The 114,884-nt window shown below is 52.6% G+C and carries 115 protein-coding genes, 1 pseudogene and 1 riboswitch (2 of these 117 running past the window's edge); of the genes and pseudogenes, 100 read left to right on the forward strand and 16 right to left on the reverse strand.

The genetic code is table 11. From position 1 onward, the window contains the following. Both nadE and EVJ33_RS01165 read left to right on the forward strand, forming a co-directional pair. A protein-coding gene (nadE, locus tag EVJ33_RS01160; protein WP_131433702.1) for an ammonia-dependent NAD(+) synthetase crosses the window boundary here: on the forward strand, positions 1 to 720 show its 3' portion. 96 nt of this gene lie to the left of the window's left edge; only the last 720 of its 816 coding nucleotides appear in the window; its start codon lies beyond the left edge, outside the window; the stop codon is at positions 718 to 720. Positions 721 to 754: 34 nt separating this feature from the next. Next, the gene (locus EVJ33_RS01165; RefSeq protein ID WP_131433704.1) at positions 755 to 1,621 is read left to right on the forward strand and encodes a PhzF family phenazine biosynthesis protein; all 867 of its coding nucleotides are present in this window, start codon (positions 755 to 757) and stop codon (positions 1,619 to 1,621) included. 249 nt (positions 1,622 to 1,870) lie between these two features. Here EVJ33_RS01165 and EVJ33_RS01170 read toward each other — a convergent pair whose 3' ends face one another. After that, positions 1,871 to 2,260: a disulfide bond formation protein B gene (locus EVJ33_RS01170; RefSeq protein WP_131433706.1), complete on the reverse strand. Its 390-nt coding sequence runs from the start codon at positions 2,258 to 2,260 to the stop codon at positions 1,871 to 1,873. A 110-nt stretch (positions 2,261 to 2,370) separates the two neighbouring features. On the opposite strand from EVJ33_RS01170, the gene EVJ33_RS01175 reads away from it, so the two are divergent. The 5 genes from EVJ33_RS01175 (at position 2,371) to EVJ33_RS01195 (ending at position 7,841) form a co-directional block, all read left to right on the forward strand. Next, on the forward strand, positions 2,371 to 3,249 hold the full coding sequence (locus EVJ33_RS01175) for a transcriptional regulator CcpC (RefSeq protein ID WP_131433708.1): 879 nt from the start codon (positions 2,371 to 2,373) through the stop codon (positions 3,247 to 3,249). After that, positions 3,246 to 4,367, forward strand: coding sequence for an N-acetyldiaminopimelate deacetylase (locus EVJ33_RS01180; protein WP_131433710.1), 1,122 nt, complete (start codon positions 3,246 to 3,248; stop codon positions 4,365 to 4,367). The genes EVJ33_RS01175 and EVJ33_RS01180 overlap by 4 nt, the downstream gene beginning before the upstream one ends. A gap of 269 nt (positions 4,368 to 4,636) precedes the next feature. Continuing rightward, entirely contained in the window at positions 4,637 to 6,025 is a 1,389-nt protein-coding gene (locus EVJ33_RS01185; RefSeq protein ID WP_131433712.1) for a cytochrome ubiquinol oxidase subunit I, read from the forward strand. Positions 6,026 to 6,039: 14 nt separating this feature from the next. Further along, positions 6,040 to 7,071, forward strand: coding sequence for a cytochrome d ubiquinol oxidase subunit II (locus EVJ33_RS01190; RefSeq protein ID WP_131433714.1), 1,032 nt, complete (start codon positions 6,040 to 6,042; stop codon positions 7,069 to 7,071). Positions 7,072 to 7,178: 107 nt separating this feature from the next. Beyond that, the gene (locus EVJ33_RS01195; protein WP_131433716.1) at positions 7,179 to 7,841 is read left to right on the forward strand and encodes a potassium channel family protein; all 663 of its coding nucleotides are present in this window, start codon (positions 7,179 to 7,181) and stop codon (positions 7,839 to 7,841) included. 30 nt (positions 7,842 to 7,871) lie between these two features. On the opposite strand, the gene EVJ33_RS01200 is transcribed toward EVJ33_RS01195, so the two are convergent. Then, complete coding sequence (locus tag EVJ33_RS01200; protein ID WP_131433718.1) at positions 7,872 to 8,648, reverse strand: Cof-type HAD-IIB family hydrolase; 777 nt, start codon at positions 8,646 to 8,648, stop codon at positions 7,872 to 7,874. 222 nt (positions 8,649 to 8,870) lie between these two features. Here EVJ33_RS01200 and rnjA point away from each other — a divergent pair, with 222 nt between their 5' ends. Together rnjA and EVJ33_RS01210 are read left to right on the forward strand one after the other, a co-directional pair. Then, entirely contained in the window at positions 8,871 to 10,538 is a 1,668-nt protein-coding gene (rnjA, locus tag EVJ33_RS01205) for a ribonuclease J1 (RefSeq protein WP_131433720.1), read from the forward strand. Positions 10,539 to 10,605: 67 nt separating this feature from the next. Continuing rightward, entirely contained in the window at positions 10,606 to 12,063 is a 1,458-nt protein-coding gene (locus tag EVJ33_RS01210) for a phospholipase D family protein (RefSeq protein WP_131433721.1), read from the forward strand. A 91-nt stretch (positions 12,064 to 12,154) separates the two neighbouring features. On the opposite strand, the gene EVJ33_RS01215 is transcribed toward EVJ33_RS01210, so the two are convergent. Continuing rightward, positions 12,155 to 13,780 (reverse strand): alpha/beta hydrolase, encoded by a 1,626-nt coding sequence (locus tag EVJ33_RS01215; RefSeq protein WP_131433723.1) that lies wholly within the window; start codon positions 13,778 to 13,780, stop codon positions 12,155 to 12,157. Between the two features lies 1 nt (position 13,781). Then, positions 13,782 to 14,321, reverse strand: coding sequence for a peptide deformylase (gene def, locus EVJ33_RS01220; protein ID WP_131433725.1), 540 nt, complete (start codon positions 14,319 to 14,321; stop codon positions 13,782 to 13,784). A 330-nt stretch (positions 14,322 to 14,651) separates the two neighbouring features. Here def (EVJ33_RS01220) and pdhA point away from each other — a divergent pair, with 330 nt between their 5' ends. The 4 genes from pdhA (at position 14,652) to lpdA (ending at position 19,504) form a co-directional block, all read left to right on the forward strand. Continuing rightward, positions 14,652 to 15,737: a pyruvate dehydrogenase (acetyl-transferring) E1 component subunit alpha gene (pdhA, locus tag EVJ33_RS01225; protein ID WP_131433727.1), complete on the forward strand. Its 1,086-nt coding sequence runs from the start codon at positions 14,652 to 14,654 to the stop codon at positions 15,735 to 15,737. A gap of 3 nt (positions 15,738 to 15,740) precedes the next feature. Continuing rightward, complete coding sequence (locus EVJ33_RS01230; protein ID WP_131433729.1) at positions 15,741 to 16,718, forward strand: alpha-ketoacid dehydrogenase subunit beta; 978 nt, start codon at positions 15,741 to 15,743, stop codon at positions 16,716 to 16,718. Positions 16,719 to 16,794: 76 nt separating this feature from the next. After that, positions 16,795 to 18,087 carry a dihydrolipoamide acetyltransferase family protein gene (locus tag EVJ33_RS01235; protein ID WP_131433731.1) on the forward strand — a complete coding sequence of 431 codons (1,293 nt, stop codon included), beginning with the start codon at positions 16,795 to 16,797 and terminating at the stop codon, positions 18,085 to 18,087. 4 nt (positions 18,088 to 18,091) lie between these two features. Then, positions 18,092 to 19,504, forward strand: coding sequence for a dihydrolipoyl dehydrogenase (lpdA, locus tag EVJ33_RS01240; protein WP_034777014.1), 1,413 nt, complete (start codon positions 18,092 to 18,094; stop codon positions 19,502 to 19,504). Positions 19,505 to 19,521: 17 nt separating this feature from the next. Here the strand turns inward: lpdA and aac(6') are convergent, their stop codons facing one another. Further along, positions 19,522 to 19,965, reverse strand: coding sequence for an aminoglycoside 6'-N-acetyltransferase (aac(6'), locus tag EVJ33_RS01245; protein WP_131433733.1), 444 nt, complete (start codon positions 19,963 to 19,965; stop codon positions 19,522 to 19,524). A 75-nt stretch (positions 19,966 to 20,040) separates the two neighbouring features. Between aac(6') and EVJ33_RS01250 the strand changes: the two genes are divergently transcribed. After that, on the forward strand, positions 20,041 to 20,364 hold the full coding sequence (locus tag EVJ33_RS01250; protein ID WP_131433735.1) for a DUF3055 domain-containing protein: 324 nt from the start codon (positions 20,041 to 20,043) through the stop codon (positions 20,362 to 20,364). Between the two features lie 107 nt (positions 20,365 to 20,471). Here EVJ33_RS01250 and EVJ33_RS01255 read toward each other — a convergent pair whose 3' ends face one another. Next, a complete protein-coding gene (locus tag EVJ33_RS01255; protein ID WP_131433737.1) occupies positions 20,472 to 21,953 on the reverse strand; it encodes an aminotransferase class I/II-fold pyridoxal phosphate-dependent enzyme in 1,482 nt (493 codons plus the stop codon). Positions 21,954 to 22,124: 171 nt separating this feature from the next. Between EVJ33_RS01255 and EVJ33_RS01260 the strand changes: the two genes are divergently transcribed. From EVJ33_RS01260 to EVJ33_RS01270, 3 genes are all read left to right on the forward strand, one after another. Further along, positions 22,125 to 22,391 carry a UPF0223 family protein gene (locus EVJ33_RS01260; protein ID WP_201739648.1) on the forward strand — a complete coding sequence of 89 codons (267 nt, stop codon included), beginning with the start codon at positions 22,125 to 22,127 and terminating at the stop codon, positions 22,389 to 22,391. A gap of 246 nt (positions 22,392 to 22,637) precedes the next feature. Beyond that, positions 22,638 to 22,826 (forward strand): hypothetical protein, encoded by a 189-nt coding sequence (locus tag EVJ33_RS01265; RefSeq protein ID WP_015881266.1) that lies wholly within the window; start codon positions 22,638 to 22,640, stop codon positions 22,824 to 22,826. A gap of 79 nt (positions 22,827 to 22,905) precedes the next feature. Next, positions 22,906 to 24,159 (forward strand): inositol monophosphatase family protein, encoded by a 1,254-nt coding sequence (locus EVJ33_RS01270; protein ID WP_131433741.1) that lies wholly within the window; start codon positions 22,906 to 22,908, stop codon positions 24,157 to 24,159. Between the two features lie 61 nt (positions 24,160 to 24,220). Here EVJ33_RS01270 and EVJ33_RS15495 read toward each other — a convergent pair whose 3' ends face one another. Beyond that, on the reverse strand, positions 24,221 to 24,397 hold the full coding sequence (locus tag EVJ33_RS15495) for a hypothetical protein (RefSeq protein ID WP_021067003.1): 177 nt from the start codon (positions 24,395 to 24,397) through the stop codon (positions 24,221 to 24,223). 163 nt (positions 24,398 to 24,560) lie between these two features. Here EVJ33_RS15495 and typA point away from each other — a divergent pair, with 163 nt between their 5' ends. Beyond that, positions 24,561 to 26,405, forward strand: a complete 1,845-nt coding sequence (gene typA, locus EVJ33_RS01275) for a translational GTPase TypA (protein WP_131433743.1) — start codon at positions 24,561 to 24,563, stop codon at positions 26,403 to 26,405. Between the two features lie 86 nt (positions 26,406 to 26,491). Then, entirely contained in the window at positions 26,492 to 26,836 is a 345-nt protein-coding gene (locus tag EVJ33_RS01280) for a YlaH-like family protein (RefSeq protein WP_235045181.1), read from the forward strand. Positions 26,837 to 26,877: 41 nt separating this feature from the next. On the opposite strand, the gene EVJ33_RS01285 is transcribed toward EVJ33_RS01280, so the two are convergent. Next, positions 26,878 to 27,078 (reverse strand): YlaI family protein, encoded by a 201-nt coding sequence (locus EVJ33_RS01285; protein WP_131433745.1) that lies wholly within the window; start codon positions 27,076 to 27,078, stop codon positions 26,878 to 26,880. Positions 27,079 to 27,190: 112 nt separating this feature from the next. On the opposite strand from EVJ33_RS01285, the gene EVJ33_RS01290 reads away from it, so the two are divergent. Next, positions 27,191 to 27,640, forward strand: a complete 450-nt coding sequence (locus tag EVJ33_RS01290) for a PNPOx family protein (RefSeq protein ID WP_131433747.1) — start codon at positions 27,191 to 27,193, stop codon at positions 27,638 to 27,640. Between the two features lie 33 nt (positions 27,641 to 27,673). Beyond that, a complete protein-coding gene (locus EVJ33_RS01295; RefSeq protein WP_131433749.1) occupies positions 27,674 to 28,990 on the forward strand; it encodes a PhoH family protein in 1,317 nt (438 codons plus the stop codon). A gap of 28 nt (positions 28,991 to 29,018) precedes the next feature. Here the strand turns inward: EVJ33_RS01295 and EVJ33_RS01300 are convergent, their stop codons facing one another. Both EVJ33_RS01300 and EVJ33_RS01305 read right to left on the reverse strand, forming a co-directional pair. Further along, positions 29,019 to 30,230 (reverse strand): multidrug efflux MFS transporter, encoded by a 1,212-nt coding sequence (locus EVJ33_RS01300; protein ID WP_236634498.1) that lies wholly within the window; start codon positions 30,228 to 30,230, stop codon positions 29,019 to 29,021. 94 nt (positions 30,231 to 30,324) lie between these two features. Further along, on the reverse strand, positions 30,325 to 30,792 hold the full coding sequence (locus EVJ33_RS01305) for a hypothetical protein (protein ID WP_131433751.1): 468 nt from the start codon (positions 30,790 to 30,792) through the stop codon (positions 30,325 to 30,327). 172 nt (positions 30,793 to 30,964) lie between these two features. On the opposite strand from EVJ33_RS01305, the gene EVJ33_RS01310 reads away from it, so the two are divergent. From EVJ33_RS01310 to EVJ33_RS01325, 4 genes are all read left to right on the forward strand, one after another. After that, positions 30,965 to 31,243 carry an Fpa/YlaN family protein gene (locus tag EVJ33_RS01310; protein ID WP_021067011.1) on the forward strand — a complete coding sequence of 93 codons (279 nt, stop codon included), beginning with the start codon at positions 30,965 to 30,967 and terminating at the stop codon, positions 31,241 to 31,243. Between the two features lie 86 nt (positions 31,244 to 31,329). Beyond that, entirely contained in the window at positions 31,330 to 32,565 is a 1,236-nt protein-coding gene (locus EVJ33_RS01315) for an FtsW/RodA/SpoVE family cell cycle protein (protein WP_131433753.1), read from the forward strand. Positions 32,566 to 32,596: 31 nt separating this feature from the next. Then, on the forward strand, positions 32,597 to 36,034 hold the full coding sequence (locus EVJ33_RS01320; protein WP_131433755.1) for a pyruvate carboxylase: 3,438 nt from the start codon (positions 32,597 to 32,599) through the stop codon (positions 36,032 to 36,034). A gap of 52 nt (positions 36,035 to 36,086) precedes the next feature. Further along, a complete protein-coding gene (locus tag EVJ33_RS01325) occupies positions 36,087 to 37,442 on the forward strand; it encodes a cryptochrome/photolyase family protein (protein WP_131433757.1) in 1,356 nt (451 codons plus the stop codon). 51 nt (positions 37,443 to 37,493) lie between these two features. Here EVJ33_RS01325 and EVJ33_RS01330 read toward each other — a convergent pair whose 3' ends face one another. Further along, on the reverse strand, positions 37,494 to 38,396 hold the full coding sequence (locus EVJ33_RS01330; RefSeq protein WP_131433759.1) for a COX15/CtaA family protein: 903 nt from the start codon (positions 38,394 to 38,396) through the stop codon (positions 37,494 to 37,496). A gap of 330 nt (positions 38,397 to 38,726) precedes the next feature. On the opposite strand from EVJ33_RS01330, the gene cyoE reads away from it, so the two are divergent. The 9 genes from cyoE to EVJ33_RS01375 all read left to right on the forward strand — a co-directional run bounded on the left by cyoE (position 38,727) and on the right by EVJ33_RS01375 (position 46,045). Next, positions 38,727 to 39,647, forward strand: coding sequence for a heme o synthase (cyoE, locus tag EVJ33_RS01335; protein ID WP_131433761.1), 921 nt, complete (start codon positions 38,727 to 38,729; stop codon positions 39,645 to 39,647). A gap of 99 nt (positions 39,648 to 39,746) precedes the next feature. Continuing rightward, positions 39,747 to 40,724: a cytochrome c oxidase subunit II gene (gene coxB, locus EVJ33_RS01340; protein ID WP_131434294.1), complete on the forward strand. Its 978-nt coding sequence runs from the start codon at positions 39,747 to 39,749 to the stop codon at positions 40,722 to 40,724. A gap of 38 nt (positions 40,725 to 40,762) precedes the next feature. Beyond that, complete coding sequence (gene ctaD, locus EVJ33_RS01345) at positions 40,763 to 42,631, forward strand: cytochrome c oxidase subunit I (RefSeq protein WP_131434296.1); 1,869 nt, start codon at positions 40,763 to 40,765, stop codon at positions 42,629 to 42,631. Continuing rightward, positions 42,632 to 43,258 carry a cytochrome (ubi)quinol oxidase subunit III gene (locus tag EVJ33_RS01350; protein WP_071399539.1) on the forward strand — a complete coding sequence of 209 codons (627 nt, stop codon included), beginning with the start codon at positions 42,632 to 42,634 and terminating at the stop codon, positions 43,256 to 43,258. Between the two features lies 1 nt (position 43,259). Next, complete coding sequence (locus EVJ33_RS01355; RefSeq protein WP_131433763.1) at positions 43,260 to 43,589, forward strand: cytochrome C oxidase subunit IV family protein; 330 nt, start codon at positions 43,260 to 43,262, stop codon at positions 43,587 to 43,589. Between the two features lie 134 nt (positions 43,590 to 43,723). Next, positions 43,724 to 44,647 carry a cytochrome c oxidase assembly protein gene (locus EVJ33_RS01360; RefSeq protein WP_131433765.1) on the forward strand — a complete coding sequence of 308 codons (924 nt, stop codon included), beginning with the start codon at positions 43,724 to 43,726 and terminating at the stop codon, positions 44,645 to 44,647. Between the two features lie 23 nt (positions 44,648 to 44,670). Further along, positions 44,671 to 45,132, forward strand: coding sequence for a DUF420 domain-containing protein (locus EVJ33_RS01365; protein ID WP_034777049.1), 462 nt, complete (start codon positions 44,671 to 44,673; stop codon positions 45,130 to 45,132). Positions 45,133 to 45,152: 20 nt separating this feature from the next. Next, positions 45,153 to 45,767 (forward strand): SCO family protein, encoded by a 615-nt coding sequence (locus EVJ33_RS01370; protein ID WP_131433767.1) that lies wholly within the window; start codon positions 45,153 to 45,155, stop codon positions 45,765 to 45,767. Positions 45,768 to 45,772: 5 nt separating this feature from the next. After that, positions 45,773 to 46,045, forward strand: a complete 273-nt coding sequence (locus EVJ33_RS01375; RefSeq protein WP_131433769.1) for a hypothetical protein — start codon at positions 45,773 to 45,775, stop codon at positions 46,043 to 46,045. A gap of 63 nt (positions 46,046 to 46,108) precedes the next feature. Here the strand turns inward: EVJ33_RS01375 and EVJ33_RS01380 are convergent, their stop codons facing one another. Beyond that, complete coding sequence (locus tag EVJ33_RS01380) at positions 46,109 to 46,471, reverse strand: YugN family protein (protein WP_021067026.1); 363 nt, start codon at positions 46,469 to 46,471, stop codon at positions 46,109 to 46,111. Between the two features lie 103 nt (positions 46,472 to 46,574). Beyond that, positions 46,575 to 47,330: an ATP-grasp domain-containing protein gene (locus EVJ33_RS01385; protein WP_131433771.1), complete on the reverse strand. Its 756-nt coding sequence runs from the start codon at positions 47,328 to 47,330 to the stop codon at positions 46,575 to 46,577. A gap of 130 nt (positions 47,331 to 47,460) precedes the next feature. Here EVJ33_RS01385 and EVJ33_RS01390 point away from each other — a divergent pair, with 130 nt between their 5' ends. Genes EVJ33_RS01390 through EVJ33_RS01410 form a run of 5 tightly spaced genes read left to right on the forward strand, consistent with a single transcriptional unit; the run spans position 47,461 to position 50,272 of the window. Beyond that, the gene (locus tag EVJ33_RS01390; protein WP_131433773.1) at positions 47,461 to 47,913 is read left to right on the forward strand and encodes a YlbF/YmcA family competence regulator; all 453 of its coding nucleotides are present in this window, start codon (positions 47,461 to 47,463) and stop codon (positions 47,911 to 47,913) included. Then, positions 47,897 to 48,160 carry a DUF2129 domain-containing protein gene (locus EVJ33_RS01395; RefSeq protein WP_131433775.1) on the forward strand — a complete coding sequence of 88 codons (264 nt, stop codon included), beginning with the start codon at positions 47,897 to 47,899 and terminating at the stop codon, positions 48,158 to 48,160. The genes EVJ33_RS01390 and EVJ33_RS01395 overlap by 17 nt, the downstream gene beginning before the upstream one ends. Positions 48,161 to 48,214: 54 nt before the next feature. Beyond that, positions 48,215 to 48,781 carry a 16S rRNA (guanine(966)-N(2))-methyltransferase RsmD gene (rsmD, locus tag EVJ33_RS01400; protein WP_131433777.1) on the forward strand — a complete coding sequence of 189 codons (567 nt, stop codon included), beginning with the start codon at positions 48,215 to 48,217 and terminating at the stop codon, positions 48,779 to 48,781. A 4-nt stretch (positions 48,782 to 48,785) separates the two neighbouring features. Next, positions 48,786 to 49,283: a pantetheine-phosphate adenylyltransferase gene (gene coaD / locus EVJ33_RS01405; protein ID WP_131433779.1), complete on the forward strand. Its 498-nt coding sequence runs from the start codon at positions 48,786 to 48,788 to the stop codon at positions 49,281 to 49,283. Next, a complete protein-coding gene (locus tag EVJ33_RS01410; protein WP_131433781.1) occupies positions 49,280 to 50,272 on the forward strand; it encodes a SepM family pheromone-processing serine protease in 993 nt (330 codons plus the stop codon). Before coaD ends, EVJ33_RS01410 begins: the two co-directional genes overlap by 4 nt. Here the strand turns inward: EVJ33_RS01410 and EVJ33_RS01415 are convergent. Further along, complete coding sequence (locus tag EVJ33_RS01415; RefSeq protein WP_201739649.1) at positions 50,251 to 51,381, reverse strand: tRNA(Met) cytidine acetate ligase; 1,131 nt, start codon at positions 51,379 to 51,381, stop codon at positions 50,251 to 50,253. The genes EVJ33_RS01410 and EVJ33_RS01415 overlap by 22 nt on opposite strands. A gap of 157 nt (positions 51,382 to 51,538) precedes the next feature. On the opposite strand from EVJ33_RS01415, the gene EVJ33_RS01420 reads away from it, so the two are divergent. The 36 genes from EVJ33_RS01420 (at position 51,539) to EVJ33_RS01595 (ending at position 88,578) form a co-directional block, all read left to right on the forward strand. Further along, the gene (locus EVJ33_RS01420; RefSeq protein WP_131433785.1) at positions 51,539 to 52,066 is read left to right on the forward strand and encodes a YceD family protein; all 528 of its coding nucleotides are present in this window, start codon (positions 51,539 to 51,541) and stop codon (positions 52,064 to 52,066) included. A gap of 22 nt (positions 52,067 to 52,088) precedes the next feature. Further along, positions 52,089 to 52,262, forward strand: a complete 174-nt coding sequence (gene rpmF, locus EVJ33_RS01425; protein ID WP_081338944.1) for a 50S ribosomal protein L32 — start codon at positions 52,089 to 52,091, stop codon at positions 52,260 to 52,262. Between the two features lie 107 nt (positions 52,263 to 52,369). Then, positions 52,370 to 53,209, forward strand: a complete 840-nt coding sequence (locus tag EVJ33_RS01430) for a ketopantoate reductase C-terminal domain-containing protein (protein ID WP_131433787.1) — start codon at positions 52,370 to 52,372, stop codon at positions 53,207 to 53,209. Continuing rightward, positions 53,203 to 53,562 carry a DUF3397 domain-containing protein gene (locus EVJ33_RS01435; RefSeq protein ID WP_131433789.1) on the forward strand — a complete coding sequence of 120 codons (360 nt, stop codon included), beginning with the start codon at positions 53,203 to 53,205 and terminating at the stop codon, positions 53,560 to 53,562. Before EVJ33_RS01430 ends, EVJ33_RS01435 begins: the two co-directional genes overlap by 7 nt. Positions 53,563 to 53,586: 24 nt before the next feature. After that, complete coding sequence (gene bshC, locus EVJ33_RS01440) at positions 53,587 to 55,143, forward strand: bacillithiol biosynthesis cysteine-adding enzyme BshC (protein ID WP_236634499.1); 1,557 nt, start codon at positions 53,587 to 53,589, stop codon at positions 55,141 to 55,143. A gap of 168 nt (positions 55,144 to 55,311) precedes the next feature. Next, entirely contained in the window at positions 55,312 to 56,244 is a 933-nt protein-coding gene (rsmH, locus tag EVJ33_RS01445) for a 16S rRNA (cytosine(1402)-N(4))-methyltransferase RsmH (RefSeq protein ID WP_131433791.1), read from the forward strand. 23 nt (positions 56,245 to 56,267) lie between these two features. After that, entirely contained in the window at positions 56,268 to 56,630 is a 363-nt protein-coding gene (gene ftsL, locus EVJ33_RS01450; RefSeq protein WP_236634500.1) for a cell division protein FtsL, read from the forward strand. Then, positions 56,630 to 58,777, forward strand: coding sequence for a penicillin-binding transpeptidase domain-containing protein (locus tag EVJ33_RS01455; RefSeq protein ID WP_131433793.1), 2,148 nt, complete (start codon positions 56,630 to 56,632; stop codon positions 58,775 to 58,777). Before ftsL ends, EVJ33_RS01455 begins: the two co-directional genes overlap by 1 nt. A 58-nt stretch (positions 58,778 to 58,835) precedes the next feature. Continuing rightward, a complete protein-coding gene (locus EVJ33_RS01460; RefSeq protein ID WP_236634501.1) occupies positions 58,836 to 60,143 on the forward strand; it encodes a UDP-N-acetylmuramoyl-tripeptide--D-alanyl-D-alanine ligase in 1,308 nt (435 codons plus the stop codon). A 21-nt stretch (positions 60,144 to 60,164) separates the two neighbouring features. Further along, positions 60,165 to 61,124: a phospho-N-acetylmuramoyl-pentapeptide-transferase gene (gene mraY / locus EVJ33_RS01465; RefSeq protein ID WP_131433795.1), complete on the forward strand. Its 960-nt coding sequence runs from the start codon at positions 60,165 to 60,167 to the stop codon at positions 61,122 to 61,124. A gap of 15 nt (positions 61,125 to 61,139) precedes the next feature. Next, entirely contained in the window at positions 61,140 to 62,477 is a 1,338-nt protein-coding gene (gene murD, locus EVJ33_RS01470; RefSeq protein WP_236634502.1) for a UDP-N-acetylmuramoyl-L-alanine--D-glutamate ligase, read from the forward strand. Next, entirely contained in the window at positions 62,474 to 63,550 is a 1,077-nt protein-coding gene (murG, locus tag EVJ33_RS01475; RefSeq protein WP_131433799.1) for an undecaprenyldiphospho-muramoylpentapeptide beta-N-acetylglucosaminyltransferase, read from the forward strand. The genes murD and murG overlap by 4 nt, the downstream gene beginning before the upstream one ends. An 85-nt stretch (positions 63,551 to 63,635) precedes the next feature. Beyond that, complete coding sequence (locus tag EVJ33_RS01480) at positions 63,636 to 64,406, forward strand: cell division protein FtsQ/DivIB (protein ID WP_131433801.1); 771 nt, start codon at positions 63,636 to 63,638, stop codon at positions 64,404 to 64,406. A 227-nt stretch (positions 64,407 to 64,633) separates the two neighbouring features. After that, positions 64,634 to 65,917 carry a cell division protein FtsA gene (gene ftsA / locus EVJ33_RS01485; RefSeq protein WP_131433802.1) on the forward strand — a complete coding sequence of 428 codons (1,284 nt, stop codon included), beginning with the start codon at positions 64,634 to 64,636 and terminating at the stop codon, positions 65,915 to 65,917. A gap of 48 nt (positions 65,918 to 65,965) precedes the next feature. Further along, a complete protein-coding gene (ftsZ, locus tag EVJ33_RS01490; RefSeq protein ID WP_021067047.1) occupies positions 65,966 to 67,111 on the forward strand; it encodes a cell division protein FtsZ in 1,146 nt (381 codons plus the stop codon). 54 nt (positions 67,112 to 67,165) lie between these two features. Next, positions 67,166 to 67,927: a peptidoglycan editing factor PgeF gene (pgeF, locus tag EVJ33_RS01495; RefSeq protein ID WP_131433804.1), complete on the forward strand. Its 762-nt coding sequence runs from the start codon at positions 67,166 to 67,168 to the stop codon at positions 67,925 to 67,927. Beyond that, entirely contained in the window at positions 67,924 to 68,577 is a 654-nt protein-coding gene (locus EVJ33_RS01500) for a YggS family pyridoxal phosphate-dependent enzyme (protein WP_131433806.1), read from the forward strand. Before pgeF ends, EVJ33_RS01500 begins: the two co-directional genes overlap by 4 nt. 23 nt (positions 68,578 to 68,600) lie before the next feature. Beyond that, positions 68,601 to 69,068, forward strand: a complete 468-nt coding sequence (locus EVJ33_RS01505) for a cell division protein SepF (protein ID WP_131433808.1) — start codon at positions 68,601 to 68,603, stop codon at positions 69,066 to 69,068. A gap of 4 nt (positions 69,069 to 69,072) precedes the next feature. After that, positions 69,073 to 69,345, forward strand: coding sequence for a YggT family protein (locus EVJ33_RS01510; protein WP_021067051.1), 273 nt, complete (start codon positions 69,073 to 69,075; stop codon positions 69,343 to 69,345). Continuing rightward, complete coding sequence (locus tag EVJ33_RS01515) at positions 69,346 to 70,116, forward strand: YlmH family RNA-binding protein (RefSeq protein ID WP_131433810.1); 771 nt, start codon at positions 69,346 to 69,348, stop codon at positions 70,114 to 70,116. An 18-nt stretch (positions 70,117 to 70,134) separates the two neighbouring features. Continuing rightward, positions 70,135 to 70,680, forward strand: coding sequence for a DivIVA domain-containing protein (locus EVJ33_RS01520; protein ID WP_131433812.1), 546 nt, complete (start codon positions 70,135 to 70,137; stop codon positions 70,678 to 70,680). A gap of 270 nt (positions 70,681 to 70,950) precedes the next feature. Continuing rightward, a complete protein-coding gene (gene ileS / locus EVJ33_RS01525) occupies positions 70,951 to 73,677 on the forward strand; it encodes an isoleucine--tRNA ligase (protein WP_131433814.1) in 2,727 nt (908 codons plus the stop codon). Positions 73,678 to 73,735: 58 nt separating this feature from the next. Beyond that, a complete protein-coding gene (gene lspA, locus EVJ33_RS01530) occupies positions 73,736 to 74,209 on the forward strand; it encodes a signal peptidase II (protein WP_131433816.1) in 474 nt (157 codons plus the stop codon). Continuing rightward, on the forward strand, positions 74,209 to 75,120 hold the full coding sequence (locus EVJ33_RS01535) for an RluA family pseudouridine synthase (RefSeq protein ID WP_131433818.1): 912 nt from the start codon (positions 74,209 to 74,211) through the stop codon (positions 75,118 to 75,120). The genes lspA and EVJ33_RS01535 overlap by 1 nt, the downstream gene beginning before the upstream one ends. Positions 75,121 to 75,321: 201 nt before the next feature. Beyond that, on the forward strand, positions 75,322 to 75,855 hold the full coding sequence (pyrR, locus tag EVJ33_RS01540; protein ID WP_114165490.1) for a bifunctional pyr operon transcriptional regulator/uracil phosphoribosyltransferase PyrR: 534 nt from the start codon (positions 75,322 to 75,324) through the stop codon (positions 75,853 to 75,855). 48 nt (positions 75,856 to 75,903) lie between these two features. Then, positions 75,904 to 77,205, forward strand: a complete 1,302-nt coding sequence (locus tag EVJ33_RS01545) for a uracil-xanthine permease family protein (protein ID WP_131433820.1) — start codon at positions 75,904 to 75,906, stop codon at positions 77,203 to 77,205. Between the two features lie 130 nt (positions 77,206 to 77,335). Continuing rightward, a complete protein-coding gene (locus tag EVJ33_RS01550; RefSeq protein WP_131433822.1) occupies positions 77,336 to 78,241 on the forward strand; it encodes an aspartate carbamoyltransferase catalytic subunit in 906 nt (301 codons plus the stop codon). Further along, entirely contained in the window at positions 78,238 to 79,518 is a 1,281-nt protein-coding gene (locus EVJ33_RS01555) for a dihydroorotase (protein WP_131433823.1), read from the forward strand. The genes EVJ33_RS01550 and EVJ33_RS01555 overlap by 4 nt, the downstream gene beginning before the upstream one ends. After that, the gene (locus tag EVJ33_RS01560; RefSeq protein ID WP_131433824.1) at positions 79,496 to 80,578 is read left to right on the forward strand and encodes a carbamoyl phosphate synthase small subunit; all 1,083 of its coding nucleotides are present in this window, start codon (positions 79,496 to 79,498) and stop codon (positions 80,576 to 80,578) included. The genes EVJ33_RS01555 and EVJ33_RS01560 overlap by 23 nt, the downstream gene beginning before the upstream one ends. Before the next feature lies 1 nt (position 80,579). Beyond that, positions 80,580 to 83,783 carry a carbamoyl-phosphate synthase large subunit gene (gene carB / locus EVJ33_RS01565; RefSeq protein WP_131433826.1) on the forward strand — a complete coding sequence of 1,068 codons (3,204 nt, stop codon included), beginning with the start codon at positions 80,580 to 80,582 and terminating at the stop codon, positions 83,781 to 83,783. After that, the gene (locus EVJ33_RS01570) at positions 83,780 to 84,499 is read left to right on the forward strand and encodes a dihydroorotate dehydrogenase electron transfer subunit (protein WP_131433828.1); all 720 of its coding nucleotides are present in this window, start codon (positions 83,780 to 83,782) and stop codon (positions 84,497 to 84,499) included. The genes carB and EVJ33_RS01570 overlap by 4 nt, the downstream gene beginning before the upstream one ends. Then, the gene (locus EVJ33_RS01575; RefSeq protein WP_131433830.1) at positions 84,496 to 85,422 is read left to right on the forward strand and encodes a dihydroorotate dehydrogenase; all 927 of its coding nucleotides are present in this window, start codon (positions 84,496 to 84,498) and stop codon (positions 85,420 to 85,422) included. The genes EVJ33_RS01570 and EVJ33_RS01575 overlap by 4 nt, the downstream gene beginning before the upstream one ends. Then, positions 85,397 to 86,101 carry an orotidine-5'-phosphate decarboxylase gene (pyrF, locus tag EVJ33_RS01580; RefSeq protein WP_131433831.1) on the forward strand — a complete coding sequence of 235 codons (705 nt, stop codon included), beginning with the start codon at positions 85,397 to 85,399 and terminating at the stop codon, positions 86,099 to 86,101. Before EVJ33_RS01575 ends, pyrF begins: the two co-directional genes overlap by 26 nt. Further along, on the forward strand, positions 86,085 to 86,711 hold the full coding sequence (pyrE, locus tag EVJ33_RS01585; RefSeq protein ID WP_131433832.1) for an orotate phosphoribosyltransferase: 627 nt from the start codon (positions 86,085 to 86,087) through the stop codon (positions 86,709 to 86,711). The genes pyrF and pyrE overlap by 17 nt, the downstream gene beginning before the upstream one ends. A gap of 104 nt (positions 86,712 to 86,815) precedes the next feature. Then, positions 86,816 to 87,646, forward strand: a complete 831-nt coding sequence (locus tag EVJ33_RS01590; RefSeq protein ID WP_131433834.1) for a hypothetical protein — start codon at positions 86,816 to 86,818, stop codon at positions 87,644 to 87,646. After that, on the forward strand, positions 87,643 to 88,578 hold the full coding sequence (locus tag EVJ33_RS01595) for an FUSC family protein (protein WP_131433836.1): 936 nt from the start codon (positions 87,643 to 87,645) through the stop codon (positions 88,576 to 88,578). The genes EVJ33_RS01590 and EVJ33_RS01595 overlap by 4 nt, the downstream gene beginning before the upstream one ends. A 402-nt stretch (positions 88,579 to 88,980) precedes the next feature. Here EVJ33_RS01595 and EVJ33_RS01600 read toward each other — a convergent pair whose 3' ends face one another. Beyond that, positions 88,981 to 90,669, reverse strand: a complete 1,689-nt coding sequence (locus EVJ33_RS01600) for an Rqc2 family fibronectin-binding protein (protein ID WP_131433838.1) — start codon at positions 90,667 to 90,669, stop codon at positions 88,981 to 88,983. 131 nt (positions 90,670 to 90,800) lie between these two features. On the opposite strand from EVJ33_RS01600, the gene gmk reads away from it, so the two are divergent. From gmk to EVJ33_RS01665, 14 genes and pseudogenes are all read left to right on the forward strand, one after another. Then, positions 90,801 to 91,448: a guanylate kinase gene (gene gmk, locus EVJ33_RS01605; RefSeq protein WP_201739650.1), complete on the forward strand. Its 648-nt coding sequence runs from the start codon at positions 90,801 to 90,803 to the stop codon at positions 91,446 to 91,448. After that, entirely contained in the window at positions 91,448 to 91,657 is a 210-nt protein-coding gene (rpoZ, locus tag EVJ33_RS01610) for a DNA-directed RNA polymerase subunit omega (protein WP_113928938.1), read from the forward strand. Before gmk ends, rpoZ begins: the two co-directional genes overlap by 1 nt. A 59-nt stretch (positions 91,658 to 91,716) precedes the next feature. After that, on the forward strand, positions 91,717 to 92,907 hold the full coding sequence (gene coaBC / locus EVJ33_RS01615; RefSeq protein ID WP_131433842.1) for a bifunctional phosphopantothenoylcysteine decarboxylase/phosphopantothenate--cysteine ligase CoaBC: 1,191 nt from the start codon (positions 91,717 to 91,719) through the stop codon (positions 92,905 to 92,907). Next, complete coding sequence (priA, locus tag EVJ33_RS01620) at positions 92,904 to 95,228, forward strand: primosomal protein N' (RefSeq protein ID WP_131433844.1); 2,325 nt, start codon at positions 92,904 to 92,906, stop codon at positions 95,226 to 95,228. Before coaBC ends, priA begins: the two co-directional genes overlap by 4 nt. An 11-nt stretch (positions 95,229 to 95,239) precedes the next feature. Then, positions 95,240 to 95,671: pseudogene (def, locus tag EVJ33_RS15725) on the forward strand (peptide deformylase); the annotation flags it as partial. A gap of 39 nt (positions 95,672 to 95,710) precedes the next feature. After that, positions 95,711 to 96,625 carry a methionyl-tRNA formyltransferase gene (fmt, locus tag EVJ33_RS01625; protein WP_330857551.1) on the forward strand — a complete coding sequence of 305 codons (915 nt, stop codon included), beginning with the start codon at positions 95,711 to 95,713 and terminating at the stop codon, positions 96,623 to 96,625. A gap of 1 nt (position 96,626) precedes the next feature. Next, positions 96,627 to 97,955 carry a 16S rRNA (cytosine(967)-C(5))-methyltransferase RsmB gene (gene rsmB / locus EVJ33_RS01630; RefSeq protein WP_131433848.1) on the forward strand — a complete coding sequence of 443 codons (1,329 nt, stop codon included), beginning with the start codon at positions 96,627 to 96,629 and terminating at the stop codon, positions 97,953 to 97,955. Positions 97,956 to 97,957: 2 nt separating this feature from the next. After that, entirely contained in the window at positions 97,958 to 99,043 is a 1,086-nt protein-coding gene (rlmN, locus tag EVJ33_RS01635) for a dual-specificity RNA methyltransferase RlmN (RefSeq protein ID WP_131433850.1), read from the forward strand. 8 nt (positions 99,044 to 99,051) lie between these two features. Further along, positions 99,052 to 99,786, forward strand: coding sequence for a Stp1/IreP family PP2C-type Ser/Thr phosphatase (locus tag EVJ33_RS01640; RefSeq protein ID WP_131433852.1), 735 nt, complete (start codon positions 99,052 to 99,054; stop codon positions 99,784 to 99,786). 5 nt (positions 99,787 to 99,791) lie between these two features. Beyond that, on the forward strand, positions 99,792 to 101,729 hold the full coding sequence (gene pknB / locus EVJ33_RS01645; protein ID WP_131433854.1) for a Stk1 family PASTA domain-containing Ser/Thr kinase: 1,938 nt from the start codon (positions 99,792 to 99,794) through the stop codon (positions 101,727 to 101,729). A gap of 44 nt (positions 101,730 to 101,773) precedes the next feature. Further along, entirely contained in the window at positions 101,774 to 102,658 is an 885-nt protein-coding gene (gene rsgA, locus EVJ33_RS01650; protein WP_131433856.1) for a ribosome small subunit-dependent GTPase A, read from the forward strand. Position 102,659: 1 nt separating this feature from the next. Beyond that, on the forward strand, positions 102,660 to 103,316 hold the full coding sequence (gene rpe, locus EVJ33_RS01655; RefSeq protein WP_131433858.1) for a ribulose-phosphate 3-epimerase: 657 nt from the start codon (positions 102,660 to 102,662) through the stop codon (positions 103,314 to 103,316). 19 nt (positions 103,317 to 103,335) lie between these two features. Continuing rightward, positions 103,336 to 103,437: riboswitch (TPP riboswitch) on the forward strand. A 73-nt stretch (positions 103,438 to 103,510) separates the two neighbouring features. Further along, on the forward strand, positions 103,511 to 104,083 hold the full coding sequence (gene thiT, locus EVJ33_RS01660) for an energy-coupled thiamine transporter ThiT (protein WP_131433860.1): 573 nt from the start codon (positions 103,511 to 103,513) through the stop codon (positions 104,081 to 104,083). Further along, the gene (locus tag EVJ33_RS01665; protein ID WP_131433862.1) at positions 104,083 to 104,670 is read left to right on the forward strand and encodes a thiamine diphosphokinase; all 588 of its coding nucleotides are present in this window, start codon (positions 104,083 to 104,085) and stop codon (positions 104,668 to 104,670) included. Before thiT ends, EVJ33_RS01665 begins: the two co-directional genes overlap by 1 nt. Positions 104,671 to 104,728: 58 nt before the next feature. On the opposite strand, the gene rpmB is transcribed toward EVJ33_RS01665, so the two are convergent. Then, complete coding sequence (rpmB, locus tag EVJ33_RS01670; RefSeq protein ID WP_015881349.1) at positions 104,729 to 104,917, reverse strand: 50S ribosomal protein L28; 189 nt, start codon at positions 104,915 to 104,917, stop codon at positions 104,729 to 104,731. Positions 104,918 to 105,170: 253 nt separating this feature from the next. Between rpmB and EVJ33_RS01675 the strand changes: the two genes are divergently transcribed. From EVJ33_RS01675 to rnc, 11 genes are all read left to right on the forward strand, one after another. After that, complete coding sequence (locus EVJ33_RS01675) at positions 105,171 to 105,533, forward strand: Asp23/Gls24 family envelope stress response protein (protein WP_016509701.1); 363 nt, start codon at positions 105,171 to 105,173, stop codon at positions 105,531 to 105,533. 22 nt (positions 105,534 to 105,555) lie between these two features. Next, positions 105,556 to 107,247: a DAK2 domain-containing protein gene (locus EVJ33_RS01680; protein ID WP_131433864.1), complete on the forward strand. Its 1,692-nt coding sequence runs from the start codon at positions 105,556 to 105,558 to the stop codon at positions 107,245 to 107,247. Positions 107,248 to 107,310: 63 nt separating this feature from the next. Further along, on the forward strand, positions 107,311 to 107,973 hold the full coding sequence (sdaAB, locus tag EVJ33_RS01685) for an L-serine ammonia-lyase, iron-sulfur-dependent subunit beta (protein ID WP_131433866.1): 663 nt from the start codon (positions 107,311 to 107,313) through the stop codon (positions 107,971 to 107,973). 12 nt (positions 107,974 to 107,985) lie between these two features. Further along, complete coding sequence (sdaAA, locus tag EVJ33_RS01690) at positions 107,986 to 108,873, forward strand: L-serine ammonia-lyase, iron-sulfur-dependent, subunit alpha (RefSeq protein WP_131433868.1); 888 nt, start codon at positions 107,986 to 107,988, stop codon at positions 108,871 to 108,873. Next, entirely contained in the window at positions 108,860 to 110,890 is a 2,031-nt protein-coding gene (recG, locus tag EVJ33_RS01695; protein WP_131433870.1) for an ATP-dependent DNA helicase RecG, read from the forward strand. Before sdaAA ends, recG begins: the two co-directional genes overlap by 14 nt. Positions 110,891 to 110,982: 92 nt before the next feature. Then, positions 110,983 to 111,552: a transcription factor FapR gene (gene fapR, locus EVJ33_RS01700; RefSeq protein ID WP_131433872.1), complete on the forward strand. Its 570-nt coding sequence runs from the start codon at positions 110,983 to 110,985 to the stop codon at positions 111,550 to 111,552. Continuing rightward, positions 111,549 to 112,538, forward strand: a complete 990-nt coding sequence (gene plsX, locus EVJ33_RS01705) for a phosphate acyltransferase PlsX (protein WP_131433874.1) — start codon at positions 111,549 to 111,551, stop codon at positions 112,536 to 112,538. The genes fapR and plsX overlap by 4 nt, the downstream gene beginning before the upstream one ends. Before the next feature lie 18 nt (positions 112,539 to 112,556). Beyond that, positions 112,557 to 113,477, forward strand: a complete 921-nt coding sequence (gene fabD, locus EVJ33_RS01710; protein ID WP_131433876.1) for an ACP S-malonyltransferase — start codon at positions 112,557 to 112,559, stop codon at positions 113,475 to 113,477. Further along, positions 113,470 to 114,210 (forward strand): 3-oxoacyl-[acyl-carrier-protein] reductase, encoded by a 741-nt coding sequence (gene fabG, locus EVJ33_RS01715; RefSeq protein ID WP_131433878.1) that lies wholly within the window; start codon positions 113,470 to 113,472, stop codon positions 114,208 to 114,210. Before fabD ends, fabG begins: the two co-directional genes overlap by 8 nt. A gap of 59 nt (positions 114,211 to 114,269) precedes the next feature. Beyond that, positions 114,270 to 114,509, forward strand: a complete 240-nt coding sequence (gene acpP / locus EVJ33_RS01720; RefSeq protein ID WP_021067091.1) for an acyl carrier protein — start codon at positions 114,270 to 114,272, stop codon at positions 114,507 to 114,509. Positions 114,510 to 114,567: 58 nt separating this feature from the next. After that, positions 114,568 to 114,884 carry the start of a ribonuclease III gene (rnc, locus tag EVJ33_RS01725; protein ID WP_131433880.1) on the forward strand. The gene runs 463 nt beyond the window's last position, so only the first 317 of its 780 coding nucleotides appear in the window; it begins with the start codon at positions 114,568 to 114,570; its stop codon lies off the right edge, out of view.

Below are 114,884 nucleotides of genomic sequence, written 5' to 3' on the forward strand. Positions count from 1 at the left end.
AAACGGGCAGGCTCGAAAGGGCTCGTCCTCGGAATCTCTGGCGGACAGGATTCGTCACTTGCGGGTAAACTCTGTCAGCAAGCGATGGAAGAATTACGTGAAGAGACGGGCGCCGACTATACGTTCTACGCCGTTCGTCTACCTTATGGCGAGCAGCATGACGAAGATGATGCCAAGCGCGCCCTCGAGTTCATCCGCCCGGACAAGACGTTCACGGTCAACGTGAAGCCGGCGGTCGACGCCTCGGTTGAAGCGTTCAAACAAGCGACTGGACTTGAGCTCGGAGACTTCCATAAAGGGAACACGAAAGCGCGCGAGCGGATGAAAGTCCAATACGACATCGCGGCCACGTTTGGCGCACTCGTCGTCGGCACGGACCACGCTGCCGAATATGTGACCGGTTTTTACACGAAACACGGGGACGGGGCTGCCGACTTGACGCCGCTCACTGGACTGAACAAGCGCCAAGGCAAAGCGTTGCTCCATGAACTCGAAGCCCATGAGAGCTTGATTTATAAAGTGCCGACGGCCGACTTGGAAGATGACAAGCCAGGACTCCCGGACGAGGTCGCCCTCGGGATGACGTATGATCAGCTCGATGATTACTTAGAAGGGAAATCGGTAGACCCGACCATCGCCGAACGGATCGAGACGATTTTCAAGCGGTCGCGCCATAAACACCATATGCCGGCCTCGCTCTATGATGAGTGGTGGCAATGATTTGATCATTATGTATGATTAAGGAGAGGGAATGATGTCTATTGATGTATATGTCGTCCATGCCTTTTCAAAAGACGGGGTAGGAGGAAATGCTGCCGGGGTCGTACTAGACGCAGACGTACTGACCGAATCAGAAATGAAACGGATTGCTAAAGATGTCGGCTTCAGTGAGACCGCATTTGTAAGTCATTCGAACTGTGCGGATGTCCGTATACGTTTTTTCACGCCTGAAGAGGAAGTCGATCTCTGTGGTCATGCGACAATCGCTGCGTTTCATGTGTTGAAGGAACGAGATCTTCTCGGGAGCGGACGATTTACGCAAGAAACGAAAGCGGGCGTGCTAGAAGTTGAGATACGAGATGATTTGACAATCATGATGCAACAACGACTTCCGGAATTCTTCCCTGTGACAGACCAGCAAGAAATTGCTGACTCGCTAAAAGTCCCACTTGAATCATTAGATGACCGCCTCCCCATTCAGATCGGTTTCACTGGACTGCGAGACGTATTGATTCCCATCAAATCGCTAACTGAATTATTATCAATTCGAGCGGATTTTCAAAAAGTGCGAGAAGTTAGTCAACGATATGATGTGGTTGGTTATCACCTCTTCACACTTGAAACGCTGGGAGATGCTACTGCTCACACTCGCAATTTTGCGCCGTTATATGGAATTGATGAAGAGTCTGCCACAGGAACGTCTAACGGGGCGTTAGCGTGTTATCTTTTTCAACAAAATATTGTTCCTAGGAATACGCTTCGATTTGTCATGGAGCAAGGGTATGTAATGGAACTTCAGTCAGAAGTCGTAGTGGAACTGACCGCAATGGGAGAGGTTATCACTCAAGTAAAAGTTGGAGGGAAGGCAACTTTGCTGAGAGTAAATCATATGATTCTTTAAGAAACCTAAAAAGAAGAGTCAGCGCTCGTTTACAGTCTGAGAACCAGTCAAGGCACTGGTTCTTTTTTTATGGGTACCTTCCGAGATGTCGTCCATGCTTTCACGCACGAATTCGGGAGCCGCGCGACGGATCGCGGAGGCATTCGTAGTATAAAGGCATGGCCATAAAAAACACCCCATAAAAGTTGGATTTTCATGTCCAACTTTTATGGGGCAGTTCATTAGACCGGTTCTTTTGTGTATCATGGATTATCGCTTCGAGCGTGTCGGTACAAATTGGATGAGCAAAATGAGGGTGAACGCGATCAAGCTGAGCAGCGGGATCGTGAGGAACCCGAAGTAGTTTACCCAACGAATCAAGCAGTCGTTGCTACAGAACGCGTCGCCGTTCGGGATCCGTTCGAGAATGACGTGATAGAGTGCGATGGCCCAACCCGCCCCGGCCATGAGACCGACGAACAGTTTGTTCACGGACCGGTTCGAAAGGAGCACGGTCAAGTAATAGATGGCGAGCGGATACATAAATATGCGTTGGAACCAACATAACTTACATGGCACGTACAGCATGATTTCTGAGAAATAAAGACTGCCGAGTGTCGCGACGGTGGCGACAATAAAGGCAAAATGATGACGTTGCATGGGATTTCCTCCTGACGATTCAAAACTAATCGACAAACGTGATATGATACAGTGAAGCAATAACGTATCTAGTATACAGTCTTTGAAACGATAGAGAAACAGGTGACGTCATGCAAGTATCAGAAGTGGAAGTGTTGATCGTGCTCGCCGAAGAGTTGAACATGCGTAAAGCAGCGGAGCGGTTATTCGTCTCCCAGCCCGCGCTCAGCCAACGTCTTGTCACGATTGAGCACCAATGGGGTAAAAAAATATTCGTCCGCTCGACGCGCGGGCTCGCGCTCACGCCAGACGGTGAAAAAATCATCGATTTTGCGAAGAAGATGTACAGTGAAGAACAAGAACTTCGAGGCGAGTTGACGGCGCAACAAGGCGAGGTGTACGGTACGCTTAAAATTGCCGTTGCGTCGATTATGGGACAATACTGGCTACCGCGCGTGTTGAAACGATTCGTCGAGCGCTATCCGTCGGTCCGGGTCAAGCTCGTGACGGGCTGGTCTAGCGAGATGATGCGCTATATGCTAGAAGAAAATTTTCATATCGGTATTATCCGGGGAAACCCTGACTGGCGAGGCGAGAAGATGAAACTGTTCTCAGATTCGCTCCACTTGGTCGACTTGCGGATGACCGATTTAAAGCAATTAAAAAATAACGAACGTTCGTTCATTCAATTCAAGAGCGACTCGACATATTATCAAGAGATTCTCGAGTGGTGGCAAGAGCGTTTCTCGAGCCCGCCGCTCACGACGCTCGTCGTCGACCAAATTGAGACGTGCAAACAGATGGCACTCCATGGAATCGGCTTTGCGATTTTGCCGGAGTCGACGATTCGCGATGTTGAGGCGATCAATAAGATTCCGCTCACCTCGTCGAACGGCACGCCGCTCGTCCGAGATACGTGGATGTTGTCGACCGAATCGATGCTTGAGTTGGCGCAAGTGAAGGCGTTTTGGGAAATCGTGGATGAAGTGACAAAGGAGAGTGTGGAATGAGTTGGGCAATTGAAGCAAGACGTCAGTTACATTTGATTCCTGAACGAGGTTACGAAGAGTTTAAAACACAAGCGACGCTTGAGGAGCTGATTCGTTCTTTGAACTCGCCTCGGGTTCACATTTCGCACTGGCGCACCGGACTGTTCGTCCGCATCGACGGTCTTGTGGGTGAGAAGACGATTGGATACCGAGCCGACATGGATGGTTTGCCAATCATGGAAGAGACGGGCCTCGAGTTCGCCTCCGTCCATGAGGGAATGATGCACGCCTGTGGTCACGACGTTCACATGGCGATCGCCCTCGGTTTGATTAAACGTGCCGTCGAAGAGCCACTCGATCATGACCTCGTCATCTTTTTCCAACCGGCCGAAGAGGGTCCGGGTGGCGCCGAGCCGATGGCCATGTCGGAACTGTTCTATCATTTCCGTCCCGACGCGATGTTCGGCCTTCATGTCGCTCCGGAATACCCGGTCGGCACGATTGCGTCACGTCCAGGTGTCTTGTTCGCGAGTGCGCGGGAGTTGCATCTAACGATTCACGGAAAAGGCGGGCACGGAGCCTTCCCACATGCCGGGATTGACGCCGTGATCGTCCAAGCTGCATTGATCATGCAACTTCAGACGATCGTCTCGCGTAACATCGATCCGATGGGCAGCGCAGTCATCTCGATCGGCAAGGTCACGGCCGGAACGAAAGAGAACATCATCGCGGATACGGCGAAACTTGACGGGACGATTCGCGCGTTATCGGATAAGGAAATGGTCGTGCTCGAGGGACGCATCCGCCAAATCATCGCTGGGGTGGAAATGACGTATAACGTTCAAATCGACCTCGAGTTCGGCAATCGCTATCATGAGGTCGTCAATGATGAACGCTATTTGTTCCAGTTTGAAGAAGTGGTCGAAGAAGTCGGGTATTCATACAAGACGTGTGTTCCGGCCATGACTGGGGAAGATTTTGGCTACATGTTGAAACAAGTACCGGGGTTTATGGTCTGGCTCGGCGTGAACGATATGGGCTCAGGGCTCCATCAGTCGACGCTCAACCCGGATGAGCGGGCGATTGATGTCGCGATCGAGCTGTTCGACCAGTTCTTTAGAACGGCCATCATTAAATGAAGTGGGCGGGCACAACGGTGTCCGCTTTTTTGTGCGGAATGTGTCGGATTGTGCATAAACGGTTAAGGATTCGGGAAATAAATAAGACTTGTAAAGCGTCGATATTGTTAAGCATGCTCAAATGTGAACATTTTGCGAACTCAAGCATTGAGACATTACAGCGCTATATAAAATCATTATGATAAGGGTATCCAAGGGAAATCATCTGTGATGTTGCGCGATAGACATTGGTTTTAAAGCGCTAGAGAGAGATAGGAGGTAATCAATAGATGTTTCAAGATCCTGTCCTGATGAGCCGGGCGTTAACGGCACTCACGTTGGGTTTCCACGTGATTTTTGCCACAATCGGCGTCGGGGTTCCATTACTCATTTTATTGGCAGAGTTTTTAGGTATTAAAAAGAAAGATCCGAAATATACCTTGATGGCCCGTCGGTGGTCACGGGGTTATGTTGTCACCGTAGCGGTCGGTGTCGTGACAGGTACGGCAATCGGGCTCCAGCTGTCCTTGCTTTGGCCGAACCTGATGCGGGTCGCCGGTCAAACGATCGCCCTTCCATTGTTCATGGAAACGTTCGCTTTCTTCTTTGAAGCAATCTTCCTCGGGATTTATTTGTACACGTGGGATCGTTTCAAAAATCCGTGGCACCATATGCTCGTCGGAATTCCGGTCGCGGTCGGTGCCTTGTTCTCAGGTTTCTTTATTACGACTGTGAACAGTTTCATGAACCAACCGGTCGGGTTTGATATCGTTGACGGACGGCTTGCCAACGTGAGCCCGCTCGAGGCGATGTTTAGTCCGGCGATGCCAACGAAGATGGCACACGTTTTGACGTCGGCCATCTTGACGTCAGCGTTCATTCTAGCAGCGATCGCGGCCGTCCAGTTGCTCCGTCAACGTCGGAATCAACTCGACAAGCTGTCGATTGAGTATCATAAAAAAGGTCTTCGCTTGACGATGACCGTCGCACTCATCTTTGCGATTGCGACTGCTCTCGTCGGGGACTTCTCAGGTAAATACTTGGCGAAGTATCAGCCGGACAAATTGGCGGCTGCGGAATGGCACTTTGAGACCTCCTCAGAAGCCGAGCTCATCTTGGGCGGTTGGCTCGAGGAAGATGGGGAAGGCGGTTACGAAGTACGTGGCGCCTTGAAGATCCCGTATGCATTGTCCATCTTAGCGGGCGGTGTACCGAACTACGAGGTGACAGGTCTTGATGAATTCGCGAAAGAAGATCAGCCACCTTTATTCATCCACTATCTGTTTGATGCGATGGTCGGAATTGGGATGCTCCTCGCATTGATTTCGTTCTTGTTCGTTCTCGGACGCTATATCAAGCGACTGCCTCAATTCAGTAAACCGATGCTCATCGCCATCGCAGCGGGTGGCCCGCTGGCGATGATGGCCATCGAGTTCGGTTGGTTCTTCGCTGAGTTCGGTCGCCAGCCTTGGGCGCTTTACGATTTGATGCGCACGAGTGAGGCGGCAACGACATCAGCGAACGTCGGTTGGATGCTTATCGCCTTTGCGATCCTGTATGCAGTTCTTGGCGTGGTCACGGTACTCGTCTTGACTCGTCTGTTCAAGGACAACCCAGTAGGGAAAGAACTAAAACAATCGGAGCATCGCGGTGAAGCGATGTTCGCGGATGAAGTGTGATCGGAGGGTATGATATGCAGATTCAAGAACTAGGGATTGCCGTATTATGGACGTTTCTATACGGCTATCTCATCGTCGCATCGATTGATTTCGGTGCCGGCTTCTTCGCTTTCTATAGTAAGTACACGAAGCGGGACCACATGATCAACCGTCTGATTGCACGGTATTTGTCGCCGACATGGGAAGTGACGAACGTCTTCTTCGTCTTCTTCTTCGTCGGGATTGTCGGGTTCTTCCCGGATACGGCTTACTATTATGGGACAGCACTTCTCGTGCCGGCTTCGGTCGTATTGATTTTGTTGGCGATTCGCGGAAGTTTCTACGCATTCGCCAACTACGGCTCAAAAGAGAGCACGCTTTACATGTTCTTGTATGGGGCGACCGGCTTATTGATTCCGGCCTCGATGTCGACCGTGCTCACGGTCAGTCAAGGCGGGTTCATCAACGAGACCGAGTCGGGCGTCTTCTTTGATGGCATGAAGTTGTTCACCAACTTCTACTCATGGACCGTAGTCTTCTTGGCAATCGTGTCGGTGCTCTACATCAGTGCCATGTTCCTGTTGTTTTACGCGGACAAGGCGCGTGATGTTCAAGCGGTTCCGCTCGTTCGGAAATGGGCCTTGTTCTGGAGCGTGCCGACGATTATCGCGTCGGGCCTCGTCTTCTTCGGGTTGAAGTCGCAGGCGGCTTGGCATTATGAGAGTATTTTGGCAGGCAACTGGTGGTGGTTCGCCGCAAGTTTCATCTTCTTCATTGTAGCGGTCTCATTCGTCTACTTGAAGCGGAACTACGGCCTCGCTTTCTTGATGGTCATGGGTCAATTCTTTATGGCCTGGTTCGGATATGGCTATACGCACTTGCCGTATATCCTCTATCCGTACATCGACATCAACGGAAGCGTCGTCAACGAATCGATGGCGGTCGCACTCGTCGTCGTCTTCATCCTCGGATTGCTCCTTCTCGTACCGGCGCTGTATCTCTTGCTTCGCCTGTTCTTGTTCGACAATGACTATGTACGCGGAAAGCGTTCGAGTGGTAAAGCGTAAGACCGGATGATTCCGGTCTTTTTTTGTATAGTTTTTTTGAAGGGAATCGGTTACACTGTACGAAGAATCGGGAACAGAAACAGCGTAGGAAAGGGATGTATGAAATTATGACAGGTGAATTTGCAGTCATCGGATTAGGACGGTTTGGCGGTTCGATCGTACGTGAACTGTCTTCGAACGGGTATGACGTGTTGGCCATCGATGCCGATGAAGAACGTGTTAACGAGTTTATGGGACTGGCCACGCACGCGGTCATTGCGGATACGACAGATGAGAACGTATTGAAGAGTCTCGGAATTCGTAACTTCGAGCACGTCATCGTAGCGATTGGGGAGAATATTCAAGCCTCGATTTTGACGACGCTCATTTTGAAAGAGCTCGGTGTTCAAATCATTACCGTCAAGGCGACGAACGATTATCACGAGAAAGTGTTGCGTCGTATCGGAGCCGATAACATCGTCCACCCGGAACGTGACATGGGTGTCCGGATTGCGAACGGGTTGATGAGTCAAAGCATCCTCGACTACCTCGAACTCTCGAACGAGCACTCGATCGTTGAAATCAAAGCGTCGGATAAGCTGTCGAACAAGTCGCTCATCGACTTGGACCTTCGTGCTAAATATGGTGTCAACATCGTCGCCGTACGTCGCGATGACGACGTCATCATCTCTCCTCAAGCCGACGAGATGATTTTGCCAGAAGATATTTTGATCATCATTGGGAAAGATACTGACTTGGATCGACTCGAACGTACACTTCGGTCCAGATAAAAACGAGAGGCGCACGCCTCTCGTTTTTGATTAGATGAGCTTCATTTGTTTTAAGCCATACTCGATGCCGTCTTCGAGAATCGACTTCGTCACGAAGTCGGCGACTTCTTTCGCTTCGGCCCGGGCGTTCCCCATCGCAATGCCGGTCCCGACGTATTCGAGCATCGCCAAGTCATTTAACGCGTCACCGAACGCATACGTGTTTTCGAGCCGATAGCCGTTCGCCTCGATGAAGTGGCGGATGCCGTCGGCCTTGCTCGCACCACGATTGATGACGTCCATGGCGTGCGGGTGCCAACGAATGAAATCAAATTCTCCGTAAGCGTTCAAATAGTGATGCTCTTCTTCTGGTGTACAGTACAGTAACGTCTGATAGACGGCTTGTTCGATATGGAAGTTCGGTTCATAGGTCGGGATTGGCATCTCGAGCTCACCGAGCGACTGCTCGACAATCGGATCGTTCACTTTCGTCGCACCACCTCGGTCTTGACCGAGATAAACGAGCGTATGGTCATTCGAGCCGGCGTGCGTGGTCAGGCGATGAAGGGCATCTGTCGGTAAGGCGTTCCGGTAGACGACCTCGCCCTGATGGACGACGATTTGTCCGTTGTAACAGACGAAGCTCTCAATCCCGACTTGCGCTGGGATATCCGACAACATCGCCGGACCTCGTCCGGTCGCGATAAACGTCTCGACGCCGTTCGCGCGAAGTTGTTCAATCGCTTTGATTGTCGAAGGGGGGATGTATGACCCTTCGTGGAGCAATGTCCCATCGATATCAAAAAACACTACTTTCTGATCTTCCATTGTTCGTCACCATGCTTTCTCTGTCTTTTATGAAGTCAGTTGTATACTAAAAAGCATAACATGAAATCGAGAAACCGCCCTCAATCTAACGTCATTAGTGAAATATTGTCACAATATAAGCTATAATGAAGAAAGAATCTTACGGAGACATAATTTTTATGGCGAGAATCACTTATGTATCACATAGATGAACATCAACTACTTGTAGTAAGGAGAGATTAAATGAAGTTTGTAAAGAACCACCAAACAGCTGTGTTCGCACTAGGCGGACTCGGAGAAATCGGAAAGAACACGTACGTCGTTCAATTCCAAGATGAGATTATTGTCATCGATGCGGGCGTCATGTTCCCGGAGGATGACTTGCTTGGAATCGATTACGTGATCCCTGATTACTCCTACTTGATCAAAAACAAGGATAAAGTCAAAGGGGTGTTCATCACCCACGGCCACGAAGACCATATCGGGGGCATCCCGTTCTTGTTGAAACAAGTGAAATTGCCGATTTACGCAACGAAACTCGCGCTCGGTTTGATTAAAGTGAAGCTAGAAGAGCATGGATTGCTCCGAGAAGCGGAACTCCATGAAATCGACGAGGACACGATCGTCAAATTCCGTAAAACGAGCATCTCGTTCTTCCGGACGACTCACTCGATCCCGAACTCACTCGGCGTCGTCGTCAAGACGCCGCAAGGAAACATCGTCCACACGGGCGATTTCAAATTCGATTTCACACCGGTCGGCGAACCAGCTGACATCGCGAAGATGGCAGACATCGGAAAAGAAGGCGTGCTTTGCCTCTTGTCCGACTCGACGAATGCAGAGGTCGAAGGTTTCACGATGAGTGAGAAGGTCGTCGGCGGGACGATCAGCGAGACATTCCGGAAATCGGAAGGCCGCATCATCTTCGCCACGTTCGCCTCGAATATTTATCGTCTGCAACAAGTCGTCGATGCATGTGCCGAGACGGGTCGCCATTTGGCCATCTTCGGTCGTTCGATGGACAAGGTCATGACGATTGGGCAAGAACTCGGTTTCATCAACGTGCCAAAAGGGATGATTATCGAAGCGAATCAAATGCGCAACTATGAACCGCATGAAGTAGCCATCCTTTGTACCGGTTCACAAGGGGAGCCGATGGCAGCGCTCAGCCGCATCGCCAACGGGACGCATCGCCAAGTGTCGATTATTCCTGGCGATACGGTCATCTTCTCGTCGTCACCGATTCCGGGGAACGCCATCTCGGTCGGGAAGACAATCGACCAACTGTATAAAGCCGGCGCTGACGTCGTCTATGGTAAATTGTCCAATATCCATACGTCAGGTCACGGTTCGCAACAAGAGCAATTGCTCATGATTCGTTTACTCAATCCGAAATTCTTCATGCCGATTCACGGTGAATATCGTATGTTAGTGAAACATGCCGAACTCGCAGAATCGGTCGGTATCCCGAAAGAGAACAGTTTCATCATGGATAACGGGGAAGTGCTCGCGGTTGACGCCGATTCGGCGGCCATCACTGGCAAAATCTCAGCCAATGCAGTATACGTGGACGGGAACGGCATCGGGGACATCGGCAATATCGTCTTGCGCGATCGCCGGATCCTTTCTGAAGATGGACTCGTCGTCGTCGTCATCAGCATCGACGGCAAGACGCGCAAGCTCGTCTCAGGTCCTGATATCATTTCACGCGGTTTCGTCTACATGCGTGAATCGGGCAGCTTGATTCGTGACGGTGAGCGGTTGCTCAAGAAGACGGTCGAACAAGGATTGTCGAACAAGCAGATGAAGTGGTCGGAGATGAAACAACTCGTCTCGGACACGCTCACGCCATACTTGGCACAAAAAACACGAAGACACCCAATGGTTCTTCCGATCATCATGGAAGTATGAACGAGCGGGCTGTAGGTGACTACAGTCCGTTTTTTTAGAGGACTATACTATAAGGAGATGGTGCCGAATGGAACGACCGAAACGAAAGAAGGGATGGCTGAAGTGGGGTCTTGCCGCGTTTGCCTTACTTTTCCTCATCACGATGATTTACCATCAAGTCAAGCCGCTACCGGAAGGTGTATCACGCGCGTCGGACCCGGTCGCGATTTCAGACGACCAAATCGATTTTTTATCTGATTTGACGTATCAAGGCGAAGATACCGAAATCAATGAGCAAGAGATTTTTCAAGATGTCGAGCGGTCAATCCGTGAGGCTCGGGAATATATCGTCATGGACTTTTTCTTATTTAATCCGTATTCGAACGAAGACCGTCAGTATCCCGACATCACGTCCCGTCTGTCGTCGGCCTTGCTAGAACAGATGGAGGCCTATCCGGACTTGGACGTCGTCTTGATCACCGATGAAATCAATACGACGTATAACGGTCACGCGTCCGATCATTTGGACGTATTAAAAGAAGCGGGCGCCGAGATTGTCTACACGAACCTCGATGCGCTGCGGGACCCGAATATCTTGTACTCGACGTTGTATCGCATCGGTTTCCAATGGTTCGGGGACAGCCAGAACGGTTGGTTGCCGAACCCGATGGCTAAGTCGGCCCCAGAGATCACGATTCGGTCGTATTTACGGCTCTTGAACGTGAAAGCGAACCACCGTAAAGTGATGGTGACCGAGAATGAAGGGTTCGTCTTATCGGCCAATCCACACGATGCGAGTGGCTACCATTCGAACGTCGGTGTCCGGCTCAATGGACCGATTCTAGCTGACATCCTCGAAGGGGAGGAAGCCATCGCCACGTTTTCGAAAGGGGACGCCAAACGCTTCCCGAACGAGGAGAAGCTCGAGAGTTTACGGGAGGAGCCATCATCCGGTCCGATGCAAATTCGCTACGTGACGGAATCCAAGATTCAAGAAGCGGTTGTCGGGGCGATGGAAGAAGCGAAACCCGGTGAAACGATTTGGATTGGCATGTTTTACTTGGCCGACCGTAATATCATTCAAGCAATCCATGAGGCTGCTGAGCGTGGTGTATTCGTCAAGCTGATTCTCGACCCGAACACGAACGCATTCGGGCGTGATAAGTCGGGCTTGCCGAACTTGCCGGTCGCGGCGGAGTTGAACACGGTGAATCCCGAGCAAATCGAGATTCGTTGGTACGAAGTCGGCAAAGAACAGTACCATCCGAAGATGCTCTATGTGGAAGGAGACCGTCGCGTCGTCGTCATGGGGTCAGGGAACTATACGACCCGTAACATGAACGACTATAACCTCGAAGCGGACGTTGAAGTTGTCACGACGGAAGAGACGGAGTTCATCCGTGAAGTCGACGGCTACTTCAAACGACTTTGGAACAACGAGCAAGGGACATATACGCTCGCTTACGATGAGATTCAGACCGATTTACCAATCGGGAAGTATTTGATTTATTGGCTCCAAAAGCTCACTTGGACGATGACGTATTAAAACAAAGCCCGCTTTTACGTGAAGGCGGGCTTGACTATGGGCTGACGATGTCCACGCAAAAGCCCGCTTCCTTTGAGGAGGCGGGCTTTGTTCAATTCGTTTCGACTGGATTGAATTCGTTTGAATACTCATACAAGAACTGACCGCTGTCCCGGAGGACGTCTGTCTTCCGATGGAGCGAGAAGTGATCGTACGGTACGGTTTCCGTCTCGATGTTGTTCGTATACGTCTCAAGCAAGAGCGAACTCGCTGGCTCAATCAAGTTGAATTCGCCACCTCGGCCTGAGAAAGAGAACACCTGCACAGACCGCGGCCACGTCTCCAGCTTAGATTGGAACGCTTGCAGTCCGTCAGAAGTCGGGGACAGGTCACGAATAGCAGGACTACCCGTATTGATCCCGAAGTTGCTGGCGGATAAACCGAAGTTAGCGAGACGCGTACCGGCGAACGGGCTGTCATACGTCACGAACTTATCGACGATATATTCATCCTGATTCAAGATATAGTTTGCCGCCGCGACCCCGCCCATGCTGTGACCGACCAAGTACATCCGGTCAAATGAACGATTCCGTTCATCTTTATAGCGTTCGATTGCGGCGTTCAGCCATTTTGTCTGATTGTTGAGTGACGCCTCGGAATCCTCATATTCGATGCGGACGATCGGTCTCATCGAATTATAATCATTGATCACGCAGTCGACCGCGCCTTTCGCCGTCACGGTACAGAGGGCTCCATCTTTAGCCAATCCGCGTTGCTCCATATATTGTGAGAAACGGAGAAACGTCCGATCTGTCCCAAGTAACCCGTGCACGGCGAACGTCGGGATGAACTCGTCCGTCTGGGCAGCTTGACGGATTGCTTCGGTCTGCCTTTCGGTCGTCAACTCTTCACGGATTGTCACGATAATCAGAGCGAGTGTCAAGACGAGGATCAATCCGCCAAGGATACGGGAGCGGATGGATGTCTTGTCCGGATTGCCGACGTTTTTGCGGTACTTCTGCCAGACGAAGAAACCGACGAGGGCGAGGATGACCGAGACGACGATCGTGAGGATCCATGCCTTGACGTTCGGTACGTGGGCGACGAGGGTCATGTTGTTCTGACGGCCGCCGTACACTTGCCATTCGACCTGTTTCATCGAACGTACATCGAGGCCGGTACCGTCTTCGACGAACACGCCGGTCGGCACGGTCAGATTGAAGCGGATATCGGCTTGACGGACATAGCGCTCGGCCAATTGTTTTGGTGAGCCGCTCAAGTTCACGCCGGGCAGATTGATGCGGTCGAGCCGAAGATCGAGATTCGTATTGAGCACATAAGAGTCGAACCAAATCCCGTCTTCTTTCTCGACATCAAACTTCATGTCGGGCGGGACGAGAATGCCGGCCGGACCGGTTTTCCATTCTTCTTTAATGTTCTGAAGGTCGTCAACATTGTCAAACGTCTTCTTCAGCACCATGCCCTCGTAATCGTCTTCACTAAAATAATCTCGTGTCGCATAGCCGTTCGCATTCGCTTGTTGTTTCCATGTATCCCAATCGAGCCGCAAATTGAGCAGCTTCATGACCGGATGGTCGCGGAACGCGTACGTCGTCTCTAACGTGACCGATTGGTCGTAATGGACGGTCGCATCATATTCGATACGAACACATCCGCCGATTAAAAGAAATAAAAATGGGAATAAGAACAACAGCGCCTTTTTTTTCAAACTCGTCACCTCAAATCGGCTCACCGTAAGTGTCTAACGGGTTGGTCGGATTGATGCGGTCGTAGAACAAGACCCCATCTAAATGATCGAGCTCATGCTGACAGACGATGGCGCGCATTCCACGGAGCCGCAATTTGATCGGTGTACCATCACGGTCAACCCCTTCAATCGTGATACGGCGATGGCGCGGGACGTTCCCTTTGACGACTCGGTCGACGGAGAGACAGCCCTCACCGCCGTTTAAATATGTTTGCTCCACCGAATGGCTCGTGATTTTTGGATTGAAGATCGATAGTTTGAACGTCTCTTCTTCCTCATGGAGTAGGACCGTGAAGAAACGACGATTGACACCGAGCTGTGGTGCAGCGATGCCGACACCGCCGCGAAGTTCATACTTCGCGCTCATCTCTGGGTCTTGGCTGTTGACGAGGAACGTCTCCATCTCATCGAGTAGCGCAACGTCTTCTGCCGTCGGTGGGACCGGGACCTCGATTGAACGGGTACGGAGCCGCTCGTCTCCTTCACGAATCACATCTTTCATCGTTAACATGCAAAACTTCCTTTCCAATGGCGATATGACTAATTATATCATATTTATTAGTCGTTTCGCCTAGATGGTACAGAAGGTGAAATGAAAATGATACAGAGCCGAAAAGAAGAAAAAGATGTGGTCATGTAAGCGTTTTTATAGAGTGAGCATATTTTTTGCGTTATTATAACAACCCGTTTTATACTGACTAGGAAACGGCAGGATAAGTGCAACTTTCCTGAATCACGTTAATACAGATTGCTTTTTTGGACAGATACACTTAAGATTTGAGGTAGTGTTTGATCACAAAAAAGACAATTGTCTCATAGTTGAAAGGATGAGGTGAAACGAATGAACAACGTTCAGGTACTTCAAAACGTGGAAGAAAACTTCCAAACGTTCCGTATTCTCGACGAGAAGGGCGAGGTCGTCAACCAAGACGCAATGCCAGATGTAACGGACGAGCAACTTCAGGAGCTTATGCGCCGCATGGTCTATACACGAATCTGGGACCAACGTGCCATCTCGCTCAACCGTCAAGGACGCTTAGGTTTCTATGCGCCAGTGGCTGGTCAAGAAGCAACGATGATCGGGACGCAATATGCGCTCGACAAACAAGACTGGATTCTTCCAGGCTACCGTGATATCCCGCAACTCGTATTCCACGGACTTCCGCTTTATCAAGCGTTCTTGTTCTCACGTGGTCACGTCGCAGGTAACCGTATTCCTGAAGACGTCAACGTATTGATGCCGCAAATCATCATCGGCGCACAAATCATCCAAGCTGCGGGTGTGGCAATGGGCCTCAAACGCAACGGCAACACAAACGTCGCCATTACTTACACGGGTGACGGTGGTTCATCACAAGGTGACTTCTACGAAGGATTGAACTTCGCAGGTGCATTCAAATCACCAGCCATCTTCGTCGTTCAAAACAACCGCTTTGCGATCTCGACGCCAGTTGAGAAACAAACTGCAGCTAAAACGATCGCGCAAAAAGCTGTCGCAGCGGGTATCAACGGAATCCAAGTTGACGGAATGGACGTTCTTGCTGTCCTCGCCGCAACACAACAAGCGCGTAAAGATGCACTTGACGGAACTCCGACGCTCATCGAAGCACTCACATACCGTTACGGACCACATACGCTCGCAGGGGATGACCCAACGCGTTACCGTACAAAAGAACTCGATACAGAGTACCAAGAGAAAGATCCACTCGTTCGTTTCCGTCTTTTCCTCGAAGGCAAAAAGCTTTGGAGCGAAGACATGGAAAACGAAGTCATCGAACAAGCGAAAGCAGACGTCAAAGAAGCGATCAGCCTCGCTGACAAAGAACCAAAACAAAAAGTTTCGGACTTCATCAACAACATGTTCGAAACACTTCCTTCAAACTTGAAAGAGCAGCTTGAAGAATATACAGCAAAGGAGTCGAAGTAAGTTATGGCTCAAATGACAATGATCCAAGCGATTACTGATGCGATGCGCGTTGAAATGAAGCGCGACGAGAAAGTACTTCTTTTCGGAGAAGACGTTGGTAAAAACGGTGGGGTTTTCCGTGCAACGGAAGGTCTCCAAGACGAGCTCGGCGAAGACCGCGTCTTCGACACACCGCTTGCTGAGTCTGGTATCGGTGGTCTTGCTATCGGTCTCGGTCTTACAGGCTTCCGTCCAATCATGGAAGTTCAATTCTTCGGATTCGTATTCGAAGTGTTCGACTCAATCGCAGCTCAAATGGCGCGTATGCGTTACCGTTCAGGCGGCGCTTACAGCCAGCCGATTACAATCCGTTCACCATTCGGTGGCGGTGTTAAAACACCAGAACTTCACGCGGATAGCCTTGAAGGCTTGATGGCTCAGACACCTGGTCTTAAAGTCGTCATTCCGTCAACGCCATACGATGCAAAAGGTCTTTTGATCTCTGCAATCCGTGACAACGACCCAGTCGTATTCCTCGAGCACATGAAACTTTACCGTTCATTCCGTGGCGAAGTTCCAGAAGGCGAATACACGATCGAGCTTGGAAAAGCAGACGTGAAACGCGAAGGAACTGACGTTTCGATCATCACTTACGGTGCAATGGTCCACACGTCACTCAAAGCGGCAGAAGAGCTCGAAAAAGAAAACATCAACGTCGAAGTCATCGACCTCATGACAGTAAGCCCACTTGATATCGAAACAATCGTCGAGTCTGTTAAAAAGACTGGCCGCGCGATCGTCGTTCAAGAAGCACAACGTCAAGCAGGGATTGCGGCTAACGTCGTAACTGAAATTCAAGAACGCGCAATTCTTCATCTCGAGGCACCAGTGCTTCGGGTAACTGCACCAGACACAGTCTTCGCTTTCGCACAAGGTGAAGATGCATGGTTACCTGACCATAAAGATGTCGTTGCAAAAGTTAAGGAAGTTATTAACTTCTGATCGTGTTCAAGTAACGATGAGGGAGAATTGTCTCCCTCGTTGTGTTTACATGATGAATTGATGGGAGGAAAAACCAGTGGCAGTATTTGAATTTAAATTACCAGACATCGGTGAAGGAATTCACGAAGGTGAAATCGTCAAGTGGTTCGTAAAAGCAGGGGATACAGTAAAAGAAGATGACATTCTTCTTGAAGTTCAAAACGACAAAGCCGTCGTTGAGATTCCTGCTCCAGTTGATGGAACAGTTAAAGAAGTCAAAGTCTCTGAAGGTACAGTTGCGGTCGTCGGCGATGTCCTCATCACGTTCGATATCGAAGGTGACGCACCAGCCGGTGAAGAAGAAGCAGCTCCTGAACAGCCTAAAGCTGAAGAGAAGACTGAAGATGTGAAAGAAGACGTGAAAGAAGACGGCCCGCGTGAAGTTCAACTTCACAAATCGGAGCGCGTCATCGCGATGCCTTCAATCCGCAAATATGCTCGTGAAAAAGGCGTCGACATCCGTGAAGTCCAAGGTTCTGGAGATAACGGTCGCGTCTTGAAAGAAGATATCGATGCATTCGCAAACGGAGAAGCACCAGCAGCAGAAGCTACAACAGAGAAAACAGAATCTGTAGCTCCAGCAGCGGCTGCGAAAACGGAAATCAAGCCTTACGAGTCAGCAACGCCTGAACTCGAAACGCGCGAGAAAATCCGTGGTATCCGTAAAGCAATCTCGAAAGCAATGGTTAACTCGAAGCACACAGCTCCACACGTTACACTCATGGACGAAGTCGACGTCACGAAACTCGTCGCACTCCGTAAAGAGTTCAAACAAGTGGCTGCTGACCAAGGCGTAAAACTCACGTACTTGCCGTTCGTCGTAAAAGCATTGACTGCTGCAGCGAAAGCTTACCCAGCCATCAACGCATCGATCGATGATGTCAACGAAGAGATCGTCTACAAAAACTACTACAACATCGGTATCGCTGCTGATACGGACAACGGTCTCGTTGTTCCTGTCGTCAAAGAAGCGGACCGTAAGTCAATTTACGCACTCGCTACAAATATCAATGAGCTTGCCGGTAAAGCACGTGAAGGCAAACTTGCTGGGGACGACATGAAAGGCGGATCGATCACAATCACGAACATCGGTTCAGCTGGTGGACAATGGTTCACACCTGTTATCAACCACCCAGAAGTTGCAATTCTCGGTATCGGCCGCATCGCTGAAAAAGCTGTCGTTAAAGACGGCGAAATCGTCGCGGCACCTGTCCTCGCGCTTTCATTCAGCTTTGACCACCGCCTCATCGACGGTGCGACTGCTCAAAACGCACTCAACATGGTGAAACGCTTGCTTCAAGATCCAGCACTTCTAATGATGGAGGGATAAGAACATGGTAGTAGGAGAATTCGCACAAGAAACTGATTTGCTTGTCATCGGCGCCGGTCCTGGTGGATACGTCGCAGCCATCCGTGGCGCACAACTTGGCCTTAAAGTCACGATCGTCGAAAAAGGTAACTTTGGTGGCGTCTGCTTGAACGTCGGTTGTATCCCATCAAAAGCGTTGATCACGGCTGGTCACAACTTCCAGCATGCAAAAGGTCACTCGTCAATGGGAATCACGTCTGACAACGTATCAGTCGACTTCACAAAAGTCCAAGACTGGAAACAGTCGGTCGTCAACAAATTGACTGGCGGCGTCAAAGGTCTTTTGAAAGGTAACAAGATTGACATCGTTCAAGGTGAAGCTTTCTTCGCCTCTGAAGATACAGTTCGTGTTATCACAGAAGATAGCTCGACTCCTTACAAGTTCAAAAAAGCGATTATCGCGACTGGTTCGACACCAATCGAGATCCCATCGTTCAAATGGTCAAAACGCGTCCTTTCTTCAACTGGCGCATTGGCTCTTCCTGAAGTACCGAAGAAACTTGTCGTCATCGGCGGCGGGTACATCGGTATGGAGCTCGGCACAGCGTACGCGAACTTCGATACAGAAGTCGTCGTCGTTGAAGGCGCAAGCGACATCTTGTCTGGCTTCGAGCCGCAAATGACGCAAATCGTCAAGAAGAAACTCAAACAAAAAGGCAACGTCACGATTCACACGAACGCGCTTGCAAAAGGCGTCGAGGAAACAGAAGACGGCGTAACGGTTAAGTTTGAAGTGAACGGCGAAGAGCAGTCTGTTGAAGCGGACTACGTCCTCGTCACAGTCGGCCGTCGTCCAAACACTGGCGACATCGGTCTTGAGAACGCGGAAGTCAAAATCAGCGACCGCGGCATCATCGAAATCGACGACCAGTGCAAGACATCGAACGAAAACATCTACGCCATCGGCGACATCGTACCAGGACCACCGCTCGCGCACAAAGCTTCTTATGAAGCGAAAGTCGCAGCGGAGGCAGCTGCCGGTAAGCCAGCTTACCTCGACTACTCAGCAATCCCAGCGGTCGTCTTCACTGACCCTGAACTTGCAACAGTCGGTTACACAGAGCCACTCGCAAAAGAAGAAGGACTTGAGATCACTGTATCGAAATTCCCATTCGCAGCGAACGGCCGTGCCCTCGCTCTCGACGAGCCAGACGGCTTCATGAAGCTCATCACGCGTAAAGAGGACGGTCTCTTGATCGGTGCTCAAATCGCGGGAACTGGCGCTTCAGATATGATCGCCGAGCTTGGTCTCGCAATCGAAGCAGGCATGACTGCAGAAGATATCGCGCTTACAATCCACGCTCACCCATCACTCGGTGAGATGGCAATGGAAGCGGCAGAAATCGCAATGGGTATGCCAATCCACGTCGTTAAATAAGTCAAAAGCTCTCTCGCTTACTCGCGAGAGAGCTTTTTTACGTAATGGACGGTCCGTTCGACTTCTTGAAAGCCGATGCGTTCATGGAACCGTTGACTGCCGTCGTTCTCGACTTCCGTGTCGGAGGCGAGCTCGGCGCATCCTTGCGACTGGGCGAACGAGGAGGCCGTTTCGACGAGCCGTGTCGCCACGTCTTGCTGCCGTGCGGCTTCGACGACGTAAATGCCTTCTATAAACGCGGTCGGGGAACTGGAGGTGCCAGGGACGTAGTCATGACGGAAACTGAGCTGACAAAAGCCGATCGGTACGTCCGTTTCCGCGATGAAGTAGTGCATCTTGCCCGAGCGGAGACCGAGCCGGACCTCAGGCTTGAGTTCAGCAACGGGTGCGTCTGGCCATAGTAGTCGCATGAGAGCAACGAGTTCGGCGCAATCTTGTTCGTTCGCTTTTCGTATCTTCATCAGTCGTCCTCCTTATGTTTCGTACGTTCAGTATAAAGGAAAATAAGGAGTGAAGTCAGAAAGGAGGGAACGATGATGGCGTTCGATGAAGAATTGTTATATACCGTCTCTGAGACGAGCCGTGTCCGTTTCACGGGAATCGAGACAGAGACGTCACGTTATGATTTCGGTTTTGTGTATACACATCAATTCATGGGAAAAGTGCTTGTCGTCTGTATGCAGACCGGACAATCTGCCCTTCTTGACGTCCGTGCGCTCGAAGAACCGAGACAGCTGTATCCGATGCTTGGGATCGCCCTGCGCGATACTGGTCATGTTGCCGAGTTTTTACGCCTCTGTCTAACTGAAAATGAGATTGAATCCAATCAAACAGGAAATTTACCCCTTGAAAAAATGTAAGCGTTTTCTTATAATGGAACGTAGGGGAAGCAATTCGATCATCATAAGCCACCTTTTCTTTTGATGACACAAAGCGAGCCGGTCCATTGGACCGGCTCGCTTTCGTTTTAACGGATTGCTTTCGTTTGTTGAATCACTTTAATCATTTGGAGCGACTCGTCTTCAAGACCTTGGACCGGTAGACCGGCCTCGATGTTGGCCATGATGTATTCGAGTGTCGATGTCGTAATCAGTTCTCCCGGAATGATGATTGGGATTCCTGGTGGATATACCATAATGAACTCGGCTGAGATGCGTCCAACGGCGTTCTCGAGGGGGATCGTCTCTGTCTCCTCGTAGAACGCGTCACGCGGGCTGAGCGCGAGCGGTGGAATCTCTGGGAGCATGATCGATAGCGAATCGTTCCCAGACTGGTCATAGACCGATACGACGTCACGCATGCCGTCAATCAACGCTTGAATCGTCGATTCGTCGTCGGCACTCGTCACGATGAACAAGACGTTCAACAAATCGGACATTTCAACTTCGATCCGATGGGTCTCCCGCAAATATTTCTCGACTTCAAAGCCAGTGATCCCGAGCTCGCGGACCGAGACGAGGATTTTCGTCTCGTCGAGCGCGTACGTCGACTCTGAATGAAGTTCGGCGTGACCGTATACCGACAAGTGCGGCATATTGTCGATAGCTGTACGAGCCATTCGTGATAGCGTGAGGGCACGTTCGTTCATCATTTCTCCTTTTGTCGCCAACTGGCGGCGGGCCGCATCGAGAGAAGCGAGAAGGAGATAGGATGTTGATGTCGTCGTGATCATCGAGAGCATTGCGTGAATCCGTTCCGGCGAGACGAGTCCGCGGCGGACGTTCAAAATTGAACTTCCCGTCATCGAACCACCCAGTTTATGGACGCTCGTCGCCGCGACGTCTGCGCCGGCTTGCATCGCCGAGAGCGGGAGTTCGTCGTGGAACGGCAAGTGGACACCGTGTGCCTCGTCGACGAGGACCGGTACGTCTTGAGCGTGAGCGACTGCGACGATCCGTTCCAAATCACCAGCAATCCCGAAGTACGTTGGATTGATGACGAGGACGGCTTTCGTGTCAGGGTGCATCTCGAGAGCGCGTTCGACGGCACTTGCCGTGATTCCGTGGGCAATTCCGTAGGTCTCATCATATTCCGGATGGATGAAGACCGGGTGGGCCCCGGTCAAAATGAGGGCGGACATGACGGATTTATGCACGTTCCGCGGTACGATGATCTTCTCGTTCGGTCCAACGACGCCCATGATCATCGCCATGATGGCGCTCGATGTCCCTTGGACCGAGAAGAACGTCTCGTCGGCACGGAACGCCTCGGCAGCGAGGCGCTCGGCCTCGGCAATCGACGCTTTCGGATGATGGAGATCATCGAGCGGGGCGATGTTGATCAAATCGATTTTCAAGGCGTTTTCGCCGATGAAGTCGCGGAACTCAGGGTCCATCCCTTTTCCGCCTTTATGGCCAGGGATGTGGAACGCGATCGGGTTCGTGTCCACGTGCGTGAGCAACGTGTCAAAGAGCGGTGTCTCGAGCTGTGTAGCACCTTTAAGTTTCAATAGTAAGTCCTCCTTGATAGCAGTGTGTATATGGGTTTTTGGTTTAGGTTTAAGCTGTGGTCAATCAGAACATTTCGTTTCAAAAACAATGCAACAAAAAAACTATAGTGATTTCTATCCCAACTTGCAATAGTTTTTTTTGTTGATACAATGGTTGTCGAGGTGAAGAATATGCAAATCAACTATCCGATCAATCCGGACTGGACGACCGACGAACTCATCGAAGTCGTCGAGTTCTATAATCAAGTCGCCTTGGCCAATGAAGGCGGCGTCGACCGTGAGTCGTTTTTGGATGCGTATCGGTCGTTCAAACAAATCGTGACATCGAAATCAGAAGAAAAACAACTAAGTGCCGTCCACGACGAACAGACCGGTTACTCTACCTATCGTACGGTCCAAGCGGCCCTAAAATCAAATTCAAAGATTATAAAGTTGTAACTGCTGGAAAGCATGGGAAAACAGAACAGTTTTCTCATGCTTTTTTTGTTATTTGTCTTCTAAATGGGGTACATATCACTAACAGTTATTTCAGGTTTAGCGTTAGTTGAAATGGGAATATACTCACTAAGATAAAAAATTCAAAATAGTCAGACAATTCTCTTTCTTTTTTGAATCTCATCTGATATACTCAATTCAACTCACTAAACCGTAACTTGTAGCCCAACTAAAGGAGTGTGGCATCTCATGAAACAAGTGATCGAGGCATTCAAAAGAAAAGACGCAGAAAAACGGATTCCGGTGCTGCGCTTAGAGATTGATTATGAATTGGCAACTCTCTTCGATGCAATGGCGTCACAAGACGATGCCACTGTCCAGGCTAGCAAGCATCGGTTAGAGAAATATCGCCAAGAACTTTTGCGTCTCGAAGCCTGACCCACAACCACTCATTCAACCAGTATTCCATGCGGATACTGGTTTTTGTTTGGTACAATACATATTAGAGGTGATAAACATGTTGGAATGGTTCGCGATTGATTTGATTAAGCAGGCAGGGGAATATATTCGACAGCAAATCGATGAGAGTTATCGCATCGAGCGAAAGACGGGGAAAGGAGATTTGGTCACGGAAATTGATCGGGCCGTTGAACAGTTAATTGTCGACCGCATCCGCGAGACGTATCCCGAGCATCAGATCATCGGGGAAGAGGGGATCTCCACAGGGCCAGACGACCTGTCTGGAACGGTCTGGTTCGTCGACCCGATCGACGGAACGTTGAATTTCATTCACCAGAAGCGTATGTTTGCCATCTCGGTGGCCGTCATGATTGACGGGATCATCGAGTACGGATTTGTGTATGACGTGATGGCGGATGAACTGTTCGTGGCGCGCCGCGGTGTCGGGACGACGTTGAACGGTCGGAAGCTCCCATCAATCCAAGAACATCATGTCCGTGATGCTTTCCTTAGCATGAACGCGACATGGGTGACACCGAACCAGCAGATCGCCCCGGAAGTGCTCGCCCCGATTGTTCGAGACTCGGTCGGCACACGGGCGCATGGGGCCGCCTCGCTCGAACTCGCGTGGCTCGCAGCGGGACGGGTCGACGGGTATATCACGATGCGGAATATGCCGTGGGACTATGCCGCCGGTAAACTGCTCGTCGAGGAAGTTGGAGGCAGGGTCGTCTCGATTTATGGGGAACCGGTCCGCTATGACGGGAAGACATCGGTCCTTGCTGGGAGCGAGACGTTCGTCAAAGATGTCGTCAAACACTACGTCATCGCCAAAGGGGCGACTCCGGAAGTGAGACCTGACCTTCAGATTGGGGTCAACGGCACCTACGACCGCGTCCGTGACTTGCTCGTCTTGGCCAACCCGAATGAGGCGATGGTGCGTGAACAATACGTTGCGGGCGAGACGTATGAAGCGACACTCGGTGGGGAACGTGTCGGTGCGTATATGTTGGTGCGGCGCAGTGAGACGATGATCGAACTCGTCAACATCGCCGTCAAGCCGGATCGGCAAAACCAGACAATTGGTCAACGTTTGCTCCAAGACGCGATTCGTCGCGCCGAGCAGAGCGGTGCGAGGCAGATGCTCGTCTGTACGGGTAACTCGAGCATCGTCCAGTTGCGCTTTTATCAACAAGCCGGTTTCCGGTTTGAATCAGTCGAGCGGGACTATTTCCCGGACCACGGTTATCCGTCAATCGAAGAGGACGGTCTCGCCTTGCGTGACCGCATCTGTCTGACACGCGACCTATAAGTGTTGGCGCCAGAAGAATAACACCATAAACAAGGCCCGGGCAAATCGCCCGGGCCTTCTGTTATGGACGTCGATTCGAGAGGACCCGACGGCGCAAGTTGATTCCAAAGAATGTGGCGATGCCGCTCAAGGCGAGACTACCGATGATGATGGCGGCACTTCCTTCGGCGACCCCGATTCCGATACCGACGAAACCAGCGACGACCGCGGTCGCGATTAAAACGAACATGAGTTGCATGGAGATTCCCCCTTTTTTCTCTAGTCTTCTTTATTGTAGTCAAAAATGATGCGTTTGGAAACGTTAACAGTTGATAACACTCGACAAAGGTGGTAGGACGTGTGCTATACTCTTAAAGTTGAATAAAAGATGAAACTTTTTTAAATAAGAGAGGACTAACTACATGAATGTAAGAACTAACCTTCGGAACGTAGCCATCATCGCCCACGTTGACCATGGTAAAACAACGCTTGTCGATGAATTATTGAAACAGTCTGGTACTTTCCGGACAAACGAAATGGTCGCAGAACGCGCCATGGACTCGAACGATATCGAACGTGAGCGCGGAATCACAATTCTCGCGAAAAACACGGCAATCGATTATAAAGACACACGCATCAACATCGTTGATACACCGGGTCACGCCGACTTCGGTGGTGAAGTTGAGCGGATCATGCGTATGGTTGACGGCGTTATCCTCGTCGTCGATGCACGTGAAGGCTGTATGCCACAAACGCGTTTCGTATTGAAGAAAGCACTCGACCAAGGTCTCCGTCCAATCGTTGTCGTCAACAAAATTGACAAGCCGATGGTACGCCCACTCGACGTTGTCGATGAAGTTGTCGACTTGTTGATCGACCTTGGAGCAGATGAAGATCAACTTGAATTCCCTGTCGTCTATACGTCTGCAGTCAGCGGTTCAAGTTCGTTCGATCCTGATCCAGAGAAGCAAGAAGATACAATCACGTACGTGCTCGACACGATTCTTGAGAACACACCGGCACCAATCGATAACTCGGATGAGCCGCTTCAGTTCCAAGTCACGATGCTCGACTACGACAACTACCTCGGCCGGATCGGCGTAGGTCGCGTCTTCCGTGGGAAAATCAAAGTCGGCGAATCAGTGTCACTTTGCAAAACAGACGGATCAATCAAACAATTGCGCGTCACTAAATTGTTCGGTTACTTCGGCCTCAAACGTGTTGAAATCGAAGAAGCCAAAGCTGGTGACTTGATCGCCATCGCCGGGATGGAAGACATCAACGTCGGTGAGACGGTCACGCCAGTCGGTCAAGAAGAGCCACTTCCGCTCCTTCGCATCGATGAGCCGACGCTTCAAATGCGTTTCATGACAAACAACTCACCGTTCGCAGGACGCGAAGGCGATTTCGTGACAGCACGTAAAATCGAAGAGCGTTTGATGAAACAACTCGAGACGGACGTTTCACTCCGTGTCGAAAACACAGATTCGCCTGACCAATGGGTCGTATCAGGACGCGGTGAGCTTCACCTCGGGATCTTGATTGAGAACATGCGTCGTGAAGGCTACGAACTTCAAGTGTCGAAACCACAAGTTATCATCCGTGAAGACGAAGATGGTACGAAAATTGAGCCGTTCGAGCGCGTCATCGTTGACGTCCCAGAAGAGTACACGGGTTCAGTCATGGAATCGATCGGTCTCCGTAAAGGGGAACTCGCGAACATGAACACGAACGACAACGGTCAAACACGTATGGAATTCATCGTTCCGTCACGTGGTCTCATCGGCTATCGTAACGAGTTCTTGTCAGCAACACGCGGATACGGGATCTTGAACCACACGTTCGAAGAGTACCGTCCGTTTATCTCTGCTGACATCGGCGGACGCCGCAGTGGTGTCATGGTTTGTATCGAACCTGGTAAGTCGACGGCTTACTCGATCGGTGCCCTTGAAGACCGTGGAACGATCTTCATCGAGCCAGGTGTAGAAGTATACGAGGGAATGATCATCGGTGAATGTAACCGTGACGTCGACCTCGCGATCAACGCTGTCAAAGGCAAACAGTTGACGAACATGCGTGCTTCAGCAAAAGACTCGACACAAGTCTTGAAACGTCCACGCGTCTTCTCACTCGAAGAATCGCTCACGTTCTTGAACGATGACGAGTACTGTGAAATCACACCGGAGTCGATCCGTCTCCGTAAAAAAGTCTTGAACAAGAACGAGCGCGAGAAAGCTGACAAGCGTCGTAAACTTGGTAAAGAATAAGTCGGAAAAAAGGGAGCGCCTAGGCGTTCCCTTTTGTTTTGGATAGTGTAGAATGGTTGTGTAGGAAATGAAGGGGGATTATCAGCTTGAAAGCTTCTCAAACGATGGACATCACACAAATCGATGTGCCGTGGATTGCCTCGCTACTTGGCGTCGGCAGTGATGCGAACGACTTCTCGGTCGGGTTCAACGCGTTAATCATCACGGTCATCTTATTGACGATACTCGTGTTCAAACTAGGTTTTGCCAAACAATTGACGTGGTGGAAGTCACTCGTCGTCTATATGCTGCTCGCCCTTGGTGCAGGCACGATGGCGCTCGTCTTCTTCACATGGCCGATTCCAGAAGTTCTCCTGGTCATGGCTGTCGTCTTGGCGATTTACCGGGGCCGACTCTGGTGGAACCGACGTCAAGGCATCGAATCACACTAAAAAATGGACGTTTCGCCCTCGGGCGAGACGTCCATTTTTGATTACCATCTCCGTTTTTGCCGGAATGATGGATATAGGTGGAATTGGCCGGTCGCGGCACGCTCAGCGGTTCGCGCGGTGATGCGTTCTTGGCACGCTTGGCACATGTACGTTTTAGCAGGTTTATTACGAAGTCGTTTCGCTTCGAACGACCACGAATCAATCGTTTCGATTTTGTCACAAAGAGAGCACTTTACGCGCATGGTCTCACCTTCCTCTTCGTTGATTATAGCATGATTTCAGGAGAGAAAAGCAGGGAAAGAGGTTTGTAAGGGCGAATCCATTTCGTATACCCGTTCGGGAGGAGGGGAGTATATGGCGAGTAAAACCGCGTTCGAACTTTCAACGTCACAACAAGACACGTTAAACGATATGCCATTGACGTTTCTAATCGCATTTGATGAACCGAAACGGTGGCCGACCACCCATGCCATCAGTTGGGTGCAAGCGCCGAATGAAATGACGATTCGCTTTACCTTGACGAAGAATTCGCATTTGATCACGTTGCTCGCAAACGAGCGAACCGCAAGTCTCATTTTTATAGAAGGGGGCCAGGCCTACAGTGTGGCCTTATCACATGTGGCCGAATTCGAGCCGAGTGTGAAGCCGGGATTGCACCTTCGCTTTTTTGAAGGGCACGTCGAGGAAGTCCGTAACGTCTCCTTTTATGGAGCGGAGTATGGGCAACCGGACATCGTCAAGACGTACGATGTCGAAGCAGCAGAAAAGCTGGACCGTGAAGTCAAGGAGAGTTTGAATTCTTGATCACCATCCTATTTTCGAGGGGCGGCAAAGTCTATGAAAAAAACGTATGTGCTCGATACGAACGTACTCTTACACGATCCACTCTCTTTGTTCCAATTCGATGAGCACGATGTCGTCATTCCCGCCATCGTATTAGAAGAGCTTGACGGCAAAAAACGCAATATGGATGAAGTCGGTCGCAACGCCCGTGAGACGGCGCGTGTACTTGACCAACTCCGCACGACCGGTAAACTGCACGACGGGGTACCGCTCGAAAACGGCGGGCACTTGTTCGTCGAGATCGGTCACGAACATACTGTCGATTTCCCGTTCGACGTCATGACGAACGACAACCGCATCTTGACCGTGGCGCTCGGCCTGATGAAACAATACGAGCATGACCGCACCCGTAAAGTCGTGGTCGTCTCGAAAGATATACTCGTCCGCGTCAAAGCGGATGCAATCGGCATCGAAGCCGAAGACTATTTGACCGACCATATCGTCGACACGACAGATCGATATGCTGGCTACCAAGAAATCGAAGTCGATCAAGCCGTCATCGATGAATTTTACAAAGTCCGGCAGCTCCCACTATCCGCTTTGACGAAAAATCAGCTGTATCCGAATTCATTCGTCGTTTTGAAAAGTAACGTCTCGAAAGCGAGCGCGGTCGCGGTCGTCGATGCGCTGCAACCAATCCTTCGTCCGCTCTCCCTAGACGTCGAACACGTCTGGGGCATCCATCCCCGCAACGTCCAACAGCGGATGGCGCTTGACTTGTTGCTTCGGGACGATATCCCATTCGTGACGTTGCTCGGCAAAGCGGGGACCGGGAAGACACTTCTCGCGCTCGCGGCCGGGTTGTCACTCGTTGAAGACGAACGTCGGTTCAACAAGCTCGTCGTCGCCCGCCCGGTCGTCCCGATGGGGAATGATATCGGCTATTTACCCGGGGAGATGGAAGAAAAACTTCGGCCTTGGATGCAACCGATTTACGACAACTTGGAGTTTTTGTTTAACGCCAATTCAAAAGATGAGCTCGGTAACATCTTGGCCGGTATCAAATCGATTCAGCTCGAGGCGCTCACGTATATCCGTGGCCGCAGCATGCCGGATCAGTTCATCATCATCGATGAGGCTCAAAACTTGACGAAACATGAGATTAAGACGATTCTGACTCGGGTCGGAGAAAACTCGAAAATCGTTCTCGTCGGCGACCCGTATCAAATCGACCATCCGTATTTGGATGAATATTCGAACGGTCTCACGTACGCCGTCGAACGGTTCAAAGGACAAAACGTGTTCGGGCACGTCCAACTCATCAAAGGGGAGCGCTCTTCGCTCGCCCGGTTGGCCGCCGATTTACTATAACAAAAAGCGCCGAGCGGCCGCTCGGCGTTTATTTTGTGTTTGGATGGAGTGCGACTTGCACGTTCGATTTTTCGAGCAGGGCGTTCGTCAACATGATCAGGCCGGTTACGATGAATAGGGCGGAGAAGCCGAAATGGGCGACGACTTGGGACCCGAACAACGGTCCGAGCAAGTTACCCATAAACTGGGCTGACTGATTATAGGAGAAGATGCGCCCGGCCGCCCGGCTCGGCGTATGTTGACGGAGGAGCGACTGCACGGACGGCATGAGTGCCGCGGTGGCGAAACCGAGCCCGAACCGTAACACGACGAGTTGCGTCGTCGACGTCACGAACGCCTGCGGAATCAAGAAGGCGCTATAGACGATGAGCGCCCAAAATAAAATGCGTTCGGCACCATATCGATCGGAGAGCCGACCGAGCCGCTGTGCGGAAATGAGGGCGGCCACACCTGGTGCCGAAGCGACGATGCCAGCGATAAAGGCGAGCGACGTCGTGTACGGGTTTAGTTCACGGACGTACAACGTCAACAGAGGACCGACCGACTGCGTCGAGAAGGTGATTAAAAACGTCGTCAAAAATAGACTAAAGATGAGTTGTGGGTGACGAAGTGAGGCGATAATCGATCTCGTCGAATCAAGTCGCTCGCGCGCCACCGGGACAAAGTCCTCTTTCACGAACCCGAGTGTGATGAGAAACGTGATAAACAGGGCACTGCCGGTCAAGAGAAAAACGGGTCGAAGCCCAATCCAGTCGGCGAGGAGTCCTCCGATCAATGGACCGAGGAGTCCGCCGGTGATGCCACCGGTCGACAACGTACCGAGCGCCCAGCCACTTTTCTCTTTTGGCGTTTGTGAAGCGACGAGGGTGATCCCCGCCGATATGAATCCAGATACGGCGCCCATGAGGAGCCGAAGCCCCACGAGTTGATACACGTCTTGCACGAAGCTAATGAGCGTCATCACGATCGCCATGCCGAGGCTCGCACGAATGAGCATTAACTTGCGTCCTTTTTGGTCGGCGAGCCGTCCCCAAAGCGGGGAGACGATGGCGGCCACGAGGAACGTGGCCCCGAAAGCGACGGCTGACCACGTGACAACGTGATCGGGATCCGTGACTCCGAGCTCTTCGATGAACAAGGGGAGGAACGGCAGGACGAGGCTCATCGAGGCCGCCGTCAAAAAACTACCGATCCAGACGATGATTAAATTTTTCTTCCATAAAGGGTACGTAAGCGTCACGACCTTTCAAGCTTGAAGTTTTTCCATAACGTATATGTTACACTTTGTGAACTAAAAAGTCCAAAAAAATGAGAAGGCACAATGGCCTTCTCGATTATGCTTCTGTTCGCACCGCGATGTGATGAACCCCTCGCAAAATGTGCTGATGATGCAAGACGTAGACTGGACCGTCCACGAGCACTTTCCCGTCTTTCGAGAACTGAAGATAGACGGTACGCGCCTCATCGATTGGCAGCGTGAGCACCGTCTCCCCATAAAAGCTGACGTGCGTCGCCGTAGCAATCGGTTCAGCGTTTTGCAGGAACGGGGCGAACGGCATCGCGAACGAGTCGCGCAGCGCCGCATCCTTATCGGCCCGAGTCATCGGTTTGTTGTGGTCGATACGTGTCCCTTGCGTCAAGCCGTCGTCCCATGCCTTCCCCATCTTGGCATAGTATGCGTCATTGTCACTTTCTACCGCGCGGTCGAGGTCTTCGACATTTCGCTTGCGGTCATCAAAAATCCATACGGTCGGGTCGATCGTCAACGCGTGACGAACCGCTCCGTCTAGTGGAAAAATCATTGATACGCCCCCTTTAATCACGATACACTGTACATTATACAGCTCTTTCTCAGAAAAAGGGAAACTGCGAGAAACTCGTAGTGATTCCAGACTGTTCATTGAATTATGATGAAATATAATGTACAGTTGAGTTATGACAAACAGTCTGTCATTGTACGGAGGAGGGGTCGTAGTGGCGACAAATTTGGCTGCAGTCCAACGGGAGCAAGCGCTTCAACTATTAGAGGCCGACGCTGAAAAAATCCGTTGTTTGATTGAAGTGCAGTTAGAAAACCTAAAAATGCCGAAGTGCCCGCTTTATGAAGAGGTGCTTGATACACATATGTTCGGTCTATCACGCCAAATTGATTTTGCGGTCCGTCTTGGACTCATTTCAGACATTGAAGGTAAAGGACTGCTCGATTCATTGGAACAAAAGCTGTCCGCCCTCGCGGAAGCTTCAGATTTATGAACCTTATACTCAAACTGTGCAAGCGGCGCTGTTTGAGTATTTTTTTATAATGGGTCAAGGATTGTTGTACATAAGGAAGTGAAAACATGAAAACTCGGTTTCGGTACTTTGATTTCTCACTGTTCATTGCGGTGCTCATGCTCGTCGGAATCAGCTCGATCATGATTTACAGTGCGAGTGTATGGAATCGCGGGGATTACGCGAACAGCGGTTTGTTCTATCGGCAACTTGTTTATGCCGGACTCGGCATCATCGTCTATTTCATCGCAACGATGTTTCGCTATGAGAACTTTAGAAAACCAAATATTTTGTACGGCCTCTATCTCTTATCGGTCGTTCTGTTGTTCGTCACGTGGGCGATGCCACCGCTCAACGGGGCGCGGGCGTGGCTCATCATTGGTGGGTTTACGATTCAACCAGTCGAGATTGCCAAGTTTGTATTGATTTTATTGCTCGCGAACTATTATCACCAATTGTGGAACAACGAATTGAAAGGGCTGCCAGGCCGACTCGGGCGAGCTGCGGTCATGAAGAAAGGAATCCGGGCCCAAGCCGGTGCCTTCTTCGTGATTCCGGTCATCTACTTCTTTTTGCCGTATGCGATCGCCATCAACGGGCAACCGGATATGGGGGGACTGTTCGTCCTCGGCGCCATCATGTTCCTCATGTGGCTCGCCGTCGGGGCGCCGCTCCGAATCATTATCCCATCTGTCCTCGCCGGCATCGGAGTCGTCTATTTGATGTTCACGACGATTTTCTCGGAAAATCAACGCAGTCGGATCGAAGTCGTCTTCAATCCGTTCATGGACCCTGAAGGCTATGGTCATCAATTACTCATGTCGATCATCTCAATCGTACATGGGGGCTTGACGGGTGTCGGTCTCGGGAACAGTTATCAGAAATACGGGTACCTGCCCGAACCGGAGACGGACTATATCATGTCAATCATTGCCGAGGAACTCGGTTTTGTTGGTGTCGTCGTCGTCCTCGTCTTGCTCTTTTTCATCGCATTTCGAGCCGTCAATATCGCCAATCATAGCGATAGTCACTTCGCGATGTTCGTCTCGTTCGGTATCGCTGCTCAAATCATGGTCCAGACCGGAATCAATATCGGTGCCATGTCCGGCTGGTTCCCAGGTACAGGTGTCACGCTCCCGCTCGTCAGTTACGGCGGGACGTCACTCATCATGACGATGGGAATTCTCGGTGTGCTCAGTAGCATCTCGATGCGAAATCGGCATCGGGAAGCGACGAAGCGAGCGGAAATCCGTGAAAAGTCGGCAGAAAATGTTCAAAGTTCTTCGCTGCATGTTGTAAGGTAAAAAGGATTGAACTACTTAAATGGGGGGATTTATGTTGAAACCAATTAGCAAATTACTTGTAGCCAACCGTGGAGAAATCGCCATTCGTGTCTTTAGGGCCGCCACTGAATTAGGGATGCGCACGGTCGCCGTCTATTCACAAGAAGATAGCGGATCATTGCACCGCTTCAAAGCGGATGAGGCGTATTTGATCGGTCTCGATAAAAAGCCGATTGACGCCTATCTCGACATCGAGGACGTGATCCGGATCGCGAAACAGTCGGGGGCTGACGCGATTCACCCGGGGTACGGTTTCTTATCCGAGAATATCGAGCTCGCACGTCGTTGCCGCGAAGAAGGCATCATCTTCGTCGGTCCGAACGAATCGCATCTTCACGCGTTCGGGGATAAAGTTCGAGCTCGCCAAAGTGCGATCGCAGCCGGTCTGCCGGTCATTCCAGGTTCAAACGGACCGCTCACATCATACGAAGACGCGCTCGACTTTGCGAACGAACACGGGTTCCCACTCATGGTCAAAGCGGCGATGGGCGGAGGTGGACGAGGGATGCGTGTCATCCGCACGGAAGCCGAGATGAAAGATTTGATTGAACGTGCCAAGTCAGAAGCGAAGCAAGCGTTCGGTTCAGACGAAGTGTACATAGAAAAATTAGTGGAACGTCCAAAGCATATCGAGGTTCAGATTCTCGGGGACGATCACGGGAACATCATTCACTTGTTCGAACGCGACTGCTCGGTCCAACGTCGACATCAAAAAGTCGTCGAGGTCGCACCTTGTGTGACATTATCGGAAGCATCACGTCAAGCCATCTGTGACGCGGCCGTAAAACTGATGCGCCATGTCGGCTATATTAACGCCGGGACGGTCGAATTCCTCGTCACGGAAGACGAGTCGTTCTACTTCATCGAGGTCAACCCGCGCATTCAAGTCGAGCACACAATCACAGAGATGGTGACCGGCTTCGATATCGTGCAGACTCAGCTCATGATCGCGCAAGGAGAGTCGCTCCACGGCGACGTCATTCATATGCCGAAACAAGAGGACATCAAATTGCTCGGTTACGCGATCCAGTCCCGCGTCACGTCAGAAGATCCGGGCAACAACTTTATGCCGGACACGGGCAAAATTATGGCGTACCGCTCTCCGGGCGGCTTTGGGGTCCGACTCGATGGGGGCAACGCCTACGTCGGGGCCGAAATCTCGCCGTATTACGACTCACTCCTCGTGAAGCTGTCGACACACGGCATGACGTTCGAGCAAGCGGCTTCGAAAATGGTCCGTAACTTGAACGAGTTCCGGATTCGCGGCATCAAGACGAACATTCCGTTCTTGATTAACGTGATGAAACATCAAAACTTCATCAGCGGTGACTATAACACGTCGTTCATCGACGAGACGCCGGAACTGTTTGTCTTCCCGAAACGGAAAGACCGCGGGACGAAGCTCCTTAACTATATCGGTGACGTCACGGTGAACGGATTCCCGGGTGTCGGATTGAAAGATAAGCCGATCAGCCGATCGGTCCGGATCCCGCAAAACCTTCCGGCTGAAGCCAAACCAGGGACGAAACAGATTTTGACGGAGCTCGGTCCGGACGGCCTCGCCGATTGGATCAAGCGCCAGCCTGAACTGTTGTTGACGGATACGACGATGCGCGACGCGCACCAGTCTCTGCTCGCAACACGGGTGCGGACGCAAGACATCATCAATATCGCCGAACCGACGAGCAAGCTCATGCCAGAGTTGTTCTCGGTCGAGGCGTGGGGCGGGGCTACGTTCGACGTTGCCTATCGCTTCCTCTCGGAAGACCCATGGGTTCGTCTCATGCGTCTTCGTGAGAAAATGCCGAACGTGTTGATTCAAATGTTGCTTCGCGGCGCCAACGCCGTCGGTTATAAAAACTATGCCGACAACGTCATCGAGCAGTTCGTCCATGAGGCGGCCTATGCCGGCGTCGACGTGTTCCGAATCTTCGACAGCTTGAACAACCTCGAGTCAATCCAACTTGCGATTGACGCGACGTTACCGACCGGAAAAGTTGCCGAGGCAGCGGTTTGTTATACGGGTGACCTATACGATGGCAGCCGTCCGAAATATCACTTGCCGTATTACGTTGACTTGGCGAAGAAACTCGAAGCGAGCGGGGCCCACATCCTTGCCATCAAAGATATGGCCGGTCTGCTCAAACCGGAATCGGCGTACGCGCTCGTCTCGGCCTTGAAAGATGCCGTCGACTTGCCGATTCACTTGCATACGCACGACGCTTCCGGCAACGGGATCTTCACGTATGCGCGGGCGACAGATGCGGGCGTCGACATCGTCGACGTCGCTGCGAGCTCGATGTCGGGTATGACATCACAACCTTCAGGCGGCAGCTTGATTTACGCGCTTGACCATCACAAGCGTCAACCGAAAATCGATGCGAAACATTACGAAGTCATCAGCGACTACTGGCAAGACGTGCGTCATAACTATGAGCCGTTCGAAAGTGACATGCGCGCTTCGAACCCGTCGGTATATGAGCACGAGATGCCAGGTGGACAGTATTCGAACTTGCAACAACAAGCGAAGGCGGTCGGTTTAGGCGACCGTTGGAGCGAAGTAAAGGCGATGTACGCCCGTGTCAACATGTTGTTCGGCGATATCGTCAAAGTAACACCATCTTCGAAAGTCGTCGGAGACATGGCGCTGTTCATGGTCCAACACAACTTGAGCGAACAAGATGTCGTTGAACGTGGTTACCAACTTGACTTCCCAGATTCGGTCGTCGAGATGATGCGCGGGGAGCTCGGCACGCCTCCTGGAGGATTCCCGACTGACGTGCAGCAAGCCATCTTGAAAGGTGACAAGCCGCTCGACGTACGTCCGGGTAAACTGATCGAACCGTACGACTTCAAGGCGGCACAGACGAAGTTGTTCGAGAAACTCGATCGTCCGGTGACGGACTTTGAACTACTCTCGAACGCGTTGTATCCGAAAGTGTTCGAGGACTACATCACGCATTCGACGACGTACGGTGATGTGTCGGTGCTCGACACGTTGACGTTCTTCTACGGATTGAACGTCGGAGAGACGATTCAAGTCGAAATCGAGACCGGGAAGACGCTCATCATCAAACTCGTTCAAATCAGTGCGGCGAACGAGGACGGCATCCGTCTCGTCTCTTACGAGATGAACGGGGTACCGCGCGAAATCGAAATCAAGGACGTGAACGTGAAGTCGGCGACGACGAGCCGTCCGAAAGTCGATCGGTCGAACCCGAAACAAGTCGGTGCTTCGATGCCAGGTTCGGTATTGAAAGTGCTCGTCGAACCGGGTAGCCGTGTCCACCGCGGGGAACAGCTCCTCGTCACAGAAGCGATGAAGATGGAGACGACGGTCCAAGCCGCTCAAGACGGTGAAGTCAAAGCGGTCCATATTAAAGAAGGCGACACAATCCAAAGTGACGACTTATTGATTGAATTTGTATAATGTAAAGAAGCATAGCGCGGCTATGCTTCTTTTTTAGATAGGAGTGGGAGAGATGAGACGAGTCTGTTGGTTTCGATCAGATTTTCGATTGACTGATCATCATATGTTACACCGGGTATTGAAAGATGCAGATTCAAGTGATGACGTGGAATTTGTCTTTTGGCTCAATCCCAAGTATTGCGAGCCGTTCGAGACGCGGCACGATTACTTTTTCGCGACGATGCGACAATTCATGGATGAACTCAAGGAGAACGGACTTGGTCTGCGTGTGCTCGTTGCCGACACGGCTGAACAGTTTGTCGAATCACTCGGTGAGCTCGACGCCTTATATTTCAACGCCGAGTATGTCGAACCGTTCAAGCAGCGCGACGATGCCGTCATCGAGGCGCTCGGGCAAGACGTCAAAGTCATCCGTTTGCTCGATCGGCATTTGTTCGCCCCGAACGCGTTCACGAAAAAAGATGGCGATCCGTACAAAGTCTACACACCGTTCAAAAAAGCGGCCTATGCTGAGGCCCCGCCCGCACCGTATGAAGTCGATATCGAGATGCTGAAGCAGCTCGTCACGACCGACAATGTCGTACCGATTGAATTGCAGCATCAGTTCGACCGGTGCGAGCGTTCGTGGAAAGCGCTCGGCGAAGCGGCCGCGAAACGACGCTTGCATGACTTCGTCAACAATCGGGTCGACGCATACGATGTGGACCGGGACATCCCAGCCATCGCCGGCACGAGCCGGCTCTCGCCGTATCTCCGGACCGGGGTGTTGTCAATCCGCACCGTGGCGGAAGCGGTGCGATCGGCACCGAAGTCGAGCGGGCGGGACACGTATTATGATGAGCTGTTATGGCGTGAGTTTTACTATATGATCATGGTTCAATTCCCAGGGTTGAAAGACCGTCCGTTCAACGACAAGTATAAGCATTTGGATTGGGAAAACGATGAGGAGAACTTCAAAGCGTGGTGTGATGGGAAGACGGGGTACCCAATCGTCGATGCGGCGATGCGGCAACTGAACGAGACGGGCTGGATGCATAACCGGCTTCGCATGATCGTCGCCTCGTTCTTGTCGAAGCATCTGATGATTGACTGGCGGAAAGGGGAGCGCTATTTCGAGCAGAAGCTGATCGACTATGAGGCGGCCTCGAATATTGGGGGCTGGCAATGGGCCGCCTCGGTCGGCACAGATGCGGTGCCGTACTTCCGCATCTTCAATCCGACGACGCAGTCCGAGAAGTTTGATCGGGACGGGACGTTCATCCGGAAGTATGTACCTGAACTCGCCGATCTCGATAAGAAGGCGATTCATTTCCCTGGCCTTGCCGAGCGTGACGGATATGTGGACCCAATCGTTGACCACAAGGAAGCTCGGGCCCGAGCGCTCGAGCGATTCAAGCAAGCCCAATAACACCATACACAAAAAAGGAGCGATACGTGTCGCTCCTTTTCATGTGCTTGATTAGACTGATTTCTGTCGAACGGCATCGATCGACCGTTTTTGGCTCCGATATGCGTGATACGCCAAATACGAGATAATCCCGAAATAGCACGTGATCAAGAATGCATGGAGGAGCGGGACGTACGTGGCATGTCCCCCGAGGACGATCCACGCCCCCGTGCCGACTTGGAGCAAGATGAAGAACAGTGAGGCCCACATGCCCTTCTCGACGAGCCGATTCGTCTCCCGACGTGCCAAATACAATACGTACAGTGTATAGAAGACGAGCAGTCCCGCCATGATGCGGTGCCCCATCTGGACGTACGATTCGAACGTCCACACATTCTGGTCACAAATCGGCCAGCCGACGCACGCATACGTCGCGCCGAGGTGACGGACATAAGCCCCCGTGTAGACGACAACCATCGTATAAATCGTCAACCCGTAAAGATGAATCTTCAATCGTTCGGAGACGGCCCGATGTACGCGTTCCCCTTCGAACAAGAGAATTGTCAAGATGAGCAGCGATGCGAACGAGACGAGCGAGATGCCGAAGTGAAGCGCGAGAATCGCGTCCGACTGTTGCCAGATGACAGCCCCGGCACCGATGATGGACTGGATGAGCATAAAAATGAACGCGAGGAACGCGAACACTTTGACGTCATAGCGATTTTTGACGACCGCGAACGTCCAAACTGTCAATGCGATGATCAGAAGTCCTTCGACGCCAGAGACGACACGGTGACTGTACTCAATCATCGTCTCGACGCTCGGATTCGTCGGAATCAGTTTCCCGTGACAGAGCGGCCAATCTGTACCGCACCCGTCGCCGGAGTCGGTCTTCGTCACGGTTCCACCCATGATGAGAACGAGCATCATCCCGAGCGTGACGAGTGCTGAAAATAGTGCGAGTTTTTTATGCATTCGTTTCCACCTGCTTTTGAGAAAATCACTAGAATTGTGCCTTGTCAGTTTATATTTTTTTCGCCATACTTATTATACGGCTTTATGTCGTAAAAACGAAACGGAAAAGCTTGCAATCGCTATCAAAATCGTTATTCTAGTATTAGCGTAGCGTTTTTACTGTGACAATTATCACACGTCTGTCACAAAAAACTAGCTATTTTACAAGCATAAACGACGTATTCTTTTTGAAAATATGGTATCTTTGTTATGAGTTAAGTGAACTTTGTTCATATTGTGTTTTTTCTGTGAAAAGAATACGAGGATTTCGTGATTAGTAGGGGGGTCAGTATGACAAAAGTCAACCCAGGGACAATGGCAGAAGTAGAATATACAGAATCCGCCTCGTTCCGCGACTATGTTGCTCTGGCAAAAATGGGAATCGTCCGCGCCAATCTGTTATTGGTGTTCGCCGGTTTCTTTGTAGCAGCAACATATCAGAGTGATACGCCAGTACTTTATTTGTTTGAAGTTTGGCCGCAACTCTTATTAACGATGTTAGGAAGCGCGCTCGTCATCTCCGGGAGTTGTTACCTAAACAACTTCGTGGACCGTGATATCGATTATTTGATGGGACGTACAGACAATCGACCGAGTGTCACCGGTAAAATTTCGGGAGAACGGATTTTGCTCCTTGGATTAACGCAACTTGCGGTCGGGACATTGCTCTTATTGATCGTGTCGTACGTGGCAGCAGTCTTCGGTTTAATCGGGGCATTTTTTTATGTCGTCATTTATACGATGTGGCTGAAACGGACGCACACGTTGAACACGGTCGTCGGCAGCATCTCCGGAGCGGTACCGCCGCTCATCGGTTGGGCAGCCATCGATCCCGCGCTTCATATTGACGCGTGGCTCATGTTCCTCGTCATGTTCTTATGGCAACCGCCACACTTCCTCGCGCTCGCCATGCGGCGTGTCGAGGAGTATCGAGCGGCCGGCATTCCGATGCTACCGGTCGTCAACGGCTTTGCGATCACCAAGCGCCAAATCATTTGGTGGATCGCGACACTCATTCCAGCGTCGCTCTTGTTCATGCATTACGGTCCGGAATATTTAATTGTCGCGCTTGTGCTTGGGGGCTACTGGTTATATCTCGGCTTGAAAGGTTTCAAAGCCGAAGATGAGATCAAGTGGGCAAACAAAATGTTCTTTTATTCATTGATTTATTTAGTCGTGTGGATTGTCACGCTGGTATTGACGGCACTTTGATAGTCGCACTCACTATATAGAAACCATTACACATCATTTTGGGAGAAAGTGGGGATTGTTGTGAAATCATTTAAGAAGCTTCTGTTTGGCATCGTCCCGATGATGATGTTCGCACTACTGTTATCAGGGTGCGGCGTAGAGGGATTGTCTGCATTGAAGCCGATGGGAGAGGGAGCTGAGATTCAGCTTCGCATCATTCTCATCAGTTTGGCAATCATGCTCTTTGTACTTGTCATCGTAACGATTATTTACGTGTACGTGCTCATGAAATTCCGTCGGAAAGATGAATCGATTCCGAAGCAAGTCGAAGGAAGTAGCACGCTCGAGATGATTTGGACAGTCGTTCCGATTATCTTGCTCATCATTCTCGCTGTTCCGACGATCACGACGACAGTCGAGCTCGCGAAAGCGAAAGAAGCGAAAAAAGAAGAAGAAATCAATGTCACGGCCAACTTGTACTGGTGGGAATTTGAATATCCGAACGCAGGCGTGGTCACGGGTCAAGAACTCGTCATCCCGGTCGGTAAGCGTGTCGGTATCAACTTGACATCGAAAGACGTTATTCACTCGTTCTGGGTACCGGCCTTGTCAGGTAAGACGGATACGAACCCAGGCCTCGATAACGAAATGTGGTTGCATGCAAATGAACCAGGTACGTTCTACGGGAAATGTGCCGAGCTTTGCGGACCTTCACACGCACTCATGGACTTCAAAGTCATCGCGCTCGAGCAAGAAGATTACGACCAATGGCTCGAAGACATGAAAGCACAGCAAGACGCGAACGCAGAAAACCTCGTTGCAGATAACGAAAACTTGACGACAGGTGAGGCCGTGTACGTCGAGAGCTGCTTGAGCTGTCACGGTGGCGGGAAAGTCGCGCCGAGCTTGACAAACTTTGGTGATCGCGAATGGTTGGCGGGTTACCTCGAAAACAACGAAGAGAAGTTGAAAAAATGGATTCGCGACCCACAAGAATTGAAACAAGGCGCGCTCATGCCTGGCTTCGGTGAAGGCCAAATCAGTGATGAAGAGTTAGATGCACTCGTTGACTTCTTGTACGATCAGAAGATTGACTAACGGGAAAAGGGGGATTTCACGTGGCACAGACCACTGCTATGCAGCAACCGCGTAAATACAATGGCATCATGGATTGGGTTACGACGGTTGACCACAAAAAAATCGGTATTTTGTATTTGTTCTCAGGAATCTTCTTCCTCCTTCTCGGTGGAATTGAAGCTTTACTTATTCGGTGGCAGCTCGTTCGTCCGTTGAACGACTTCGTCAGCGGCGAAACGTTCAACCAATTGATCACGATGCACGGGACGACGATGATCTTCCTGGCGGCCATGCCGATGCTATTCGGATTTATGAACGCCGTCGTGCCGCTACAAATCGGGGCACGCGACGTCGCGTTCCCGTTCATTAACTCACTTGGTTTCTGGTTGTTCTTCTTCGGTGGTGTCATGCTGAACCTTAGCTGGTTCTTCGGCGCTGCACCGAACGCAGGGTGGACGGCTTACGCGCCGCTCTCGACACAACCGGATGCGTCAGGGGTCGACTTCTACGCCCTTGGCCTTCAAATTTCAGGTTTCGGTTCACTCATGGCCGGGATTAACTTCCTCGTCACGATTTTGAACATGCGTGCACCAGGCATGAAACTCATGCGGATGCCGCTCTTCACTTGGACGACGTTCGTCGCTTCGGCGTTAATCGTCTTCGCGTTCCCGCCGCTCACAGTCGGCTTGTTCATGTTGATGTTCGAGCGCTTGTTCGGTGCCGTCTACTTCGACCCAGCAATGGGTGGTAACGTCGTCATCTGGGAACATCTCTTCTGGATCTTCGGACACCCGGAAGTATATATTTTGATCCTCCCTGCGTTCGGTATTTTCTCGGAAATCATTCCGACATTTGCTCGTAAACGCCTGTTCGGTTACACAACGATGGTCTTCGCAACGATGCTCATCGGTTTCCTTGGATTCATGGTTTGGGTCCACCACATGTTCACGGTCGGTCTCGGACCGGTCGCCAACTCGATCTTCGCTGTCGCGACAATGGCTATCGCCGTACCGACAGGGGTCAAGATCTTCAACTGGTTGTTCACGCTATGGGGCGGACAAATCAAGTTCAACGTCGCGATGCTCTACTCGGTCGCATTCATTCCATCGTTCCTCGTCGGGGGGATGACAGGGGTCATGCTTTCGGTCGCACCGGCCGATTATCAGTATCACGATAGTTACTTCGTCGTCGCTCACTTCCACTACGTTATCGTAGGTGGTGTCGTCTACGGTCTATTCGCAGGACTTTACTACTGGTTCCCGCTTATGTTCGGCAAAGCACTCTCTGAGAAGCTTGGCTACTGGCAGTTCTGGTTGTTCTTCATCGGGTTCCACTTGACGTTCTTCCCGCAACACTTCCTCGGATTGTTCGGGATGCCACGCCGCGTCTTCACATACCTTCCGAACCAAGGGTTTGAGTCGATGAACTTGCTGTCGACGGTCGGTGCCTTCTTCATGGGTGTGTCGACAATTATCTTGCTGATCGCCGTTGTCAAGGCGTTCTTGTCGAAACAAGTTGTCAAACCTGACCATTGGGAAGATGGACGTACACTCGAGTGGACGCTTCCTGTACCGACACCAGAGTACAACTTTGCACAAACACCACTCGTCAAAGGTCTCGATACGTTCTGGCTCGAGAAAATGGCGGGCAACAAACGGGTTTCTGTTGCTGAACCAGTAGCAGACATCCACATGCCGAACAATTCGCTCATCCCGTTCTTCATGTCACTCGGTTTATTCATCGCCGGACTTGGGGCAATCTTCCAAATGGATAACGCGGTTGTCGGTTGGTCACTCATCGTAATTGGATTGCTCATCACGTTCGTATCGATGTTCCTCCGTTCATGGATTGATGACCACGGCTTCTACATTCCAAAATCACAGATTGAAGCGGATTTGAAAGCGATTCGTGAGAAAGGAGACCAATAAATGGCACATGCAGTCGAAAAACACCCGGTGACCGGAATTCCGGCCAACCCAGAGAAAGCTACGCTGGAAGGGAAAAATAAATATGTGGCCTTCTGGTTCTTCCTCGGTGGAGAGACGGTTCTCTTCGCCTCGCTGTTCGGAACGTATGTCGGTCTACTGAACTCTGGTGCGCCAGAGGAACTTCGTTCGTACAACATTTTTGAGATGGGGCTCGTCTTCTTGATGACGATGCTCCTCCTCACAAGTTCGCTCACAAGTGTTCTCGCTATGATGAACATGAAAGCGAACAATCCAGGCCGTATGAAGTTTTGGTTGATCGTCACGCTTCTCCTTGGGGCTGGATTCCTCGGAGCAGAGATTTATGAGTTCATCCACTACTATCACATCGGTCACACGTTCACATCGAGCGCGTTCGGATCGGCGTTCTACACGCTCGTCGGATTCCACGGTGCACACGTCACGTTCGGTCTCCTTTGGATCACGACGTTGTTGATTCGTAACTGGAACCGTCCAATCGATGTGTACAACGCACCAAAGTTTTACGTGTCGAGCCTATACTGGCACTTTATCGACGTCGTATGGGTTTTCATCTTCTCAATCGTCTACCTCTTAGGGATGGTGAGCTAATATGGAAAAACAACCAATGAACGAATCGCATAAGCAGTTAGAGCTCGAAGTAAAAGCCGAGTCACGACGCGAGTATCAACTTCAATTGATCAGCTTCGCGATGATGATTTTGCTCACATTCGTCGCGTTCGGCGCTGTATACGCTGAACTCATGCCAGTGTGGGCGGCAGGTGGTTTCTTGATCATCCTCGCCATCATCCAAGTGTTCTTGCAACTGTATATCTTCATGCATATGAACAACCGTGGCAACACGTGGATCGTCGGAATGATGTGGCTCGGCATCTTTGTCGCCATCATTACAGTCGCTGCGCTTCGCTTGCTCATTTGGTAAATGTGACAAAGGATTGAACATCTGTGGAAACATAGATGATTCAGTCCTTTTTGCTTTACTTCAAAAATGAAGGAATAGTAATCTTGAAGTGAACGGTTTCATCGGTTTGGGAGAGAAAGAAAAGGGGTGAAGGGATGCTCTGGAACACATCAGAGCTACTCAAACAGTTCGATTGGATGACACTTTGGAGTCCATGGTTCGGATTGTTGATGGTAGGGTTGTACGTCCTCTATGCAGTCGTCACAGAGAACATGGCGAAGCGAGGGTACGAGTCGACCACATTGCTGCAAAAGTTCAGCATGTTATCCGCTATTTTATTGTATTACATCGGCTTCGGAAGTCCGGTCGATGTGCTCGCACATATCATCTTCTCGGTGCATATGCTCCAGATGGTGCTCGTCTATGTGCTCGCACCGGCGCTCGTCGTGTACGGGATGCCGTATTGGGTGTTTGAAAAGTTATTTAGCTATAAGGTGATTGGACCGACGCTCAAGTTCATGACAAAACCTTTGATCGCACTCGTTTTGTTCAATGCATTATTCACGTTCTATCATATGCCATTTATTTTTGACTACGTGTTGACGAACTATGGGGTGCATCGCATCTTTCACGGCGCTCTCGTCGTTTTCAGTTTGACGATGTGGTATCCGGTCATCGCGCCGTTCCTCTCGGAAGAAGAGGAAGGCATGTCGGATTTGAAGCGAATGGTGTATATCATCGCGAACGGGGTATTGTTGACACCGGCATGTGCGTTTATCATCTTCAGCCAAGGTATTTTGTATGATGCCTACACGGATGCCGAAACGTTCGCGACCGTGCTCGGTTACTGTATGCCGAACGGGGACGTATCCGGCCTTGATTTAAATGCGCTCATGGGTGCGACGAACAGTGCCCTAGAAGACCAACGCTTCGGTGGGGTGTTGATGAAGCTCGGTCAAGAAATCGTCTACGGTTTCTTCTTCGGATGGACGTTCTTCGGCTGGGTGCGCCGGACGAAATCGCTTGCGATTGACGAAGGTATGTCATTCACACCGAATGAACCAAAAGAGAAAAAATGAACTAAGTCAAAGGGGAAACTACGATGAACTATCTTGCCTTGATCAGTGTGACATTCATTGTCATTAGTGCTATTTTAGTCGCAATCGGATGGACGATCATCGCGCGTGATCGCCGCAACGTCGACAAACACAAAAAAGTCATGACGGCTGCGGCAATCGCCGCGACAACATTCTTCATTCTTTATGTCTCGCGTACAATCTTTGTTGGAAATACCGCCTTTGGAGGCCCTGATTCAGTGAAGCCCTACTATTTGGCGTTCATGATCTTCCATATTTTGCTCGCGACGACAGGTGGGGTTCTCGGCTTGATCACGCTTTATCTCGGCTATAAAAATAAAGTCGAGAAACACCGGAAAATCGGACCGAAAGCCTCGGTCGTCTGGTTCTTCACAGCGATCACAGGTGTGACGGTATACGTCCTTCTTTATGTCGCCTATGACCCGGGTGAGACGACGAACGTCTTCCGTGCCATTATCGGTGGGTGAATCGAGAGAGGGGGATGAGGATGAAACGGAATAGCTATATGACGGTCGGCTTGACGGTCGCCATTTTGGTGGCAATCGGCGTGGCCTCGTACTTCTTATTTTTTAAAGAAGAGGACTTGCCCGTCATCCAAGAGCCGACCCCGTTCACGTTGACGAACGCGCTCGACGGTCAGTCGTACAACTCGGACAACGGCAAAGTTAAAATCGTCACGTTCTTCTATACGAACTGTCCGGACATCTGCCCGCTCACGTTACGTGACTTCATGAAGCTCGAGCAAGAATTGAAAGCGAACGACCTGTACGGGACGGATGTCGAGCTCGTCGCTATCACGGTCGACCCTGACGTCGATACGGTGCCGGTCCTCGAGAATTACGGAGAGGCGTTCCAAGCCGAACCGACGGGCTGGAAGATGTTGACCGGTGACCAGGCCGATATCGACCGTATCACGCGTCAGCTTCAGTTCTATTATTCGAAAGCGAACAGCGGACTCGTCACGCATGCGACAACGATGTATATCATCGATCGTGACCATGATGTTCGAGCGGTCGCCCAAATGGCGACGGCAGGAGAAAAACCTGTCGATATCGAAACCATTATGGAAGACGTGTTAGTACTCGCGGCAGAAAAGGAGTGAAGAAGATGAATGATACGATGGCTGTCATCGGAAATGATTATTCCTACGGCGATGTGACGATTGCCGAACGGGCGATCGAGGACTTGATCGCCTGCAGCGCAATCGAGTTCGGATTGCGTGAAGTGAAAGTCGTGTCGCTTTCGAAAGAGCGATACGATTATCAAATCATCGCACCTGTCTCGCTCGTCGAGGCTGAACGGCTATATCGGTACGTGCGCGATCAGTTCGACTTGTTGCTCGGACAAGTCGATGTGACGCTCAACGTCATCGGAGTATAAAAAATGGAGAACCCGGCTCGGGTTCTCCATTTTTTTGAGCAGGCAAAAGTAAAACCCCTTCGCTTAAGCAAGGGGTTTTACTTCGAGTGTCTCAGCGAGTGCGGCTAGACGACGCTCGCAATCACGGACGATTTCTTCTGGGAACTCTTCGTCGTACTCGACGCCGTGCGGGTAGTAATGTTTTCCGAGAATCGGTGTCAACATTTTGACGACCGCGTGACGGTCCTCGATTTGGCCTTCAATCGCATATACCGGTAAGCGTAGATAGAACGTCTCGCCTGTCGATTGTTTCTCGTACTTCATGTCATACGTTGCACGCTCATAGTCCCAAGCGCCTTCACGGATGAAATGATGATGATCCATGATCGTCTCGAGCAAACCGAAGCGGATCTCTTTTCCCTCGATGTGGAACTGCTCAAATTTCATCATAATCCCCCTTTTCCCTAATAAACCTCATATGTCATCATATCATATTCGAAAACGTTCTTGGAATAACGTGTGTTCAAATTGTGAAAAAAAGATGAACGCTTCAAGCGCGGTTGTCGAGGTAATGGGCGATTTTCTCGGACAGCTTCACGCCGAGTGGCATGAGACCCTCTGAACCGAAGAAGACGTTGAACTCTAAAATGTAAAATTCACCGTCCGCGACGATGACGTCGAAGGCAGCGTGATTGATGTGAAGTGTCTTCGCGATGTCGAGCACTTCCGCGACGACGTCTTCCGGGATATCCTCATATGAGAAGTGGGCGCCTTGGGCGACATTGTTCAAGAACGCCTCGCTGACGCGCCAGTACGAGCCGACGACTTCTTCACCGATGACGATGATGCGCAAGTCACGGTCGTTCGGGATGAACTGTTGGACGTAGAACGTCTCGTGCTTGTCGACGTACTCGAGCCAGTCTTGGTCATTTTTAATGAGCCAAACACCTTGCCCCATCGATGATTTTGCTGTCTTGGCGACGAACGGATATTCAAACTCCTCGAGGACGCGCTCAATCGTGTATGGGTTCTTGCCGTAGATGAGCGTCTTCGGGATACGGTGCGGGAACGTCGCCTTGAAGGCGCGTGTCATCTCGATTTTGTCGTGCCCGAGGTGATAGGTGGCCGGTGATGGGAAAATCGGTTTGTTCAGGCCGTAGATGATCGAGTTGATCATCCAGTATTCGGGAAACAAGACGAGTTCGGCCTCCCGGACTTTGTCGAGTTGGTCGTAATAATATTCGGGTTTCGCGTAGTCGGTCTTGATGCCGGCCGAACGAATCATATTGAATGAGACTTTTTTCATAGTGAGGTGCAGATGTGCACCTGTTCACTTCCTTTCTAGTTGGACGCTTGACAGTCACGTTCAATTATAAAGCCGATTGCTTACAGAGGGAATCAAATGTGTTAAAATCATGGCAGAAAGGGTGAAAGCCATGATTATTACTGAACAGACGATCGCCCTGCTCGATCAAACGGAATCGTTAGCCGATTTGATTGAAGCGAGCGAGTCGTTCCAAACATATATCGCCACGAAACAAGCACGCGCCCAGTCAGAAGAAGCGCGCCTCGTGGAACGTGAGTTCTTGCGGATGAAAGAAGATTACGAGTACGTACAACGGTTCGGGAAGCACCATCCGGACCACGATCGCATTAAAAAAGAGATGCACCTCGTCAAACGTCGTCTCGATGTCCAACCAGAAGTGGCCGCGTTTAAAAAAGCAGAACGCAGTTTGGATAAATTGCTCGGGGAAGTGAGTGAGCTCTTGGCCTTCTCGGTTTCTCCGAAAATCAAAGTCCCGACCGGAAACCCGTTCTTCGACGAAGGTGGTTGTTCAGGTGGAGGAAGCTGTGGAGGAGGAGGCGGAAGCTGTGGATGTGCCATCTGAGTCGTTTGAGTTGAATGGTCGAATCGGATTCGTCGTCTACGTCCAATCGCTGAAACAAGTGAAGGCGTTGCGTCGCTATGCGAACTTGTATTACGTATCGAAACGTGAGAAGTACGCCTTCCTCTATACAGACCTCGATGGACATGAGGCAATCCTTGAACAAGTGAGCGCCTTGCCATTCGTCGATGCGGTCGTCCGCAGTGAACGACCTTTCGTCGCCGAGACGTACGAACCGAAGCAGAAATAACACAAAAGATGAAGGCGGTACCGCCTTCATCTTTTGTGGTGAAGGAGAACGGATATGCGAGTCATTTCAGGAGAACGGAAAGGGACACGGCTAAGAGCGGTCCCGGGGTCGGCGACGCGTCCGACGACAGATAAAGTAAAAGAATCGTTATTCAACATCATCGGGCCTTACTTCGCGGGTGGTGATGCGCTTGACCTATACGCCGGTAGCGGTGGGCTAGGGATCGAGGCGTTGTCGCGTGGGTGTGACCATGCGGTATTCGTCGACAAGCAACGGAAGGCGATCCAGACGGTCATGGACAATTTGAAGACGACACGTTACGAGTCGAAAGCGACGGTATTGCAACAAGACGCCCGATCGGTCCTCGACCAACTCGTCTTAAAAGGACAGCCGTTTAAATTGATTTTTATGGATCCGCCGTATCATGCGGAAGAACATGTGCCGTTTTTACACATCATAGAGTCGAACCGACTATTGACGGACAACGGGGTCGTCGTCTGCGAACATGGCAGCGATGTGACGTTACCGGATCAGGTCGGGCAGTTGGAAAAAATCAAGGTGCAGCGCTACTCGGACGTGATCACGATCAGCTTCTACGAGTATGCGGCGACCGAGGAGTGAGAACATGTCAAAACGTATCGCGATTTGCCCGGGGAGCTTTGACCCGATTACGAACGGCCATTTAGATATCATCGAGCGGGCGGCAGCCATCTTCGACGAAGTCATCGTCGCCGTGCTCGAAAATTCGAGTAAGGCACCATTGTTTAATGTAGAAGAGCGACTGTCGCTCATCCGTGATGTGACGACGCATTTACCGAACGTCACCGCCGACGCGTTCGGCGGATTACTCGTCGAATATGCGGCCAAACGTGAGGCGGCAACCATTGTCCGTGGTTTACGGGCCGTCTCTGATTTTGAATATGAACTTCAAATCGCATCGATTAATAAAAAGTTGAATGAAAACGTGGAGACGCTCTTTATGATGACGAACAGTCAATATTCGTTTCTTAGCTCCTCGATCGTAAAAGAAGTCGCCAAATACGGGGCGTCGGTCGCCGAGCTTGTCCCGGAACAAGTCGAGCACGCCTTGCGACAAAAGTATAAAGTGAGTCAGGGGCAATGAAGTCGCTCAAAATCGGCTTCGGTCTGCTTGTGGCCATCTTGATTTTCTTGTTTGTGCCGCTTCCGTATTACATTACCTACCCGGGAGAGGCGACGACAATCGAGAAGTTCATGACGGTCGAGGGTGGGGAGAAAGAACCGGGTGAACTGAAGATGGTGACCATCTCGCAACGGCGGGCGACACCGCTTTGGCTCGTCGGCAGTTGGTTCACACCATTCACGGAGGCGAGTCCGGCCAGCCGCTATTTATATGATGGGGAAAGCGAAACGGATTACGAACGCAGACAAGAGCTGTTGATGTCGTCGTCGCAACAGGCGGCGATTCAATACGCCTACGAGTTGGCAGATGCCGACGTGTCGGTGACATTCGACGGAATGTACGTCTCCGCCCCAATTACCGGTTCGCTTGCGGCGAACGTCTTGAAACCGGGCGACGTCATCACCGCGCTCGATGGTCAGTCGTTCGCGTCGCGTCTCGACTTCATGGAGCGCGTCACATCGTTTGAAGCGGGCGACGAAGTGTCCGTCACGCTCGAACGGGACGGGCGCGAGCGAGAGGTCGACACGCTGATTCAACCGCTTGACCGGAGCGGGGACCGGGTCGGACTCGGGATTTATGAGCCGCTTCCAGTCCAGGACGTGCGTACGGACCCGGACGTCTCGTTCGAGCTGACAAACGTCGGGGGACCATCGGCCGGCCTCATGTTCACGCTCGAAATTTTTGATCAGTTGACTCCGGGCGATTTGACGGGTGGAGCTGTCATTGCCGGAACGGGAACGGTCGATGAGATGGGGAACGTCGGACCGATCGGTGGGGCGTGGCAAAAAATCGTCGCCGCAGACGAGGCCGGGGCATCGGTATTCTTCGTACCAGCCGGTTCGAACTACGACGAAGCGATGGAGTCACTCGACCGACTCGACAGTGACATTGAAGTTGTTCCGGTCAAGACGGTCGAGGAAGCCATCGATTATTTAAAGTCGATGAATTGAGGGGTTTGCCTATGTTCGACGAGTGACCGATTTCCGAGAGGAAGGCGATACGCCTCGGTCACTCGAGCCTCGAACGAAAGATCGGGATGGTACTTGCTCATGAGCGGTACGTCTTTTTTTATGTTTTTCAAGACGGTGCGCCCGACCGTGTTGAACGCGAGCGGGCGGACGTAAGGAACCTCATCGAACCGCTCCGGTAACTCGTCACGTCGCCAATGGATGAGGACGGAGACGAGAGCGCGTTGGACGGCTGTCCGGGTGTAGCGTCTCGTCAACAGTCGGGCGAGCGCCTGTTCGAACGTCGGTTCGAGCCCGGCGTGAATCAAGCGCGGCGATAGTGAACTGTCGATGCCGACGAGTTGTTCGAGGACCTCTTTTGGGGTCGTCCGCAACTTGTATTGCAAGACGGGCCAATAAAGTGACCAGTGTGCCATCGACACGTCCTGAAACAGCGCTCTCGTGGCGTCAGGGACGGACCGGACCATGCCTGTCTCCAAGTAGTGGGCCCGCACGCCTGTGGCCGACATGACGTCTGAGACGCTCGGGTCGTGATAGCCCGCACCGAGGCGACGAATCGTATGGAGTTCGATCGTCTTCGCCGCTTTCGCATAGTGATAGGCGAGGATATTGTTTGGGAGTGTCAAATCAAAATCGGGATAGAGCGCACCGAATGCCTCACTCGATGCCTTGGCCGATGAACGTCCATTGTCTAACGCGATTTTTAACGCCGTCTGATAGGCCGGTGTCGCTTCGATATTGGCCGCCGCGGCCTGGGTCACTGCGCTGATGTCGCCGCTCTCGCTTCCGAATGAGAGCGTTTGGCACTGCATACGTTCGGCGATGGCGACCGCCGCGCTCGCGAATCGGTCGGCACGTTGGACCCCGTAACGGGTCGGAAGTTCAACGACGAGGTCGATTGCGCCCGTCGCGACAGCCGCTTTGGCACGGCTCCATTTATCGAACGCCGCCGGTTCCCCGCGTTGGGTGAACTGGGCGCTCATGACGGCGATAACGGCGTCGGCGCCCGTTTCGATCCGGGCTCGTTCCGCCTGATGAAGATGTCCGTTATGGAACGGATTGTACTCAGCGATGATGGCCGTTTTTCGCATAAAATTACTCCTTTGCATTGTCGATTGGATTGGTGTAAGATGGATAAGTACGCTTTGGCAAAGCGCCGTCGTCAACTGATTTTAGTGTAAAGAAAAAACATTGACAAAACAAGTTGGCCTATCTATAATTCATATTGTTGCAATTGAGGTGATTCGGATGAAGTGGTCTATTGCACAGCTACTTAAGCTACGAAACCAGGGTGACAGTTTTGCCATCGATGAGATGGTCGAACTACCAGAGCTTACTCAGCTCCATCCGGATATCCGTTCGATTCGCCCGGTGCATGTGCACGGGGATGCGTCGTTCACATCTAATCAAGTTACATTCAATTTGAAGGTTCAAGGTGACCTGACGTTGCCAGATGCGCGTACGTTGGACGATGTCATCTATGAATTTGATATTGAATCGCTCGAGCCTTTCTTTTTGGAGAATGGGCGTTATACGGAGCAATTCGATGATGTCAATTTGCCAGAAGGAAATACGATTGATCTGCGACCGATCGTAAGAGAGCTCATCATGTTAGACGTCCCGATGCAAATCTTCGGGAACGAAACAGACAAAACTCAGGTTGAAGGGGAAGGCTGGTCCGTCATTGACGAACAGCCGGACGACCAACCAAAAATTGACCCGCGCCTCGCGGGACTCGCTGACTTGTTCTCTAAAAAAGAGGATAAGGACGGCTAACTTTTCAAGGAGGTGGACAACGATGGCAGTACCATTCCGTAGAACGTCGAAAACTCGCAAACGTCTTCGTCGTACTCACTTCAAACTCAACGTACCTGGTATGAACGAGTGCCCGAACTGTGGCGACATGAAACTTTCACACCGTGTTTGCAAATCTTGCGGACATTACAACGGTAAAGAAGTAACAAGCAAATAATGCGAAAAGAAGCGGTCTCCTCGGAGGTCGCTTCTTTTTTTATTTTTGGGTCGTGGAAACAGATTGTGGTAAACTTTTGAGTGCAGACTAGACGTGGAGGGATGGCAATGAAGCCGATTAAACGAATTGGGATTATCGGGAACGGCGCCGTCGGCATGCTGATGGCTTCGTTGTTCGAGCCGGACTATACGGTGACGTTGTATGGCCGTGTCGACAACGGATCAAACGTGACGATTGAACATACCGGTGCAACGAACGGAACAGTCCAGGTGCGCCTTGAGCCGGTCACGACACTCATCGAGACGGAGCAAGACGTGTTTTTTGTGACGACGAAAGCACACCAGGTCGAGGCGGCGACGAGGCGATTGTCAGGGGACGTACCCGTATTCATCTGTTCGAACGGGATTGCCCACCTCGACTATGCACGTACCCGAGGATTCCATCTCGGCGTCGTCGAACACGGCGTGAGCCGCGATGGCAATCAGCTTCATCATACCGGACTCGGACGCATCCGGATTGGTAGCCTTGATGCGGTCGAGGCGATGTCGTTCATCGCTTCACCGCTCGATATCGTCTGGGAAACGGATATCGAACAGGTCGTTACCGAAAAACTGTTCGCGAACGCAATTATCAATCCGATCACGGCGCTCTGTCGTGTCGAAAACGGTGCGGTCGCTTTGCCTCCTTGCCGTGACATCGCGGAAGCCGTCTATGCGGAATTATCCACATTGTTTGATCGTCACGTCCCTTATACATATGTCGAGACCATCATTGAAAAGACGGGCCATAACCGTTCTTCGATGTTGCGTGACATCGAAGCAGGACGCCAGACCGAGGTCGACGCCATCTTGACGCCGCTGTTGAAACGGGCCGACGAACGAGGTATCGCATTGGAAGTCATTCCCGTCCTACAAAAATTAATTTTAGGAGCGAGCGTATCGTGCTAGTGTATATCGTTTCATTTCCACTCGTCATTTGGTTTATGGTGTATATGATACTTAGAAAAATTATGCCGAAATCGGTTAATACGTTCAAACTCGTCTGTGATGCCGGCGTGATCCTATGGTTCTATGCATGTGGCGTGTTGCTCGAAGCGATTGTCGGGGTCGATGTGTTCTGGCTGCTCCTCGCGGTCTGTGCCGCCATCTTTCCCGCCAACGCCATTTGGCAACGGATTCGTCATGAGGATGTCGTCTATTCGAAGATGTTCGTACACGGGTGGCGCCTATTATTTTTGTTGCTCGTCCCGGCCCACTTCGTGTTGTTCACCATCGGCATCGTACGCGAGATGATGTATTAATCGTTTGAAAGGAAGTCGTTATACGTGAGGATAGAGTCGCTAGATGCCATGTACGCCTCGTCGTCTCCGATGATACAGGTGGAGACGGGTTATTCGAAATGGCTGGACTATAAAGGGATGGACGAACTCGAGGCGAGGGCTGACGAACTGAAGGGACGTTCGTTCACGCATTTGCCCGAACTCGTGAATCTATTGCGAGACCAACAAGCCGTCCACGGTCCTGTGTCTCCCGCGCTTGAATCAAAACTCGATGCGTTGGCACGGGGTGAGGCGTTGACGATGGTGACCGGACAGCAAGTCGGCGTGTTCGGAGGCCCGTTGTTCGCGGTGTATAAACTGTTGACCGTGATCAAAAAAGCCAAACAAGCAGAAGTGAAACTGAACAAACCGATCATTCCGATCTTTTGGATGGCGACCGAGGACCACGACTATGCGGAAATCAACCACGTGTTCGTGAGCCAACCTTTGTCGCGTCAATTACGTAAAGAAGCGCTATCGACGGTCCCGCTCGCCGGGAAGGCGTCGGTCGGGGAGTTGGAGTTTGATCGCCTGAAAATCGAACTCGTGCAAATGTTGCAACGTCTCTTATTATCAGAGACGGAGACGCCGTATACGACGACGCTCTATCATGAGCTTGTCGCCGTGCTCCAAGCGAGCCACTCGTTCGCTGCGTTTTTCGGACAGATGATGCGTCGGTTCGTCGGGGAAGATTTTATTTTGTTCGACCCGCATCAACCAGAAGTACGGGCGCTTGAGCGCGAGGCATTCAAGCGGTTGATTCGTGAACACGATCGCCTGAACGCTGCACTACACGAGGCATACGAGGAAGGCATGCCACATGTCGAATTGAACCGTGAGGCGGCTCATCTGTTCTACCATGACGGGACGCGTGAACTGTTGACGAAACAAAATGGCGTGTTCACGACGAAGCGGGGTCACCGGTTCACCGAGACCGAGTTGATCCAACAAGTCGAGGAGCACCCAGAGCGGTTCTCGAACAACGTCGTATCGCGTCCGCTCATGCAAGATTACTTGTTCCCGACGCTCGCTTATATCGCCGGGCCTGGGGAAATCGCGTATTGGCTTCAGTTGCGCCCCCTGTTCCACATCTTTGACTGGAAAATGCCGCTCCTCATCCCACGCCTCGGGGCTGTCCTTGTTTCGGCGAACGATGAGAAGAAACTCGCCCAAGAAGATGTGACTCTCGACGATTACTTGACGAACCCGTTGCCAGACCATACGTTCGATGATGAGGCGTTTGACCAGAGCCTTTACGCTTATCGAACACTCACGGAAGCGCTCGGTCGCGAGGCCGGGAAGCAAGGACATCGATTTGATATCAAGGCGCGACATGTGCTGGATCGGCTCGCCGACGAGATGCGGGCCGAAGCAAAACGGGATCAATATCGGTTGAACAGTCGTCGAATTCATCTATCGACACGGCTCTTACCGATGGATGCGCCGCAAGAGCGAATCTGGTCGATGGTACCGCTCTTGAATCGTCATGGCCTCGATGTGTTTAAACGGCTATGTGACGCCTACGAACAGACCGAATCAGAGCGATGTCTCGTTAAATTGTAAAATAATCCCTACTGTTTTTTGATGGTTCCCTGATCAATCAGGGAATCTTTTTTGTTTGTTACCTTTTTGTTTCCTCTTTTCGCTAAAAACCTATGCGGCGCTTGACATTTTTATGATAAAGTAAATGTAATAAAATAGTTGAAAAATGTAGGTTGAGAGGGTTGTTGTATGTTTGAGCATGAAACGGTTTTAAAAATGGAGTCCATTGAAGGATTGAATATTAAGCCAGACGGGATTTATGTCGATTGTACGTTAGGAGGAGCCGGTCACAGCGAAGAAATCGTCAAGCGGTTGACGACAGGCCATCTGTACGCCTTCGACCAAGACGACGTCGCGCTCAAGCACGCGAGTGAGCGGTTGGCTCCATATGAGGACCGGGTTACGTTCATTAAAAGCAACTTCGTCCACTTGAAAGATGAACTGTTGGAACGCGGAATCACTCAAGTCGATGGGGTATTGTTTGATCTCGGCGTGTCTTCGCCGCAGCTCGATGAGGCCGAACGTGGCTTTAGCTACAATTACGACGCACCATTAGACATGCGTATGGACCGTTCGCGTGAGCTATCGGCTTATCATGTCGTCAACGAATGGCCGTTCGGGGACCTTGCCCGCATCTTCTTTACATACGGGGAAGAAAAATTCTCGAAACAGATTGCTCGCAAGATTGAACAAGCCCGTGCCGTCAAGCCGATCGAGACGACGTTTGAACTCGTCGAGTTGATCAAAGACGCAATCCCCGCACCGGCACGACGCAAGGGCGGCCACCCTGCGAAACGAACGTTCCAGGCGATCCGGATCGCCGTCAACGATGAATTGAACGTGTTCGACCGCGCCGTCCAAGACGCGATCGATTTACTCGCCATCGGCGGACGGATTTGTGTCATCACATTCCACTCGTTAGAAGATCGGATTTGTAAACAAGTCTTTAAAGAGAGAAGCCAGCATCCTCCGTTACCACCAGGATTGCCGGTCATCCCGAAAGAGTTCGAACCTGAGCTGAAACTAATCACGCGCAAGCCGATCACGGCCGGGGACGTCGAACTCGAAGATAACCGCCGGGCCCGTTCAGCCAAGCTTCGGGTCGCAGAAAAACAAAAATAAACTGTACGTAGGAGGGATACCTGATGCCAGAAGCTGCTCGCAAGGCTCTGCAGCCTCAAATTTCGCCGAATCGAAATCCGATTCCGCAAGAACGACCAATACCGGCTCCAAAACGACGTACGTTGACCTTGTTCGAATCCATCTTGTACCCGACCATGATTTGTTCAGTTGTCTTGTTCGGTGGCATCACGGTATCGAAACATAATGAAGCGTATAACATCATGCGCGACACGTCTCTGATCACACAAGAGACGAATACGATCGCGAAAGAGAACGAAGAATTGAAGTATGAGATCGCCCAACTAAGCTCACCTGAGAGAATCTATGCGATTGCTGAAAAGCTCGGAATGCAATTCAATGAGAACAACGTCAAGGTGATTGACTGATGAATTCTCTACAACAGAGTAAAAAAAGAGTGGCGTGGGTGGCGATCGTTTGCTTCACACCACTCTTTTTATTTTTTGTCGGATGGTTCCTTTATTTGTCCGTCTTTCAGACGTACAAAGGGGAGAACATGCTCGCTTTCGCTGAGGAAGAGCGCTGGAAGGCGGTTAGTACGTTAAAAGCGGAACGGGGCGAGATTTATGACCGGTTCGGACAGCCGATCGCCATCAACATTCCGTCGTATCGAGTCGTGGCTGTGTTGAAGCTCGGCGGCGAGCGGGTCAAGAACAAGACGCTCATGCCCGAAGCGTTCCCTGAGGCCGCGAAACAACTTGCGACCGTCCTCCCGATGACCGAGGCTGACATTTTGAAGCGGCTCGAGCAAAACAAAGATCGCGGGCAAATCGAGTTCGGCGTGCCGGGTCGTGATTTGACAGTCGAACAAAAAGAAGAGATTGAAGCGTTCGAGATTCCCGGAATCACGTTCGTCGAAGAGCCGAAGCGCTACTATCCGAACAAAGTGTTCGCATCGAGCGTCGTCGGCTATGCTCAAAAGATTGACCAGAACGGACGAATCGAACTTGTCGGGGAGCTTGGGATTGAAAAATCACTCAATGACGTCTTGAGCGAGTCGTACGGGCTGTACCGATTCGAAAAAGACTTGGCCGGCCGTCAACTCGTCTCAAGTGATGAGCAATTAAAAGTCGATCCGGAAGACGGTGCGGACGTTCAACTGACAATCGATCACCGCATTCAACAGCTACTCGATACGAAGATGGAAGAACTGTATAAAGAGTATAAGCCGAAGAATGCGACGGCAATCATTATGGATCCGAAGACCGGCGAAATCATCGCCTTGTCGGACCGCCCGTCGTTCGATCCGAACACGCGCGAAATCAGCTCGTACAGCAACTTTTCGGTATCGTCCCGCTTCGAGCCGGGGTCGACGATGAAAATTTTCACGTTGGCTGCCGCCATCAATGAAGGTGTCTATAATCCAAACGAGCTGTACAAGTCGGGTTCATATAAGTATGGCAAGACCGTGTTCAATGATTACAACATTACCGGATGGGGTACGATTCCTATGGTAGAAGGCGTCTGGCATTCGTCGAACGTCGCGTTCTCGATTCTGGCGAACGAACGGCTCGGGCTTAGTCGCTACGAGGATTATTTCAAAGCGTTCAAGTTCGATCAGCGTACAGGCGTGGACTTACCAGGCGAGGTCAACAGCCAATTTGATTTCGAAAGTCCGCTTAACGTTTTGATTACGGCATGGGGCCAATCGACAGCCGTCACACCGATGCAAATCTTGCAAGCGACGTCGGCCATCGCGACGGATGGGACGATGAAGCAACCTCACGTCATTAAAAAAGTCGTCAATCGTGAGACAGGCGAGACGATTCGGACGACGAATCCGAAAGTCGTCGGACAACCGATTACGGCCGAGGCGGCAAAACAAACGCGGGAAGCGCTCGACGGTGTCGTCAACAGCGACGTCGGGACGGGGCAATTGTATGCCCTCGACAACTACCGTGTCATCGGGAAAACCGGGACCGCGCAAATCGCGGAAAACGGGAAGTACTTGAGCGGACAATATATTCATTCGTTCGTCGGTATGGCGCCGGAGGACGACCCGGAACTCGTCATGTATATCGCCGTCGACCGGCCGAACAGTGACTCGTCGACAACGGGACCTCGAATCATGGCACCGTTATTCAAAGATGTGATGGACGTCGCGCTCCGTTATCGGAGCGTCGAGCCAGACAAGCAAGCGAAATCGATTGATGCCTCGACCAAAACGACGGCATCGTTCGTCGACCAAGGTCGCGCCGAGGCCGTTAAGGCAGCTAAGGCGGCAGCATTCACGCCGGTATCACTCGGCAGTGGTGAAACGGTCATCGCGCAAAGTCCGGTCGAGGGTCAACCATACGTCGTCGGCGAGCGGTTGCTGTTGAAGACGGATGAGTCGTTCAAGATGCCGGTGTTAAAAGGCTGGTCGCTCCGTGATGTGAAACGGTTAGCGACGCTTTACCAATTGAATTTAGAAATAGACGGTACCGGCTTCGTCACGTCCCAGTCAATCGGGAAAGACAAGCCTGTCAAGACCGGAGCAACGTTAAAAGTGAAACTCCAGTCACCGTCGAACTAACGCAAAGGGATGAAGAGGGCCTCGGCTCTCTTTTCCTTTGTCACAGGAGGAAATGGTTATGGAACAATTGACGATTCAAACACTCGCATCTTGGTTCGGGATGGAGATCGATGATACACGTGAGGTACGCCATGTCGCGACCGACTCCCGAGACGACAACGCCGACGGCTTGTTCGTCCCAATCATCGGGGCACGCGTCGATGGACATGATTACATCGAGGCTGCCATCAAACAAGGTGCGATCGTGACGTTTTGGGAACAAAATCGGCCGCTACCGGAAGGAGTTGTCGCCATTCCAGTCGCATCACCGCTTCAAGCGCTTCAGGAGGCGGCTGCCCGCTATTTGGCGGAAATCAATCCGAAAGTCGTCGCCATCACTGGGTCGAACGGCAAGACGTCTACGAAAGACATGATTGCCGTTGTGCTCGGCGAGACGTTCAAGACACACAAGACGGCCGGCAATTTCAACTCGGACGTCGGCCTGCCGCTCACTGTGCTCCGGATGCCGCGTGATACGGAAGTTGCCGTCCTCGAGATGGGGATGAACGGATTCGGTCAAATCGAGTTGTTGTCGAAACTTGCTAAACCAGATATCGCTTTCGTCACAAACATCGGAGAATCACACGGGGAACAAGTCGGCGGTCGTGAGGGGATTGCGAAAGCGAAGCTCGAGATCACAGCCGGTCTGAAGCCGGACGGTACCTTGATCGTCGATGCCGACGAGCCACTCCTCCGTGAGGCGGGTGGTTACCGTGTCGGATACGAAGCGACGGCTGACGGGAAGCTCGAGGTCGTGGAAGCAACGTTTGACGCTTCGATTTTCCGTTATAATCACGAGTTGTATGAATTGAAAGTGCTCGGCGCCCATCAAATCCGTAACGCCGCCTACGCGATTGCCTGCGGTCTCAAGTTCGGTTTGGGGCACGACACGATCCAACGCGGTCTTGACCGAGTGCAATTGACGTCGATGCGGATGGAGAAGCGGATGTTCGGCGATGCGCACTTGATCAATGACGCTTACAACGCCAGCCCGACGTCGATGATCGCCGCCATCGAGACGATGAAAACGCTCGAAGGGTTCACGCGACGTGTCCTCGTCCTCGGGGACATGTATGAGCTTGGAGCGGACGAATTCACGCAACATGAAAGTGTCGGACACGTCATCACGGCCCCGATCACGGATTGCCTGCTCATCGGAGAGAAAGCGAAATGGATTGCGGACGGCATCACCGACCCACGTGTGAACGTGACAACGGTACCGACGGTCGAGGAAGCGAAAGCACTTCTCGGCAGTTATCAACGCCCGCAGACTGTGATATTGTTAAAAGCATCGCGAGGACTGGCGCTCGAGCGCTTAGTTCAATAAAGAGAGTAGTGAGGTACGAACATGCTAATCAGTTTAATCGTCTTAATCAGTTCATTATTGACCGTATTGGTCGTCATGCCGCGGGCCATCCCGGCACTGCGTAACTTAAAGTTTGGCCAAGAAATCCGTGACGAAGGTCCGGATTGGCATCAAAAGAAATCAGGCACGCCGACGATGGGCGGAATCGTCATCTTGCTCGCCCTCATCATCGGCTTTATCGTCTCGGTCGTCTTCGGTGAAGCCGTCGCCGGATTCGGCACGCTCTTGTTCGTGACGCTCGCCTTCGGTGTGATCGGCTTCCTCGACGACTACATTAAAGTCGTCAACAAGCGCAACCTCGGGTTGACGTCGCTTCAAAAATTGATTGGTCAAATCGTCGTCTCTGTCCTGTTCGTTTGGTTCCTCTCACTCGGTGGAGAGCTCGACACGACGATTCAAATCCCGTTCACTTCGATTGCGTTTGATACGGGCTGGTTCTATGTCGCCATCGTCATCTTCTGGCTCGTCGGCTTCTCGAACGCGGTCAACTTGACGGACGGACTCGACGGGCTCGTCTCGTTCTCGGCCATCCCGACGTTTGCTTTCTTTGGGATTTACGCGCTCGGACAAGACGAGGCGGGCATCGCTTGGTTCGCTTTCAGTGCGGTCGGCGCCTTGCTCGGTTTCCTCGTCTTTAATAAATACCCGGCGAAGATTTTCATGGGTGACACGGGATCGCTCGCGCTCGGTGGTGCGGTCGCAGGTCTCGCCCTCATGCTCAAACTTGAGCTCTTGCTCGTCTTTGTCGGCATCATCTTCGTCATCGAGACGCTCAGCGTCATCTTGCAAGTGCTCTCGTTCAAGACGACGGGCAAGCGGATTTTCAAAATGAGCCCGATTCATCACCATTTCGAAATGGTCGGATGGTCGGAGTGGCGTATCGTCTTGACGTTCGGTGGAATTAGTTTGATCACGGCAGTCTTGTCGTTACTACTTATGTAATGGATGGTGGAAGACATGCAACAACAGTGGAACGATAAACGAGTTCTCGTACTCGGTGCGGCACGGAGCGGAATCGCGGCCGCCGCTTACTTAAGAAATGTCGGTGCGAACGTAACCATTAACACCGGGAGCGAACCTTCAACGGAAGAACGGATGAAAATCGAAGCGCTCGGCATCAACGGCGTTTTCGGGGCCCATCCGCTCGAATTACTCGACACGGCGGACATGATCGTCAAAAACCCGGGTATCCCGTATCACATCCCGTTATTGCAAGAAGCGATGGCGCGCAAAATCCCAATTTATACGGAAGTGGAACTCGCCTACTTGGCGACCGACGCGACGTTCGTAGCCATCACCGGTTCGAACGGCAAAACGACGACGACGACACTCGTCCATGAATTGCTCAAAGGGGGAAGTCGACCTGTCCATGTGGCAGGGAATATCGGTTTCCCGGCAATCGAAGTCGCATCAAAAGCGAAGCGGGACGACTTGATCGTCATCGAACTGTCGAGTTTCCAGTTGATGGGCGTCGAGCAGTTCCATCCGCGAGCGGCGGCGCTGTTGAATCTTTCGCCGGCTCACTTGGACTACCATGGCGACTTTGAATCATATGCCGACGCCAAAGGAAACTTGTTCCGGAAGATGTCGGCATCAGATCGAGTCGTCGTCAAAGGCAGCGACATGGAAGTCATGAAGCGTGTACCAGCCGAGCTTGATGCCTCGACGTTCGGATATGAGAGCGGAGACGCCTGTGTCGTCGACGGGTGGGTCACATTGCACGGGCAACGCATCATCCGCATCGAGGACCTCGCCCTTGGGGGAGCCCACAACGTCGAGAACGTGTTGGCGGCGTTGTTGCTTGTCGAACCATTTGACATCCCGCAGTCGCATATCGAACGCGTGCTTCAAACATTCGGCGGGGTCGCCCACCGGACGGAAAGTCTCGGGCGAGTGCTTGGCCGCCGAGTGTATAACGATTCGAAAGCGACAAACAACGTCGCCGCTGAAGCCGCATTGAACGGATTCGAAGCGCCGATTGTCTGGGTGTGCGGCGGTCTCGAACGTGGTGCCGACCTTACTTCTCTCGTCCCGGCGCTCGGTCGGGTCAAAGCGATTGTCGCTTACGGTGAGACGGCAGACCGCTTCAAGTCGTTAGGTGAAGCTGAACAGATTCCGTCGTTCGCGGTCGATACACTCGAAGCAGCGGTCCCGCTCGCGTTCGAACAGTCGGCGACCGATGACGTGATTTTATTATCGCCAGCTTGTGCGAGCTGGGATCAATATAAGACGTTCGAAGAGCGTGGCGAACATTTCGTCCGTCTCGTGAATGCCTATGAGGAGGCCAACCGATGAAAGTCATGATTTCTGGTGGAGGAACGGGTGGCCATATTTACCCGGCACTCGCTCTCCTCGACACACTCAAACAGCGCCATCCGAACCTTGAGGTACTCTACATCGGCACCGAGAACGGCCTCGAGGCCGACCTCGTCCCGCGCGCCGGTGTGCCGTTTAAATCGATTCGAATCGCTGGACTGAAACGGTCGTTGTCGTTAGACAACGTGAAGACGGCGTATTGGTTCGTCCAATCGGTCCTCACGTTACGTAAAGAGATGAAAACGTTCCGACCGGACGTCGTCATCGGGACGGGCGGGTTCGTCTCAGGACCGGTCGTCTTTACGGCACAGCAGCTCGGAATTCCGACGATTCTGCATGAACAGAACAGCATCCCAGGCTTGACGAACAAATTCTTATCGAAGAAAGCGGACCGGGTCGCCTTGTCGTTCGCTGGATCCGAGTCACAGTTCCCGGGTGCGAACGTCCGTGTCATCGGGAATCCGCGCGGGAGCGAAGTGTTAAAGACGACGGTGAATGAAGTAGCCGTAAGGGCCGAATACGGGATCGATGAACGTCCAATCGTCTTGATTTACGGTGGTAGCCGAGGCGCCGAGGCCATCAACCGGGCGGTCATCGAGGCTATCCCGGAGCTTGCGAGCGAACCGGTGAACGTGCTCTACGTGACCGGGAACGTCCATTATGACAACGTCGTGGCGAAAGCGCCGAAAGCCGATAACGTCCACGTGTTGCCGTACGTTTACGACATGCCCGAACTGCTCGCGTGTGCAAGTCTCGTTGTGTCCCGGGCCGGTGCCTCGACCATCTCGGAATTGACGGCGCTCGGTTTACCGAGCATCTTGATTCCGAGCCCGTACGTGACGGCTGACCATCAGACGAAAAACGCCTCAGCGCTCGTCGAGAGCGGTGCGGCCGAACTGATTAAAGAAGGGGATTTGACGGGCGAGTCGCTCGTCCGCTCAATCCGGCATGTATTGGCCCATCATGATGAGATGGCCGCAGCCTCGAAACGGTTAGGATTCCCGCACGCCGCAGATTCGCTCGCCGACCTCGTCGAAGAAGTCCGCGCTTGAACGACCGCCACTTTCACTGGGGCTTCGCCCTTAACGTTTAGAAGTGGGCGTATTTTCGCCTAATTCTGATAAAAGGAGAATAGACATGGAGACACGTCAGAACACCGTTCGTAGTTTAGAAGATCGTATCCCATATATGAAAGATCAGCGTCGTAAAAAAGCGAACCGACGCTTGTCGACCATCTTGATCTTATTCGCGGTGCTGATCGCACTCGTCGTATATATGCAGACGTCGGTATCTGACGTGAAAGCGGTGAACGTGAATGGCTTGTCTTGGTTGACAGAAGAGTTTGTACTCGCCGGGACGGACATCGATACGTCCACAAAAATCGTTCAAGTGTCACCGAACGGGATTGAACGAGAACTCCGTGCCGTGCCTGGGGTGAAGGACGTCACCGTCGACCGGTCATGGTATAACGTCGTGACAATCGATATCGAAGAAGAAAAGATGATTGCCTATTCGCGAACAGAGGAAGAGGAAGTCGCGGTACTTGCCGATGGTTCGCTACATCCGACTGGCGGCATCACTGACCCTGAAAAGTTAAAAGACGGTCCGCTCTTGCGCGAATTCACGGACAAAGCTGAACTCGAGAAAATCGCGAACGAGCTCGAACAAGTCGATGACGCGATGCGCGCCCGGATGTCGGAAATCGTCTTCACGAAACAAAAAGGGGAAGCGACGCAGTATGAGATTTATATGAATGACGGTAATACGATTCAAACACCGACGTTCAAGCTTAGTCAAACCGTGTCTAAATACGGCGAAATTTATGAGAACATCCCAAAAGGACAACAAGGAACCGTCGTCATGGATGGTGGATATTATTTCGTTCCGTATGAAAAAAAGAAACAATAATCTGATATTTTACAGTCCTTATACACATAAGGGCTGTTTTTTTATCGATTGTAATCGAATTGACACCCCAAAACCGCTTAATTTGTAGGATTCTACCTTTTCTCACTATCTTATTTGTTGTAAACTTAGACGTGAGATATCTTGCCGGACCTAACAATTTTTTTGGATATCTGTAACAATGTAACGGAATTCAAGTATAGAAATTAAAGCGCGGAGGTGTTTCCCTTTTGGAAGCGAATGGTTATGTGGCCGCATTGGATATAGGAACGTCAGAAATTAAGCTCGTCGTGGGTGAATTACTCGGGGGGACGCTTAATATTTTGGCGGAAGGGTGTGCCCCGTCTGCAGGAGTAAAACGTGGCGCCGTCGTCGACATCGATAAGACGGTTCAAGCCATCAAACAAGCCGTCGAGCATGCCGAAGCGGCACTCGGCGATCAAATTCGGTCGGTATATGTTGCCATTGAAGGGGAACATATCCAAATCGCCCCATGTCACGGAATCGCGTCGGTCAAACGAGAAGACCAAGAAATCACGGATACAGACGTGATCGAAGTCATCAACTCGGCGCAAGTCATGCGTTTGCCGGACGAGATGAGTGTCATCGACGTCATACCATCATCGTTCACGGTCGATCAACAGACAGGTGTCGTCGATCCCCGCGGAATGCTCGGCTACCGTTTAGAGATGCATGGGAAGATGGTAACTGGTTCGAAGACGATTTTACATAGCATTCGTCGCTCCATCGAACGAGCGGGCCTGAAACTCGAAGGCTTCGTTCTCGGCAACTTAGCACTCGGTATGAGCGCGGCATCGGTCGATGAAATCGATCTTGGCATCGGATTGATCGATATCGGACATGAAAAGACGACAGTCTCTGTCTTTTATCGGGGTGATCTCGTCTACTCATATATCCTTCCGGTCGGAGGCGATCATATGACCCGTGACTTGGTTTACAAGCTAAACTGTAAATACCAAGACGCTAAAGTAGCGAAGGAAGAATACGGACTTGCCCTTGAAGAAATGGCAGACACATCCGAGGGCTTCTCGTTCACGAATATTAACGGCGAAGTCACGTTCGAACCGCAAACAGAAATTAGTTATGTTTTAGAGGCAAGAATAGAGGAAATGTTCACGCTTGTGTTGAATAGAGTGCAAAAGGTAGGCGTCCCGACGCTCAGTGGAGGATATCTTCTCTGCGGTGGGGCCGCTGCTTTACCTGGCATCCAAGAATTAGCGACTCGTGTCATGGGTCAAACGACGAGACTGTATCAGCCTTCGTCGATTGGCGTCAGACACCCGAAATACGCGACAGCCGTCGGCGTCCTCAAGTACGTGCTTATGAGCGATCATCACGTCTCGAAATCACGACTTGAAAAGCCGGAAGAACGCGTGACCGTCACGAAACCGGACGGCACGACGCCAAACGACCACTCAGTGGACGAAGAGCGGGACGATCGCGAAACGAAAAACGGATTCGGCCGCCTCATGGAAAAACTATTTGGCGTGTAAACTTGACGTTGTGTTAACAATTGGAAATTACGTAGGGGGATACCTGAAATGATGTACTTTGATGAGGCGATTGACGCCGTAGCAAAAATTAAAGTAATTGGAGTCGGTGGTGGCGGTTCAAACGCTGTCAACCGTATGATCGAGCACGGAGTGCAAGGTGTCGAGTTCATCGCCGTCAACACAGACGCGCAAGCACTCAACATGTCAAAAGCAGATGTGAAGCTTCAGCTTGGCGCGAAGTTGACGCGCGGCCTTGGTGCCGGCGCAAATCCTGATATCGGGAAAAAAGCGGCGGAAGAGAGCCGTGAACAATTGATTGAGGCGCTTGATGGCGCAGACATGGTCTTCGTCACAGCAGGTATGGGCGGAGGAACCGGGACAGGGGCCGCACCTGTCATCGCGGAGATCTCGAAAGAAATCGGAGCGCTCACAGTCGGTGTCGTCACGAAGCCGTTCATGTTCGAAGGTCGCAAACGTATGCAACATGCCCAGCACGGGATTCAAGCGTTCAAAGAAAAAGTGGACACGCTCATCGTTATTCCAAACGATAAGTTGCTTGAAATTGTCGAGCGCAATACGCCGATGATCGAGGCGTTCCGTGAAGCGGATAACGTGCTTCGTCAAGGTGTTCAAGGGATCACAGACTTGATTGCTATCCCTGGACTCATCAACCTCGACTTCGCCGACGTGAAGACAATCATGACGGAAAAAGGTTCGGCTCTCATGGGTGTCGGTGTCGCGACTGGCGAGAACCGTGCCGTCGAGGCAGCGAAGAAAGCCATCTCATCTCCACTTCTTGAGTCTTCAATCGAAGGCGCGAAAGGTGTCTTGATGAACATCACAGGCGGACTTAGCCTCAGCTTGTATGAAGTCACGGAAGCTGCTCAAATCGTACAAAGTGCCGCTGATGAAGAAGTGAACTTGATTTTCGGTTCGGTCATCAACGAAAACTTGAACGATGAGATTATCGTTACCGTGATTGCAACTGAATTCGCAGAAGAAGCGCAAGGGACAAACCCGTTCCTTCAGCAACCGAAGAAACAACCGGAAGCTGAAGTGAACCGTGAGGCTCAACCGAAAGCGCAAGAAGCTGCGCCACAAGATGAAGGGAACTTCCATAGACCGGTCTATGGCGGGGACGTCCCAGACGAGACGATCAACATCCCAGCGTTCGTAAGACAACGCCGTAACTAAACAAAAGGGGGTGCCGGTTCTCGGCATCCCCTTTTTCTAAAAAAGGAGAATCATATGCGACTGTTACATACATGGGAGACCGAGACGGAGCGCTACCGCGCCTATGTGACGACCCGGACGGACGGACATAACGAAGGCAACGTCGGACTTCATGTCGGGGATGATGCGGAACAAGTCGTCGCCAATCGGAAATACTTCTTTGACACAGCAGGTCTCGACCTCGCTGATTCGGTATGGGCTGACCAAGTGCACGAGACAAACGTCGAAGTCGTCGGTGACACGGACCGCGGCAAGGGAGCGTACCGTTACGACGAGACGATCCCGGCAACGGACGGTCTCGTCACGACGGCCGACTCGTTACCGCTCGCCCTTGTGTTCGCGGATTGTGTCCCGTTGTTCTTTTGCGCCAAAGATCATGGCGTCATCGGCGTCGCACACGCGGGCTGGAAAGGAACGGTCGGAAACATCGTGTCCTCGATGACCGATGCGTTCGCGAGGCTCGGCGTACCAGAACAAGCTATTGACATGTTTGTCGGACCAGCCATCACGGCTGAACATTACGAGGTCGATCGTCGCGTCCTCGATGCGGTAGAAGCCGTCTCACTGGCAGCTTATGAAGCGTCAGTCTCAGACGAACGAGCGGACCATGCTTATCTTTCACTCCAACAAGTGAATGAGACGCTCGCCGCCGAAAGAAATATCGAGGTGACCCAATCGAACTTGTCGACCGTTGCCGATCGAAGCTTTTTCTCGTATCGGAATGGAGACGCCAAGCGTCGATTTGCGGCCGTCCTCGTCAAGGAGAAGAAATCGTGAGTATAGCTAAAAATGTATTCGAAGTTAGACAAACCATCGACCAACACCGGGGTGAACAGCCAGTGACACTCATCGCCGTTACTAAATCAGTCGGACCGGACGTGGCGAATGCCCTCTACGCGGAAGGTATCCGCGACTTCGGGGAGAATCGGCCGGAAGGGTTGCTTGAAAAAGTGAAGGAGCTGCCATCAGACGCCAAATTTCACTTCATCGGCAGTTTGCAGACGCGTAAAGTGAGACAAATCATCGATCATGTCGCGGCGATTCACTCGCTCGATCGGAGCTCGCTCGCCGAAGAAATCGACAAGCGGGCCGACCGAATCATCGATTGTTTCGTTCAAGTGAACGTGTCGGGAGAAGCATCAAAACATGGGCTCGAAAAAGAGGAAGTCGTCCCGTTCATCGAGAACTGTAAACAGTATCCTCACATTCGAATCATCGGACTGATGACGATGGCTCCGCTCACTGAAGACGAGGCCGTGATTCGGGAAACGTTCCGAAACTTGAGCCGATTGCGTGATGACGTCTCGCGTCTTGCCTATCCGCATGCCCCGTGCATGGAACTGTCGATGGGGATGTCGAACGACTACACGTTGGCGATTGAAGAAGGCGCATCGTTTGTTCGTATTGGAACCGTACTTGTGCAATAATATATTTTAAGGAGGAATCCGTTATGTCAATCAAAAACAAAATGAAAGACTTCTTTGGACTCGAGGAAGATCCGAATCAAACGTTCGAAGAGGAAGACTATTCCCTCACTGAGACGAAGACACAACCGATGACAGAGCAAATCGTTAAAACCGAGGACCGTCCGAGAACATCAAACAACATCGTCGCATTGAACACGAAGAAGAAAGAGCGTTCGAAAGTCGTTCTCGCCGAGCCGCGTGTATTCGCCGAGGCACAGGACATCAGCGACCAGTTGAAAGAAAATCGGGCTGTCATCGTCAACCTTCAACGGATGTCGAAAGAACAGTCTCGCCAAGTCGTCAACTTCTTGTCAGGTGTCGTCTACGCCTTAGAAGGGACGATGACGTCGATTGGACATAACACGATTCTATGTACTCCAAACAACATCGAGTTAACGGGATCAATCTCGAATTTGATTTCGGAGGACGAACTCAACAGTAAAGGGTGGTAACTGAATGGAAAATGCTATACCTGCCTTAGGCAATACGATTGTTACGTTACTTGGATATTATAGCTGGGTCTTGATTGCCTATATCTTATTATCGTGGTTCCCGAATGCGCGCGAATCTAAATTTGGTCAAATTTTATCGTATTTGTGTGAGCCGTTTCTAAACCCGTTTCGTCGAATCATCCCACCTATCGGCGGGATGCTCGACATCTCCCCGATCGTCGCTTTATTTGTGCTACGGATGGCACAATTTGGAGTGCGAGCGATTTTCGGTATTTAAATGAGCGTCTTCGATCATTATCGTCCGAATGAGCGCCCGTTTATCGAGCAAGTGCTCGACTGGGTTCAACAAGTCGAGGACAACTATGTGTTTAAAGTGACGGACTTTTTAGATCCACGCGAGCAACAAATCGTCCGGCAACTCGTCGGGAAGCAACTCGCGATTTATGAGGACGGCGGGTTTGAAGGCGCTGAACGGCGTCGGCTCATCCTCGCCCCGGACTATTACGAGCTCGACCCGAACGATTTCGATATCGCGATTCGTCAAATCGACTATCCAACCAAATTTGTGGAATTGACGCATCGTCAAGTGACGGGTACGCTCCTGAACGCTGGTTTGAAGCGCCAAAAATTTGGAGACGTCGTCCTCGACGACGGCGTCGCCCAATTCGCGACGACGCGTGAGGCGGTCGGATTCATCGAGATGAACGTCGACCGGGTCGGCAAGGCTCGAATTCGCATCTCTGAGGTGCCGCCGGAATCGGTGCTCATCGTGCCCGAAGTCAAATGGAGCGACGAATTCGGCATCGTCTCATCGCTCCGATTTGACACGGTCGTCAGCGAAGTGCTCGGGTTATCTCGGCAAAAGGCGCAGGCGCTCGTCAAACATGGAGACTGCAAAGTGAATCATAAATCGATTGACGATGCGAGTTTCATTCTTGAACCAGACGATTTGGTATCGATCCGCGGGTATGGTCGCGTCAAATTGACGGCGATTCTTGGCTCGACGAAACGTGAGAAAATAAAAATCCAGTATGGCATCATACGTTGAACTTAGGAGGAAAGTCGAATGGCGTTGACACCGATTGATATTCATAATAAAGAGTTCTCGACTCGTTTTCGCGGGTACGATATCGATGAGGTCAATGAATTTCTAGATCAAATCATTAAAGAATTTGAACTATTGATTCGTGAGAATAGAAGGTACGAAGAACTCGTCAACGATATGCAAGCCCGTATCGACTACTTCTCCTCGATGGAAGACACGTTGAACAAATCGATTATCGTCGCCCAGGAGGCGGCCGAAGAAGTGAAGACGAACGCGGCGAAAGAAGCGAGTCTCATCTTAAAACAGGCCGAACGTGAAGCGCTCGCCCGTGAGGAAGAAGCGTCACGCAAAGAACAGATTGCCGAGCGCGAAGTCATTCAAATGCTCAAAAAAGTCGAGTTGTACCGGACCCGCTTCCGCGTCCTCGTCGATGCACAGATGGAGCTGTTGAACAGTACGGAATGGGACACGATTGTCGGGGAGCCGCCGGTCCAGACGGTTCTTGACGATAAGACTGAACTTGCGTATAATGACGACGAAGTCATACCAACCAAACATCACGGATAATACACAATACGTCGATTAGGACACGTCGATAAAGTCATACCTACGAAGCGACTTAGGGAAGGTGCAAGCCTAAGAGAAAGACTTTATCGGTATCCCCTATGAGTGTCGGGCTGAAGTTAGTAAGCGCGACCGCTTGACCTCGTTATCGGTTACCAAGAGCGGTCTCGGGGTTTTCCCTGAGATTAGTAGGGTGGTACCGCGAGTCGACAAACTCGTCCCTATTAGGGGCGGGTTTTTTTGTTGTCAAAAAAAGATGCAGGAGGAGTTTCAATGAACTACAAAGACACACTATTGATGCCTGAAACAGAATTTGCGATGCGCGGAAATCTGCCGAAACGCGAGCCAGCGATGCACGAGGCTTGGGAACAGATGGACCTATATAACCGCGTCCAAGAAAAAAACGCCGGAAAGCCACAATACATTTTGCACGACGGACCTCCGTATGCGAACGGCGACATCCATATGGGCCATGCGCTCAACAAAGTCTTAAAAGACATCATCGTCCGTTTCAAATCGTTGAATGGCTATCAGTCACCGATGATCCCAGGTTGGGACACGCACGGTCTACCGATTGAAAACGCGCTTCAAAAAGCAGGCGTCAACCGCAAGGAGATGACCGTCGCTGAGTTCCGCGAGAAGTGTGCAGCGTACGCGATGGAACAAGTGAACTCGCAACGCGAACAGTTCAAACGCCTCGGGTTGCTCGCTGACTTTGACAACCCATACATCACATTATTGCCGGAATACGAAGCGGCTCAAATCCGTCTGTTCGGAACAATGGCCGAAAAAGGTTACATCTATAAAGGGAAGAAACCGGTCTATTGGTCACCGTCTTCTGAATCGGCCCTCGCTGAGGCAGAAATCGAATATTATGACAAGAAGTCACCAGCGATTTACGTGGCATTCCAAGTCGTCGACGGCAAGGATGTCTTAGCGACAACGGACCACTTCGTCATCTGGACGACGACACCGTGGACAATCCCAGCCAACCTTGGGATCGCGGTCAGCGACGAGTTGACGTACACGCGTATCGAGCACGATGGCAAAGGCTACATCGTCGCCGAAACGCTCGTGGAAGATGTGACGACGGCACTTGGCTGGACGGATTACACGGTGAGCGGTTCTTGGAACGGACGTGAGTTCGAACACATGACGGCACAACACCCGCTCTACGACCGGACATCGCTCGTCATGATCGGCGATCATGTCACGGCTGATGCGACAGGTCTCGTCCATACGGCCCCTGGACACGGGGAAGATGATTACCGTGTCGGACAAGCTTATGGACTCGATGTCCTTTGTCCGGTCGACGACCGTGGTTATATGACGGAAGAGGCGCCAGGCTTCGAAGGCTTGTTCTATGAAGATGCGAACAAACAAATTGGTATGAAACTCGAAGAGAACGGCTATCTCCTGAACTTGAAATTCATCAAACACTCGTACCCGCACGACTGGCGTACGAAAAAACCGGTCATCTTCCGCGCCACGCCGCAATGGTTCGCGTCTATCAAAGATTTCCGTGACGATATGCTTCGTGAAATCAAAGAAGTGAATTGGGTACCGGAGTGGGGCATGACGCGCCTTTACAACATGGTCCGTGACCGTGGGGACTGGGTCATCAGCCGTCAACGGGCATGGGGCGTCCCAATCCCGATCTTCTATGCTGAAGACGGAACAGAGATCATCACGAACGAGACGATCGATCACATCGCGAACTTGTTCCATGAGCACGGCTCGAACGTCTGGTATGAGCGCGAAGCGAAAGACTTGTTGCCAGAAGGCTTCACACATCCGAACAGCCCGAACGGCGAGTTCCGGAAAGAGCTCGACATCATGGACGTCTGGTTCGACTCAGGTTCGTCTCATGCGGGTGTGCTCGAACAGCGCGATAACTTGCGCCGTCCGGCCGACTTGTACCTTGAAGGCTCGGACCAATACCGCGGCTGGTTCAACTCGTCACTGTCGACGGCAGTCGCGACGACAGGCAAAGCGCCGTATCGCAACGTGCTCAGCCACGGTTTCGTCCTCGACGGCGACGGACGCAAGATGTCGAAGTCGCTCGGCAACACGATCGCACCGAACGATCTCGTCAAACAGTACGGAGCGGAAATCGTCCGTCTTTGGGTCTCGTCGGTCGACTATCAGTCGGATGTCCGTGCATCGCACGACAACTTCAAACAAGTGTCGGAAGTGTACCGGAAGATTCGTAACACGTTACGCTTCTTGCTCGGTAACTTGAACGGGTTCGATCCATCGATGCGTGTCGCATTCGAAGACATGCCGGAAGCGGACCGCTTCATGGCGACAAAACTGAAACAGCTTCAGACGAAAGTCGTCAAAGCATACGACACGTTCGACTTCATGGCTGTCTATCACTTGAGCCATAACTTCTGTGTCAATGAGTTGTCTTCGTTCTATCTCGACTTTACGAAAGATATTCTTTATATCGAACGTGAAGACGATGCACGTCGTCGTGCTGTCCAAACGGTCATGTATGACACGGTCGTCACACTTACGAAATTGCTTGCACCGATTCTCCCTCACACGGCAGATGAAGTATGGCAAGAAGTGCCGGCGAAACAAGCGGATAGCGTCTTCTTGACGGACCTTGACGAAGTAGCGGCATTGTCGGAAGACGAGAAGGCGTTGCTTGCGAAATGGTCGAAGTTCCTCACGTTCCGGGACGATGTCTTGAAAGCGATTGAAATCGCCCGTGGCGAGAAGTTGATCGGGAAACCACTTGAAGCGAAATTGCTTGTCGCGCCTAAAGGTGAGACGAAACAGTTGCTCGAGACGATTGACAACGTACGCCAATTGCTACAAGTGTCACAACTTGATTACGTCGAGTCGGCTGATGTCGATTATGCGACAGCCGAAATCAGCGTCCTGAAGGCTGACGGTGCCGCTTGTGCCCGTTGCTGGACGTATTCGACCGAGCTTGGTCAAAACACTGAACATCCAGAGCTTTGCCCGCGTTGTACAGAAGTCATCGCATAAGCCGGACCGGAGTGGCGATCGTCCACTCCGGTTTCTTGTGACTTGAAAGGAGAATTTGATGAAACGTTACTACGGATTAGCACTTTTCCTCATTTTGCTCGACCAAGTGACCAAATGGATCGTCGTCCAGACGATGACAATCGGACAATCGATTGAACTGATCCCTGGTCTACTTTATTTGACGTCTTACCGCAATAAAGGCGCGGCTTGGGGCATGCTCGAAGGACAGATGGTGTTTTTCTTTATCGTCACCGCGGTCGTCGTCGTCGGTCTGATTTACTTCCTGCATAAAGAAGTGAACGGGTTCGATTTGCTCGGTTACAGTGTCGGGTTACTGCTCGCCGGTGCGATCGGGAACTTCATCGACCGTCTGTTTCGCGGCGAAGTCGTCGACTTTGTCGACACGTATCCGTTTGGCTATAACTTCCCCATCTTTAACGTCGCCGATATGGCACTCACGTTCGGGGTCATCTTCATGATTATCGGCGTCTTGTTCGAAGAAAAATTAAACAAAGAAAGGGGACAATCGTAATGGAAACTTACACATTTGTCGCCGAAGAAAAGGCACGTATCGACAAATGGATGAGCGAACAAAGTGACTGGTCACGTTCGCAAATCCAAGACTGGATCAAGGCGGGGGACCTCCTTGTCAACGGCCAGGTCGTCAAGCCGAACTATAAACTGCAAGAAGGCGACGAAATCGTCGTGACGGTCCCGGAGGCCGTCGAACTCGAAGTCTTACCTGAGAATATCCAGCTCGACGTCGTCTATGAGGACGAGGATGTCATCGTCGTCAACAAGGCACGCGGCATGGTCGTCCATCCGGCGGCCGGGCACACGTCAGGGACACTCGTCAACGCGCTCCTCTATCACTGTGATGACTTGTCAGGCATCAACGGCGTCAAGCGTCCAGGTATCGTCCACCGCATCGACAAAGACACGACCGGTCTCCTCATGGTCGCGAAAAACGATGTGGCGCACGAATCGCTCGCGAGCCAGTTGAAGGATCGTTTGATCAAGCGTGAATATATCGCTCTCGTCCATGGCGAAGTCGCCCATGAGCTCGGGACGATCGAGGCGCCGATCGGGCGTGACACGAACGACCGTCAACGGATGACGGTGACGGACAAGAACGCGAAAGAGGCGATCACACACTTCCGTCTGCTCGAGCGCTATAAAGACTTCACGCTCGTCGAGTGTAAGCTCGAGACGGGGCGGACGCACCAAATCCGTGTCCACATGCGTTATATCGGCCATCCGCTCGCCGGTGACCCGAAATACGGTCCACGCCGGACGATTCAATTGAACGGACAAGCGCTCCATGCGGCGACGCTCGGTTTCTATCACCCGCGCACGGACGAATGGCTCGAATTCGAGGCGCCGCTCCCGGCCGACTTCGAGGCAGAGCTTGCAAAATTGGACAAAATCGAGAAAACGCGTTGACTTTCAACCGATTCCGATTTATAGTCTAGGAAGCATAACACCTTTAAACCCAGTCCAGAGAGGCTGTGAAAGGATTGTGACCGCGGTCACGACACGTCGATTATTTGAGGCAGAGGTCTGCCCTCACATATGAAGACTTCCTTTTCCAGCCGGATGAGGAAGTCTTCTTTTTTTATACAATTTGAGAGAGGGGGGAACTGTTTGAAACGTTCTACCATATTGGATGAAGCGGCCATCCGCCGCGCTTTGACCCGAATCGCCCATGAGATTATCGAGCGAAACAAAGGGACGGACAACGTCGTGCTCGTCGGGATAAAAACCCGTGGTGAGACGCTCGCCGACCGCCTCGCGCATCGGATCGAAGAAATCGAAGGCAAGCCGATCGCACTCGGTAACTTAGACATCACGCTCTATCGGGACGACTTATCCAAAAAATCACTCGACCCGGAAGTGAAAGCGACCGAATTACCGCACGACATTAACGGCAAGACGGTCGTCTTGATTGACGACGTCCTCTACACGGGCCGGACGGTGCGTGCCGCCATGGACGCACTCGTCGATCACGGTCGCCCGGATTATATCCAGCTCGCCGTCTTGATCGACCGGGGACACCGCGAACTACCGATTCGCCCCGACTTCGTCGGCAAGAACGTCCCGACATCGAAAACAGAACAAGTCGTCGTCCGACTCAGTGAAGTCGACACGACCGATGAAGTGTTCATCAAACAGCAATAAACCAAAACCTTTAAGGTGGTCCAGAGAGGCCAGGAAGGAGATCTACAAATGAAACCAATCCTCAACATCCACGAGCGTCCCGCTCACTTACCACAATGGCTGCTCTTCAGTCTGCAGCACGTCTTCGCCATGTTCGGAGCGACGATTTTAGTCCCGATTTTGACTGGACTGAACACGTCCGTCGCCCTCGTCGCTTCCGGTGTGGCCACGCTCTCATTCCTAGCGATTACCCGCTTCAAAGTTCCGACCTATCTCGGGTCAAGTTTCGCCTACATCGCCCCGATTATCGCGGTTAGCCAGCAATGGGGCGTCGAAGCCGCCTTGTTCGGTGGTATCATCGCCGGATCGGTCTACGGTGTCGTCTCGCTCATCATCTATAAGACGGGTGTGAACTGGTTGCTGCGCCTCTTGCCGCCAGTCGTCGTCGGTCCAGTCATCATGGTCATCGGCTTATCGCTCGCGCCGGTCGCGATCGACATGTCGATGAATAAAGACGGTGCCTACAATGGAACGTTCATCACCGTCGCGCTGCTCACGCTCGGCATCACGATGTTCGCCATGACGACGCTCAAAGGAGTGTGGGGCGCCGTACCGATCTTGTTCGGGATCATCGGTGGTTACCTCATCGCCGCCCTGTTCGGCATCATCGACTACTCGGCGCTCGGTCAAGCGAGCTTGTTCCAACTGCCTGACTTCACGATGGTGTTCGTCGACTATATGCCGATGTGGCAAGTCGGAGCACTCTTAGCCATCGTCCCGGTCGCGCTCGTCACGATGACGGAGCATATCGGCGACCAGATGGTCACGTCAAAAATCATCGGACGCGAAACGATGAAAGATCCAGGTCTACATCGGACACTCCTCGGCGACGGTGTCGGGAAAGCGGTCGCCTCGGCGCTCGGTGGTCCACCATGTACGACTTACGGTGAGAACAACGGGGTCATGGCCATCACGAAAGTGTACAGTGTCTACGTCATCGCCGGAGCAGCGCTCATGGCCATCAGCTTTGGTTTCCTCGGTCACGTCGAAGCGTTCATCTCGACGATCCCGAACCCGGTCAAAGGCGGCATCTCAATCCTCTTGTTCGGAGTCATCGCTTCGAACGGTCTGCGGACGATGGTCGAAAGCAACGTCGACCTCGCTGAGAAACGCAATCTCATCATCGCCTCGGTCATCCTCGTCATCGGACTTGGTGGGGCAATGGTCCAACTCGGTAGCTTCCCGGTTCAAGGGATGGCACTCGCCACAGTCGTCGGGATTCTCTTGAACGCTTTCTTGCCAAAAGAAGAGGCGGTCGACGAAGCTGCTGCCGAAACAACTGAAGATACACGACAAGCAAGTAACTTTTAATTCGATCCCGTGAGGTCGGCAAAGTGAAGGCTCGTTTATTTGGGTGTAGTCTACCCAAATGAAGGCGTCCCTTCACGTAGGTGAAGAGACGCCTTTTCTCTTTGCCTTCAAACAAAAGGAGGAGACGAACATGAACATCATCAAACAACAACCGAAGCATTTTGTCAGTCTGGACACGCTCTCGCTCGACGAGATCATGGGATTGATCGAGGAGTCGCTACGCTACAAACAAGGGGACATGCCGCCCTTGTTTGACGGCAAGACGGTCGCGAACTTGTTCTTTGAAAACTCGACGCGAACGAAAAATTCGTTTCAAATGGCCGAACGGCACTTGAAAGTCCAGGAGATTCCGTTCGACGTGGCGACGTCATCGGTGACAAAAGGGGAGACGTTGTACGACACGTGCAAGACGCTCGAGGCAATCGGGGTCGATGCCCTGGTCATCCGTCATCCGGAGTCGGGTTATTACCATGAACTCGTCGAAAAGTTGAACATTCCGGTATTGAACGGCGGTGACGGCAGCGGGGAACACCCATCGCAGTCACTTCTCGACCTCGTCACGATCTTTGAAGAGTTCAAGACGTTCGAAGGCCTGAACATTGCCATCTGCGGTGACCTTGTCCATAGCCGTGTCGCACGTTCGAACGCAAGTGTGTTGAGACGGCTCGGGGCGAACGTCGTCGGTTGCAGCCCGGCCTCATGGTGGGACGAGTCGATGGGACTTGAGCATCGTGACCTCGATGATGTGTTAGCGGACTGTGACGTCGTCATGCTGCTCCGTGTCCAACACGAGCGCCACATCATGGGTGACATCTTCTCGAAAGAAGATTATCATGCGCGCTACGGATTGACACCGGAACGCGTCGAGCGGATGAAACCGTCCGCCATCATCATGCATCCGGCCCCGGTCAATCGGGACGTCGAGATTGCCGGCAGTTTGATTGAACATCCGAAGTCACGCATCTTTCCACAGATGACGAACGGCGTTTACGCCCGGATGGCCATTTTAAATCGAGCATTAGGGGGACAATTATGATACTTCAACACGCAACTTGGTATGACGGTAAAACGAAACGGACGACGCATCTATTGATCGAGGACGGCGAAATCCGATCGGTCGACTATGACGGCACGACCGAAGGACATGAAGTGATTGATGCGTCAGGGAAGCTCCTGATCCCTGGGCTCGTCGATGTCCACGTCCATTTGCGCGAACCGGGCGGGGAAAAGAAAGAGACGATCAAGACGGGAACAGAGGCGGCAGCGGCCGGCGGGTTCACCACAATCTGTGCCATGCCAAATACACGTCCGGTACCGGACGACCGGGCGACGATGGACCAGCTCTTGGCTAAGATCGAGCAAGATGCCATCGTGCGCGTCCTGCCATATGCTGCCATCACGAAACGGCAGCTCGGCACTGAACAAGTCGACATGGCCTCTCTTGCAGATTCGTTCGCATTCACCGATGACGGGGTCGGCGTCCAATCGGCGGCGATGATGCGTCAAGCGATGCGGGAAGCAAAACGTCTTGATAAGGCGATTGTGGCCCACTGTGAGGACAACACGCTCAAGGCCGGTTCGGTCCACGAAGGCCGGTTCAGTGAAGAACATGGCATCCAAGGCATCCCGAGTCTTGCAGAAAGTATCCATATTGCTCGCGACGTCTTGATCGCCGAAGAGACAGGTTGCCACTATCACGTCTGTCACGTCTCGTCACGGCAGTCGGTGCGCGTCATCCGAGACGCCAAACGGGCCGGGATTCGTGTGACGGCCGAAGTGACGCCGCATCACCTTGTCCTCTGTGAAGACGATATTCCAGGGCTTGACCCGAATTTCAAGATGAACCCACCGCTTCGGAGCGCGGACGACCGGGAGGCGCTCCTTGAAGGGTTGTTCGACGGGACGATCGATATGATTGCGACCGACCACGCCCCACACACGGCCGAAGAAAAGGCAGCCGGCATGGAACGGGCCCCGTTCGGCATCACCGGATTCGAGACGGCGTTCCCGCTTCTGTATACGACGTTTATTAAAACGGGTCAGATGGAAGAAGCGGCGCTCATCGACTGGATGACGAAACGTCCGAGCGACGTGTTCGGGTTGCCGTATGGCGTGATTGAAGTCGGACGAGCGGCGGACTTTGCCCTCATCGATACCGAGACGGAGCGAATGGTTGACCCGACAACGTTCCGTTCGAAAGGAAAGAACACACCGTTCGCCGGGAAGAAATTGGTTGGTTGGCCGGTCATGACGATCGCGGCCGGAAAAATCGTATATAAGGGGAGATTCGATGAAACGAACATTATGGCTTGAGGATGGCACTTCATTTGTTGGAACAGCGTTTGGTGCAGATGTGGAGACAATCGGGGAAGTCGTCTTCCAGACAGGGATGACCGGGTACCAGGAGATGTTGTCCGACCCATCTTACTGCGATCAACTCATCGTGTTGACGAACCCGTTGATTGGCAACTATGGCGTCAACCGCGAAGATTTTGAGACGACCGTGCCGATGGCGAAAGGGCTCATCGTCAAAGAAGTGTGCGACACACCATCGAACTTCCGCTCGACGGCATCGCTTCATGATACACTCAAACGCTTCAATATCCCTGGTCTAGAAGGGGTCGACACACGTATGTTGACGCGTCACTTACGCTCGCTCGGCGTCATGCGCGGCGTCATGGTCGACGGTGAATCGACGTGGGCATCGGTCAGCGACCGATTCGATGCGTTATTTCCGACCGACCAAGTCGAACGCGTCTCGACGAAGCGGGCGTACGTCAGCACCGGTAGCGGGCCACGGATCGCCCTCATCGATTTTGGGGCAAAGCTCGGGATCATGCGTGAACTCGTGAAGCGCGACTGTGAAGTCGTCGTCTTGCCGCACGACGTGACGGCCGAGGAAGTGATGCGTTATGAACCGGACGGCGTCATGTTGTCGAACGGGCCGGGAGACCCGAAAGACGTACCGACGGCGCTGCCGCTCATCGAACGTCTCATGCCCGTGTTACCGATCTTCGGGATTTGTCTCGGTCACCAATTGATTTCGCTCGCGAGCGGGGCAAACACGTTCAAACTCCCGTTCGGTCATCGTGGCGCTAATCATCCTGTGCTCGAACTTGAGACCGGTGCGGTGACGATCACATCCCAAAACCATGGCTACGCGGTCGACGAGGCATCGCTTGCGAAGACAGGGCTCGTCGTCACACACCGTGCCGTCAACGATGGCACGGTCGAAGGTGTGAAGCATCTGCATCACCCGACATTCTCAGTCCAATACCATCCGGAAGCGGCACCAGGTCCATATGACGCCAACGACTTATTTGATCGCTTCATGCAGATCGTCCAAGAAAACAAACAGAAAGTAGGAATGTGACATGCCAAAACGACCAGATATTCAGAAAATCCTTGTAATCGGATCCGGCCCGATCGTCATCGGACAGGCGGCAGAATTTGACTATGCTGGTACCCAGGCGTGTCTTGCCTTAAAAGAAGAAGGATACGAGGTCATCCTCGTCAACTCGAACCCAGCCACAATCATGACCGACCCGACGACGGCGGACCGTGTCTACATCGAACCACTCGAACCAGAATTCGTCGAACGCATCATCCGCCAAGAGCGTCCGGACGCACTCCTCGCCACACTCGGCGGCCAGACGGGCCTCAACTTGGCGATGGAACTCGACCGTCGCGGCGTGCTTGAAGAGTGCGGCGTCGAATTGCTCGGAACGAAATTATCGGCCATTGAGCAGGCCGAAGACCGGGAGCAGTTCCGCGACCTCATGTACAAACTCGGCCACGGTGTCCCGGAAAGTGAGATCGTGCAATCACTCGAGTCGGCTTGGGGGTTTGCCGAGCGGATCGGCTACCCGATCATCATCCGTCCGGCGTACACACTCGGAGGAACCGGTGGCGGGATCGCCCATGACCGGAATGAATTCGAACAGTTCGTCGAATCAGGGCTGAAAGCGAGTCCGGTGACACAAGTGTTGCTCGAGAAATCGATCGCCGGCATGAAAGAAGTCGAATATGAAGTGATGCGTGATTCGAGCGACCAAGCAATCATCGTCTGTGCGATGGAAAACTTTGATCCGGTCGGGGTCCATACGGGCGACTCGATCGTCTTCGCACCGACACAGACCCTGTCTGACCGCGACTACCAGATGCTTCGCAGCGTCTCACTCGACATCATCCGCGCCCTCGGCATCGAAGGCGGATGTAACATTCAGTTCGCGCTCGACCCGGACAGCTTCACGTATTACGTCATCGAGGTCAATCCGCGCGTCTCGCGCAGTTCGGCGCTCGCCTCGAAAGCGACGGGATACCCAATCGCCAAGTTGGCTGCAAAAGTGGCGGTCGGCTACAAGTTGTCAGAACTGAAGAACCCGGTGACGGAGACGAGTTACGCCTCGTTCGAACCGGCGCTCGACTATGTCGTCGCTAAAATCCCACGGTTCGCGTTTGATAAATTCGAGACGGCTGACCGTCGCCTCGGTACGCAGATGAAAGCGACCGGCGAAGTGATGGCGATCGGTCGTAACTTGGAAGAAGCACTTCTCAAGGCCGTCCGTTCGCTCGAACTTGGGACAGAAGACTTGGCCGTGCCACGGCTCGCGCAACTAAGCGCGGAGGAGCTCGATCGTGAGTTGACGACACCGACGGATGAGCGGCTATGGATGCTTTATGAGGCGCTCCGCCGCGGCTACTCGACGGAACAGTTGCATGAACTGACAAAAATCGATCGTTTCTTCTTATCGAAGCTCGCTCGGATTTGGCAACAAGAAGAGACGCTTCAGCGTGAGTCGCTCTCGAAAGAACGCCTCATCGAGACAAAACGCCTCGGTTTCAGCGACAAGATGATCGCTCGAATCACGAATGAGACTGTGGAGACAGTGACGTCGCTTCGGAACGATTGGGGCGTTCGTCCGGTGTATAAGATGGTCGATACGTGCGCCGCCGAGTTCGCCTCGGAAACACCATACTTTTACGGGACGTACGAAGTCGAGAACGAGGCCGTGAAGACGGACAAGCCGTCGATTCTCGTCCTCGGATCGGGTCCGATTCGGATTGGGCAAGGCGTTGAGTTCGACTATGCGACCGTCCACTCGATTCAAACGATTCGTGACGCTGGCTATGAAGCGATCATCATCAATAATAACCCGGAGACGGTGTCGACCGACTTCTCTATCTCGGACCGGCTCTATTTCGAACCGCTCACGACCGAAGACGTGCTTGAGGTCATTCGTAACGAACAGCCGCTCGGCGTCATCGTCCAGTTCGGAGGCCAAACGGCCATCAACTTGGCAGCTTCACTCGAAGCGGAAGGCGTTCAAATTTTTGGAACATCGCTTGAAGACATCGACCGCGCCGAAGACCGGAAAGCGTTTGAAGCGACGCTCTCGGCCGAACGGCTCGCCCAACCGCCAGGCAAAACGGCAGTCACGGTCGAAGAAGCCGTCGCGTGCGCCGACATGCTCGGCTATCCGGTGCTCGTCCGCCCTTCATACGTCCTCGGCGGCCGTGCGATGGAAATCGTCTATGAGCGCACGGAACTCGAGCGGTATATGCGCCACGCCGTCGTCGCCTCGAAAGACCGTCCTGTCCTCATCGACCGCTACTTGACGGGGATTGAGATTGAAGTCGACGCCATCTGTGACGGGACGGACGTCTATATCCCGGGTATCATGGAACATATCGAACGAGCCGGCGTCCACTCGGGTGACTCGATCGCCGTGTATCCGCCGCAACGGTTGAGTGAGGCATTGAAAGAAAAAGTCGTCGACTACACGATCAAACTCGCCAAGGCGTTCCGGATTAAAGGGTTGCTCAATATTCAATTCGTCTACGCCGACGACTTGTACGTCATCGAAGTCAACCCACGGGCGAGCCGGACCGTCCCGTTCATCTCGAAAGTGACGGGCCTGCCGGTTGCGCGCATCGCCACGCAGACGATTCTCGGGACGAGCCTGAAACAACTCGGTCTCGGGACTGGCTTGCATCCGGAGGCGGACGCCATCTCGGTCAAAGTGCCGGTGTTCAGTTTTGCGAAACTAAAAGAAGTCGACCCATCACTCGGACCGGAAATGAAATCGACCGGTGAAGTCATGGCGACAGACCGCACGCTTGAAAAGGCACTCTACAAAGGGCTCGTCGCTGCCGGTATGACGATCGCGTTGAAAGGGAACGTCCTGTTGACGGTCGCTGACCAAGACAAGGACGAGGCGCTTGACATCGCCCGCCGTTTCAATCGACTCGGATTCCGACTGATGGCCACATCGGGTACGGCGAGCGCTCTTTCAGCAGACGGGCTACCGGTCCATTCGGTCGGGAAAATCAACGAATCTGGTGAGACGATGCTGAGCGTCATCGAACGAGGAGAAGTCGACATCGTCTTGAACACGACGACGCGTGACGCCCTCGCGACGAAAGACGGGTTCATCATCCGTCGAGCCGCGGCCGAGCAGGGAGTACTTTGCCTGACGTCGCTCGACACGGTCAAGGCGCTGCTCCAAGTCATCGAGAGCCTGTCGTTCCAAACGACGAGTTTGCCGGCGTTCACGACATTCGGGGTGACCGTATGAGACAACTTGCGACGATTCGTTCGAACCGATTGATCGCGACAGCGACGATGGAGATGAAAGTTGAGATTTCCCCACAAGAAGTCGCGCCGGGTACGTTCTTTCACGTGAAGACGTCAGAGCTGTTGCGACGTCCGCTCTCGGTCGCAAACGTCGAGGACAACGTCGTGACGTTCCTCTATAAAGTGATTGGGGCTGGCACGACAGACCTCGCCGCACGTCGGCCCGGCGACGTCTTGGACGTCCTCGGTCCGCTCGGCAACGGCTTCCCGCTCGAACAGACGGGCAAGCGGGTCGTCCTCGTCGGTGGGGGGATCGGGGTGCCGCCGCTCTATTACACGCGGCGCATGCTCGCCGCACGCGGAATCGAGACGGTGGCAATTCTCGGATTTGATACGAAAACGAGTATTTTTTATGAAGATGCGTTCCGCGAACTGGGGGAGACAATCATCACGACGGTCGACGGAACGTATGGGGAAATGGGGTTTGTGACCGGCCCGCTCGCGCAAGTCGATGCCGATGTGTTATTCAGCTGTGGACCAGAGCCGATGTTGAAAGCGGTCGCCGCGTCACATATCGAGGAGCGGTATATCTCGATTGAGAATCGGATGGGGTGTGGCATTGGAGCTTGTTTCGCGTGTGTGTGCCAAGCTCCCGGCGGTTATGTCAAAGTGTGCAGTGACGGACCGGTATTTCGTGCGGAAGAGGTGACGCTATGAGACTACACGTCGACTTACCTGGATTACAGTTAAAAAATCCGATTATGCCGGCGTCAGGTTGTTTCGGATTCGGTGAAGAGTTCGCCAAGCTTTACGATTTATCCGTCCTCGGAGGAATCATGATCAAGGCGGCGACGGGTGAGACGCGGTATGGGAACGGGACGCCCCGGGTCGCCGAGACGGCGCAAGGGATGCTGAATGCCATCGGCCTTCAAAACCCGGGCGTCGATGCGATCATTGAAGAGAAGCTTCCGTTTTTGTCAGAATTTGATACCGAGATTATCGCCAACGTGGCCGGCTCGACGCCAGAAGAGTACATTCACGTCGCCCGCCAGATGAGTGCCGACCCGACCGTTAAAGCGCTCGAACTGAACATCTCGTGTCCGAACGTGAAGTGCGGCGGAATGCAGTTCGGGACTGATCCTGAGATGGCGGCTGAATTGACTCGGCTTGTCAAAGCGGCTTCCTCAAAACCGGTGTATGTCAAACTGTCACCGAACGTCACGTCAATCACGACGATGGCGCGTGCGGTCGAAGCGGCCGGCGCTGATGGGATTACGATGATCAACACGCTCGTCGGGATGCGCATCGATGTCACGACCGGGCAACCGATTCTCGCCAATCGCATCGGGGGATTGTCTGGGCCAGCTGTTAAACCGGTGGCCATTCGCATGGTGTATGAAGTCGCTCAGGCTGTTAATATCCCGATTATCGGGATGGGCGGCGTGCGGACGGTCGACGATGTGTTAGAGTTTATTTACGCAGGTGCCTCAGCGGTCGCGGTCGGAACGGCCAACTTTGAAAATCCATACGTCTGCCAAGAAATCATCGAAGCGTTGCCGGGACGGCTTGACGAACTTGGCATCGATCATATTTTAGACATCAGGGGGAAAGCTTATGAACAGACTGTATCTCGCGCTTGATGTCGAAACAGGCGCCGACGCGTTCCGTTTGTTAAAACGAATCGAACAGAAGCCGGCCGTCAAAGTGGGGATGGAGCTGTTTTATCGCGAAGGGGGGCGCTTTGTCGAGCAACTCGTCGACAGTGGATACCCGGTCTTCTTAGACGTCAAAGTGCATGACATCCCAGAAACAGCACGGCGGACGCTCCGTCAAATCGGGCGTCTCGGCGTCGAGTTGACAAACGTTCATACACTTGGTGGTGAGACGATGATGCGTTACGCGTTAGATGGTTTACGTGACGTGACTGACACGACGAAATTGATTGGGGTCACCCAGTTGACGTCGACCGATGAACGAATGCTTGCCGAAGAACTACACATCAATGGGGGACTGGAACAGGCCGTCCTCCGCCAGGCTGCCATGGCCGACCAAGCCGGACTCGACGGAGTCGTCGCGTCCGTGCATGAGGCCCGCGCGATTCACCAAGCGCTCGGATCGTCATTTTTGACCGTGACGCCGGGCATCCGCATGAACGAGACAGCGGACGATCAAGTTCGCGTCGCCACACCGAAAGCGGCGCGTGAGGCCGGTGTGTCGGCCATCGTCGTCGGCCGGCCCATCACACGGGCCGAAGATCCGAACGCCGCTTATGCACACTACTTACAGGAATGGAGTCGAACTTATGAGACAAATCGCTGAAGCATTATTACAAATCGAGGCCGTGACCCTTTCACCAGAAAATCCATACACGTGGTCGAGCGGGATGAAGAGTCCGATTTATTGTGACAACCGTTTGACACTCAGCTATCCTGACGTCCGCAATCTCATCATCGATGCGCTCGTCGATGTGATCCGTCCGCTCGACGTCGATGTCATCGCCGGGACGGCGACAGCGGGGATTCCTCATGCGACGCTACTGGCCGACCGGCTCGGCTTGCCGCTCGTCTACGTCCGTTCGAGTGCGAAAGGGCATGGGAAAGGGAATCAAATCGAAGGGCGATTCGAGCCTGGCGCTCGTGTCGTCGTGATTGAAGATTTGTTGTCGACCGGTTCATCGAGCATCGAGGCCGCCAAAGCGATTCAGAAAGCGGGCGGGGAGGTCGTGAAGATTCAAGCGATCTTCTCCTACAGTCTGAGCCATCTCGCTATCAATCTGCTAGACTCCGGTTTAACTGCGCACGCGCTGATTACACTATTGGATGTGCTCGAGGTCGCCGTCAAGAAGCGCATCATCAGTAAAGAAGAGGCTGCTACTTTACGTGACTGGCAAAGTGATCCGACAGGTTGGAGCGCTCGTGTCACATCGTAATCTACTTTTCTAAGAATCCACCTCCGGGCGGATTCTTTTTCAATTGGTAACATGGCATACTGAACGTGTTAGAATAGGGAAAGCAGTCAACAAAGGAGATATGTATGGCGTATTCTAGAATGAAGGGAAAATCCTTGAAAGCCCGCTTTCAAGCCATCCCGGAACATCGTAAAATCGCGTTCGGACTCGTCCTCACCGTCTTGCCCCTCATTTTTTTCTTGAATTTATTCATATTCAGCCACGTGTTGGCACTTGGGGACACGTACGAAGACCGATACCAAATGAAAAGGCTTCGACTTGAGACGGCGCATGGCAACGTCGAATTTGTTCGGAGCACAAATGAGAAGGTTCAGATTGACGTGTTGCAGACGAATTCGAAAGAGCGGCGCATCAAAGTCAAATCGGTCGGCGACACGATATCGGTTGTCGAACGATTCGGTCAACTGAGTCAATTCGGCAGTCGTGCGAGCGATGAGCCGTCCCGTTACAAAATTCGCGTCGCTTTGCCGAGCTCGATGACGTCGATTGATGTCGAGGCCGGGCAAGTGACGGGGCAAGGATTGATTGCTAAGACGATTGTCTTGGAAGCGAATTCAGTCAATGTAAAGAAACTTGAAAGTGATCGACTTCGTGTCGAGACGCGGAGCGACGCGACACTAGAGACCGTCCGTGTCGTCACGGGCGACATCCGTTCGTATCGTGATGCGACAATCCGTGACGTCGTGGTCAACCAAGCACTGACCGTCCAAACGGAGGCCGGATCACTCACGTACGAGCCACGCAACGCGACCGGACAAGTAAACGTCAGCACATCCGGCACCGTGACGGCGTCGAAGCGGTTCAAGGAAATCGGGGATGGTGTGTACCATCTGTCGAACTCGAACCGGCCGAACATCGAACTCATTTCCGAGACAGGAAAGGTCGAGCTGAAATGATCAACAAACGTTACATCCCTAAAGTTGGGCTCCGGACTTTGAAGACGGGGATTGCCGTCGCCATTACGATTGCCTTGTCGTGGTACGTGTTCGGTATTTATTCGGGCATGGGGGCGATCGCGGCCGTCGTCGCGATGCAACCGACCGTGAAACGGTCATCAAACATCGTCTTCAGCCGAATCTTCGGGACGATTGTCGGACTCATGTGCGGTCTTTTGATCGTCTACGCGTTCGGGGTCAACCCAATCTCGATCGGGCTCGCCGTCATCGTCGCGCTCACACTCAACACGACGTTCGATAAGACGCACATGTCGACGTACGCGGCGTTCGCAATCGTACTCATGCTCGAGAATCCGACGACCGACTTCTTCCATTATGCGTGGACCCGTTCACTCTTGACGGCTGTCGGTGTCTTCGTCTCCCTCGGGGTGAACTATGCGTTCCTGCCGCCTCGTTATGAAGATCGGTTGCTCAGTGAGATTCGAAAGACATCGGCCTACATGTTCCATCATTGGCGTGAACTTGTCGGTTCCCCGTCCGAACTCCTTGAGACACGGGCCCGCATCCTCGGTCATCAGGAGCTGCACATGATGCTCCAGGAAGACATGAAAGTGACGAACGTTAAACTGAAGCATTTGACGATTAAGCAGTACCGTCTATTGATTCATCTTGAAGACAAGCTCGTCTTGTTGCTTGAGAGTCTTGCTGAACACCGCGAGGCACTATTATTGATGGGCGAAGAAGAACGCCGGGCGTTCGAATCCGAATTTTTATATCTTCTCGCGCATCATCACGACATCCTCTATACGTGTGATAAGCCATATTCGTTGTTCACGTTGCCACACGAGGATTTATCCGTTTCTGAAATCTTACACGGGCACTTGCTCGACTATCATGAACAGCTCGAAGCGTTCAAACATAATCCGAAATGAAGCAAGGCCCCGTCGCACATGACGGGGCCTTTACTTGTTGTCAATATAAGTGGACATGTCATATCTACACATGCCTTTGCCGGCACCCTCCGTTCCTGGGGCGATGCGGATGCCTCCGCAGTGCTCGCCGCACTTTACGGGGTCACCCTTGCATCGCTATCCCCTAGGAGTTCGGGTGCCGGCTTTGACATGTGTCTGCTCGCCTGTCGATCAGACGTGTGCCAATCCTTTCGTTCGTCCGCCGGCGCCCCGACTCCTGCAGGAAAGCAACCCAACGGAGACCCAGCAGCGACATTGAGTCGCGATGCGGCTCCGGGGTTGCCTGCGGAAAGCGTGGGCGCCGAGAGGGCGAGTGCCCATGGACTAACAAGAAAAGACCACGTCATGTGACGTGGCCTGAACTCATTGCTGGAGTGATTTAACGAGCCGCTCATCCGGAGTGACGTACACCGTCTGCTGATCCGTATAGATGACGAATCCAGGTTTGGCGCCGCTCGGTTTTTTCACGTAGCGTGCTTTCGTGTAATCCACCGGCACACCACTCGAGGCACGGGCCTTCGAGAAGTAAGCGGCGACGGTCGCCGCTTCGAGCAATGTCGTCTCGTCGGGCTCGCTCGAACGGATGATGACGTGGGATCCAGGAATGTCTTTCACGTGCAGCCAAATCTCATCACGACGGGCGAACTTGAACGTCAAATGATCGTTTTGCGTATTGTTTTTCCCGACGAAGAACTCTGTCCCCGTCGACGACATGTACGCTTCGAGCGAAATTTTCTTCGTCTGCTTCTTCTTTTGACTCCGTTGTTTCATGTAGCCGCCCTCGGCCAACTCTTCTCGAATCTCGACGATATCGGCCGGTGAGGCGACATCGAGCTGGGCGACGAGCGTCTCTAAATACTGAATCTCGGCGTCGTTCAATTCGATTTGTTTTTGTACTTCGATTTTGGCGACTTTCAACTTGTTGTATTTTTTATAGTACGCTTGCGCGTTCTCGTTCGGCGTCTTGAGCGGGTTGAGCGGAATGTCGATCATGCCGCCTTCTTCGTCGTAATAGTCGACGACGTGAGCGACGGTCATCCCTTTCTCAAGTTGGAACAAATACGTCGTCAACAGTTCTCCGTATTTTTGTAACTCGTCGGACCGTTCCGTCGCCAACAAATCGTCGAGCAGACGCTTCCGCTTCAACACGTTCTTCTCGAGCTCGGACTTCAGGAGACGCTCGACGTCATGCGCTTGTTGTTTGACGCGGTCGCGGTTCGCTTTCTCATAGAAGAAGCGGTCGAGCACGTCCTTACTCGTCTCGTAGCGTTCTTCGGCGGAAATCTCGCCTGACGTGAGGACGATCGGACTGAAGCGTTCTTTGCCGGAAGCGAGTTGTTGGAAGACGAACGGGCCTTTAAGGTCGGCCATCACACTCTTGAACGCCTCTTCGATGCTCGCCCGGTTCGGGAGTTTGGCCCGATGAACGATCTCTTGCGCGATTTGCGGGCTGAGTCCGGCGAAACTGGCGACGAGTTGTTTATCAAGTTTTCCTGAGTTCCAATCGATTCGCTTCAAGCCGGCCTCACGTTCCGTCAACGGGTCGCACTTGTCTTGGGCCGGTGGCAGTAGGTACTCGCTACCTGGCATGATTGTCCGATACGTATTCTGTGACGGCGGCAGGTGCTTAATCGCATCTAAAATCTTGTCGTCCTCGTTCGTCAAGACGACGTTTGAATGACGTCCCATCAGTTCGATATACACTTTCTTGTTCTCTTCGTCGCCGAGCTCGTTTCGTGAGCGGATCGATAGGACGATGACGCGGTCACGTCCGACTTGTTCGATCGCCGTGATGAAGCCGCCTTCGATATGTTTGCGGAGCATCATACAAAACATCGGCGGTTCTTGCGGGTTCTTGGTCGGGTTATCCGTCAATTGGAGCCGCGCGTACATCGCGTTCGCCGAAACGAGCAATTGGACGCTTTGGCGGTTCGAGCGGACTTGAATCATCAAGTCGAGGGAATACGGTTGGTGCACGCGATTGATGCGCCCCCCGACGAGTGCTTGTAATTCTGTTACGACACGATATGTCATTAATCCATCATATGCCACTAGTCTCATCACCTTTGTTCTTTTTCTGTCTCTACGTTATCAGATTCATGGAAAATATGGTACGATGAAGTAGGAAATCCGAACTTCTTCTTGCCGGAACAATTGATTGACTGCTATTATAATTAAATGTGATGTTAGAAGATGGAGGTCTTGCAGTGAATTTTAAAGAACGAGGATTATTAATCGTCTTGTCTGGTCCGAGCGGTGTCGGAAAAGGTACAGTGTGCCGGGTGCTCCGTGAGGAAGAAGGCAACAACCTTCAATATTCGGTCTCGGCGACGACCCGGAAACCGCGTGAAGGAGAAGTGGAAGGCGTACATTACTTCTTTAAGACGAGAGAACAATTTGAAGACATGATCGAGCACGATCAACTGCTCGAACACGCTGAATTTGTCGGCAACTATTATGGGACACCGGTTGAATGGGTTCGTGAGACACTCGAGAGCGGAAGAGACGTCATCCTCGAGATTGAAGTCCAAGGCGCTTTCCAAGTGAAAGAGCGTTTCCCAGAAGCGGTCTTTTTATTCTTGGCTCCGCCAAGCTTGCAAGAACTACGCAACCGCTTAGTCGGTCGAGGCACGGAATCGGAAGATGTGATCAAGCAACGCTTGCTCGTCGCCCGGGAAGAAATTGAATTGATGGATGCATACGACTACGTCGTTACGAATGATGAAGTGGACAAAGCGATCGACCGTATCAAAGCGATCGTGACAGCCGAGCATTGTAAGCGTGAACGTGTCGCATCTCTCTATAAAAAAGCCATGATGGAGGTCATTTAATGTTATACCCTTCGATTGATGCCTTACAACGTATCATCCCGTCGAAATACACGATCGTGACGGTGGCCGCGAAGCGGGCCCGCCAAATTCAGGACGGAAAAGCAGCGAAAATCGCCGTGCCAAAATCGTATAAGCCGGTCGGTCAAGCGCTAGAAGAAATATTCTCGGGTGACACGACAATCATCGTGAACGAAAAGAACAACGGATGAATTGTGACCCAAGTCGGATGCGACTTGGGTCTCATTGTCTATAAAGGGGAGAAAAGGGAATGTTGAACGATCGGAATATCTTGCTTTGTGTGAGCGGCGGCATCGCGGCGTATAAGGCGTGTGCCCTCACTTCGAAACTCGTGCAAGCCGGGGCGAACGTGCGCGTGGCGATGACCGCCTCAGCCGAGGAGTTCGTGGGAAAGGCAACGTTTCAGGCGCTCAGCCGCAATCCTGTATACACCGACGTGTTCGAAGAGCACGACCCGACCAAAATCGCCCATATCGACGTCGTCGACACGAGTGACTTGATTGTCGTCGCGCCTGCCACAGCGAACATGATCGCGAAACTTGCGGCCGGTATTGCTGACGATTTCATCACGACTTCGATTTTAGCGGCGAAATGTCCTGTCATCGTCTCACCGGCGATGAACGTCAATATGCTTGAACATCCCGCCACACGCCGCAACATCGAGACGCTCAAAACGTTCGGCTATCAAATCATCGAGCCGGGCGTCGGCAATCTCGCTTGCGGTTGGGTCGGTGGGGGACGTCTTCCAGAACCAGAAGACCTCGTCCGGATCATTGAGAGCCAGTTCGTCCCGAAACATCTGCTCGGGAAGCGGGTGTTGATCACGGCTGGTCCGACGGTCGAGCGCATCGACCCGGTCCGGTTCCTATCGAACGACTCATCGGGCAAGATGGGCGTCGCGCTCGCCGAGGCGGCCCGTGACATGGGGGCGTATGTCACGCTCGTTCATGGACCGCTTCAAGTGCCGGTACCGGACGGGGTGACCGCCATCGCTGTCGAATCGGGGACGGATATGCTCGAGACGGTGCTCGCGCGCTTCGATGACCAAGACCTCGTCATCAAATCGGCCGCCGTCGCTGACTATCGTCCGAAGACGGTCCATACCGAGAAACATAAAAAAGTACACGGTCCGTTGACGATCGAGCTCGAAGAGACGACGGACATTTTAAAGACGCTCGGAGCGAAGAAGACGCACCAGATCCTCGTCGGCTTTGCGGCGGAGACGGAGAACCTCGAGCAACACGCCCGCGATAAAATCGCCCGCAAGCGTGTCGACTACCTCGTCGCGAACGATGTGTCACAACCAGACATCGGTTTCCGCTCCGACGACAATGAGGTCATGTTGTTCCGCGCGGACGGAGCCCATGTCCGCTTGCCTCGTCAAAGCAAACGAGAGCTCGCCGTTGAATTGCTCACTCATTTTAAGGAAGATTTACGATGATCGCACATGTCCACGTCGATGCGCCCGTCATCACGATTGATCGCCCCTTCGACTATGAAGTGCCGCCCCAGTTCGAGACGTTGATCGAACCAGGCATGCGCGTCTCGGTCCCGTTCGGCTCACGACGCCTGCTCGGGATCGTGACTGGTGTCTCGGAAGGGACGCGTGAAGGCTTGAAGCCACTTGAAGCCCTATTAGATGAAGAATCATCTCTGACGGACGAGTTGCTCGACTTATCGACACACGTGAAAGAGACGACGCTCTGTTTCCGTTCGTCGGCGCTTCTCGCCATGCTTCCGGCGGCTTTAAAAGTGAGTTACGACAAAGAGATTAAAGGGGAGACGCTCCCGGATGGAGTCCGAGCTGGCACTCATCTCTCGGAATATCCGAAAGAGACACAGTCCATCATTTTGGCGCTCGCCAAAAAAGGGGACATCCTGCTTGCGCCGGTGTTAAAAGAAAAACGAACGGTCAAGACGGACCTCGTCATCGAGCTGATCGATGCGAGTCTCGTCCCGGCCCGAGCGAAGAAACAGCAAGAAGCGATTCAGTTGCTAAAGGACGTACCCCGCATGTATTGGTCATCGTTGCGTCAAATCGGTCTATCGCGTGCCCAACTTCAAAAAATGGAGACGCTCGGTGCCATCAACGTGACCGAGGTCGAACTGAACCGTGACCCGTACGCCACGATTGAACAAGTCATCGAGACGGTTGAACTGAATGACAGCCAAGCGATGGCCGTCCATGCCATCCGTGACGCCGACGCAGGGGAGACATTGCTCCTGCATGGCGTCACCGGAAGCGGGAAGACCGAGGTCTATCTGGAAGCGATTGGTCAAGTCGTCGATGAAGGAAAACAGGCGATTTTGCTCGTGCCGGAGATCTCGCTCACACCGATGATGGTCAAACGGTTCAAACGTCGTTTCGGAGACCGTGTCGCCGTCCTTCATAGCGCCTTATCGCAAGGTGAGAAATATGATGAATGGCGGAAAATCAAGCGACGTCAAGTCGATGTCGTCGTCGGGGCACGTTCGGCCATCTTCGCCCCGCTCGAGAATATCGGTCTGCTCATCTTAGATGAGGAGCATGAGACGACGTATAAGCAAGAAGAGAACCCACGCTACCATGCGCGGGACGTCGCGATTTGGCGGGCCCATTATCACGGGTGCCCGGTCGTACTCGGGAGTGCGACGCCGTCACTCGAGTCGTACGCCCGTGCTCAAAAAGGTGTGTACCACTACTTGCAATTGAGTGAACGATACGGAGGCGAGATGCCGCCGGTTCATATTATCGATATGCGGCGTGAACTTGCCAAAGGGAACACGACGATGTTCTCGGAAGATTTATTTGTCGCCATCAACGACCGAATCGCCAAGAAAGAGCAATGTGTCATCTTGCTCAACCGTCGCGGGTTCACGACGTTCGTCATGTGCCGCGACTGTGGGGAAGGACTTACCTGTCCGCACTGTGCCGTCAACTTAACGTACCATCAGCACGGTGATCGTCTCAAATGCCACTATTGTGGTTACGAGATCGGTATGCCGTCGAAGTGCCCGACCTGTGACAGTAAAAAAATCAAACAGTTCGGCACCGGTACACAAAAGATTGAGACCGAGTTGTTGAACCGCATCCCTGAGGCGCGAATTATCCGGATGGACCAAGATACGACGTCTCGGAAAGGCTCGCACGAGCAACTGCTGAAACGTTTTGAGGATGGGGAGGCGGACATCTTGCTCGGTACGCAGATGATTGCCAAAGGACTTGACTTCCCGAACGTGACACTCGTCGGGGTGCTCGCGGCAGATGCGACACTCGGCATGCCTGATTTTCGGGCGACCGAGCGCACGTTTCAGCTCGTGACCCAAGTTGCCGGTAGAGCCGGTCGAGGAAGTTTACCGGGCGAGGCATACGTGCAGACGTATAACCCGGACCATTACGTCATCGAGACGGCGAGTGAGCACGACTACGAATCCTTTTTCGCGCGCGAGATGCAACTTCGTCAAGTCGGCAACCATCCGCCGTATTGGTACGTCACGCTCGTCACATTCGCAGCGGAGAGCCCGCTCGTCGCCCAAGCCGAGGCTGAGCTGTTCGCCTCCGATTTCGTCGAGGCGCACGTGGCCCAATCACGACTGAACGGGCCGATGCCGGCGCCGCTGTCAAAATTAAAGAATTTGTTCCGCTATCAGTTGTTCATCAAGACGAAACATCCTGAGGCGTTATATCCAGTCCTCGCCGCACTGCAACAAGCACGGGCGAAGGCGATCAGCAAAAAAGAATATCAATTGAGTATCGACGTAAATCCATACGTATTCATGTGAGGTGGAACCAGATGTATAAAGTAGTAGAGATCCCAAATGAGATTTTACGGGTCACGTGTGATCCGGTGACAAAGTTTGATAAAAAATTGCGCCAGACGGTCGACCGCATGTTCGACACGATGTATGAGTATGACGGTGTCGGCGTCGCCGCCCCGCAAGTCAACTTGAACCAACGACTCGCCGTCGTCCACACGGATGATGAGACCGGTCCACTCGTGTTGATCAACCCAGAGATTATCGAGACGTCGGGAACCGAGATCGGCCTTGAAGGCTGCTTGAGCATCCCGGGCGAGTTCGGGTTCGTCGAACGGCACGAGACGATCGTCGTCAAGACGCAAGACATGAAAGGCCGTTACCAAGAAGTGAAGGCGAGCGGTTTCTTCGCCCGGGCGATTCAACATGAAATCGACCATTTGGACGGGGTATTGTTCACGGACAAGCTTGCGGTGCCGGAAAAGGGGACGGACCAACGCATCGTCTTCATGGGCACGCCAACGTTTGCCGTATCCGTACTTGAGCGCTTGCTCGAAGAAGGATACAATGTCGTAGGTGTCGTCTCGCAACCGGATAAGCCGGTCGGACGAAAACGCGAACTAAAACCGACGCCGGTGAAAGAATGTGCTTTGCGCCACAATATCCCGGTGTTGCAACCTGAAAAGGTACGGACCGATTATGCGGATATCTTGGCACTCGAGCCGGATGTGATTGTGACGGCAGCTTACGGGCAAATCGTCCCGACTGAACTACTCGAAGCACCGAAGCATGGGGCTATCAATGTACATGCCTCGCTCTTGCCGAAATATCGGGGGGGCGCCCCGATTCATCAAGCCATCCTTGATGGGGATAAAGAGACGGGTGTGACAATCATGTACATGGTCGATAAACTCGATGCCGGCGATATGATCGCCAACACGGTCGTCCCGATTGAAGAATTGGATACGGTCGGCACATTGTTCGACAAGCTCGCGGTCGCAGGGTCGGACTTGTTAATCAAGACGCTTCCCGCTTTCCTCGCCGGTTGGATTGAAGCTGTGCCGCAAGACGAGCGTGACGTCACGTTCGCACCGAACATCAGCCGGGAGCGGGAACAGATTGATTGGACCCGGTCCGGCGCAGACATTTATAATCAGATCAGAGGGATGAATCCGTTCCCGACGGCGTATACGACGATTGCCGGAGAACGGGTCAAACTGTTCTTCGGGTCAAAGACGACCGGGACGGGTGAACCAGGAACGATTGTACGACTTGAAGAAGATGGGTTTGTCGTCGCGACAGGCGACACGGTCGCTATTAAAGTGGTCGATTTGCAACCATCTGGTAAAAAACGGATGGACGGGGCCACGTTTATGCGTGGGGCCGGCCAAAAGTTACAAGTCGGCGATCGACTAGGAGGATAATATGAACGTACGAGTAGCAGCGCTTGATACGCTAATCAAAATCGAACAAGGCGGCGCCTATTCGACGATTGCGGTCAACGATTTATTGAAACAGAAGAGATTGGCGACGAAAGATGTCGGTCTATACACGGAGCTCGTCTACGGGACGCTCGGTCGGAAACGGACGCTTGACTATATTTTAGAGAAGCGGGTCCAAAACCCTAAAAAATTGGACAAATTCGTCTTGCCACTCTTACGGATGAGCGTCTATCAACTATTTTATCTCGACAAAATCCCGGATCGTGCCGTCTTGCATGAAGCAGTCGAGATCGCGAAAAAACGGGGCCACTCGGGAACCGGAAAATTCGTCAACGGCGTCTTGCGCAACGTCATCCGGGACGGTTTCCCAAATTTGAGTGCGTTGCCGGACGCTGAACGGATTGCCATCGAACATAGTCATCCCGATTGGCTAGTTGCTGAATGGGTCGAGACGTATGGCGTCGAAGCGACCGAGGCGATGTGTAAACTGAACAATGAGCCGGCTCCGGTAACGGTGCGGGTCAATAGCCAACGTGTCACCGTTGACGAGATGATGGAACGGCTCGCCGAAGTCGATGTCGTTGCCAAACGGTCGGAACTATCAGCGGACGGTCTCGTCATCGAGTCCGGAAACGTCCACGCGACGGCGTTCATCGATATGGGCTTGTTGTCGATTCAGGACGAGAGCTCGATGATTGTCGCTGATGCGCTTCAAGCCGGGAAGACAGAACGCGTACTCGACGCGTGTGCTGCCCCTGGAGGAAAAGCGATGCATACGGCCGAACGAATGGACGGCGGAACGCTCGTCGCCCTCGACTTGCACCCGCATAAAGCGAAGTTGATTGAACGTCAAGCGAAGCGTCTGCATATCGATGGAGTGACCGCACTTGCCCTCGATGCCCGCCAGGCCGGGGACAAATTTGAACCGGAGAGCTTCGATCGGATCTTACTCGACGTCCCATGTTCGGGACTCGGTGTCATCCGTCGCAAGCCAGACATCAAATGGACAAAAGACAAATCTGCCCTTGCCGGACTGCCGAAAGTCCAACGTGAAATCATTGACGCTGTCTTGCCACTGCTTAAACGAGGTGGTACGCTAGTGTACTCGACATGTACCATCGATCCGACTGAGAATGAACAGCAGGCCGATTACATTTTGTCGAACGGATTGACGTGGGATGAGACACTCCAAGACCGTCTTCCCCAAGTATTGCGCCCGATGGTGTCATCGGACCGCGCTGAACTCAAATTACTCCCGACGTCGTTCGGAACGGACGGCTTCTATATCGCCGCATTCAAGAAAGAGGTATAAACATGAATCCAAAAGCAGTTGAAAAAAATCCATTGGTCGGTGCCAAGCCGTCCCTCTATTCCCTCACGTATTCTGAACTCGAACAGTGGCTCATCGAGGCAGGAGAAAAATCGTTCCGCGCGAAACAGTTATATGACTGGATGTACGTCAAGCGTGTGACATCGTTCGACGATATGACGAACGTCTCTAAACCGCTCCGCGAGAAATTAGACGCGTCATTTCAATTGACGACGTTAAAAGAACTCGTCCGTCAAGAGTCACAAGACGGCACAATCAAGTTCTTGTTCGAGCTCCAAGACGGGTATTCCATCGAGACGGTTCTCATGCGCCATGAGTATGGCAACTCGGTCTGTGTCACGACGCAAGTCGGCTGCCGCATCGGTTGCACGTTCTGTGCCTCGACGCTCGGCGGTTTGAAACGTAACTTAGAAGCCGGCGAAATCACGGCGCAAGTGCTCGACGTGCAACGCGCGCTCGACGCGAGCGGCGAACGAGTCGACTCTGTCGTCGTCATGGGAATCGGCGAACCGTTCGACAACTATGACGAATTGATGCGTTTCTTGCGCACGGTCAACCACGACGATGGTTTGAACATCGGTTCACGCCATATCACCGTGTCGACGAGCGGGATCGTACCGAAAATCTACAAGTTCGCCGATGAAGGGATGCGCATCAACTTCGCCATCTCACTTCACGCACCGACGACAGAAATCCGGACGCGTCTCATGCCGATCAACCGTGCTTACAACTTGGACAAGTTGATGGAAGCCGTCAACTATTACACAGAGAAAAGTGGTCGCCGCATCACGTTCGAATACGGTTTGTTCGGTGGCGTCAACGATACAGAAGAACATGCCCATCAATTGGCTGACTTGTTAAAAGGCGTCAAATGCCACGTCAACTTGATTCCAGTCAACCACGTGCTCGAGCGCGACTACGTCCGCACGCCACGTAAACAAATTTTTGCCTTTGAAAAAGTGCTCAAAGATCGAAAAGTGAACGTGACGATTCGTCGCGAGCAAGGTTCGGATATCGATGCGGCTTGTGGGCAGCTTCGAGCGAAGGAGCGCGAACAAGAAACGAGGTAATCAGGAAGATGGAATTAGCATACCGAACCGACCGCGGGCAAGTGAGGGCGCAGAACGAGGACGCCGTCTTGATTTTAGGAGACGAGCGTGCCGGGATCGCTCTCGTGGCCGACGGTATGGGAGGACATGAAGCCGGAGAGGTTGCGAGTCAGCTTGTCATCGAGCAGTTTCGCCGTGCCTTTCCGACGCTTCCTGCCTCACCGATGGAGATGGAAAATTGGTTCCGCCACAATGTGGAACTGGCCAACGAGCAAGTGCTCGACTTCTCGAAACAAGCGAATCTGCTGATGATGGGGACGACGATCGCCGGTGTCTGTTGGCACGACGAGACGATCGTCATCGTCCACGTCGGGGATAGTCGTGTGTATGCCTTGCGTGAGGATAAGCTCCAACAATTGACGGAAGACCATTCTTACGTCAACGTGTTGAAGCAACTCGGAGAATTGACCGAGGAAGAGATGCGTGTCCACCCGAAACGTAACATCATCACCCGTGCGATCGGCTCGAAGGAACATGTCGAACCCGATCTGCAAGTGTTTGCCGAACCCGAGTTTGATACGATTTTAATCTGTACGGACGGCTTGACGACTCATTTGACCGATGACGAGATCAAACAAGTTTTGGAACGTCCCGTCTCGGCGGACGTCAAGGCGGATCAATTGATCGATCAAGCCAACCGTTTGGGCGGAAGTGACAACATCACTGTTGCCCTCGTCCAGTTCACAGATAGAAAGAGAGGATGAATCCGATGCGAAGTGGAGAACGAATCAACGATCGTTATCGGATCGAACAGCAAATCGGCAACGGCGGCATGGCAAATGTCTACCGGGCTCACGATGAGATTTTAAACCGAACCGTCGCCATCAAAGTGTTGCGATCTGAATTCTCGCATAATGAACAATTTATACGCCGGTTCGAACGAGAAGCCCATGCGGCGGCGAGTCTGAACCATCCGAATATCGTCGCCATTTACGACGTCGGAGACGAACGCGACATCTATTACATCGTCATGGAACATGTCGATGGGATGACGCTAAAACAATATTTACAAGAAGAGTACATATCTGTCGACGAGGCGCTCCGCATCATGGGACAGATTTGTGATGCGATCGATCACGCCCATGCGAATCGAATCATTCACCGGGACATCAAACCACAAAACATGATGATCGATCAAAGCGGCAACGTCAAAGTGACGGACTTTGGAATTGCGGTGGCCATGTCTAACGCTACGTTGACCCACACGATGTCGGTGCTCGGGTCGGTCCACTACTTTTCTCCAGAGCAAGCACGCGGAAAGTTCGCCGATGAGAAGTCAGATATTTATTCGCTCGGCGCCGTACTCTATGAACTCGTGACCGGTCGGGTACCGTTCATCGGCGAGACGCCGGTCGCTGTCGCGCTGCAACATCTGCAAGATGATCCGATTCGACCGATGGATTTGAACCCGAACATCCCGCAAGCGCTCGAGAACTGTATCATGCAGGCACTCGCGAAGTCACCGGGCGCACGTCACGCCTCGGTCGCCGCATTCAAGAAGGATTGCATGACAGCACTCGATCCGGAACGTGCGAATGAACCGAAGCGATCGAATGCGGAGCAAGATGCGTTTGATCAGACGCTTGTCATGGCGCCTGTCGTGCCGGATGAGCCGAACGCAAATGAGGCGCCGGAACAACCGGTCGCAACAAGTGAACCCGTGAAAGACAAACCGAAACGGAAAAAGAAGTGGTGGCTCTGGATCCTACTCGCTCTCCTGTTGATCGGTGGCGGAATCGGGGCGTATGTCATCGCCGATGAGATGTCCCGTGCCGTCGTCCCAGATGTCGTCGGAATGACGAGCGACGAGGCGACGACTGAGCTTGAGACGGCCGGTTTTGTCGTCGAGGCGACCGAACGGGCGAGTGATAACATTGCCGCCGGGGACGTCATCTCTCAGACTCCGCAAGCCGGTCGGAAGCCGAAACGCGGGACGACCGTGATGATTGTCGTCTCGGCCGGAAAAGAGACGGTCGAGATGCCAGACGTGGAAGGATTGTCCCAGTCGGCGGCCGAACGGACGCTCAAAGACCTAGATTTCACGGACATTGAGATTCAGTCGGAGGCGTCCGAGACGGTCGATAGTGGAGATGTCATCTCCCAATCGATCGCCCCAGGTAATGAAGTCGTTCCGTCTGAAGAGACGGTGACGCTCGTCGTCTCGACGGGCAGCAATAAAGTCGAACTCGCCAACTTGGCGGGCTATACGTTCGAGGAAGCGACGACGTATGCTGAGCAAAATAGCTTGAAAATCGTCAAACGTGACGAGTATTCAACGAGCGTTCCTGCGAATCAAATCATCCGTCAACTCCCGACGGCCGGTACGGCAGTCGATCCGGGGACGGAACTGACCGTCATCGTGTCACAAGGGGTCGAACCGACCGACGTCTCGATCGAGCGGGAAGTCAACGTCGAGATCGAACCGCCGCCCGAAGGGGAAGAGGCTGAAGCGCTCGAAGTCGTCATTCGGACGGTCGATGCCCGTGGCGAAGTCGAAGTGTTGCGTGATAAGATAACAGAGACGACGACATACTCGTACACACTCGTCATCGCACCGGACGAAGTCGGAACCGCGACGATTGAAGTCGATGGGGAAGTCGTACGGACGGATACGGTGACGTACGCACAAGCAAAAGATGCACAATGAAGAGGTGGCGCGCGCGTCGCCTCTTTTTCTAAGGAGGGAATGGAATGAAAGGTACGATCATTCGATTACAAGGCGGATTTTATGACGTCATGACAGAAGAAAAACAAGAGATTCGCTGTCGCGCCCGCGGCAATTTCCGCAACCGGAACATCTCGCCTGTCGTAGGTGATGATGTCGACATTCAAGACCAAGAGGACGGCACCGGTTATATACTGGCCGTCGATGAGCGGTCGAACCATCTCGTCCGCCCGCCAATCGCCAATATCGATCAAGCGTTTTTACTGTTTTCCGTGAAAGAGCCGGCGTTCTCATTCCATCTGCTTGACCGTTTCCTCGTCTTGATCGAGTCGAAGCAAGTCCATCCGATCATCGTCTTGACGAAGATGGACTTGTTGACGGAATCAGAACGGAAGCCGATTCACGAAGCAGCGACCTTATACCGCTCCATCGGCTATGAGGTCATCGAGACGTCGACCGAGGATGGGTCGGGGATTGAACAAATCCGTGGTTCGTTCAAAGACAAGACGAGCGTATTCGCTGGACAGACGGGCGTCGGGAAAAGTTCGCTCTTGAATGCGGTCGCGCCTGAGCTTGAACTTGCGACCGGGAAGATTTCGAAGTCGCTCGGCCGAGGGAAGCACACGACGCGTCACGTCACACTCATCACACTCGCTGACGGACTCGTCGCTGACACGCCTGGTTTCTCGAGCCTCGAGTTCCCGGTCGAACTCGAAGTCGAGGAGATGCGGTGGTGTTTCCCTGAGTTTGTCGAGCGGCATGATGACTGCAAATTCCGCGGCTGTGCCCATTTGAACGAGCCGGGCTGTGCCGTCAAAGCGGCTGTCGAAGCTGGAGAAATCGCTTCCACCCGTTATGAGAATTATGTTACGTTTATGGCAGAGTTAAACGATAGACAACGGAGGTACTGACATGATTAAAATTGCACCATCGATTTTAGCGGCGGACTTCGCCAATCTAGAATCAGAAGTGAAGGCGGTCCAAGAGGCCGGAGCGGATTATATCCATTTTGATGTCATGGATGGACAGTTTGTCCCGAACATCTCCATCGGGCTACCGGTGCTCGCGAGTTTACGAAAAAAATCGGACATGGTACTTGATGTCCATCTGATGATCGATCAGCCGGAGCGGTTCGTCGAAGATTTCATCAAAGCCGGGGCGGATATCGTCACGGTTCACGTCGAAGCGACGAATCACTTGCATCGCGTCTTGCAACAAATCAAAGCGGCTGGCGCCAAGTGTGGCGTCGTCTTGAATCCGCATACGCCACTCTCGTCGATTGAACACGTGCTCGGTGACGTCGATATGGTGCTCCTTATGACGGTGAACCCTGGCTTTGGGGGCCAGAAGTTCATCGAATCGGTCGTCCCGAAAATTGCGGCGCTGAATGAGATGCGCCAAGCCCGTCGTCTCGACTTTGAAATTGAGATTGACGGCGGCGTGAACGCGGACACGGCAAAACTATGCATCGATGCCGGGGCTGACGTGCTCGTGGCCGGGTCGGCCATCTATAATGAGCCGAGTTACAAAGAAGCCATCGATAGCATTCGCAACGCATCTCGTGTATAATCGACCATAGAACAACAAATATTGTCGCAAGGGGTGTCACATTCTGTGGCTGAGAGGCATCACGCTAACCCTTTGAACCTGTTCCGTTCACACGGACGTAGGGATGTGGCGAAAATGCACGTTGCTACACGATAGCAGCATGGCGTTTACGTCATGCTGCTTTTTGTCGTTCACTCATATAAGGAGGGAATAAAATGAAACAACGTTTAAAATTACAGGCGCTCATCGAAATTTCGCTGTTCGCCGCACTCGGTTTGATTTTTGATTTACTCATCCCGTTCCGGATGCCGCAGGGCGGATCAATCAGTCTGGCGATGTTGCCGATCTTTGTGATGGCGTACCGCCACGGCTTAAAAGGCGGACTTGCGACGGGGGCGCTCGTCGGGACGCTTCAATTGATGTTTGGGGCCTACATCTTCACACCTGTCCAATTCCTGCTCGATTATACGTTTGCTTACGGTGTCGTCGGTATGGCTGGACTATTCGCCGGACAAGTGAAACGAGCCGCTAAGGACGAGGCAAAAAAGACACTCATCATCTATTTGGTGCTCGGGGCGCTCCTCGGCTCACTGCTACGCTACGGTGCCCACGTCGTATCGGGGATTGTCTTCTTCGCTGAGTACGCGGAAGGACCGGTCGTGGCTTACTCATTCGCCTATAATATGACGTATATGCTCCCGTCATTCCTCGTGTCGGCCGTCGTTCTTGTCCTCTTGTTTGTCTCGGCACCACGTTTTGCGACACTCGCGACCCGGGACGTCCGCTAATGCGCGTCTTGATCGTAGCGGCGAGCCCGGAATCGATCCCGAGCCTCCCGATTGATGTCGATTATGTCATTGGCGTCGATGGGGGTTATGAGACGCTATTAGACCGTGGGCTGAATCCGGACCTCGTCGTCGGCGATTTTGATTCCTTCACGGGCGAAGTGCCGATCGACGCTGTCCGTTATCCGTCTGAAAAAGATGTGACCGACCTTGAAATCGCGCTTGAGGCGGCCCGGAGCCATGGGGCGACGGAGATGCTCGTCTACGGCGCTCTCGGTGGACGGCTCGATATGACGCTCAGCAACATCGGTTTGCTCGAGGCGTATCCCGAGATGCGTCTCATCTCAGCAGGGCAAATGGTGCGACTCGCGGGGACGGGGCTCTATGGACTCCCGCGCCAAGACGATCACTATTTGTCGCTCGTACCGTGGAAGCGGGCGAACGTCACCATCCGTGGCGTCAAATATCCGCTCGACCATCACGAGATCGTGAGCCATGAGGCGCTCACGATCTCGAACGAGTGGGCCGACGAATCAGCGGACTTGATTGTGCACGAAGGCATGGTGCTTGTGCTGTATGTCAAAAAATGAACACAAAAAAATCCCATCGGCGAATGCCGCTGGGATTTATTTCGTTCGTGTATAAAAATTATACGCGTTCAACGAGACCTGATTTAAGAGCGCGAGCTGAAACCCAAACTCGTTTAGGTTTACCGTCAACGAGAATACGAACTTTTTGTACGTTTACACCCCAAGTGCGTTTTGTCTTGTTGAGTGCGTGCGAACGGTTGTTACCTGATTTAGGTGATTTACCTGTTACGTAGCATTTACGTGCCATGCGTTTCCCCTCCTTTTTTATGTGGGTTCGTCCTAATAGACACTCGTTTATATTAGCACGGGTTTTTTCACGATGCAACTAGAAAATCATAGGATGACAAGAAAAAAACTTGACATTACTGGAAAGGATTTTAATAATGAATGAGGGTTACGGCTACAATTGACCGAGTTTATGGAGCAGGTTCTTTTAATAACTAGGTACTTATTGTAGAATGTAGTGAAGGAATCATTCCGAATAAAGGAGGCTACTCCATATGGCAATTGAAATGAAGACAACATATGGCAATATTGACATCACGAACGACGTGGTCGCAACACTCGCAGGCGGTGCGGCGATGGAATGTTTCGGCGTTGTGGGAATGGCGTCTCAAGCTCAATTGAAAGACGGGATTGCAGAACTATTGAAGCGTGAAAACTACGCCCGAGGCGTGGTCGTACGTCAAGATGGAGAAGACGTACATATCGACATGCACATCATTGTAAGCTACGGGACGAAAGTGTCGGAAGTCGCATACAACGTGCAAAGCCGTGTGAAATACACGCTCGGTGAAACTTTAGGATTAAACGTTTCGTCGGTAAACATATTCGTACAAGGCGTTCGTCTGACGAATGACTGACGAGAACGAAGGAGGATTTGGTGTGGGTTTAAAACGTTTAGATGGATTGGTGTTCGCGAACATGGTCGCGAACGGTGCAGCCAACTTGAGCCAGAATGCGGATTATGTAGATTCGCTTAACGTCTTCCCGGTGCCGGACGGCGATACGGGGACGAACATGAATTTGACGATGACATCGGGTGCGAAAGAAGTGGCCGCACTCAACTCGGCGAATATCGCTGATGTCTCATCGAAGTTTGCACGCGGTCTCTTAATGGGAGCACGTGGGAACTCGGGTGTTATTTTGAGCCAATTGTTCCGTGGCTTCGGTAAAGCGATCGAAGGAAAGACAGAAGTGTCGACAGTCGATTTCGCCGAGGCGTTGAAACGTGGCGTCGATACGGCATACAAGGCGGTTATGAAACCGGTTGAAGGAACGATTTTGACGGTTGCTCGTGAAGCGGCCGACGAAGCGCTCCGTGCTTCAGAGTCGACGAGCGACTTCAACGAGTTCATGGAACGCGTGATCGTGGAAGCAAAAGCTTCACTCGAGCGGACACCGGACTTATTGCCTGTCTTAAAAGAAGTCGGCGTCGTCGATTCGGGTGGTCAAGGACTGCTCGTCATTTATGAAGGGTTCCTCGCAAGCCTTGAAGGCAAAGAACTCGAGAAACCACATGCACCGGTCATGGATGCGCTCATCGAAGCCGAACATCATGCCCACGCCGCGCAAGGATTCATGTCGACCGAAGACATCGAGTTCGGTTATTGCACGGAAATCATGGTCCGTTTCCAAGACGTCAAGTTGAAGGATGCCCCGTTCAATGAGGATGCGTTCCGCAACGAACTGTCTGAACTTGGGGACTCACTCCTCGTCGTCGCAGACGAAGAGTTGCTCAAAGTCCACGTTCACGTCGAAACACCTGGTGACGTCATCACGAAAGGGCAGCGCTACGGCGAGCTCGTCGCTGTCAAAATCGAGAACATGCGTCAACAGCACTCGACGATCTTAGAAGAAGAGCACGGTGCCAACCAGCACGGCGTCCAAACGGCTACTTCGACGGCTCCGAAGGCAAAAGTGCCATATGCGATCGTCACAGTCGCGATGGGTGAAGGTGTCAGCGACTTGTTCCGTTCACTTGGGGCGGCTCACGTCATCGAAGGCGGTCAGACGATGAACCCGTCGACGGAAGACATCGTCAAGGCGATTGAAGCGGCCAACGCGGACCACGTCTTCATCTTCCCGAACAACTCGAACATCATCATGGCTGCCGAACAAGCGGCATCGGTCGCACCTTGCGGCGTCTCGGTCATTCCGACGAAGACGGTGCCACAAGGACTCGCGGCAGCAATCGCATTCAACCCGGAAGCGGATGTCGACACGAACGAAAGCGTCATGAAGACGGCGGCAAGTGCCGTCAAGTCTGGTCAAGTGACGTATGCGGTCCGTGATACGAGTATCGATGGTGTTGAAATTCGTAAAGATGACCATATGGCGATTGCTGAGAAGAAAATCGTTGCCTCATCAGGTTCGAGCCTCGAAGCGGCGAAGAGATTAGTCGACGCTCTTGTGGATGCCGACGACGAGATCATCACGATCTTGACGGGTGAAGGTTCGTCCGCAGAAGACGTCGAGGCACTCTCGGCTTACATTGAGTCGAAGAACGACGAAATTGAAATCGAAGTTCACGACGGGAAACAACCGCTCTACTCCTACATTTTTAGTGTGGAATAAGCTGTAACTCAGCCCTACCTTCTGTATAATGAAGGTAGGGTTTTTTTGAAAGGGGGAAATGCGATGAAATATCGCAGTGTGTTTGATATCATCGGACCGGTCATGGTCGGTCCATCGAGTTCGCATACGGCCGGAGCCGCGCGCATCGGCCTCATGGCTGGGAAGTTGTTCGGGCGGACGCCACGGCTCGCGCACGTCACGTTTTATGGGTCGTTCGCCGATACGTATCGGGGGCACGGCACCGATGTCGCCATCGTCGGCGGCATCATGGGCTTCGATACGTTCGATTTGCGCATCCCGCAATCGCTTGATATCGCGAAAGAGCGCGGCATCGAGGTCGTCTTTGAGACGAGCGACGCGCTGACGGATCATCCGAACACGGCTCGCGTCCGGCTAGAAGACGAGGACGGCACGTTTGAAATCGTCGGGATTTCAATCGGGGGTGGGACGATCGAAATCACCGAGTTGAACGGATTCCCACTCAAATTGTCTGGCGGCGGACCGGCACTTGTCGTCTTGCATCACGATCGCTTCGGGGCGATTGCGGCCGTGACAGGTATTTTGGCCAAATATGAGTTAAACATCGGCCATATGGAAGTGAGCCGTCATGAGAAAGGCAAACAGGCGCTCATGGCGATTGAGATTGATGACCATCTATCAAAAGACGTGTTAGCGGAAATTGAGCGGTTACCTCAAATCGAACGGGTAGCCATCTTTGGGGAATAAGGAGACACCAATATGTTTAAATCAGTAGAAGAATTAGTCAGAACGGCAACAGAGCGAGGTATCCCGATCTCAGAAGTGATGATCGAGCAAGAAGTGCACGTCAGACGCTCGACGCGTGAAGACGTCGTCGGCATGATGGAGCGCAATCTAGAAGTGATGGAAGAAGCGGTCGCACGGGCACTCGAAGGCGTGACGTCCGTGACGGGACTCACGGGGAACGACGCCGTGCTCATGACCGACTATATCCGTTCCGGCAAATCGCTCGCCGGAGATTTGATTTTAGATGCGGTCGCCAAAGCGATCGGGACGAATGAAGTCAATGCGGCGATGGGACGTATTTGTGCGACCCCGACCGCCGGAAGCGCAGGTGTCGTACCGGGTACGTTGTTTGCGGTCAAAGAACGTCTGGAGATGGACCGTGACGCGATGGTCCGCTATTTGTTCACGTCAGGTGCGTTCGGCTTCGTCGTCGCCAATAACGCATCCATCTCGGGAGCAGCCGGTGGTTGTCAGGCGGAAGTCGGCTCAGCGACCGGGATGGCCGCGGCGGCCATCGTCGAAGCGGCTGGTGGCACGCCGGAACAATCGGCGACAGCATTTGCGATCGCCTTGAAAAACATGCTCGGTCTCGTCTGTGACCCGGTGGCCGGCCTCGTCGAAGTACCGTGCGTCAAACGGAACGCCATGGGCGGGGCAAACGCGATCGTCGCGGCCGATATGGCCCTCGCCGGCATCACGTCGCGCATCCCTTGTGATGAGGTCATCTCGGCGATGCATGAGATTGGTCAAATGATGCCGACTGCTTTGAAAGAGACGGCTCGCGGTGGTCTCGCTAATACGCCGACGGCCCGACGTCTCGAACGAAACATCTTTGGAGAGAAAGAAAATGTCAAGAAGTGAGGCGTTGACGACGCTCAAAGGAGTCGGGCCAGAGATGGCTAAAAAATTAGAGGCGATGGGTCTCGAACGAATCGAGGACGTGCTGGAGCACGTCCCGTTTCGTTATGAAAATTATAATAGCGGCACCGTGACGACTGCCATCCACGGCGATCTCGTCAAATGGAGCGGGACCGTCCAGGCGGAACCGCTCGTTCGCTATTACAGCAAAGGCAAGAACCGGCTTCAATTCCGTCTGCTGCTCGAGGAGCGCTACGTCGTCCATGTGACGATGTTCAATCGGGCGTTCTATAAGGACAAGCTCACGCTTGGTGCGACCGTGACGGTCAAAGGGAAATGGGACATGAACCGGATGACAATCAGCGCGACCGACCTCGAGTTCGGTGAACTGTCGGACGGATTGCAGCCCATCTATTCACTTCGGTCCGGATTGACGCAAAAAAATTTCAGTCGGATCGTCAAGCTTGCGTTCGAACAGACGACCTCGTTCGAGGATCGCCTGCCCGAATCGATTCGGCAACGCTATCGCCTCTGGGACCGGGAGACGATGTTAACAGGGATGCATTTCCCTGATTCGGTCGAGACGTATAAGCAGGCACGTCGCAGCTATGTGTATGAAGAATGTCTGCTCTATCAATTGAAGCTCCAAGCGTTCCGCAAGATGGAACGATCGGGCAAAGGACGCGCCCTGATGCTCGATAAGCAACAGTTGAACGAGTTCGTCAAACAACTCGCGTTCCCGCTGACCGGGGCACAGACGCGTGTCATCCGAGAGATTGTTTTGGACCTTGAGAAACCGGAACGGATGAATCGGCTGTTACAAGGGGATGTCGGGAGCGGAAAGACAGTCGTTGCCGCGATCGCCTTGTATGCGACAGTGAGCGCAGGCTATCAAGGGGCACTCATGGTCCCGACCGAGATTTTGGCCGAACAACATCTCGCCTCGCTCCAAGCGCTGTTTGAACCGTATGGGATTCGGGTCGGGTTGTTGACGAGTTCGGTCAAGGGCAAGGCCCGCAATGAGTTGCTCCAGGCGATCAAAGTGGGGGACGTCGATATCATCGTCGGGACGCATGCCTTGATTCAAGGGCCGGTCGAGTTCTCACGCCTTCATTTGGCCATCACCGACGAGCAACACCGCTTTGGGGTCGAACAACGCAAGATGCTCCGCGACAAGGCTGAACTTGCCGACGTGCTCTACATGACGGCGACGCCGATCCCGCGGACACTTGCCATCAGCGCTTTCGGCGAGATGGACGTGTCGACGATTGATGAGATGCCGGCCGGTCGAAAGCCGATCGAGACGTATTGGGCCAAGACCGACCAAATCGACCGGGTCCATGCGATGGTCGACCGTGAACTGACGCTTGGACGCCAAGCGTACGTGATCGCGCCGCTCATCGAGGAATCGGACACGCTCGAAGTCGAGAGTGCGACCGCGCTTTATGAAGTGTTACGGGAGCGCTTCCCGAACTATGCTGTCGGTCTCATGCACGGAAAACTGTCGAGCACCGAGAAAGATGACGTCATGAAGGCGTTTGCTAGCAACACGCTCCAAATCCTCGTCTCGACGACTGTCGTCGAGGTCGGCGTGAACGTCCCGAACGCGTCACTCATCATCATCCATGATGCGGAACGGTTCGGATTGGCGCAACTACACCAGTTGCGGGGCCGTGTCGGTCGAGGCGCCGACCAATCTTATTGTATATTGGTAGGAGACCCGAAGTCAGATGTCGGGAAACTTCGCTTGAAGACGATGACGGAGACGAACGATGGCTTCGTGTTGGCCGAGAAAGATTTGGAGCTGCGCGGTGCCGGTGATTTCTTTGGGACGGCGCAGAGCGGTCTCCCGAGCTTCCGCGTCGCCGATCCCGTACTCGATTTGAAAGTCATGGAAGTGGCGATGCAAGACGCGGTCCGATTGCTCGGCAGCGAGGCGTTTTGGAGTGAAGCGACGTACGCACCGCTCCGTCAGTACTTGAAGCGACTCGACTTACTTGTCGGGGTACGCTTGGAATGAGAAACAACACTTGAAAATACAATCTAAAGAATATATACTGCTATTAGTACCAGGTATTAAGTTCTTTAGCATAGAGTTTAGGAGGGAACTGAATGCGGGTACCTAAGAAAGAGCGGCAACGCTTATTGCAAGAAACGATTGATCGTAACCCGTTCATCAAAGACGAAGAGCTGTCGAAACAGTTCGCCGTCAGTATTCAAACGATTCGTCTCGATCGGATGGAATTAAAAATCCCGGAAGTGAGAGAGCGGATCAAGCATGTAGCCTCAGAACACCTCGATGAAGTGAAGTCGCTCGCCATGAGCGAGGTCATCGGTGATATGATTGACTTGAAGCTCGATGAATCGGCCATCTCGGTTCTCGACATAGAGAGAGAACACGTCTTTAGCCGCAATGAGATCGCCCGGGGACATGTATTGTTCGCCCAGGCTAACTCGTTAGCGGTGGCGCTCATCAATGATGAATTGGCGTTGACCACTAAGGCGGAGATCCGCTTTAGTCGCCAAGTACATCTTGGAGAGCGAGTCGTTGCCAAGGCTCGTGTGATCAAACTGCGTCGGGACGGAAGAACGGACGTCACAGTGGATAGTTATGTCGGCGAAGAGTGTGTCTTTAGCGGAGACTTCACGATCTATCGTCGCGGTGAGGAGGAACAGGCATGAAATTAGCAATTGATGCAATGGGCGGGGACCACGCCCCGAAAGCGATCGTGGAAGGTGTCAAACAGTTTGCCGACGCATTCCCGAACGAATCGATGGAACTGTTTTTAGTCGGAGATGAGGTCAAACTCGCTTCTTACGGGTTGACTGACCCGCGAATTAAAATCGTTCCAGCGAGCGAAATCATCACCGGGGACGACGAACCGGTCCGAGCCGTCCGTCGTAAGAAGGACAGCTCACTCGTCGTAGCGGCCAAACTCGTCAAAGACGGAGAGGCCGACGCCCTCGTCTCGGCCGGGAATACGGGCGCCCTCATGGCGGTGTCGTTGTTCGTCATCGGACGGATTCCCGGCATTGAACGTCCTGCGTTGTCACCTACGTTCCCTACATACACGGGTAGCGGTGTCGTCATTTTAGACGTCGGGGCCAACCCGGACGCGAAGCCTGAGCACTTGGTCGACTATGCGATCATGGGCTCACTCTACGCTGAGCACGTCCGCGGCGTCACACGTCCACGCGTCGCGCTACTGAACATCGGGACCGAGGCTGGGAAAGGAAACGCCCTCACGAAAGAGGCGTACCCCCTCCTTGAACAAGCCCCGGTCCACTTTGTCGGCAACGTGGAAGCGCGCGAGGCGATGTCCGGTGATGTCGATGTCATCGTCACGGAAGGATTCGCTGGAAACATCTTGCTCAAAGGCGTTGAAGGCTCGTCGTCGATGCTCATGAAAATGATGAAGGAGCAGTTCACGAGCGATCTCGTTTCGAAGCTCGCCGCTCTCGTCTTAAAACCGAAGTTAAAACGATTGAAACAAACATTAGATTATCGGGAACAAGGAGGCGCCGGCTTGTTCGGCATCAACGCCCCGGTCATCAAAGCGCATGGTTCGAGTGACGCGCTCGCCATCATGAGCGCGCTCAAACAGGCGAAAATCATGGTCGATCACGACGTTGTCACGAAAATCAAACAAGCAAAAGCCACAAACTAATTAAAAGAAGGTGAGTACATGGGGAAAACAGCATGGGTATTTCCGGGACAAGGGTCACAAGCCGTCGGCATGGGCCAAACGTTCCTCGACAATCCTGAACAACTGCAAGCGATCAACCGTCGCCTCGGATTTGATTTACTCGACGCCATGGCGGCAGGATCAAAAGAAGAGCTTCAACGGACCGAGGTGGCCCAACCGGCCATCGTGGCGCATGCGGCTTCACTCGCACAAGCTCACGCTAAAACGGGCGCCGCTCCAGACTTGGTGATCGGTCACAGCGTCGGAGAATATGCGGCACTCGTCGTCGCAGGCGTCATCGACTTGGAAGAGGCGAGTGTGCTCGTCCACGAGCGCGGCAAGTTGATGTCTGAAGTGAAGGATGGTACGATGGCTGCCGTCATCGGTATGACCGATGTCGACGAAGCGTTCCATGTGACGGAGAAAATCAGTGCTAGCGGGAACCTTGTACAAATCGCCAACTACAACTGCCCGGGTCAGTTCGTCATCTCAGGGCACATCGATGCGGTCAAACAGGCCGAAACAGACTTGAAAGAGGCGGGCGCGAAACGCGTCTTACCGCTGAACGTCTCTGGGGCGTTCCATAGCTCGTACATGATGCCGGCCGCGACGCGGTTCAAAGATGTGCTCGCCTCGTCGCCGTTCAAACCGGCGGCGATCGGGATCATTTCAAACGTCGATGCCGATGTCCATACCGACCCGGAAAAATTGAAAGCACTTCTCACTGAGCAACTGTACGCCTCGGTCCGATTCGAAGCATGTGTCCGCAAAGCGATTGACGCTGGCGTTGACACGTTCATCGAGTTCGGTCCGACGTCACCGCTGTCTGGTCTCATCAAACGGATCGATTCGAAGGTGACGATCAAACAGGCGACGACGCTCGAAGAGGTGGCCGCGTTAGGAGGAGAAGTACGTGCATGACCAAGTAGCAATCGTGACAGGCGCATCTCGAGGAATCGGGGCTGCCATCGCGAAGCGTTTAGGGGAAGACGGCTTTCGAGTCGTCGTGAATTACTCGGGTAGTGTTGAGAAAGCGAACGCCGTCGTCAACGAGATCGAAGCGAACGGTGGCGAGGCGATCGCCGTCAAAGCGGACGTCTCGAACAGCGACGATGTGAAGGCGCTCATCAAGACGGCGGTCGATACGTTCGGACGCATCGATTGTCTCGTCAACAATGCGGGCATCACGCGGGACGGTCTGCTCATGCGGATGAAAGAGGCGGATTTTGATGATGTGTTGTCGACGAACTTGAAAGGTGCGTTCTTGACGTCGCAAGCCGCGACGCGGACGCTCTTGAAGTCGAAGTCGGGACGAATCATCAATATCGCCTCGGTCGTCGGCATTACGGGGAACGCCGGACAGGCGAACTACGCGGCGGCGAAAGCCGGACTCATCGGCCTGACGAAGTCGGTCGCGCGTGAACTCGCCGGACGGCATGTGACGGTGAACGCCGTCTGTCCTGGTTTCATCCAGACGGACATGACCGACGCGTTGACAGACGCGCAACGCGAGGCGACACTCGGTCAAATCCCGTTCAACCGTTTCGGACAAGTCGAAGATGTGGCGAACCTCGTCTCATTCCTCGCCTCAAGCCAAGCGGCCTACGTGACGGGTCAGACGATCGCTGTCGATGGCGGCATGACGATGGCTTGAAATCAGAACTTTACCAATCGGAACACATTTTATATACTTTAATTTGGAGGGATTTTATCATGACAACAGAACAAATCTTAGTAGACGTACAAGCAGCAGTGGCAGAGAAACTCGGGAAAGACGTATCTGAGATCACAGCCGACAAATCATTCAAGGATGACCTCGGTGCGGACTCGCTCGAAGTAATGGAAATGGTCATGGACCTTGAAGACAAGTTCGATATCACGATCGAAGACGAAGATGCAGAGAAGCTCGCGACTGTCGGCGACGTCGTCGCTTACATCGAAACTAAATTGTAATCAAGCCTCCCACCGCTCGTCACGAGCGGTGGGCTTGTGCTTATACACGGAGGGAATTATGACAAAGGACAAGCGACGGTTTGACCGTCAAGGGTCGGCGCAACGACGCCGACGAAATGAGCTCGAACGGTCTCGGATTCTCGAGCAGTTCAAAGCACTTGAAGAACGACTATCGGTTCGATTCACGAACCAAGACCTATTGATGCAAGCGTTCACCCACTCCTCATACGTCAACGAACAACGCGGTCTGAAAAAAGACAATGAGCGCTTAGAATTTTTAGGCGACGCGGTGCTTGAGTTGACGGTGTCTCGGTTTTTGTATGAGACGTATCCGGAGCGCTCCGAGGGGGAATTAACGAAGTTGCGGGCGGCCAT

The sequence above is a fragment of the Exiguobacterium sp. SL-10 genome, assembly GCF_004337025.1.
In the GTDB taxonomy this organism is placed as follows: domain Bacteria; phylum Bacillota; class Bacilli; order Exiguobacteriales; family Exiguobacteriaceae; genus Exiguobacterium.

What these genes read in the sequence shown, in the direction of transcription:
- EVJ33_RS01165 (WP_131433704.1), top strand. Translation starts at nt 755, where the DNA reads ATGTCTATTGATGTATATGTCGTCCATGCCTTTTCAAAAGACGGGGTA.
- EVJ33_RS01170 (WP_131433706.1), bottom strand. Translation starts at nt 2,260, where the DNA reads ATGCAACGTCATCATTTTGCCTTTATTGTCGCCACCGTCGCGACACTC.
- EVJ33_RS01175 (WP_131433708.1), top strand. Translation starts at nt 2,371, where the DNA reads ATGCAAGTATCAGAAGTGGAAGTGTTGATCGTGCTCGCCGAAGAGTTG.
- EVJ33_RS01180 (WP_131433710.1), top strand. Translation starts at nt 3,246, where the DNA reads ATGAGTTGGGCAATTGAAGCAAGACGTCAGTTACATTTGATTCCTGAA.
- EVJ33_RS01185 (WP_131433712.1), top strand. Translation starts at nt 4,637, where the DNA reads ATGTTTCAAGATCCTGTCCTGATGAGCCGGGCGTTAACGGCACTCACG.
- EVJ33_RS01190 (WP_131433714.1), top strand. Translation starts at nt 6,040, where the DNA reads ATGCAGATTCAAGAACTAGGGATTGCCGTATTATGGACGTTTCTATAC.
- EVJ33_RS01195 (WP_131433716.1), top strand. Translation starts at nt 7,179, where the DNA reads ATGACAGGTGAATTTGCAGTCATCGGATTAGGACGGTTTGGCGGTTCG.
- EVJ33_RS01200 (WP_131433718.1), bottom strand. Translation starts at nt 8,648, where the DNA reads ATGGAAGATCAGAAAGTAGTGTTTTTTGATATCGATGGGACATTGCTC.
- rnjA (WP_131433720.1), top strand. Translation starts at nt 8,871, where the DNA reads ATGAAGTTTGTAAAGAACCACCAAACAGCTGTGTTCGCACTAGGCGGA.
- EVJ33_RS01210 (WP_131433721.1), top strand. Translation starts at nt 10,606, where the DNA reads ATGGAACGACCGAAACGAAAGAAGGGATGGCTGAAGTGGGGTCTTGCC.
- def (WP_131433725.1), bottom strand. Translation starts at nt 14,321, where the DNA reads ATGTTAACGATGAAAGATGTGATTCGTGAAGGAGACGAGCGGCTCCGT.
- pdhA (WP_131433727.1), top strand. Translation starts at nt 14,652, where the DNA reads ATGAACAACGTTCAGGTACTTCAAAACGTGGAAGAAAACTTCCAAACG.
- EVJ33_RS01230 (WP_131433729.1), top strand. Translation starts at nt 15,741, where the DNA reads ATGGCTCAAATGACAATGATCCAAGCGATTACTGATGCGATGCGCGTT.
- lpdA (WP_034777014.1), top strand. Translation starts at nt 18,092, where the DNA reads ATGGTAGTAGGAGAATTCGCACAAGAAACTGATTTGCTTGTCATCGGC.
- EVJ33_RS01250 (WP_131433735.1), top strand. Translation starts at nt 20,041, where the DNA reads ATGGCGTTCGATGAAGAATTGTTATATACCGTCTCTGAGACGAGCCGT.
- EVJ33_RS01260 (WP_201739648.1), top strand. Translation starts at nt 22,125, where the DNA reads ATGCAAATCAACTATCCGATCAATCCGGACTGGACGACCGACGAACTC.
- EVJ33_RS01265 (WP_015881266.1), top strand. Translation starts at nt 22,638, where the DNA reads ATGAAACAAGTGATCGAGGCATTCAAAAGAAAAGACGCAGAAAAACGG.
- EVJ33_RS01270 (WP_131433741.1), top strand. Translation starts at nt 22,906, where the DNA reads ATGTTGGAATGGTTCGCGATTGATTTGATTAAGCAGGCAGGGGAATAT.
- EVJ33_RS15495 (WP_021067003.1), bottom strand. Translation starts at nt 24,397, where the DNA reads ATGCAACTCATGTTCGTTTTAATCGCGACCGCGGTCGTCGCTGGTTTC.
- typA (WP_131433743.1), top strand. Translation starts at nt 24,561, where the DNA reads ATGAATGTAAGAACTAACCTTCGGAACGTAGCCATCATCGCCCACGTT.
- EVJ33_RS01285 (WP_131433745.1), bottom strand. Translation starts at nt 27,078, where the DNA reads ATGCGCGTAAAGTGCTCTCTTTGTGACAAAATCGAAACGATTGATTCG.
- EVJ33_RS01290 (WP_131433747.1), top strand. Translation starts at nt 27,191, where the DNA reads ATGGCGAGTAAAACCGCGTTCGAACTTTCAACGTCACAACAAGACACG.
- EVJ33_RS01295 (WP_131433749.1), top strand. Translation starts at nt 27,674, where the DNA reads ATGAAAAAAACGTATGTGCTCGATACGAACGTACTCTTACACGATCCA.
- EVJ33_RS01305 (WP_131433751.1), bottom strand. Translation starts at nt 30,792, where the DNA reads ATGATTTTTCCACTAGACGGAGCGGTTCGTCACGCGTTGACGATCGAC.
- EVJ33_RS01315 (WP_131433753.1), top strand. Translation starts at nt 31,330, where the DNA reads ATGAAAACTCGGTTTCGGTACTTTGATTTCTCACTGTTCATTGCGGTG.
- EVJ33_RS01320 (WP_131433755.1), top strand. Translation starts at nt 32,597, where the DNA reads ATGTTGAAACCAATTAGCAAATTACTTGTAGCCAACCGTGGAGAAATC.
- EVJ33_RS01325 (WP_131433757.1), top strand. Translation starts at nt 36,087, where the DNA reads ATGAGACGAGTCTGTTGGTTTCGATCAGATTTTCGATTGACTGATCAT.
- EVJ33_RS01330 (WP_131433759.1), bottom strand. Translation starts at nt 38,396, where the DNA reads ATGCATAAAAAACTCGCACTATTTTCAGCACTCGTCACGCTCGGGATG.
- cyoE (WP_131433761.1), top strand. Translation starts at nt 38,727, where the DNA reads ATGACAAAAGTCAACCCAGGGACAATGGCAGAAGTAGAATATACAGAA.
- coxB (WP_131434294.1), top strand. Translation starts at nt 39,747, where the DNA reads ATGATGATGTTCGCACTACTGTTATCAGGGTGCGGCGTAGAGGGATTG.
- ctaD (WP_131434296.1), top strand. Translation starts at nt 40,763, where the DNA reads ATGCAGCAACCGCGTAAATACAATGGCATCATGGATTGGGTTACGACG.
- EVJ33_RS01350 (WP_071399539.1), top strand. Translation starts at nt 42,632, where the DNA reads ATGGCACATGCAGTCGAAAAACACCCGGTGACCGGAATTCCGGCCAAC.
- EVJ33_RS01355 (WP_131433763.1), top strand. Translation starts at nt 43,260, where the DNA reads ATGGAAAAACAACCAATGAACGAATCGCATAAGCAGTTAGAGCTCGAA.
- EVJ33_RS01360 (WP_131433765.1), top strand. Translation starts at nt 43,724, where the DNA reads ATGCTCTGGAACACATCAGAGCTACTCAAACAGTTCGATTGGATGACA.
- EVJ33_RS01365 (WP_034777049.1), top strand. Translation starts at nt 44,671, where the DNA reads ATGAACTATCTTGCCTTGATCAGTGTGACATTCATTGTCATTAGTGCT.
- EVJ33_RS01370 (WP_131433767.1), top strand. Translation starts at nt 45,153, where the DNA reads ATGAAACGGAATAGCTATATGACGGTCGGCTTGACGGTCGCCATTTTG.
- EVJ33_RS01375 (WP_131433769.1), top strand. Translation starts at nt 45,773, where the DNA reads ATGAATGATACGATGGCTGTCATCGGAAATGATTATTCCTACGGCGAT.
- EVJ33_RS01380 (WP_021067026.1), bottom strand. Translation starts at nt 46,471, where the DNA reads ATGAAATTTGAGCAGTTCCACATCGAGGGAAAAGAGATCCGCTTCGGT.
- EVJ33_RS01385 (WP_131433771.1), bottom strand. Translation starts at nt 47,330, where the DNA reads ATGAAAAAAGTCTCATTCAATATGATTCGTTCGGCCGGCATCAAGACC.
- EVJ33_RS01390 (WP_131433773.1), top strand. Translation starts at nt 47,461, where the DNA reads ATGATTATTACTGAACAGACGATCGCCCTGCTCGATCAAACGGAATCG.
- rsmD (WP_131433777.1), top strand. Translation starts at nt 48,215, where the DNA reads ATGCGAGTCATTTCAGGAGAACGGAAAGGGACACGGCTAAGAGCGGTC.
- coaD (WP_131433779.1), top strand. Translation starts at nt 48,786, where the DNA reads ATGTCAAAACGTATCGCGATTTGCCCGGGGAGCTTTGACCCGATTACG.
- EVJ33_RS01410 (WP_131433781.1), top strand. Translation starts at nt 49,280, where the DNA reads ATGAAGTCGCTCAAAATCGGCTTCGGTCTGCTTGTGGCCATCTTGATT.
- EVJ33_RS01415 (WP_201739649.1), bottom strand. Translation starts at nt 51,381, where the DNA reads ATGCGAAAAACGGCCATCATCGCTGAGTACAATCCGTTCCATAACGGA.
- EVJ33_RS01420 (WP_131433785.1), top strand. Translation starts at nt 51,539, where the DNA reads ATGAAGTGGTCTATTGCACAGCTACTTAAGCTACGAAACCAGGGTGAC.
- rpmF (WP_081338944.1), top strand. Translation starts at nt 52,089, where the DNA reads ATGGCAGTACCATTCCGTAGAACGTCGAAAACTCGCAAACGTCTTCGT.
- EVJ33_RS01430 (WP_131433787.1), top strand. Translation starts at nt 52,370, where the DNA reads ATGAAGCCGATTAAACGAATTGGGATTATCGGGAACGGCGCCGTCGGC.
- rsmH (WP_131433791.1), top strand. Translation starts at nt 55,312, where the DNA reads ATGTTTGAGCATGAAACGGTTTTAAAAATGGAGTCCATTGAAGGATTG.
- ftsL (WP_236634500.1), top strand. Translation starts at nt 56,268, where the DNA reads ATGCCAGAAGCTGCTCGCAAGGCTCTGCAGCCTCAAATTTCGCCGAAT.
- EVJ33_RS01455 (WP_131433793.1), top strand. Translation starts at nt 56,630, where the DNA reads ATGAATTCTCTACAACAGAGTAAAAAAAGAGTGGCGTGGGTGGCGATC.
- EVJ33_RS01460 (WP_236634501.1), top strand. Translation starts at nt 58,836, where the DNA reads ATGGAACAATTGACGATTCAAACACTCGCATCTTGGTTCGGGATGGAG.
- mraY (WP_131433795.1), top strand. Translation starts at nt 60,165, where the DNA reads ATGCTAATCAGTTTAATCGTCTTAATCAGTTCATTATTGACCGTATTG.
- murD (WP_236634502.1), top strand. Translation starts at nt 61,140, where the DNA reads ATGCAACAACAGTGGAACGATAAACGAGTTCTCGTACTCGGTGCGGCA.
- murG (WP_131433799.1), top strand. Translation starts at nt 62,474, where the DNA reads ATGAAAGTCATGATTTCTGGTGGAGGAACGGGTGGCCATATTTACCCG.
- EVJ33_RS01480 (WP_131433801.1), top strand. Translation starts at nt 63,636, where the DNA reads ATGGAGACACGTCAGAACACCGTTCGTAGTTTAGAAGATCGTATCCCA.
- ftsZ (WP_021067047.1), top strand. Translation starts at nt 65,966, where the DNA reads ATGATGTACTTTGATGAGGCGATTGACGCCGTAGCAAAAATTAAAGTA.
- pgeF (WP_131433804.1), top strand. Translation starts at nt 67,166, where the DNA reads ATGCGACTGTTACATACATGGGAGACCGAGACGGAGCGCTACCGCGCC.
- EVJ33_RS01505 (WP_131433808.1), top strand. Translation starts at nt 68,601, where the DNA reads ATGTCAATCAAAAACAAAATGAAAGACTTCTTTGGACTCGAGGAAGAT.
- EVJ33_RS01510 (WP_021067051.1), top strand. Translation starts at nt 69,073, where the DNA reads ATGGAAAATGCTATACCTGCCTTAGGCAATACGATTGTTACGTTACTT.
- EVJ33_RS01515 (WP_131433810.1), top strand. Translation starts at nt 69,346, where the DNA reads ATGAGCGTCTTCGATCATTATCGTCCGAATGAGCGCCCGTTTATCGAG.
- EVJ33_RS01520 (WP_131433812.1), top strand. Translation starts at nt 70,135, where the DNA reads ATGGCGTTGACACCGATTGATATTCATAATAAAGAGTTCTCGACTCGT.
- ileS (WP_131433814.1), top strand. Translation starts at nt 70,951, where the DNA reads ATGAACTACAAAGACACACTATTGATGCCTGAAACAGAATTTGCGATG.
- lspA (WP_131433816.1), top strand. Translation starts at nt 73,736, where the DNA reads ATGAAACGTTACTACGGATTAGCACTTTTCCTCATTTTGCTCGACCAA.
- EVJ33_RS01535 (WP_131433818.1), top strand. Translation starts at nt 74,209, where the DNA reads ATGGAAACTTACACATTTGTCGCCGAAGAAAAGGCACGTATCGACAAA.
- EVJ33_RS01545 (WP_131433820.1), top strand. Translation starts at nt 75,904, where the DNA reads ATGAAACCAATCCTCAACATCCACGAGCGTCCCGCTCACTTACCACAA.
- EVJ33_RS01550 (WP_131433822.1), top strand. Translation starts at nt 77,336, where the DNA reads ATGAACATCATCAAACAACAACCGAAGCATTTTGTCAGTCTGGACACG.
- EVJ33_RS01555 (WP_131433823.1), top strand. Translation starts at nt 78,238, where the DNA reads ATGATACTTCAACACGCAACTTGGTATGACGGTAAAACGAAACGGACG.
- EVJ33_RS01560 (WP_131433824.1), top strand. Translation starts at nt 79,496, where the DNA reads ATGAAACGAACATTATGGCTTGAGGATGGCACTTCATTTGTTGGAACA.
- carB (WP_131433826.1), top strand. Translation starts at nt 80,580, where the DNA reads ATGCCAAAACGACCAGATATTCAGAAAATCCTTGTAATCGGATCCGGC.
- EVJ33_RS01570 (WP_131433828.1), top strand. Translation starts at nt 83,780, where the DNA reads ATGAGACAACTTGCGACGATTCGTTCGAACCGATTGATCGCGACAGCG.
- EVJ33_RS01575 (WP_131433830.1), top strand. Translation starts at nt 84,496, where the DNA reads ATGAGACTACACGTCGACTTACCTGGATTACAGTTAAAAAATCCGATT.
- pyrF (WP_131433831.1), top strand. Translation starts at nt 85,397, where the DNA reads ATGAACAGACTGTATCTCGCGCTTGATGTCGAAACAGGCGCCGACGCG.
- pyrE (WP_131433832.1), top strand. Translation starts at nt 86,085, where the DNA reads ATGAGACAAATCGCTGAAGCATTATTACAAATCGAGGCCGTGACCCTT.
- EVJ33_RS01590 (WP_131433834.1), top strand. Translation starts at nt 86,816, where the DNA reads ATGGCGTATTCTAGAATGAAGGGAAAATCCTTGAAAGCCCGCTTTCAA.
- EVJ33_RS01595 (WP_131433836.1), top strand. Translation starts at nt 87,643, where the DNA reads ATGATCAACAAACGTTACATCCCTAAAGTTGGGCTCCGGACTTTGAAG.
- gmk (WP_201739650.1), top strand. Translation starts at nt 90,801, where the DNA reads ATGTTAGAAGATGGAGGTCTTGCAGTGAATTTTAAAGAACGAGGATTA.
- rpoZ (WP_113928938.1), top strand. Translation starts at nt 91,448, where the DNA reads ATGTTATACCCTTCGATTGATGCCTTACAACGTATCATCCCGTCGAAA.
- coaBC (WP_131433842.1), top strand. Translation starts at nt 91,717, where the DNA reads ATGTTGAACGATCGGAATATCTTGCTTTGTGTGAGCGGCGGCATCGCG.
- priA (WP_131433844.1), top strand. Translation starts at nt 92,904, where the DNA reads ATGATCGCACATGTCCACGTCGATGCGCCCGTCATCACGATTGATCGC.
- fmt (WP_330857551.1), top strand. Translation starts at nt 95,711, where the DNA reads ATGGGCACGCCAACGTTTGCCGTATCCGTACTTGAGCGCTTGCTCGAA.
- rsmB (WP_131433848.1), top strand. Translation starts at nt 96,627, where the DNA reads ATGAACGTACGAGTAGCAGCGCTTGATACGCTAATCAAAATCGAACAA.
- rlmN (WP_131433850.1), top strand. Translation starts at nt 97,958, where the DNA reads ATGAATCCAAAAGCAGTTGAAAAAAATCCATTGGTCGGTGCCAAGCCG.
- EVJ33_RS01640 (WP_131433852.1), top strand. Translation starts at nt 99,052, where the DNA reads ATGGAATTAGCATACCGAACCGACCGCGGGCAAGTGAGGGCGCAGAAC.
- pknB (WP_131433854.1), top strand. Translation starts at nt 99,792, where the DNA reads ATGCGAAGTGGAGAACGAATCAACGATCGTTATCGGATCGAACAGCAA.
- rsgA (WP_131433856.1), top strand. Translation starts at nt 101,774, where the DNA reads ATGAAAGGTACGATCATTCGATTACAAGGCGGATTTTATGACGTCATG.
- rpe (WP_131433858.1), top strand. Translation starts at nt 102,660, where the DNA reads ATGATTAAAATTGCACCATCGATTTTAGCGGCGGACTTCGCCAATCTA.
- thiT (WP_131433860.1), top strand. Translation starts at nt 103,511, where the DNA reads ATGAAACAACGTTTAAAATTACAGGCGCTCATCGAAATTTCGCTGTTC.
- EVJ33_RS01665 (WP_131433862.1), top strand. Translation starts at nt 104,083, where the DNA reads ATGCGCGTCTTGATCGTAGCGGCGAGCCCGGAATCGATCCCGAGCCTC.
- rpmB (WP_015881349.1), bottom strand. Translation starts at nt 104,917, where the DNA reads ATGGCACGTAAATGCTACGTAACAGGTAAATCACCTAAATCAGGTAAC.
- EVJ33_RS01675 (WP_016509701.1), top strand. Translation starts at nt 105,171, where the DNA reads ATGGCAATTGAAATGAAGACAACATATGGCAATATTGACATCACGAAC.
- sdaAB (WP_131433866.1), top strand. Translation starts at nt 107,311, where the DNA reads ATGAAATATCGCAGTGTGTTTGATATCATCGGACCGGTCATGGTCGGT.
- sdaAA (WP_131433868.1), top strand. Translation starts at nt 107,986, where the DNA reads ATGTTTAAATCAGTAGAAGAATTAGTCAGAACGGCAACAGAGCGAGGT.
- recG (WP_131433870.1), top strand. Translation starts at nt 108,860, where the DNA reads ATGTCAAGAAGTGAGGCGTTGACGACGCTCAAAGGAGTCGGGCCAGAG.
- fapR (WP_131433872.1), top strand. Translation starts at nt 110,983, where the DNA reads ATGCGGGTACCTAAGAAAGAGCGGCAACGCTTATTGCAAGAAACGATT.
- plsX (WP_131433874.1), top strand. Translation starts at nt 111,549, where the DNA reads ATGAAATTAGCAATTGATGCAATGGGCGGGGACCACGCCCCGAAAGCG.
- fabD (WP_131433876.1), top strand. Translation starts at nt 112,557, where the DNA reads ATGGGGAAAACAGCATGGGTATTTCCGGGACAAGGGTCACAAGCCGTC.
- acpP (WP_021067091.1), top strand. Translation starts at nt 114,270, where the DNA reads ATGACAACAGAACAAATCTTAGTAGACGTACAAGCAGCAGTGGCAGAG.